The sequence below is a fragment of the Mesorhizobium sp. B4-1-3 genome (assembly GCF_006439355.1).
Lineage (GTDB): Bacteria > Pseudomonadota > Alphaproteobacteria > Rhizobiales > Rhizobiaceae > Mesorhizobium.
Genome location: NZ_VFTG01000003.1, coordinates 226,313 through 338,996, shown reverse-complemented (window position 1 = coordinate 338,996; position 112,684 = coordinate 226,313). Strand labels below are relative to the sequence as shown.

107 protein-coding genes, 2 tRNA genes, 1 pseudogene and 1 riboswitch (2 of these 111 cut by a window edge) are annotated in these 112,684 nt (G+C 64.2%); of the genes and pseudogenes, 56 read left to right on the top strand and 54 right to left on the bottom strand.

Translation table 11 applies throughout. The features are described 5' to 3' along the window. The 19 genes from FJW06_RS06485 to FJW06_RS06395 all read left to right on the top strand — a co-directional run. Positions 1–635, top strand: partial view of a UbiA family prenyltransferase gene (locus FJW06_RS06485; protein WP_140749620.1) — the 3' portion only. It extends 799 nt beyond the left edge of the window; the window shows 635 of its 1,434 coding nt (coding positions 800–1,434); the start codon falls outside the window, past its left edge; its stop codon occupies positions 633–635. Continuing rightward, the gene (locus FJW06_RS06480) at positions 635–1,987 is read left to right on the top strand and encodes an FAD-binding oxidoreductase (protein ID WP_140749617.1); all 1,353 of its coding nucleotides are present in this window, start codon (positions 635–637) and stop codon (positions 1,985–1,987) included. The genes FJW06_RS06485 and FJW06_RS06480 overlap by 1 nt, the downstream gene beginning before the upstream one ends. A 121-nt stretch (positions 1,988–2,108) precedes the next feature. Continuing rightward, the gene (locus FJW06_RS06475) at positions 2,109–2,558 is read left to right on the top strand and encodes an EamA family transporter (RefSeq protein ID WP_140749614.1); all 450 of its coding nucleotides are present in this window, start codon (positions 2,109–2,111) and stop codon (positions 2,556–2,558) included. Beyond that, the gene (locus FJW06_RS06470; RefSeq protein ID WP_140749611.1) at positions 2,555–3,562 is read left to right on the top strand and encodes an NAD(P)-dependent oxidoreductase; all 1,008 of its coding nucleotides are present in this window, start codon (positions 2,555–2,557) and stop codon (positions 3,560–3,562) included. The genes FJW06_RS06475 and FJW06_RS06470 overlap by 4 nt, the downstream gene beginning before the upstream one ends. A gap of 30 nt (positions 3,563–3,592) precedes the next feature. After that, complete coding sequence (locus FJW06_RS06465) at positions 3,593–5,059, top strand: aspartate aminotransferase family protein (RefSeq protein ID WP_181178169.1); 1,467 nt, start codon at positions 3,593–3,595, stop codon at positions 5,057–5,059. Positions 5,060–5,071: 12 nt separating this feature from the next. Further along, entirely contained in the window at positions 5,072–6,304 is a 1,233-nt protein-coding gene (locus FJW06_RS06460; RefSeq protein WP_140749605.1) for a hypothetical protein, read from the top strand. After that, positions 6,301–7,053 (top strand): FkbM family methyltransferase, encoded by a 753-nt coding sequence (locus FJW06_RS06455; RefSeq protein ID WP_140749602.1) that lies wholly within the window; start codon positions 6,301–6,303, stop codon positions 7,051–7,053. Before FJW06_RS06460 ends, FJW06_RS06455 begins: the two co-directional genes overlap by 4 nt. 98 nt (positions 7,054–7,151) lie before the next feature. Continuing rightward, positions 7,152–7,268, top strand: a riboswitch (TPP riboswitch). A gap of 103 nt (positions 7,269–7,371) precedes the next feature. Further along, complete coding sequence (thiC, locus tag FJW06_RS06450; protein ID WP_140749599.1) at positions 7,372–9,210, top strand: phosphomethylpyrimidine synthase ThiC; 1,839 nt, start codon at positions 7,372–7,374, stop codon at positions 9,208–9,210. Between the two features lie 3 nt (positions 9,211–9,213). Further along, positions 9,214–10,221 (top strand): glycine oxidase ThiO, encoded by a 1,008-nt coding sequence (thiO, locus tag FJW06_RS06445; protein WP_140749596.1) that lies wholly within the window; start codon positions 9,214–9,216, stop codon positions 10,219–10,221. Beyond that, the gene (thiS, locus tag FJW06_RS06440; protein ID WP_041003920.1) at positions 10,190–10,387 is read left to right on the top strand and encodes a sulfur carrier protein ThiS; all 198 of its coding nucleotides are present in this window, start codon (positions 10,190–10,192) and stop codon (positions 10,385–10,387) included. The genes thiO and thiS overlap by 32 nt, the downstream gene beginning before the upstream one ends. Before the next feature lie 3 nt (positions 10,388–10,390). Beyond that, positions 10,391–11,164, top strand: a complete 774-nt coding sequence (locus FJW06_RS06435) for a thiazole synthase (RefSeq protein ID WP_140749593.1) — start codon at positions 10,391–10,393, stop codon at positions 11,162–11,164. Beyond that, the gene (locus FJW06_RS06430) at positions 11,161–11,766 is read left to right on the top strand and encodes a thiamine phosphate synthase (RefSeq protein WP_140749590.1); all 606 of its coding nucleotides are present in this window, start codon (positions 11,161–11,163) and stop codon (positions 11,764–11,766) included. The genes FJW06_RS06435 and FJW06_RS06430 overlap by 4 nt, the downstream gene beginning before the upstream one ends. Then, complete coding sequence (locus tag FJW06_RS06425; RefSeq protein ID WP_140749587.1) at positions 11,757–12,536, top strand: hydroxymethylpyrimidine/phosphomethylpyrimidine kinase; 780 nt, start codon at positions 11,757–11,759, stop codon at positions 12,534–12,536. Before FJW06_RS06430 ends, FJW06_RS06425 begins: the two co-directional genes overlap by 10 nt. 139 nt (positions 12,537–12,675) lie before the next feature. Continuing rightward, positions 12,676–15,237 (top strand): FAD-dependent oxidoreductase, encoded by a 2,562-nt coding sequence (locus tag FJW06_RS06420; protein ID WP_140749584.1) that lies wholly within the window; start codon positions 12,676–12,678, stop codon positions 15,235–15,237. Between the two features lie 132 nt (positions 15,238–15,369). Next, positions 15,370–16,311 carry a phosphoribosylaminoimidazolesuccinocarboxamide synthase gene (locus FJW06_RS06415; RefSeq protein ID WP_140749581.1) on the top strand — a complete coding sequence of 314 codons (942 nt, stop codon included), beginning with the start codon at positions 15,370–15,372 and terminating at the stop codon, positions 16,309–16,311. A 77-nt stretch (positions 16,312–16,388) separates the two neighbouring features. Continuing rightward, on the top strand, positions 16,389–17,231 hold the full coding sequence (locus tag FJW06_RS06410) for a DUF1194 domain-containing protein (RefSeq protein WP_140749578.1): 843 nt from the start codon (positions 16,389–16,391) through the stop codon (positions 17,229–17,231). A gap of 122 nt (positions 17,232–17,353) precedes the next feature. Continuing rightward, positions 17,354–18,304, top strand: coding sequence for an ABC transporter substrate-binding protein (locus tag FJW06_RS06405; protein ID WP_140749575.1), 951 nt, complete (start codon positions 17,354–17,356; stop codon positions 18,302–18,304). 167 nt (positions 18,305–18,471) lie between these two features. Continuing rightward, complete coding sequence (locus FJW06_RS06400; RefSeq protein ID WP_140749887.1) at positions 18,472–19,245, top strand: ABC transporter permease; 774 nt, start codon at positions 18,472–18,474, stop codon at positions 19,243–19,245. Then, on the top strand, positions 19,242–20,039 hold the full coding sequence (locus tag FJW06_RS06395; protein WP_140749572.1) for an ABC transporter ATP-binding protein: 798 nt from the start codon (positions 19,242–19,244) through the stop codon (positions 20,037–20,039). Before FJW06_RS06400 ends, FJW06_RS06395 begins: the two co-directional genes overlap by 4 nt. Before the next feature lie 13 nt (positions 20,040–20,052). Here the strand turns inward: FJW06_RS06395 and FJW06_RS06390 are convergent, their stop codons facing one another. From FJW06_RS06390 to FJW06_RS06380, 3 genes are all read right to left on the bottom strand, one after another. After that, a complete protein-coding gene (locus FJW06_RS06390; RefSeq protein ID WP_348644023.1) occupies positions 20,053–20,991 on the bottom strand; it encodes a GlxA family transcriptional regulator in 939 nt (312 codons plus the stop codon). A gap of 304 nt (positions 20,992–21,295) precedes the next feature. Then, positions 21,296–21,430, bottom strand: coding sequence for a hypothetical protein (locus tag FJW06_RS30775; RefSeq protein ID WP_140749884.1), 135 nt, complete (start codon positions 21,428–21,430; stop codon positions 21,296–21,298). A 349-nt stretch (positions 21,431–21,779) separates the two neighbouring features. Then, a complete protein-coding gene (locus FJW06_RS06380; RefSeq protein ID WP_140749566.1) occupies positions 21,780–21,965 on the bottom strand; it encodes a hypothetical protein in 186 nt (61 codons plus the stop codon). A 219-nt stretch (positions 21,966–22,184) separates the two neighbouring features. Here FJW06_RS06380 and FJW06_RS06375 point away from each other — a divergent pair, with 219 nt between their 5' ends. Then, positions 22,185–23,084, top strand: a complete 900-nt coding sequence (locus FJW06_RS06375) for a LysR substrate-binding domain-containing protein (protein WP_042645025.1) — start codon at positions 22,185–22,187, stop codon at positions 23,082–23,084. A gap of 1 nt (position 23,085) precedes the next feature. On the opposite strand, the gene FJW06_RS06370 is transcribed toward FJW06_RS06375, so the two are convergent. After that, positions 23,086–24,048 (bottom strand): alpha/beta hydrolase, encoded by a 963-nt coding sequence (locus FJW06_RS06370; RefSeq protein ID WP_140749562.1) that lies wholly within the window; start codon positions 24,046–24,048, stop codon positions 23,086–23,088. A 288-nt stretch (positions 24,049–24,336) separates the two neighbouring features. Beyond that, positions 24,337–24,522 carry a hypothetical protein gene (locus tag FJW06_RS06365; protein WP_140749559.1) on the bottom strand — a complete coding sequence of 62 codons (186 nt, stop codon included), beginning with the start codon at positions 24,520–24,522 and terminating at the stop codon, positions 24,337–24,339. 294 nt (positions 24,523–24,816) lie between these two features. On the opposite strand from FJW06_RS06365, the gene FJW06_RS06360 reads away from it, so the two are divergent. Beyond that, positions 24,817–25,839, top strand: coding sequence for an acyltransferase (locus FJW06_RS06360; protein ID WP_246674543.1), 1,023 nt, complete (start codon positions 24,817–24,819; stop codon positions 25,837–25,839). A 10-nt stretch (positions 25,840–25,849) separates the two neighbouring features. Here FJW06_RS06360 and FJW06_RS06355 read toward each other — a convergent pair whose 3' ends face one another. Then, a complete protein-coding gene (locus FJW06_RS06355; protein WP_140749556.1) occupies positions 25,850–27,919 on the bottom strand; it encodes an ASKHA domain-containing protein in 2,070 nt (689 codons plus the stop codon). An 89-nt stretch (positions 27,920–28,008) separates the two neighbouring features. On the opposite strand from FJW06_RS06355, the gene FJW06_RS06350 reads away from it, so the two are divergent. Next, the gene (locus FJW06_RS06350) at positions 28,009–28,251 is read left to right on the top strand and encodes a hypothetical protein (protein ID WP_246674542.1); all 243 of its coding nucleotides are present in this window, start codon (positions 28,009–28,011) and stop codon (positions 28,249–28,251) included. Positions 28,252–28,330: 79 nt separating this feature from the next. Here FJW06_RS06350 and FJW06_RS06345 read toward each other — a convergent pair whose 3' ends face one another. The 6 genes from FJW06_RS06345 to FJW06_RS06320 all read right to left on the bottom strand — a co-directional run bounded on the left by FJW06_RS06345 (position 28,331) and on the right by FJW06_RS06320 (position 32,946). Next, positions 28,331–29,305, bottom strand: coding sequence for a methyltetrahydrofolate cobalamin methyltransferase (locus tag FJW06_RS06345; RefSeq protein ID WP_140749549.1), 975 nt, complete (start codon positions 29,303–29,305; stop codon positions 28,331–28,333). A gap of 79 nt (positions 29,306–29,384) precedes the next feature. Continuing rightward, complete coding sequence (locus FJW06_RS06340) at positions 29,385–30,476, bottom strand: methylenetetrahydrofolate reductase (RefSeq protein WP_040981883.1); 1,092 nt, start codon at positions 30,474–30,476, stop codon at positions 29,385–29,387. After that, positions 30,473–31,063, bottom strand: coding sequence for a methylenetetrahydrofolate reductase C-terminal domain-containing protein (locus tag FJW06_RS06335; protein ID WP_140749546.1), 591 nt, complete (start codon positions 31,061–31,063; stop codon positions 30,473–30,475). The genes FJW06_RS06340 and FJW06_RS06335 overlap by 4 nt, the downstream gene beginning before the upstream one ends. Then, positions 31,056–31,358, bottom strand: a complete 303-nt coding sequence (locus tag FJW06_RS06330) for a virulence factor (protein WP_140749543.1) — start codon at positions 31,356–31,358, stop codon at positions 31,056–31,058. The genes FJW06_RS06335 and FJW06_RS06330 overlap by 8 nt, the downstream gene beginning before the upstream one ends. 135 nt (positions 31,359–31,493) lie before the next feature. Further along, positions 31,494–32,306, bottom strand: a complete 813-nt coding sequence (locus tag FJW06_RS06325; RefSeq protein ID WP_246674541.1) for a formyl transferase — start codon at positions 32,304–32,306, stop codon at positions 31,494–31,496. 64 nt (positions 32,307–32,370) lie between these two features. Further along, positions 32,371–32,946 (bottom strand): DUF4893 domain-containing protein, encoded by a 576-nt coding sequence (locus FJW06_RS06320; protein WP_140749540.1) that lies wholly within the window; start codon positions 32,944–32,946, stop codon positions 32,371–32,373. A gap of 121 nt (positions 32,947–33,067) precedes the next feature. On the opposite strand from FJW06_RS06320, the gene FJW06_RS06315 reads away from it, so the two are divergent. Next, complete coding sequence (locus FJW06_RS06315; RefSeq protein WP_140749537.1) at positions 33,068–33,982, top strand: NAD(P)-dependent oxidoreductase; 915 nt, start codon at positions 33,068–33,070, stop codon at positions 33,980–33,982. Positions 33,983–33,988: 6 nt separating this feature from the next. On the opposite strand, the gene FJW06_RS06310 is transcribed toward FJW06_RS06315, so the two are convergent. Continuing rightward, a complete protein-coding gene (locus FJW06_RS06310) occupies positions 33,989–34,618 on the bottom strand; it encodes a DUF1638 domain-containing protein (RefSeq protein WP_140749534.1) in 630 nt (209 codons plus the stop codon). Positions 34,619–34,671: 53 nt separating this feature from the next. Between FJW06_RS06310 and FJW06_RS06305 the strand changes: the two genes are divergently transcribed. Next, the gene (locus FJW06_RS06305) at positions 34,672–34,806 is read left to right on the top strand and encodes an entericidin A/B family lipoprotein (RefSeq protein ID WP_140749531.1); all 135 of its coding nucleotides are present in this window, start codon (positions 34,672–34,674) and stop codon (positions 34,804–34,806) included. Positions 34,807–34,891: 85 nt separating this feature from the next. Here FJW06_RS06305 and FJW06_RS06300 read toward each other — a convergent pair whose 3' ends face one another. Then, complete coding sequence (locus FJW06_RS06300) at positions 34,892–35,590, bottom strand: B12-binding domain-containing protein (protein ID WP_128258089.1); 699 nt, start codon at positions 35,588–35,590, stop codon at positions 34,892–34,894. A gap of 271 nt (positions 35,591–35,861) precedes the next feature. Here FJW06_RS06300 and FJW06_RS06295 point away from each other — a divergent pair, with 271 nt between their 5' ends. The 6 genes from FJW06_RS06295 to FJW06_RS06270 all read left to right on the top strand — a co-directional run bounded on the left by FJW06_RS06295 (position 35,862) and on the right by FJW06_RS06270 (position 42,475). Further along, positions 35,862–37,436, top strand: a complete 1,575-nt coding sequence (locus tag FJW06_RS06295) for a trimethylamine methyltransferase family protein (protein WP_140749528.1) — start codon at positions 35,862–35,864, stop codon at positions 37,434–37,436. Positions 37,437–37,525: 89 nt separating this feature from the next. Then, the gene (locus FJW06_RS06290) at positions 37,526–38,215 is read left to right on the top strand and encodes a 4Fe-4S dicluster domain-containing protein (protein ID WP_140749525.1); all 690 of its coding nucleotides are present in this window, start codon (positions 37,526–37,528) and stop codon (positions 38,213–38,215) included. 107 nt (positions 38,216–38,322) lie between these two features. Continuing rightward, the gene (locus tag FJW06_RS06285; protein WP_140749522.1) at positions 38,323–39,054 is read left to right on the top strand and encodes a dienelactone hydrolase family protein; all 732 of its coding nucleotides are present in this window, start codon (positions 38,323–38,325) and stop codon (positions 39,052–39,054) included. Between the two features lie 223 nt (positions 39,055–39,277). Continuing rightward, positions 39,278–39,841, top strand: coding sequence for an RNA polymerase sigma factor (locus FJW06_RS06280; protein WP_140749519.1), 564 nt, complete (start codon positions 39,278–39,280; stop codon positions 39,839–39,841). 2 nt (positions 39,842–39,843) lie between these two features. Then, positions 39,844–42,018: a VWA domain-containing protein gene (locus FJW06_RS06275; protein ID WP_140749516.1), complete on the top strand. Its 2,175-nt coding sequence runs from the start codon at positions 39,844–39,846 to the stop codon at positions 42,016–42,018. A gap of 187 nt (positions 42,019–42,205) precedes the next feature. Beyond that, a complete protein-coding gene (locus FJW06_RS06270; RefSeq protein ID WP_246674540.1) occupies positions 42,206–42,475 on the top strand; it encodes a hypothetical protein in 270 nt (89 codons plus the stop codon). Between the two features lie 9 nt (positions 42,476–42,484). Here the strand turns inward: FJW06_RS06270 and bmt are convergent, their stop codons facing one another. The 3 genes from bmt to FJW06_RS06255 all read right to left on the bottom strand — a co-directional run bounded on the left by bmt (position 42,485) and on the right by FJW06_RS06255 (position 45,123). Next, the gene (gene bmt / locus FJW06_RS06265) at positions 42,485–43,507 is read right to left on the bottom strand and encodes a betaine--homocysteine S-methyltransferase (RefSeq protein WP_140749872.1); all 1,023 of its coding nucleotides are present in this window, start codon (positions 43,505–43,507) and stop codon (positions 42,485–42,487) included. 84 nt (positions 43,508–43,591) lie between these two features. Further along, positions 43,592–44,194 (bottom strand): urea carboxylase-associated family protein, encoded by a 603-nt coding sequence (locus FJW06_RS06260; RefSeq protein WP_140749513.1) that lies wholly within the window; start codon positions 44,192–44,194, stop codon positions 43,592–43,594. A 71-nt stretch (positions 44,195–44,265) separates the two neighbouring features. Continuing rightward, positions 44,266–45,123: a helix-turn-helix transcriptional regulator gene (locus tag FJW06_RS06255; protein WP_140749510.1), complete on the bottom strand. Its 858-nt coding sequence runs from the start codon at positions 45,121–45,123 to the stop codon at positions 44,266–44,268. A 237-nt stretch (positions 45,124–45,360) separates the two neighbouring features. Here FJW06_RS06255 and FJW06_RS06250 point away from each other — a divergent pair, with 237 nt between their 5' ends. Beyond that, positions 45,361–46,374, top strand: coding sequence for a fatty acid desaturase (locus FJW06_RS06250; RefSeq protein ID WP_140749869.1), 1,014 nt, complete (start codon positions 45,361–45,363; stop codon positions 46,372–46,374). A gap of 71 nt (positions 46,375–46,445) precedes the next feature. Further along, entirely contained in the window at positions 46,446–47,285 is an 840-nt protein-coding gene (locus tag FJW06_RS06245) for a PhnD/SsuA/transferrin family substrate-binding protein (RefSeq protein WP_140749507.1), read from the top strand. Here FJW06_RS06245 and FJW06_RS06240 read toward each other — a convergent pair. The 4 genes from FJW06_RS06240 to FJW06_RS06225 all read right to left on the bottom strand — a co-directional run bounded on the left by FJW06_RS06240 (position 47,253) and on the right by FJW06_RS06225 (position 54,546). Further along, entirely contained in the window at positions 47,253–48,593 is a 1,341-nt protein-coding gene (locus FJW06_RS06240; protein WP_140749504.1) for a Xaa-Pro peptidase family protein, read from the bottom strand. The genes FJW06_RS06245 and FJW06_RS06240 overlap by 33 nt on opposite strands. 19 nt (positions 48,594–48,612) lie before the next feature. After that, positions 48,613–50,124, bottom strand: coding sequence for a glycosyltransferase family 39 protein (locus FJW06_RS06235; protein WP_181178161.1), 1,512 nt, complete (start codon positions 50,122–50,124; stop codon positions 48,613–48,615). A 171-nt stretch (positions 50,125–50,295) separates the two neighbouring features. Next, the gene (locus FJW06_RS06230; RefSeq protein WP_140749498.1) at positions 50,296–52,866 is read right to left on the bottom strand and encodes an FAD-dependent oxidoreductase; all 2,571 of its coding nucleotides are present in this window, start codon (positions 52,864–52,866) and stop codon (positions 50,296–50,298) included. A 102-nt stretch (positions 52,867–52,968) separates the two neighbouring features. Continuing rightward, complete coding sequence (locus tag FJW06_RS06225; protein ID WP_140749495.1) at positions 52,969–54,546, bottom strand: trimethylamine methyltransferase family protein; 1,578 nt, start codon at positions 54,544–54,546, stop codon at positions 52,969–52,971. 242 nt (positions 54,547–54,788) lie between these two features. Between FJW06_RS06225 and FJW06_RS06220 the strand changes: the two genes are divergently transcribed. The 3 genes from FJW06_RS06220 to FJW06_RS06205 all read left to right on the top strand — a co-directional run bounded on the left by FJW06_RS06220 (position 54,789) and on the right by FJW06_RS06205 (position 59,674). Next, positions 54,789–55,949 carry an MFS transporter gene (locus FJW06_RS06220; protein WP_140749492.1) on the top strand — a complete coding sequence of 387 codons (1,161 nt, stop codon included), beginning with the start codon at positions 54,789–54,791 and terminating at the stop codon, positions 55,947–55,949. A gap of 73 nt (positions 55,950–56,022) precedes the next feature. Next, on the top strand, positions 56,023–58,089 hold the full coding sequence (locus tag FJW06_RS06215; RefSeq protein WP_140749489.1) for a prolyl oligopeptidase family protein: 2,067 nt from the start codon (positions 56,023–56,025) through the stop codon (positions 58,087–58,089). A 205-nt stretch (positions 58,090–58,294) separates the two neighbouring features. Next, positions 58,295–59,674, top strand: a complete 1,380-nt coding sequence (locus FJW06_RS06205) for an aspartate aminotransferase family protein (protein WP_140749483.1) — start codon at positions 58,295–58,297, stop codon at positions 59,672–59,674. 321 nt (positions 59,675–59,995) lie between these two features. Here the strand turns inward: FJW06_RS06205 and mmsB are convergent, their stop codons facing one another. Then, complete coding sequence (gene mmsB / locus FJW06_RS06195; RefSeq protein ID WP_140749477.1) at positions 59,996–60,880, bottom strand: 3-hydroxyisobutyrate dehydrogenase; 885 nt, start codon at positions 60,878–60,880, stop codon at positions 59,996–59,998. A 20-nt stretch (positions 60,881–60,900) separates the two neighbouring features. After that, a complete protein-coding gene (locus FJW06_RS06190; RefSeq protein WP_140749474.1) occupies positions 60,901–62,067 on the bottom strand; it encodes an isobutyryl-CoA dehydrogenase in 1,167 nt (388 codons plus the stop codon). Between the two features lie 139 nt (positions 62,068–62,206). Between FJW06_RS06190 and FJW06_RS06185 the strand changes: the two genes are divergently transcribed. Both FJW06_RS06185 and FJW06_RS06180 read left to right on the top strand, forming a co-directional pair. After that, complete coding sequence (locus tag FJW06_RS06185; protein WP_140749471.1) at positions 62,207–62,812, top strand: dimethylsulfonioproprionate lyase family protein; 606 nt, start codon at positions 62,207–62,209, stop codon at positions 62,810–62,812. Continuing rightward, positions 62,812–64,281, top strand: coding sequence for a cobyric acid synthase (locus tag FJW06_RS06180; protein WP_140749468.1), 1,470 nt, complete (start codon positions 62,812–62,814; stop codon positions 64,279–64,281). The genes FJW06_RS06185 and FJW06_RS06180 overlap by 1 nt, the downstream gene beginning before the upstream one ends. A gap of 173 nt (positions 64,282–64,454) precedes the next feature. On the opposite strand, the gene FJW06_RS06175 is transcribed toward FJW06_RS06180, so the two are convergent. From FJW06_RS06175 to FJW06_RS06160, 4 genes are all read right to left on the bottom strand, one after another. Then, the gene (locus FJW06_RS06175) at positions 64,455–64,874 is read right to left on the bottom strand and encodes a VOC family protein (RefSeq protein WP_140749465.1); all 420 of its coding nucleotides are present in this window, start codon (positions 64,872–64,874) and stop codon (positions 64,455–64,457) included. A gap of 85 nt (positions 64,875–64,959) precedes the next feature. Beyond that, the gene (locus FJW06_RS06170) at positions 64,960–65,793 is read right to left on the bottom strand and encodes an AraC family transcriptional regulator (protein ID WP_140749866.1); all 834 of its coding nucleotides are present in this window, start codon (positions 65,791–65,793) and stop codon (positions 64,960–64,962) included. Between the two features lie 111 nt (positions 65,794–65,904). Beyond that, the gene (locus tag FJW06_RS06165; RefSeq protein ID WP_181178173.1) at positions 65,905–66,051 is read right to left on the bottom strand and encodes a hypothetical protein; all 147 of its coding nucleotides are present in this window, start codon (positions 66,049–66,051) and stop codon (positions 65,905–65,907) included. 52 nt (positions 66,052–66,103) lie between these two features. After that, a complete protein-coding gene (locus FJW06_RS06160) occupies positions 66,104–66,889 on the bottom strand; it encodes a TSUP family transporter (RefSeq protein WP_140749864.1) in 786 nt (261 codons plus the stop codon). Between the two features lie 106 nt (positions 66,890–66,995). Between FJW06_RS06160 and FJW06_RS06155 the strand changes: the two genes are divergently transcribed. Then, positions 66,996–67,427, top strand: a complete 432-nt coding sequence (locus FJW06_RS06155; RefSeq protein ID WP_140749462.1) for a TerB family tellurite resistance protein — start codon at positions 66,996–66,998, stop codon at positions 67,425–67,427. Between the two features lies 1 nt (position 67,428). Here FJW06_RS06155 and FJW06_RS06150 read toward each other — a convergent pair whose 3' ends face one another. The 5 genes from FJW06_RS06150 to FJW06_RS06130 form a co-directional block, all read right to left on the bottom strand. After that, entirely contained in the window at positions 67,429–69,051 is a 1,623-nt protein-coding gene (locus tag FJW06_RS06150) for a dipeptide ABC transporter ATP-binding protein (protein ID WP_140749459.1), read from the bottom strand. Next, entirely contained in the window at positions 69,048–69,917 is an 870-nt protein-coding gene (locus tag FJW06_RS06145; RefSeq protein WP_140749456.1) for an ABC transporter permease, read from the bottom strand. Before FJW06_RS06145 ends, FJW06_RS06150 begins: the two co-directional genes overlap by 4 nt. After that, positions 69,914–70,861 carry an ABC transporter permease gene (locus FJW06_RS06140; RefSeq protein ID WP_140749453.1) on the bottom strand — a complete coding sequence of 316 codons (948 nt, stop codon included), beginning with the start codon at positions 70,859–70,861 and terminating at the stop codon, positions 69,914–69,916. The genes FJW06_RS06145 and FJW06_RS06140 overlap by 4 nt, the downstream gene beginning before the upstream one ends. A gap of 28 nt (positions 70,862–70,889) precedes the next feature. Further along, positions 70,890–72,371 (bottom strand): ABC transporter substrate-binding protein, encoded by a 1,482-nt coding sequence (locus tag FJW06_RS06135; RefSeq protein ID WP_140749450.1) that lies wholly within the window; start codon positions 72,369–72,371, stop codon positions 70,890–70,892. Positions 72,372–72,486: 115 nt separating this feature from the next. Then, positions 72,487–73,764, bottom strand: coding sequence for an acetylornithine deacetylase/succinyl-diaminopimelate desuccinylase family protein (locus FJW06_RS06130; RefSeq protein ID WP_140749447.1), 1,278 nt, complete (start codon positions 73,762–73,764; stop codon positions 72,487–72,489). 261 nt (positions 73,765–74,025) lie between these two features. On the opposite strand from FJW06_RS06130, the gene FJW06_RS06125 reads away from it, so the two are divergent. After that, entirely contained in the window at positions 74,026–74,457 is a 432-nt protein-coding gene (locus tag FJW06_RS06125) for a L,D-transpeptidase (protein WP_140749444.1), read from the top strand. A 7-nt stretch (positions 74,458–74,464) separates the two neighbouring features. Here the strand turns inward: FJW06_RS06125 and FJW06_RS06120 are convergent, their stop codons facing one another. The 9 genes and pseudogenes from FJW06_RS06120 to FJW06_RS06080 all read right to left on the bottom strand — a co-directional run bounded on the left by FJW06_RS06120 (position 74,465) and on the right by FJW06_RS06080 (position 82,147). Continuing rightward, complete coding sequence (locus tag FJW06_RS06120) at positions 74,465–75,457, bottom strand: lipid A biosynthesis lauroyl acyltransferase (RefSeq protein ID WP_140749442.1); 993 nt, start codon at positions 75,455–75,457, stop codon at positions 74,465–74,467. A gap of 21 nt (positions 75,458–75,478) precedes the next feature. After that, entirely contained in the window at positions 75,479–76,507 is a 1,029-nt protein-coding gene (locus tag FJW06_RS06115; RefSeq protein ID WP_140749439.1) for a zinc-binding dehydrogenase, read from the bottom strand. A 117-nt stretch (positions 76,508–76,624) separates the two neighbouring features. Then, positions 76,625–77,896, bottom strand: coding sequence for a beta-ketoacyl-ACP synthase (locus FJW06_RS06110; protein WP_140749436.1), 1,272 nt, complete (start codon positions 77,894–77,896; stop codon positions 76,625–76,627). A 78-nt stretch (positions 77,897–77,974) separates the two neighbouring features. Beyond that, a complete protein-coding gene (locus FJW06_RS06105) occupies positions 77,975–79,162 on the bottom strand; it encodes a beta-ketoacyl-ACP synthase (protein WP_140749861.1) in 1,188 nt (395 codons plus the stop codon). A gap of 109 nt (positions 79,163–79,271) precedes the next feature. Further along, the gene (locus FJW06_RS06100; protein ID WP_040981809.1) at positions 79,272–79,553 is read right to left on the bottom strand and encodes an acyl carrier protein; all 282 of its coding nucleotides are present in this window, start codon (positions 79,551–79,553) and stop codon (positions 79,272–79,274) included. A gap of 183 nt (positions 79,554–79,736) precedes the next feature. Further along, positions 79,737–80,878 (bottom strand): annotated as a pseudogene (locus FJW06_RS06095) (slipin family protein). A gap of 367 nt (positions 80,879–81,245) precedes the next feature. Then, a tRNA-OTHER gene (locus tag FJW06_RS06090) sits at positions 81,246–81,310 on the bottom strand. 1 nt (position 81,311) lies between these two features. Then, a tRNA-OTHER gene (locus FJW06_RS06085) sits at positions 81,312–81,386 on the bottom strand. Between the two features lie 212 nt (positions 81,387–81,598). Then, complete coding sequence (locus FJW06_RS06080; RefSeq protein WP_140749433.1) at positions 81,599–82,147, bottom strand: histidine phosphatase family protein; 549 nt, start codon at positions 82,145–82,147, stop codon at positions 81,599–81,601. A gap of 156 nt (positions 82,148–82,303) precedes the next feature. Here FJW06_RS06080 and FJW06_RS06075 point away from each other — a divergent pair, with 156 nt between their 5' ends. The 3 genes from FJW06_RS06075 to FJW06_RS06065 all read left to right on the top strand — a co-directional run bounded on the left by FJW06_RS06075 (position 82,304) and on the right by FJW06_RS06065 (position 86,055). Then, positions 82,304–83,254 carry an AEC family transporter gene (locus FJW06_RS06075; RefSeq protein ID WP_140749430.1) on the top strand — a complete coding sequence of 317 codons (951 nt, stop codon included), beginning with the start codon at positions 82,304–82,306 and terminating at the stop codon, positions 83,252–83,254. A gap of 217 nt (positions 83,255–83,471) precedes the next feature. Continuing rightward, complete coding sequence (locus FJW06_RS06070; RefSeq protein ID WP_140749427.1) at positions 83,472–84,929, top strand: NAD-dependent succinate-semialdehyde dehydrogenase; 1,458 nt, start codon at positions 83,472–83,474, stop codon at positions 84,927–84,929. 94 nt (positions 84,930–85,023) lie between these two features. Beyond that, a complete protein-coding gene (locus FJW06_RS06065; protein ID WP_140749424.1) occupies positions 85,024–86,055 on the top strand; it encodes an aldose epimerase family protein in 1,032 nt (343 codons plus the stop codon). 39 nt (positions 86,056–86,094) lie between these two features. On the opposite strand, the gene FJW06_RS06060 is transcribed toward FJW06_RS06065, so the two are convergent. Beyond that, positions 86,095–87,012, bottom strand: a complete 918-nt coding sequence (locus FJW06_RS06060; RefSeq protein ID WP_140749421.1) for a sugar kinase — start codon at positions 87,010–87,012, stop codon at positions 86,095–86,097. Between the two features lie 157 nt (positions 87,013–87,169). On the opposite strand from FJW06_RS06060, the gene FJW06_RS06055 reads away from it, so the two are divergent. Next, positions 87,170–87,613, top strand: coding sequence for a FixH family protein (locus tag FJW06_RS06055; RefSeq protein WP_140749418.1), 444 nt, complete (start codon positions 87,170–87,172; stop codon positions 87,611–87,613). Between the two features lie 7 nt (positions 87,614–87,620). Next, a complete protein-coding gene (locus FJW06_RS06050; protein WP_140749415.1) occupies positions 87,621–88,829 on the top strand; it encodes a cytochrome c peroxidase in 1,209 nt (402 codons plus the stop codon). Here the strand turns inward: FJW06_RS06050 and FJW06_RS06045 are convergent, their stop codons facing one another. After that, positions 88,830–89,282 (bottom strand): Lrp/AsnC ligand binding domain-containing protein, encoded by a 453-nt coding sequence (locus tag FJW06_RS06045; RefSeq protein WP_126060325.1) that lies wholly within the window; start codon positions 89,280–89,282, stop codon positions 88,830–88,832. It lies immediately after the preceding gene. Positions 89,283–89,446: 164 nt separating this feature from the next. Between FJW06_RS06045 and putA the strand changes: the two genes are divergently transcribed. Further along, positions 89,447–93,055 (top strand): bifunctional proline dehydrogenase/L-glutamate gamma-semialdehyde dehydrogenase PutA, encoded by a 3,609-nt coding sequence (putA, locus tag FJW06_RS06040; protein WP_140749412.1) that lies wholly within the window; start codon positions 89,447–89,449, stop codon positions 93,053–93,055. Positions 93,056–93,089: 34 nt separating this feature from the next. On the opposite strand, the gene FJW06_RS06035 is transcribed toward putA, so the two are convergent. From FJW06_RS06035 to FJW06_RS06020, 4 genes are all read right to left on the bottom strand, one after another. Continuing rightward, positions 93,090–93,404, bottom strand: a complete 315-nt coding sequence (locus FJW06_RS06035; RefSeq protein WP_042644923.1) for an antibiotic biosynthesis monooxygenase — start codon at positions 93,402–93,404, stop codon at positions 93,090–93,092. Positions 93,405–93,454: 50 nt separating this feature from the next. Continuing rightward, a complete protein-coding gene (locus FJW06_RS06030) occupies positions 93,455–94,396 on the bottom strand; it encodes a TonB family protein (protein ID WP_140749409.1) in 942 nt (313 codons plus the stop codon). Between the two features lie 139 nt (positions 94,397–94,535). Then, the gene (locus FJW06_RS06025; protein ID WP_140749406.1) at positions 94,536–94,976 is read right to left on the bottom strand and encodes a hypothetical protein; all 441 of its coding nucleotides are present in this window, start codon (positions 94,974–94,976) and stop codon (positions 94,536–94,538) included. A 6-nt stretch (positions 94,977–94,982) separates the two neighbouring features. Next, positions 94,983–97,181 carry a TonB-dependent hemoglobin/transferrin/lactoferrin family receptor gene (locus FJW06_RS06020; RefSeq protein ID WP_181178159.1) on the bottom strand — a complete coding sequence of 733 codons (2,199 nt, stop codon included), beginning with the start codon at positions 97,179–97,181 and terminating at the stop codon, positions 94,983–94,985. 198 nt (positions 97,182–97,379) lie between these two features. On the opposite strand from FJW06_RS06020, the gene hemP reads away from it, so the two are divergent. Genes hemP through FJW06_RS05995 form a run of 5 tightly spaced genes read left to right on the top strand, consistent with a single transcriptional unit; the run spans position 97,380 to position 101,508 of the window. After that, positions 97,380–97,586: a hemin uptake protein HemP gene (gene hemP / locus FJW06_RS06015; protein WP_140749400.1), complete on the top strand. Its 207-nt coding sequence runs from the start codon at positions 97,380–97,382 to the stop codon at positions 97,584–97,586. Positions 97,587–97,639: 53 nt separating this feature from the next. After that, positions 97,640–98,701, top strand: a complete 1,062-nt coding sequence (locus FJW06_RS06010; RefSeq protein WP_140749397.1) for a ChuX/HutX family heme-like substrate-binding protein — start codon at positions 97,640–97,642, stop codon at positions 98,699–98,701. 11 nt (positions 98,702–98,712) lie between these two features. Then, entirely contained in the window at positions 98,713–99,606 is an 894-nt protein-coding gene (locus FJW06_RS06005) for a hemin ABC transporter substrate-binding protein (protein ID WP_140749394.1), read from the top strand. A 6-nt stretch (positions 99,607–99,612) separates the two neighbouring features. Next, positions 99,613–100,713 carry an iron ABC transporter permease gene (locus FJW06_RS06000; RefSeq protein WP_140749391.1) on the top strand — a complete coding sequence of 367 codons (1,101 nt, stop codon included), beginning with the start codon at positions 99,613–99,615 and terminating at the stop codon, positions 100,711–100,713. A 6-nt stretch (positions 100,714–100,719) separates the two neighbouring features. Further along, positions 100,720–101,508 (top strand): heme ABC transporter ATP-binding protein, encoded by a 789-nt coding sequence (locus FJW06_RS05995; RefSeq protein ID WP_140749388.1) that lies wholly within the window; start codon positions 100,720–100,722, stop codon positions 101,506–101,508. Positions 101,509–101,669: 161 nt separating this feature from the next. Here the strand turns inward: FJW06_RS05995 and rirA are convergent, their stop codons facing one another. Next, positions 101,670–102,131: an iron-responsive transcriptional regulator RirA gene (gene rirA, locus FJW06_RS05990; RefSeq protein WP_041004061.1), complete on the bottom strand. Its 462-nt coding sequence runs from the start codon at positions 102,129–102,131 to the stop codon at positions 101,670–101,672. Between the two features lie 210 nt (positions 102,132–102,341). Here rirA and FJW06_RS05985 point away from each other — a divergent pair, with 210 nt between their 5' ends. The 3 genes from FJW06_RS05985 (at position 102,342) to FJW06_RS05975 (ending at position 104,795) form a co-directional block, all read left to right on the top strand. Next, entirely contained in the window at positions 102,342–103,637 is a 1,296-nt protein-coding gene (locus FJW06_RS05985; RefSeq protein WP_140749385.1) for a DUF445 domain-containing protein, read from the top strand. Between the two features lie 65 nt (positions 103,638–103,702). Further along, positions 103,703–104,125 carry a TIGR01841 family phasin gene (phaP, locus tag FJW06_RS05980; protein WP_140749859.1) on the top strand — a complete coding sequence of 141 codons (423 nt, stop codon included), beginning with the start codon at positions 103,703–103,705 and terminating at the stop codon, positions 104,123–104,125. A 175-nt stretch (positions 104,126–104,300) separates the two neighbouring features. Then, entirely contained in the window at positions 104,301–104,795 is a 495-nt protein-coding gene (locus tag FJW06_RS05975) for a MaoC family dehydratase (RefSeq protein ID WP_140749382.1), read from the top strand. 53 nt (positions 104,796–104,848) lie between these two features. Here the strand turns inward: FJW06_RS05975 and FJW06_RS05970 are convergent, their stop codons facing one another. Further along, positions 104,849–106,267 carry a PLP-dependent aminotransferase family protein gene (locus FJW06_RS05970; protein ID WP_140749379.1) on the bottom strand — a complete coding sequence of 473 codons (1,419 nt, stop codon included), beginning with the start codon at positions 106,265–106,267 and terminating at the stop codon, positions 104,849–104,851. A 102-nt stretch (positions 106,268–106,369) separates the two neighbouring features. Here FJW06_RS05970 and FJW06_RS05965 point away from each other — a divergent pair, with 102 nt between their 5' ends. Then, positions 106,370–107,233 carry a DMT family transporter gene (locus tag FJW06_RS05965; protein ID WP_140749376.1) on the top strand — a complete coding sequence of 288 codons (864 nt, stop codon included), beginning with the start codon at positions 106,370–106,372 and terminating at the stop codon, positions 107,231–107,233. Positions 107,234–107,298: 65 nt separating this feature from the next. On the opposite strand, the gene FJW06_RS05960 is transcribed toward FJW06_RS05965, so the two are convergent. Both FJW06_RS05960 and FJW06_RS05955 read right to left on the bottom strand, forming a co-directional pair. Then, positions 107,299–108,339, bottom strand: a complete 1,041-nt coding sequence (locus FJW06_RS05960) for a zinc-dependent alcohol dehydrogenase family protein (RefSeq protein ID WP_140749373.1) — start codon at positions 108,337–108,339, stop codon at positions 107,299–107,301. A gap of 96 nt (positions 108,340–108,435) precedes the next feature. Further along, the gene (locus tag FJW06_RS05955) at positions 108,436–108,894 is read right to left on the bottom strand and encodes a helix-turn-helix domain-containing protein (RefSeq protein WP_140749370.1); all 459 of its coding nucleotides are present in this window, start codon (positions 108,892–108,894) and stop codon (positions 108,436–108,438) included. 92 nt (positions 108,895–108,986) lie between these two features. Here FJW06_RS05955 and FJW06_RS05950 point away from each other — a divergent pair, with 92 nt between their 5' ends. Beyond that, entirely contained in the window at positions 108,987–110,216 is a 1,230-nt protein-coding gene (locus tag FJW06_RS05950; RefSeq protein ID WP_210238951.1) for an MFS transporter, read from the top strand. Positions 110,217–110,223: 7 nt separating this feature from the next. On the opposite strand, the gene maiA is transcribed toward FJW06_RS05950, so the two are convergent. Further along, positions 110,224–110,874 carry a maleylacetoacetate isomerase gene (maiA, locus tag FJW06_RS05945; protein WP_140749364.1) on the bottom strand — a complete coding sequence of 217 codons (651 nt, stop codon included), beginning with the start codon at positions 110,872–110,874 and terminating at the stop codon, positions 110,224–110,226. After that, a complete protein-coding gene (locus FJW06_RS05940; protein WP_140749361.1) occupies positions 110,871–111,569 on the bottom strand; it encodes a fumarylacetoacetate hydrolase family protein in 699 nt (232 codons plus the stop codon). The genes maiA and FJW06_RS05940 overlap by 4 nt, the downstream gene beginning before the upstream one ends. 206 nt (positions 111,570–111,775) lie before the next feature. On the opposite strand from FJW06_RS05940, the gene FJW06_RS05935 reads away from it, so the two are divergent. Then, entirely contained in the window at positions 111,776–112,459 is a 684-nt protein-coding gene (locus tag FJW06_RS05935; RefSeq protein WP_040981753.1) for a response regulator transcription factor, read from the top strand. Positions 112,460–112,469: 10 nt separating this feature from the next. Here FJW06_RS05935 and FJW06_RS05930 read toward each other — a convergent pair whose 3' ends face one another. After that, positions 112,470–112,684, bottom strand: partial view of a hybrid sensor histidine kinase/response regulator gene (locus tag FJW06_RS05930; protein ID WP_140749856.1) — the 3' end only. It continues 1,120 nt past the right edge of the window; 215 of the gene's 1,335 nt are visible here — the last part of the coding sequence; its start codon lies beyond the right edge, outside the window; it ends in the stop codon at positions 112,470–112,472.

Sequence of the window (112,684 nt, the reverse complement as noted above, 5' to 3'; positions counted from 1 at the left end):
TGTCGATCCCGTTCGGCCTCGGCGCGATTGCCGTGCTGCTCGCGATCGGTATTGCGGCCAGCCTCTTCCTGCCGATCGAATTCCTTGGCGTGCTTGCCGGCTACTTGGTCGTCACCACCGCCTATTCGCTGTCGTTCAAGCGCATGCTTCTGGTCGATGTGCTGACGCTTGCCGGTCTCTACACGATCCGCGTGCTGGCGGGGGCGGCCGCCACCGGCGTGGACGTGTCCTTCTGGCTGCTGGCCTTCTCGATCTTCTTCTTCCTGTCGCTGGCGCTGGTGAAGCGCTTCGTCGAATTGCGGACCACGGCCATCCCGCCGGGCGAGCGTATCGCCGGTCGCGGCTATCGGACCGAGGACCAGGAGATCGTCGCCCAGGCCGGCATGGCGTCGGCCTTCTCCTCGGCGCTGGTGCTCGCGCTCTATATGGACAGCCCTGCGGTGCGCGAGCTCTACCCGCATCCCTGGCTGATATGGCCGCTGGCGCCGATCGTCCTCTACCTGACGATGCGCGTCTGGATCTTGGCCCGGCGCGACGAGATGCATGACGATCCGGTCGTCTTCATCATCCGCGACTGGCGCAGCCAGATCGTCGTCGCCATCGGCGCGGTCTTCCTCCTCGCCGGAGGCTGGTGATGGGGCAGGAGCGCTTCGGCAGCTTCGGACTGGCGACCCCGCCGGCGCGCAAGGCGATCCCGGGGGACGAGGCGATCGCGATTCTGAAGAACGGCAAGGCCAGTCCGGGATCATTGCTCGGCTACGGCAATGGCCGCTCCTATGGCGACAGTTGCCAGAACGATGCCGGCATGGTGGTCGACATGCGGCCGCTCAACCGTATTCGTTCCTTCAACGCCGAGACCGGTGTGCTCGAAGCCGATGCCGGCACGCTGCTTTGCGACATCATCGCTTGTGCCGCGCCCTACGGCTTCTTTCCGGCCGTGGTTCCAGGTACGCAGTTCGTGACGCTGGGCGGCGCGATCGCCAACGACGTCCACGGCAAGAACCATCATCGGCGCGGCACCTTCGGCTGCCATGTCGAGGCTTTGACGCTGCTTCGGTCCGACGGCCGGACCTATCGCTGCTCGGTGACCGACAATGTCCGCTTGTTCGGGGCGACGATCGGCGGCATGGGGCTGACCGGGCTGATCCTTTCAGCGTCCATCAGGCTGTTGCGGGTGCCGTCGCTCGACATCATGGAAAGGGCGACGCGGTTTCGCGATCTCGGCGAATTCTTCGATCTTGCCGAGGTGGCGGACCAAGCCAACGAATATGCCGTCGCCTGGGTCGACCAGCTTGCCGGCAGCCATGGCCGCGGGCGAGGGCTTTTGTTCACCGGCAATCATGCCGAACACGGCTCGCACGCCGCCGCGAATGCAGGCGGCCGACTTTCCGTGCCGGTGCAGCCGCCGTTCAATGTGCTGAATCGGGCCTTCCTCACGGCCTTCAACGCGGCCTACCGCTGGAAAAAGGGCAAGTCTCCTGTTCCGCGTCGGGCAGGCTATCAAGGGTTCTTCTTTCCGCTCGACGGCGTGCGCGACTGGAACCGGCTCTACGGGCCGCGCGGGCTTTTCCAGCACCAGAGCGTGGTGCCGGAGGTCAATGCCCGCCGCGTCGTGCCAGCGCTGCTCGAGGCGGCGCGACGGGCAGGGCAGGGATCGTTCCTGACGGTGCTCAAGCGCTTCGGCGGTGGCCGCTCGCCGGCGCTGCTGTCCTTCCCACGGCCCGGCTACACGCTGACGCTCGATTTCCCCAACCAGAGCGAAAGGACGTTGCGGCTGCTCGCCGAGCTCGACCGCATCACGGTCGAGGCGGGCGGGGCGGTGAACCCCTACAAGGACGCCCGGATGGGGCCTGAGACATTCGCCGCGTCCTTCCCGCAATGGCAGCGGCTGGAGGCGCTTCGCGACCCGGCTTTCATGTCGAGCTTCTGGGCGCGCACCGCCAAGAGACTGGAGATCGGACAAGGAAGAGCTGAAGCTGCGGAATAGATAAAAATCGAGTAGATCATGGTAAATAAAGCGTTACGCCATGGTTTTCTCAAAACAACGTCCGGCTTCACGGAATATTTGCAGGTTGTAATAGGACCGCCGAAGGGGCGGGGTGGCAACAATGAAATACATAGTCTTCATTCTATTTACGGTCATGACCAATGCCGCGGCGCAGCTGATGCTGAAGCAAGGCATGATGTCGATGGGGCCGATCGCCTTCGAAGGGGTCAATCCGCTCGTCAAGCTCTTGCAGATCGTGTTCAGCCCTTGGGTGTTCCTGGGCCTCTGCACCTTCGTCATCTCGATGGCGTCGCATCTTTATGTGCTGTCCAAAGTCGAGCTCAGCTTCGCCTATCCGTTCCTCAGCCTCGCCTATGTCGCCGTGGCGATCTTTGCCTATTTCGTCTTCCGCGAGGACCTCAATGGCTGGCGCATCGCCGGCATCGCCTGCATCTGCGTCGGCACGATCCTGATCGCCCAGAGTGGCAGAGAAATGGATGGGCGGGGACACGAGGAGCGGACTGCATCCATCATCCCCGACAAGATCGGCACAAGCGAGATCGTTCGATGAGACATGTGATTTTCGGCGGCGACGGCTTCGTCGGCCGTCACCTTGCCCCCAAGCTCGTGGCCGATGGTGAGACTGTCGTGGTCGCCGACATCGTCAAGAGCGACCTGCCGCACTACCGCTCGATGCGTTTCATCACTTGCGACGTCACCGATCCGGCCTCGGTCGCGGCGGTCGGGCTCAGGGCCGACGACATGGTCTATAATCTGTCGGCCAAGATGCTGTCGCCCATCCAGGTGCGCGCCAAGCGGCACAATTTCTTCTTCCCGGTGAATTTCCACGGCACCGAGAACATCATCCAGGCGATGGACAAGGCCGGCGCCTCGAAGCTGGTCCACTATACGACCGACATGATCTACGGCCACACGGTGGTGCTGCCGATGACCGAGGACCATCCGGTCTCGCCGCTCGGCGAATACGGCCTGTCGAAGCTCAAGACCGAGGAGCTCGCCGCCGAATGGCGCAAGCGCGGCATGTCGATCTCGCTGTTCCGGCCGCGTTTGATCATCGGGCCCGGACGCCTCGGCATCCTGGAGAAGCTGTTTAAGCTGATCGACTGGAACCTTCCCGTGCCGATGATCGGCTCGGGCAGGAACCCCTATCAGTTCATCTCGGTCTTCGACTGCGCGGAGGCTGCGCGTGCAGCCTGGAAAGCCGGCGTGCCGAACGAGGCCTATAACCTCGGCTCGCTCAATCCGCCGCCGGTCAAGAAACTGCTCGGCGACCTGATCCGCCATGCCGGCTCGAAGTCGATCCTGCTGCCGACGCCCGGCTGGGCGGTCAAGCGCACGCTCGACCTGCTCGACCTGTTGAACATGCCGATCATGGATCCGGAACAGTATCTGATCGCCGACGAGGAATGCGTGCTCGACGTGTCCAAGGCAGAGCGCCAGCTCGGCTGGGTGCCGCAATACCGCGACGAGGACATGCTGATCGCCGCCTACAACGAATACCGCGCCAAGAAGGACGGCCACGCCGTCGCCGCGAAACATGTGCCTGCCGAATAGGCGCGAAGGGGAGATTTTTCAATGACCGTCATGGCCAAGCCGGAACAGACAGCCGCGCGCACGCTGGTCGATGCCCCGGCGCTTTCGCCCGCTTCCATCGCCAAGCCCGACCTGATCGGCGTCGAAGAGGCCAAGGCGTTGGACGTCGCCCGCATCACCGACCTGTTCAAGGCGCATCTCAATCCCGGACAGCTGCATTTCATGAAGCTGCTCGGCTTCCACAAGGTCAAGATCGAGCGCGCCGAGGGCATGTTCTATATCGACCAGAACGGCCGCAAGATCCTCGACTTCTTCGGCGGTTTCGGTTCGCTGGCCTTTGGCCACAATCATCCGCGCATCCTGGACGCCCGCAAAAGGTTCCAGGAGGAGAAGCGCCAGGAGATCGCCATCGCCTTCATGTCGCAATATGCGGCGGCGCTCGCGCACAACATCGCCAAATGCTCGCCCGGCGACCTCGACATGGTGTTTCTGGGCTCGTCCGGTTCGGAAGCCATGGAAGCGGCGGTGAAGCTTGCCGAGCGCGCCGCCGGTCCGAAGCGGCCGAAGATTGTCTATGCGGAGAATTCCTTCCACGGCAAGACCAAGGGCGTGCTGGCGATCACCGACGGCCAGCTCTACCGCGCCGACTTCAAGGTGGCGGATAATGTCGTGCGCGTTCCCTTCGCCGACATCGACGCCGTCGAGCGGCTGTTCAAGGGCGACCCGGAGATCGGCGTCATCGTGCTGGAGACCATTCAAGGCGGCGGCGGCATCATCCAGGCAGAGGCGCAGTACTGGCAGAAACTGCGCGCGCTTTGCGACGAGTATAGCGTGCTGTGGGTCGCCGACGAGGTGCAGTGCGGCTATGGCCGCTCGGGCCGCTTTTATGCTTTCGAGCATTACGGCGTGGTGCCGGACGTGACGGCGCTGGCGAAGTCGCTCGGCGCCGGCAAGGCCGCGGTCGGCGCCATGATCGCCAGGCGCGACGTCTATATGAAAGCCTATGGCACGCCCAAGACGGCGATGATCCACGCCATGGCGACGTTCGGCGGCATGGGCGAGGCCTGCGTCACCGCAATCGAGGGCATCAACGTGCTCTATGACGAGGGGCTGATCGACAACGCCGCCTCGACCGGCGCGTACCTGTTGCAGCGGCTGCAGGCGCTGAAGGAAAAATATCCGAAGATCATCAAGGATGTGCGCGGCAAGGGTTTCATGATCGGGCTCGAGTTCCACGATTTCTCGCAGACCCTGCCGATGGTGCTGCGCCCGGTCGTGAGCGTGCTCGACGACAAGCTGAAGGGCTCGCTCTCGGGCTTCGTCGGCTCGCTTTTGCTGCGCGACTATGACGTGCTCGTCGCCTTCACCGAGTACAACCGCAACGTCATCCGGCTCGAGCCGCCGCTGATCTGCCGGCCCGAGCATGTCGACCGCTTCGTCGATGCCTTCGACAGCCTTCTGTCGCGCGGCATCGTGGCGATCGTGAAGGATTTCGTGAAAAGCCAGATCGGTAAATAAGAGGCGCCGAGCATGCTGACCAGGCTATCCGCTCCGACCAAACCGCTGGAACGGTTGACCGGCGCCGGCCTGGCGTTGGGCGAGGGAATTTATGCGCGGTGGGCCGTATCGATCGGCGCGGTCGCCTTCTCGCTCTATATCCTGCTGACCGCCGCGACCGCCTGGCTCATGCCCGACGCCAACTGGGACATGCTGCCCTATCTGGCGATCGGCGAGGAAGGTGCCTATCCCGATCCGCAGGCCCTGCACGATTATGCCTACAGCACGGTTAAGGCCGGCGTGTCGGCCGCTGACTACAAGACCTTGACTGACGATGGCGGCGGCTTCCGCAGCCACATGGCGGAGAATGCCGCCGACTTCCATTCGCTGCTCGGCATGTACCGGATCAAGTTCCTCTATGCCGAGATCCTGTCCAGCCTCAGCCATGTCGTCTCGCCGGTCGAGGCGATGCGGCTGGTGCAGGTGGCTTCCGTGCTTCTGTTCGGCGCCATCACGCTCGCTTGGCTGCGCGCGGAGGGCGCGCTGGGGCTGGCACCGGTCGTCGGCGCGATCCTGATCATGGCCGATTTCGGCGACGCGGCGCGCGCCTCGACGCCGGACCTTCTGTGCTCGGCGCTATTCCTCGGCGGTGTCTTCGCCTATGTGCGCAAGCGCGAGGCGGCGACGGCGGTCCTGCTGTTCCTGGCTTTTATGGTCAGGCCCGACAACATCGTCTTCCTCGCCATTTTCGCGGTGCTGCTCGTCGCTTTCCGCGAGCGGGCATGGGGAGCCTTAGCCGGTTTTGCGGCATCCTTCATAGCCTATTTCGTCATTTCGCATTGGGCCCAACATCCCGGCTGGTGGCCGCATCTTTGGTTCTCCAGCATCGAGCAGCATCACAATATGGACGGGTTCGAGCCGCCATTTTCGGTGGCGGCGTATCTCAGGGCCTTCGCCGCTTCAGCGGTGCGCGCGATCAGCGTCAACAGCTGGGTCGGCGTATCGGTGCTGGCACTGGCCGGATGGTACGGCTTGAGCCGCGCCGGTTTCCGGCTCGACCGCCGCACCGGCATCCTGCTGGCGGCGCTGGTGCTCGGCGTGCTGGCGAAATTTGCCGTCTTCCCGATCCACGACACCCGCATCTACTTCCCCAATCTCCTGCCGCCCTTCCTGTTGCTGGCCGCGCCGCTGACGGCGCTGTGGGCGGCGGCAAGCCAGGGTGGGCGCCGCACGGCGCTGCAGGTCATTCCCGGAGACAAGCCATGAGCTCGCTATCCAGCTTCGCGCGCGTTCTTCTATCGCTCGGTCTGCCGACCCGCCTGCTCGACCGCGGGCCGGCATTGAACGGCACGAAGTTCCTGGCCAAGGCGGCGCTCAGGGCAAGTTTCGGCGGCCGGCCATTCCAGATGGTCAATGTCGGCGCCTGCGACGGCGCGCTGTTCGACGACGTGACGCCCTGGCTGCACCGCATTGCGGGCGCGCGCGCCATGCTGGTCGAGCCGATTCCATATAACCAGAAGCGCCTGCGCGCCAATTACCCGGATGCCAGCCGCTTCGTCATCGAGCCGGTGGCCGTGACCAAAACCAAGGGCACGATCACCGTCCACACCTTCGATGCCGCGGCGCTCGAAGCCGGCACGCTGCCGATCGAGTTCATCGGCTGCTCATCGGTCACCGAAACCAATCTGATGTCGGGGAAGAACGCCTGGGGCGAGGCCGATGCCAACTTCAACAAGTTCGCGCCGCATCTGAAGGACATCGAGGTGCCGTCGGAGACCCTGCAGGCGCTGCTCGACCGCAACGGCATAAGCTATATCGACGCGTTCCTGGTCGACTGCGAGGGCGCCGACTGGATGGTGTTCGAGCAGCTTGACCTCGGGCGCTACCGCCCGGGCATGATCAAGATCGAGGTCGGCGCGCTGCCGGCCGCCGAGATCGGCCAAGTCGTGGTGAAGCTGAAGACCGCCGGCTACCAGGTCGGCTTCCAGGCCGAGGACATCTGGGCTTTCGCCTAGCGTCCATCGCCAACCGGTCGCCACGGCGGCAACCGAACCCGATTTGCCATCCGGGGCCGAACGCGCTTGACAAGACGGCGCCTACCCGTCCAACCTAAGCCACTCACCAGGGGAGTCCCGGCAAGGGGCTGAGATACTGCTGGCTTTCGCGGCGCAGTGACCCGTTGAACCTGATCCAGTTCATACTGGCGTAGGGACGGTGCAAGCGCTTTGCGGGAGTTCATGCCCGAAGACCTGTTCAAGCAGGTAGATCGAAGCGTCTTTTCATCCTTCCGGCACAGAACTGGGTCTCCAATGCAACGAGCAAAGGAGCCTCAAATGAATGCTTTGACCCCGACCGTGTCGACCGGGCCGCTGCCCGCTTCGCGCAAGATCCACAAATCCGGCATCCTCCATCCGCAGATCAGGGTGCCCATGCGCGAGATCTCGGTGCATCCAACCGCCGGCGAGCCCCCTGTGACGGTCTACGATCCGTCGGGCCCCTATACCGACCCCGCGATCGAAACGGATATCGAGAAGGGTCTTGCCCGTCTTCGTCAGGACTGGATCGCCGCACGCGGCGATATCGAAGCCTATGACGGCCGCCACGTCAGGCCCGAGGACAATGGATTTGCGACAGGCGAACGGCTGACGCCTGAATTTCCTGTCCGCAATCGTCCGGTGCGGGCGAAAGCCGGAAAGGCGGTGACGCAGCTTGCCTATGCGCGCGCCGGGATCATCACGCCCGAGATGGAATTCGTGGCCATCCGCGAGAACCTTGGCCGCGAGATGCTGGGGAGCAGGTTGCAACAGGATGGGGAGGCGTTCGGCGCGTCGATACCGGACTTCGTCACGCCGGAATTCGTGCGCGACGAGGTGGCGCGCGGCCGCGCGATCATTCCCGCCAACATCAACCATCCCGAGAGCGAGCCGATGATCATCGGCCGCAATTTCCTGGTGAAGATCAACGCCAATATCGGTAATTCCGCCGTCACCTCCTCGATGGCCGAAGAGGTCGAAAAGATGGTCTGGGCGATTCGCTGGGGCGCGGACACGGTCATGGACCTGTCGACCGGCCGCAATATCCACAACATCCGCGAATGGATCGTGCGCAATGCGCCGATGCCGATCGGCACGGTGCCGCTCTACCAGGCGCTGGAGAAGGTGGGTGGCGTTGCCGAGGACCTGAGTTGGGAGGTCTATCGCGACACGCTGATCGAACAGGCCGAGCAGGGCGTCGACTATTTCACCATCCACGCCGGCGTGCGGCTGCATTACATCCCGCTCACCGTGGACCGGGTCACGGGCATCGTCTCACGCGGCGGCTCGATCATGGCCAAGTGGTGCCTGCATCACCACAAAGAGAGTTTCCTCTACGAGCATTTCGAGGAGATCTGCGACATCGCCCGGGCTTATGACGTCTCCTTCTCACTCGGCGACGGTCTTCGCCCCGGCTCGATCGCCGATGCCAACGACAAAGCACAGTTCGCCGAGCTGGAGACGCTTGGCGAACTGACCAAGATCGCCTGGGCAAAGGACTGCCAGGTGATGATCGAAGGCCCGGGCCACGTCCCCATGCACAAGATCAAGCAGAACATGGACAAGCAGCTTGCCGTTTGCGGCGAGGCGCCTTTCTACACGCTTGGGCCGCTGACCACGGACATCGCGCCCGGCTACGACCACATCACCTCCGGCATCGGCGCCGCCATGATCGGCTGGTTCGGAACGGCGATGCTTTGCTACGTCACGCCGAAGGAACATCTCGGCTTGCCGGACCGCAACGACGTCAAGACCGGCGTGATCACCTACAAGATCGCCGCTCATGCCGCAGACCTCGCCAAGGGTCATCCGGCCGCAAAGATCCGCGACGACGCGCTGTCGCGGGCGCGGTTCGAGTTCCGTTGGGAAGACCAGTTCAACCTGTCGCTCGATCCCGAGACGGCGCGCTCGTTCCACGACGAGACGTTGCCCAAGGAGGCGCATAAAGTCGCGCATTTCTGCTCGATGTGCGGGCCGAAATTCTGCTCCATGCGCATCTCCCACGACATTCGCGCGGAAGCGCAAAAGGAGGGGATGGCGGCGATGGCTGAGAAATACCGCGCGGGCGGCGATCTCTATATGCCGGTCGAAGCGCCGGAAGAACAGGCTTCGGCGCGGGATGATCGGGAGGCGCGCTGAGCCATGCGCCGTGTCCTTGTCAAAGGCGCCGGTGTGGCAGGGCTCACCGTCGCCCATGAATTGGCCGCGCGGGGTGCGTCGGTCACGGTTGCTGAAATCAGGGGCCACATAGGCGGCAAAGCCTCCTGGCTTGCCGGCGGTATGCTGGCTCCCTGGTGCGAGCGCGAAAGCGCCGAAGAGGCGGTCGTCACGCTCGGCAGAATCTCGGCTGAGTGGTGGGATAGCACACTGCCCGGGCTCGTGACCAAGGCCGGCACTCTCGTTGTTGCCCATGCGCGCGATGCCTCCGAGCTTGCCCGTTTTGCGGCTCGCACGCGCAATTGCGAGTCCGTCGACGAAGGGGCGCTTGCCGCCCTCGAGCCCGATCTTGCCGGTCGCTTCCGCCAGGGGTTGTTCTTTGCCGGGGAAGCTCATCTCGATCCACGCCGGGTTCTCGAAACGCTGGCCGTCAAATTGCGCGCGATGGGCGTCGTCTTCCTCCTCGATAGGGGCGAGATCGCTCCTTCCGGCTTTGATCAGGTGATCGATTGCACGGGCATGGCGCGGGCCGACCAGGATTTGCGGGGCGTGCGTGGCGAAATGCTGATCCTCCGCACGCGTGAGGTCTCGCTCGCCCGGCCGGTGCGTCTGCTCCATCCGCGTCATCCGATCTATGTCGTGCCGCGCACCGATCATCAGTTCATGGTCGGCGCGACCATGATCGAAAGCGACCATGACGGGCCGATTACCGTCCGCTCGCTGATGGAGCTCCTCAATGCGGCCTACGCACTTCATCCGGCGTTCGGTGAGGCCGAGATCGTCGAGACGGGAGTGGGCGTTCGCCCTGCCTATCCCGACAATCTGCCGCGAGTGAAGCATCGGAAAGACGGCGCGATCACGATCAACGGCCTTTACCGGCACGGTTTCCTGCTCTCACCGGCCATGGCCAGGCAGGCTGCCGGCCTTCTCTTCAATTCATCTGCCGACCTGGAGTCTGAAAATGAAGCTGATCGTCAACGGCGAAGCGCTTGAAGCCAAGGCGGCGACGCTCGACGCCCTTTTGAAGGAGCTGGACTATGAGGGCGGCTGGCTCGCCACCGCGCTGAACGGCGATGTCGTGCCCGCGGCCAAACGGCCGGAATTCCAGTTGAGCGAGGGCGATCGGATCGAAATCCTGTCGCCCATGCAGGGAGGCTAGCCGATGTTCGATCTTTTCGGGACAAAATTGGCCTCGCGTCTGCTGCTGGGCACCGCACAATATCCTTCCCCGGCGGTGCTCGCCGAAGCGGTCAAGGCGTCGGGCACCTCGGTGGTGACGGCCTCGCTGCGCCGTGAAATGGCTGGCGGCAGGGGCGGCGAGCAATTCTGGTCGCTGATCCGCTCGCTCGGTGTAAGGGTGCTGCCCAACACGGCCGGCTGCCATTCCGTCAAGGAAGCCGTGACGACCGCGAAGATGGCGCGCGAGGTCTTCGGCACGTCCTGGATCAAGTTAGAGGTCATCGGCAACCATGACACGCTTCAGCCGGACGTGTTCGGCCTGGTCGAAGCCGCCCGCATCCTGTGCGAGGACGGTTTCGACGTATTCCCCTATACCACCGACGACCTTGTCGTCGCCGAACGGCTGCTGGGGGCCGGTTGCAAGGTGCTGATGCCGTGGTGCGCGCCGATCGGTTCGGCGCTCGGACCGGTCAACATGATGGCGCTGCGTTCAATGCGCGGGCACTTCCCCGACGTTCCGTTGATCGTCGATGCGGGGCTCGGACGACCATCGCACGCGGCAACGGTCATGGAGCTCGGCTTTGACGCCGTGCTCCTCAACACGGCGATCGCCAAGGCTGCCGATCCGGTGGGCATGGCGCGCGCTTTCAGCAAGGCGGTCGATGCCGGCCGCGAAGCCTTCTGTTCGGGGCTGCTCGAGCCGCGCGACGTCGCCGTGCCATCGACGCCTACAATCGGCAGAGCGGTTTTCTCATGAAGCTCGATCCATTCTACCTGATCGTCGACAGCGCCGCCTGGATCGAGCGGCTGGTGCCGCTCGGCGTCAGGCTGGTGCAACTGCGCATCAAGGGAATGGATGAGGACGGGCTGCGCACGGAAATCCGCAAAGCGAAAGCCTTTTGCGCCCGACACGATTGCCATCTCGTCGTCAACGATCATTGGCGGCTGGCGATCGAGGAGGGCTGCGACTTCGTCCATCTCGGTCAGGAGGATCTGCAGGCCGCTAACCTTCCGGAGATACGCGCGGCCGGCATCAGGCTCGGGCTGAGCACCCACGACCATGCTGAACTGGAAACGGCCATGGCAGCCAGGCCCGACTACGTCGCGCTTGGTCCCGTCTATCCGACCATCCTGAAGAAGATGAAATGGGCGCCGCAGGGGCTCGAACGGGTTCGCGCCTGGAAGGACGCCGTCGCGTCCATTCCGCTGGTCGCCATCGGCGGCCTCAATCCCGAGCGGCTCGACGGCGTTTTCGGAGCGGGCGCCGACAGCGCCGCGGTGGTGACGGACATAACGCTGAACCCGGATCCCGAGACGCGCACCAGGGAATGGATCGAAAAGACTGACCCATGGCGCTGAACCGGGACCCGCATGTGCTCGTCGTCGGCGGATCGGATTCCAGTGGCGGCGCGGGAATTGCACGCGACATCGAGACGATCTCTGCCGTCGGCTTGCGCGCTTGCGTTGCCGTCACCGCTGTAACGGTGCAGACACACCAATCCGTCACGGCAATCCACCATATGCAGCCTGACCTGGTAGCCGATCAGATGCGCGCGGCGCTGCGGGCCAACAGGGTATCCGCGATAAAGGTCGGCATGCTTTCGACGGGACGAGTCATCGCGGCGGTTGCCGCCGTGCTCAGCGAGATTTCGCGGATACCGGCAGTCCTCGATCCGGTGCTGGCTTCCTCGTCGGGCAGGCAACTGCTGGAACCGGGGGCGATCGGGGTCCTGAAGCGCGATCTCATGCCGCTTTGCCGTCTCGTCACGCCGAACCTTGTCGAGCTGGCGATCCTGACCGGTTCGGATTTGGCCGTAGACGGCGATGATGCGCTGCGGCAGGGGAGGCGATTGCTTGCGGCCGGGCCGCAGGCACTGCTCATCAAGGGTGGCCATGCGACGGGACCCAGATCAACGGATATCCTGTTGGGCCCTGGACAAGAACCTATCCACGTCGACATGCCAAGGCTTGCCGGCTCGATGCGCGGGACCGGCTGCATGCTGGCCAGCGCGATCGCCGCGCATCTGGCCGTTGCGAAACCGCTCGAGGACAGCGTGCGTGAAGGCAAGCGGCTTGTCTTCGAGAAGCTCCTGCGGTCTATCGGGCGCGAACCGGCTCCGGGGGCATAAGATAAGCAATCCTCGCCCATGACAGCCTGGGCCGGCGTCAGGGTCGCTCGGCCTTTTCCTAATGTCGCAAACAGGCTTCAATCTCCCTACCGCTCCGCCCTATAGTCCCGCCCGCTTTATCCCTTTGGAGTCGCGGGCAATGGCAGAGTTTCCGAAAAAGGCGAAGGTCGTCATCGTCGGTCTGGGCGGTATCGTCGGCGCGTCCGTCGCCCATCACCTGATCGAGCGCGGCTGGGAGGATATCGTCGGCATCGACAAGTCGGGCATCCCGACCGATATCGGCTCGACGGCGCACGCCTCGGACTTCTGCTACACGACCAGCCACGATTTTCTCTCCTGCTGGACGACGCTCTACTCCATCGATTTCTACGAGAAGATGGGCCACTACGCCCGCGTCGGCGGCCTGGAGGTCGCTCGCGTCGGCGACGACGGCCGCATGGACGAGATCAAGCGCAAGATCGCCTCGGCAAAATCCTTCGGCACCCGCGCGCGGCTGATCGAGCCGGCCGAGATCAAGCAAAAATTCCCGCTGATCGAGGAGCATCTGGTGCAGGGCGGCCTGTGGGATCCCGATGCCGGCCTGGTCATTCCGCGCTCGCAGACGGTCGCCGGCAAGCTGGTCGACCAGGGTGTCGCCGCCGGCAAGCTTCAGGCTTTCGCGAACACCTCGGCCAAGGAGCTGATCGTCGAGAACGGCCGCATCAAGGGCGTGGTGACCGAGCGCGGCACGATCGAGGCCGATTATGTCGTGGTCTGCACCGGCATCTGGGGCCGGCTCACCGCGGCGCTGGTCAGCGAGGATCTGCCGGTCATGCCGATCGACCATCCGCTCACCTTCTTCGGCCCATACAACGAGTTTGCCGGCACCGGCAAGGAGATCGGCTGGCCGCTGTTGCGCGACCAGGGCAACTCGGCCTATATGCGCGACACCGGCGATCCGAAGACCGCCGAAGGCGGGCAGATCGAATGGGGCTATTACGAGGAAACCAATCCGCGTCTTTGCCACCCGCGGGATTTGCTAGAAAAGCATGAGGCGCGGCTGTCGCCGTCGCAGCGCGATCTCGACATGGAGCAGATCATGGCGCCGCTGGAGCGCGCCATGGAACTGACGCCGATCCTCGGCGAGCTCGGCTACAATGAGGGCCATTCCTTCAACGGGTTGCTGCAGGTGACCACCGATGGCGGCCCGTCCATGGGCGAGAGCCAGAAGGTGAGGGGCCTGTGGTACGCCGTAGCCATCTGGGTCAAGGACGGTCCGGGCATGGGCAAGCTCATTGCCGACTGGATGACCGACGGCCGCACGGCGATCGACCATCACCAGATTGACTATTCGCGCTTCTATCCGCACCAGATGCAGGAGCAGTTCATCTGGGATCGCTGCACCGAGACGGCGATGAAGGTCTACAATCCGGCCGTCCATCCGCGCGAGCCGTTCTCGAAGGGCCGCAACGTCCGCCGCTCGCCATTCTATGAGCGGGAGAAGGAGCTCGGCGGCTATTTCATGGAACTGGGTGGCTGGGAGCGCGCCCACGGCTATGCCGCCAACGAGCATCTCCTTGAAAAATACGGCAACCGCGTGCCCGTGCGCGAGAACGAATGGGACAACCGCCATTTCTGGCGTGTCTCCAACGCCGAGCACCTGGCGATGAGCGAGGATTGCGGCATCGTAAACCTGTCGCATTTCTCGATGTATGACGTCGAGGGACCGGACCACGTCGCCCTGCTCGAATGGCTGTGCGCGGCCAAGATCGGCGGCGACAACAACATCGGCAAGGGCATCTACACCCACTTTCTCGACGAGGAAGGCATGGTGCGCGCCGACTTCACCGTGATCCGCATGGCCGACCGCTGCCGGGTGATCGACGGCGCCGATGCCGGCCCGCGCGATTTCCGCTACATGCAGCGCACCGCGCAGGACAAAGGCTTCGACGCCACCGTCACCGACGTGACCGAAAAATACGTCACCATCGGCATCTGGGGGCCGAATGCGCGCACGACCTTGCAGAAGGTGGTCGAGGATCCGAACGGGCTGACTCCGGAGAATTTCCCCTTCGCCGCGATCAAGCCGATCAAGATCGGCGGCAAGGACGTCACCGCCTTCCGCATCTCCTATGTCGGCGAGCAGGGCTGGGAACTGCATATGCGCTACGAGGACGGGCTCGCCGTCTGGGACGCGCTGCGCTCGACCGGCGTCATGCCTTTCGGCGTCGAGACCTATGCAAACACGCGCCGCATGGAAAAGAGCCTGCGGCTGCAGAACGCCGATCTGCTCACCGAGTACAATCTGCTCGAGGCCGACCTTGCCCGTCCGAAGGTCAAGGAGAACGACTTCTGCGGCAAGGCCAAGCATCTGGAGTACCGCGCCCGTGAGCACCAGCCGGCGATGCTGTGCACGCTGGTGATGACCGAGAACACCGATTCCAAGGGCGTGGCGCGCTATCCGGTCGGCACCATGCCGGTGATGGACCCAGCGACAGGCGAGACGCTGGTCGACGAACTCGGCCGCCGCTCCTTTACCACCTCGGTCGCCTACGGCCCGACCATCGGCAAGAACATCGCGCTTGCCTATCTGCCCTGGGCCTATTGCCAGGAAGGCCGCAAGCTGCAGGTCGAGTATTTTGGCGAGACCTATCCGGTCGAGGTGGCCGGTGTCGGCTACAAGCCGCTCTACGATCCGGAGAACCTCAAGCCGAGGAGCTGACGACCGGCGCCATAGCGGCAACTGATCGGAAAAGCTTTGGCCTTCCTCGGAAGGCCTTCATGCTTGGCTTGATGTGCAGGGGGCCTGCGGCTTAAGTGGCCGCGTCAGAAGCCCGCGAAAGCCGTACGCCCTATGCGCATCCTGTCCGACGCCTTCATTCCCGAACTGCCCAACCGCTACAATGGCAAGGTGCGCGAGAATTACGATCTGCCGGACGGTCGCCGCATCATCATCGCCACGGATCGTCTCAGCGCGTTCGACACGATCCTGGCTTCGATCCCGTTCAAGGGGCAGGTCCTCACCCAGACGGCGCGCTACTGGTTCGAGGAAACCGCCGACATCTGTCCCAACCACGTGCTGGAATATCCCGACCCCAATGTCGTCGTCGGCACGCGGCTCGACATGCTGCCGGTCGAGATGGTCGTGCGCGGTTATCTGGCGGGCACCACCAGCACTTCGATCCTAACCAAGTATCGCAAGGGCGAAAGGAGCTTTTACGGCCACAGCTTTCCCGACGGGCTGCGCGACAATGAAAAGCTGCCGCAGGCGATCATCACGCCGACCAGCAAGGCCGCTCATGGCGGCCATGACGAACCCCTGTCGGAAGCCGAGATCCTCGACCAGGGACTGCTGACGCAGGCGCAGTGGGACACCGTATCGCGCGATGCGCTGCAGCTGTTCGCCCGTGGCCAGCAGCGCGCCGCCGAACGCGGCCTGATACTGGCCGACACCAAATATGAATTCGGCACCGCGCCGGACGGCGCCATCGTGCTGGCGGACGAAATCCATACGCCCGACAGCAGCCGCTACTGGATCGCGGCGAGCTACGACGAGGCGCTTGCAAGCGGCGGGCGGCCGCGGAGTTTCGATAAGGATTTTATCCGCTCATGGGTGTCGGCGCGGTGCGATCCCTACAAGGATCCGATCCCGCAAATTCCGGACGAAATCATCAACCAGGCCTCGGCGGTCTATATCCAGGCCTATGAAGCGATCATGGGCGCGAAATTCGTGCCCGACCTTTCCGGCGCCACCGTGCTGGAACGCATCCGTTCGAACCTCGCGCGGTATTTTTGAAGATCCCCGCCAGCGGAAATCCGATGCCGGGAAATTCCCGGCTTTTGCGCGGAACCGTTTTCGCCTAACTTTCGCCCATGTCCGCTTATGCCCGCGCAAGGCATATCGTCTCGGCCGGTGCCGCCCTGGCGCTGGCGCTCTGGCTTACGCCGGCAGCTTCTCCCGCCGAGCCCGTCGATGTCGAACTGGTGCTGGCGGTCGACGTTTCGCTCTCCATGTCGCCGGCCGAGCTGGAGATCCAGCGCCACGGTTACGCCGCGGCGCTCACGCATGACAATGTGCTCAAGGCCATCGCCGACGGCGCCTATGGCAAGATCGCCGTCACTTATGTCGAGTGGGCAGGCACGACCTGGCAGCGCGTCATCGTGCCGTGGACGGTGATCGCCAATCGCGCCGATGCCGAGAGAGTGGTGGCTCAGCTCAATGCCCGCCCGCCGGACAGCGCCCGGCGGACCTCGATCTCCGGCGCGCTGAGCTTCGGCAGCGACCTGTTCGCCGAGAGCGGGTTTGAGGGGACCAAGCGCGTCATCGACGTTTCCGGCGACGGGCCCAACAACCAGGGCGCGCCGGTCAATCTGACGCGGGACGAGGTGGTCAAGCAAGGCATCACCATCAACGGACTGCCGCTGATGACGCGCGGCGGTTTCAGCGGCGCCTTCGATGTCGAAAATCTCGACCACTATTACAGCGACTGCGTCATCGGCGGGCCTGGCGCCTTCATGATCCCGGTCAATGACTGGACGCAGTTTCCCGAAGCGATCCGCCGCAAGCTAATGCTGGAGCTCGCCGGTCCGGCTTCACCGCAATGGGCGGCGGAAGAGGCCTCGCATCCGCCGGTCGTGCTCGCCGACGACAGGCTGACAGCGGACTGCCTGGTGGGCGAGAAGATGTGGCGCAACCGCGGCTGGGGCATGCCGTGAGGGTTGGATAAGCCGCCTTGGGTCCGTCCGGCCAGGATGACGTTTCGTTGAATCATAGCTTCATTGACAAGCCTTTTGGCGTCTGTGAGACAATTAGCGCTCACCACAAAAGGGGAACCACAATGAACAGAACCTCCATTTTCGCCGCGGCGCTGACGGCGGCTGCAGCGCTTAGCACGCCCGCGATGGCGGCCACCTCGCTCACCATCGGCATCAGCGGCTGGACCGGCTTCGCGCCGCTGACCCTGGCCAAGCAGGCCGGGCTTTTCGAAAAGCACGGGCTCGACGTCACACTCAAGAAAGTGCCGCAGGCAAGCCGTCCACTGGCCATCGCCAGCGGCGACCTGCAATGCGCGGCGACCACGGTCGAAACCTGGATGGTGTGGAACGCCAGCGGCGTCACCACCAAGCAGATCTTCCAGCTCGACAAATCCTATGGCGCAGACGGCATCGTCGTGCGCAACGACATCAAGACCGTCGCCGATCTCAAGGGCAAGACCGTCGCTTCGTCCGCGCCCGGAACGTCGCCCTATTTCCTGCTTGCCTGGGTGCTCAACAAGAACGGCATGTCGACCAAGGACGTCACCGTCGTCAACCTGGAGCCGGATGCGGCGGCGCAGGCCTTCCTGGCCGGCCAGAATGACGCCGCCGTTACTTACGAGCCCTTCATCTCGGCCGTACGCGACAAGGCCGACCAAGGCCACATCCTGGCGACCACGCTCGACTATCCGATGGTGATGGATACGGTCGGCTGCACGCCGGATTTCCTCAAGGCCAATCCCGAGGCCGCCAAGGCGCTCGCAGACAGCTATTTCGACGCGCTCGACATGATCAAGAAGGACCCGCAGAAATCCTACGAGATCATGGGCGCCGACGTGAAGCAGTCGGCCAAGGAGTTCGAGGACTCGGCCAAGTACCTGAAATGGGCCGACAAGGCGGAGAACAAGCAGTTCTTCACCAAGGATTTCCAGGATTTTTCCAAGACCGCCGCCGAGCTCTTGCTGCAGATGGGGCTGATCAAGGAAGCGCCGGATGTGACGACGCTCGCCGACACCAGCGCGGTCGCCAACTGATCGCGCATCAGCCGATCGGCGGCATCCCGCCGCCGATCCCTTCTCGCTTAGCGCGCCGCGATCCTTCAGATGCGCTCCTCGCGCTTCAGCTCGGTGATTTTACGCATGCCTTTACCCGAAACCGGTTTCCACTTTCGGGAGACATGCTTTAAGGACAGGGCCTGATGCTGCGTCCCTTGTACCCCGTTCAGCCGGGCACGCGAACCGTGCTCGGCATCACCTTCTTCGTGCTGTTTGTGGCGTTCTGGGCGTGGATCACGCTCGGCGGCCATGTGAACCGGATTTTTCTCGCCGATCCGCTGTCGATGCTGAAGGACGGCTGGCGGCTGCTGGTCGAAGACCGGTTCTGGCTCGATATCCTGATCACCATCTGGCGTGTCTTCGGCGGCTTCGTGCTGGCGTCGATCGTCGCGGTGCCGATCGGCATCGCGATGGGCGCGTGGAAGCCGGTCGAAGCCTTCCTTGAGCCGTTCGTGTCCTTTGCGCGCTACCTGCCGGCGTCGGCCTTCATTCCGCTGCTCATCCTGTGGGCCGGCATCGGTGAGCTCGAAAAGCTCCTGGTGATCTTCGTCGGCTCGGTGTTCCAGATCATCCTGATCGTCGCGGTCAAGGTCGGCGCTACGCGCCGCGACCTGGTCGAGGCCGCCTATACGCTAGGCGCGACCGACAACGGCATCGTGAAGCGCGTCATCATGCCGGCCAACGCGCCGGAGATCGCCGAAACGCTGCGGCTGGTGCTGGGCTGGGCCTGGACCTATGTGATCGTCGCCGAACTGATCGGCTCGTCGTCGGGCATCGGCTACATGATCATCAACAGCCAGTCGCGGCTGGCGACGGGGCAGATCATCTTCGGCATCATCGTCATCGGGCTGATCGGGCTTCTGTCCGACTTCGCCTTCAAGGCGCTCAACCGCTGGCTCTATCCGTGGAGCCTGGCATGAGCAAGCTTCTGATCGAGGGCGTCTCGCGTACCTTTGCCGGGGTCGGAGGCGGGCAGCCGGTGCAGGCGCTGCAGCCGGTCGACCTCGCGGTCGCGGCCAATGACTTCATCACCATCCTGGGGCCGTCCGGCTGCGGGAAGTCGACCTTGCTCAGGATCGTCGCCGGCCTCGAGGCGCCGAGCACCGGCCGCGTGCTGCTCGACGGCAGGGCGGTCACAAGGCCGGGGCCGGACCGCGGCATGGTGTTCCAGTCCTATACGCTGTTTCCCTGGCTGACGGTCGCCGAGAACATCGGTTTCGGCCTGCGCGAGCAAGGCCGGCCCGAGCGCGAGCGCAACGAGATCGTCGCCTCCTATATCGATCTTGTCGGTCTGAGGGGTTTCGAGAACCATTGGCCGAAACAGCTGTCGGGCGGCATGCAGCAGCGCACGGCGATCGCCCGGGCGCTGGCCAACGATCCCGAAATCCTGCTGCTCGACGAACCGTTTGGCGCGCTGGACAATCAGACGCGCGGGCTGATGCAGGAACTGCTGCTCGGCATCTGGGAGCGGCGCAAGAAGACGGTGCTGTTTGTCACCCACGACATCGAGGAGGCGATCTTCATGGCGTCGCGGGTGATTGTGATGAGTGCCCGGCCTGGCCGCATCAAATCGGACGTGCCGGTCGACCTGCCGCATCCGCGCTACTACACGCTGAAGACCAGCCCGGAATTCTCCGCGCTGAAGGCGCAACTCACCGAAGACATCCGCATCGAGGCGATGCGGACCGCGCAGACGCAGTCAGCCCAGGCCTGATCGGAACTTGGAATCAGGCCGCCAGCAACTGCTTGCGGTCGACGCGTTCCTGCTGCGGCGAGCGCGCGTAGAGCTCGCGGTAGCATTTGGAGAAATGCGAGGCGGAGACGAAGCCGCAGGCCACCGCCACTTCGACCACCGGCATCGACGACTGGATCAGCAGGTGCCGGGCGCGGTCGAGCCGGATCTCCAGGTAGTAGCGGGCGGGCGAGCGGCCCATTTCGGTGCGGAACAGGCGCTCGATCTGCCGGCGGGAAAGATCGACATGGTCGGCGATCTCGATCAGCGACAACGGCTCGGCAAGGTTGGCCTCCATCAGCTCGATTATGGTGAGCACCTTCGAGTTCTGAACGCCGAGGCGGGCGCGCAGCGGCAGGCGCTGGCGGTCGGTCGGGCTGCGCACGCGGTCGGTCAGAACCTGCTCGCACACGCGGTTGACGAGGCTCTCGTCGAAATCGTCGCCGATCAGCTTCAGCATCATGTCGAGCGCGGCGGTGCCGCCGGCGCAGGTATAGATATTCTGGTCGACCTCGAAGAGGTCGGCAAACACATTGGCTTTCGGGAAGGCCTCCGAGAAGCCCGGCAGGTTCTCCCAATGGATGGCGCAGCGCTTGTTGGACAAGAGGCCGGCGGCGGCCAGGATGTGCGCGCCGGTGCACAGGCCGCCGACGGCGACGCCGCGGTTGTATTCCTCGCGCAGCCAGGCGAAAGCGGACTTGTTCTGGTAGCGTTCGACATTCATGCCGCTGCAGACGATCGCCATATTCGGCCGGTCCGGCCCGGCCATCTTCCTGCGCTCCTCTTCGAGCGAAGTGTTGACGGCGCATTCGACGCCGTTCGAGGCGCGGACCGGTTTGCCGTCGATGCTTGCCAGGCGCCAGCTATAGGCCTCGTAGCCGAGCATCCGGTTGGCCGAGCGCAATGGATCGAGCGCCGTCGCAAACGCGATCATGGTGAAATCGGGAACGAGGAAGAATACAAACGATCTCTTGATCGGATGCTTTACGGCATTCACGGGAAACCTCACGCAGCCATGACGCGAACAGGATGTCGCGAACAGCATAGCGACAACAGGAAAAACCATTCCTGTCAATCGGGTAGGCGGCTAAGTGAAGATTAAATTTGCGACACGGGTCGCAAATGGGCAATTCGTGCAACTGCAGGGCGTCTCTCCGCCGACGTCAGGTAGCAAACGCCCCAAATGAAAACGCCGCCTCGGCAAGCCGGGCGGCGTGAATTCAGCATGCCGAATTGTCTCAGGCGACGAAACCGAGACGGGCAGCATTCATGGCGCCGGTCTGACCGGGCATGGTCTTGGCGAGGCGCTGACGCTCGAGAGCGGTAGTCAGGTTCATTTCGCGGCGGGTGAACAGGCGGGCAAAGAGCTTCATCATCATCTCCATTTGGTTGCTCAGACGGGTCGCCTTCGCTTAATGGAGTGGGGCAGCTCGTTTTGGCTGACGTCGATATAGGCTCGCTTCAGCAAAAACTAAATCGCAAAAACGAAGCGCTTGATATGAAAAGCGACACGACTTGCGACATCGTTGGACAATGTGCGTACAATTTCTTATTATTTACAGTGGTTTAACTGGCCTGTTAACCCGCTATGCCGGTTGCTCATATGCGTCATGCCACGGTTGCATGGCTGGAAAAGTCGTTTGAATGCAGACAAAAGGCCATAAACAAGCAAAAGGCCTGCCGAACTGACGGGCAGGCCTTCAGAACTTCATACACACTTGATTACTTCGCTCCGGCCCAGCTTCCTACACCGAGGCGCGAGCCGATCTTGACGTCGGCCGCTTCAGGCCAGCCGATATCCTTCTGCAGTTCGATCGGCAGCGCATGGATGGCGCGTTCGGTCTGGTAGCGGGCGCGGGCCGCGCTGAATTCGGTCGCAAGCCGACCGATGGACGACAGGATAGACATTTCTCTCTCCTCTATGCGGGCAGGGAGGCGCCCGTCATTGTCTTAAGTCAGGTCTGTTTCAGCTTCATTTCACGTCGATTGCAGGACTGTGTCGGGGTCGTTCGATGGCTGCTTTTGGCAGCATCTAGCATCGATCAAGTTGACTATGCGCCCGGAGTGATGTTCAATCAAACGAAATGGAATGATGGATTGCATCAGAAAAATTGAAAGCAGACTCGCATGAATGCCCCGCTCAACCATCCGCTGCCGCTGCTTGATCTCGATGTGCTGCGCACTTTCGTGGCGATCGCCGAGACCGGCAGCTTCACCACGGCCGCCAATGCGGTGTTCCGCACGCCGTCCGCCGTCTCGATGCAGATCAAGAAGCTTGAGGACATCCTCGGCCGTTCGGTCTTCGCACGCGATGCGCGCTCGGTGACGCTGACCACGGATGGCGAGATGCTGCTCGGCTATGCGCGCCGGTTGTTGTCGATCAACCGCGAGGTGGTGTCGAAGTTCATCATCCCCGACATTGTCGGCGTGGTGCGGCTCGGCTCGCCCGACGATTACGGCGAGCGCGTGCTGCCGCATGTGCTGAAGCGCTTCGCGCAGTCGCATCCCTCGATTGCCGTCGACGTCACCATCGACCAGAGCATCAATCTGCGCCGGCGCATGGACGACCGTGCGCTCGACATCACGCTGCTCACCAATTCCTACAAGACCAGCGCGGTCGGCGCGGAGGTGCTTTTGACCGAGCCGATCGTGTGGGCCGGCGCCAAGGGCGGCTGCGCGCATCTGCGTGAGCCGTTGCCGGTGTCGCTGTGGGAGGAAGGCTGCGCGTGGCGGGCAGGGGCCCTGGAAGCGCTTGGACGTGAAGGCCGCAATTACCGCATCGCCTATATGAGCGCCCACACGGCCGGCCAGCGCGCCGCGATCATGGCCGACCTCGCGGTGGCGCCGCTGCCAAAATCCTTCCTGGGCGACGAGATGGTCTCGCTGGGAGCCAAGGACGGCATGCCCGAGATCGGCACCTACAATCTCGCCATGGTAGTGGCGCCCGACGCCAGCGCGCCGGTGAAGGCTGTTGCCGACCATATTCGGGCGACGTTCGAACTGTTCCGCGAGACCGGTAAGTTCTGAGCTACTCGGCCGCGGGCGCCGTGCGGGCTGCGAGGGCAGCCCTTGTCTTGCGCCGCGCCCGAGCACGGCGCGGTGCCGGCAGGCTAAGAAAGTCGACGATGCTGTCGCGCGCGCGGCGTGCCTCGGGCATCTCGATCAGCGGCCAGACGTGGAACATGCCCTCTTCATAAACCACATCGACCTCGACGCCGGCGGCGCGCGCGCGTTCGGCGAAGATCAGATTGTCTGGTGTCAGCATGTCGCGTGAACCGGTCAGCAGCAACGTCTTCGGCAGCACGGATAAGTCGCCGTAGAGTGGGCTGATGTGCCAGTCTTTGCGGTCGAAACCGGCGCTGTAGAGCCGCACCGCTTCCAGCCCACCCGGAATACCTAGCCACGGATCCTGCCGCTCGGCCTCGAAGACTTCAGGATTTGCAAGCGAAACGTCGAGGCCGGGCGAGATCAGCACGTGACGCGACGGCGAAGGCAAGCCTTTCTCGGCCGCCATCATGGTCAGCACGACCGCCATGTTGCCGCCGGCGGAATCGCCCATGAAGACGATGTCCTCGGCGTCGGTCTCTTCGAGCATGCGCCGGTAGACCTCGCCGACCATGCCGAACATGTCATGGAAATTATACTCGGGCGCGATTGGGTAGATCGGCACGGTGATGCCGAAACCAAGACGCTCGGCCATCTCGGCGATCAGCCCCCAGTGGTAGGAGGTGATCTGAAAAACATAGGCACCGCCATGCATGTAAAGAATGCGCCGGCGCTCGCCCGCCTTAGGCGCGACCTCGTAGACGGGAAAGCCGACGATTTCGGTCTCGGTGATGTCCAGCCGCGCCTTCAGCAGGGCCGGCGGATGATAGTCCTCGGTCCTACGGGCGTAGGCGATCCAACGGTGCAGGTTCTCGGGACTGGAAAAGGCCTTCTTGCGGCTGTGCCTGAGAACGAACGAAACGAGATGGCTTTTCAAACTTGGCATGCGGATACACGGACTTCGGCAGAGCCGACTAAGAGAATTCCCCCCGCTATTCGAAGATTGTACCGCATTTAAAAATGTCAAGGTTCCGCCGCTGGCCCATCGGCGTGATGCAATGGCGCCAGTTCGTTGTTTGCGCAATTGCGGACGGAAAACCGCTGCGCACTTTTCTGGAATTGCTCTAACGCCGCTTCGGCAGCAGCGCGGCGCGCAGCTTGTTGTCGCCGGCCGCCGGAGCCGCGTCGCGGCCCCGGCGCTTGCCGAGCAGCTTGCATTTCTCGACGAAGGTCATCAGCGCGGCGTGCCCAGAAGCAGCGCATGAAGGGCTGCCTGCGGATCGCTCGGCGGAGAGGCCGGCCACCCGATATCCTTCTGGACATGCGCCGGCAGATCGTTGAGCGCGCGGATTGCCTTGTTCCTGGCGTGAGCCTGCCGGATGTTGACACCGAATCGACTGAGATTTCCGAACATCGACATTTTTCATCTCCCTTGAAGAGCAATGGCGGCCGAGGATGATCGCTGCCGTCATGCGATGGCCGCTAAATGCGGCACGCATGTATCGGGTCGATTTCGCGAGAACAGCGTTTCGGTTTCCAGATCGTGCTGATCCGGAAACATTTGCATGCAAATGAATTAAGCAGGCGGGCGGACCGGTTCCGGTCCGAATAACTGCCCATCGGCGGTTGACAGAGGCGAGCGGCTGCATTGTTATTGTGCAATGCGGCGTGGGGATATGCGCACCGCAGCATGATGCGATAAGGTCAGGGCATCGTGACAAGCATACATAGTATCCAGTATCTGCGCGGTCTCGCCGCGTGCGCGGTCGTTTGCTTCCACGTCAGCGAGCAGTTCGGCGGTCCGTTCGACGTCGGGGCAGCCGGCGTCGACGTCTTCTTCGTCATCAGCGGCTTCATCATGTGGGTGACGACGGCCGGCAGGCCGGCCGATCCCTGGCGTTTCATGGGGCGCCGGATCACCCGCATCGTGCCTCTCTACTGGATCGTCACGCTGCTGACCGCGGCGGGCATCCTGCTCAAGCCGCAGTTCTTCTACGGCCATTTCTTCAGCGTGACGAATTTCGTCGGCTCGCTGTTCTTCCTGCCGACGCTGCAGGAGTGGAAGCTGCATCCCATCGTCATACAGGGTTGGACGCTCTGCTATGAGATGATGTTCTATGTCGTTTTCACGCTGGTCCTGTTCCTCGGCGAGCGCTGGCGGTTCGGCGTTCTCGTGGGCGCCCTTGTCGCCATCGTCGCGCTGCATTTCGTCCTTCCCGCAGGATATGCGCATGCCTTCACCGATCCAGTCGTGATCGAGTTCGCGGCAGGCGTCGTCGTGGGGCGCTTGTGGCTCCAGGGCGCAAGGCTGCCGATCGGGGTGGCGCTGGCGATGGTTGGCGCGGGATTCCTTCTACTTGCGGCCGGCCCGCTGTTCGATGCCGGTTTGCCTCGTGCCTTGCGGTGGGGGCTTCCGGCCGCATTGATCGTGGCGGGCGCGGTTTTTGCTGAGCGGGCGCGGCCGTTCAAGCCGGCAGCCTTGCCCAGCTTTCTTGGCGATGCGTCCTATTCGATCTACCTATGGCATGTCGTCGCCGGCGTGCTTGCGACGGGTGTCGTCCTGAGGACCGGCGTCCCGGCGGCGTTGCAGCCGGCGACGATCCTGGTCGCCACGCTTGCGCTATCGGCGATGCTCTATCTGATCGTCGAAAAGCCGTTGATCGGGCTGCTGCATCCGCAACGCCCGAAGCCCGCGGTCAAGGCCAGAAGCGCCGCGGCCGCAGGGGCCACGGAATGACATCACGAAATTAGTCGCGGCCGCGTCGCGCCGCACGCTCCTCGCGCGAGCGCCGGCGCGGGGTCGCATCGCCGGCGGCGCCGTCTTCGCTCAGCGCCTTGCGCGGCGGCAGCTTCACTGCGGCCGCCAGCTTGGGGAACGGATCGACCTTGTTGGGCAGTGCCATGGCGTAGACGAAGTGCTCCTGGAACTTCGGCTCGAGCGCCGTCTCGATCTTCTCGATCCTGCTCACGGTATCCTCGATCTCACGCCGGTAGCCGCGATTGAGCAGCGCCATGCGCGCGCCGGCGCCGGCGGCGTTGCCGACGGCCGAGACCTTGTCGAGGTCGCAGTCCGGGATCAGGCCAAGCACCATGGCGTATTTCGGATCGATGAAGGAACCGAAGGCGCCGGCGAAATGGATGCGGTCGACATGCTCGGTGTGCTGTTTTTCCATCAACAGCTTGGTGCCGGCATAGAGCGCCGCCTTGGCAAGCTGGATGGCGCGCACGTCGTTCTGGGTGATGGTGATCTTCGGCTCACCTTCCTTCAGCACATAGGAAAAGGTGCGGCCGTTGGACACGATGCGCGGCGAGCGCATGCTGAGCGAGCCGTCGATGACGCCGTCCTCGGAAATGATGCCCGACAGGTACATCTCGGCGATCACTTCGATGATGCCCGAACCGCAGATGCCGGTGACGCCGGTCGCCTGCACGCTCTCGGCGAAGCCCGGCTGATCGGACCAGAGCTCCGAGCCGATAACGCGATAGCGCGGCTCGAGCGTGTCCGGGTCTATGCGCACGCGCTCGATGGCGCCGGGCGCCGCGCGCTGGCCGCCGGAGATCTCCGCGCCCTCGAAGGCGGGGCCGGTGGGCGAGGAGGCCGCTACGACGCGCGTGGAGTTGCCGAGCACGATCTCGGCGTTGGTGCCGACATCGACGATCAGCATCATCTCGTCCTGGCGATGCGGGCCTTCCGACAAGGTGACGGCTGCCGCGTCGGCGCCGACATGGCCGGCGATGCAGGGCAGCATGTAGAGGCGCGCGCCCTGGTTGAGCTTCAGGCCGATGTCGGAGGCCTTGATGCGCACCGCGCCGGAGACGGCGAGCGCGAAGGGCGCGCCGCCGAGCTCGGTCGGATCGATGCCGAGGAACAAATGATGCATGATCGGATTGCCGACGAAGACGGAATCCAGGATATCGGCGCGCTGGACGTTGCCTTCGGCGCAGACCTTGTCGACAAGGCCGGAGACCGCCTCGCGCACGGCGACCGTCATGCCCTCGCGGCCGTCCGGATTCATCATCACATAGGAGACGCGGCTCATCAGATCCTCGCCGAAGCGGATCTGCGGATTGGACGTGCCGGAAGAGGCGGCGACGCGGCCCGAGAGCAGCGACACCAGATGCATGGCGATTGTGGTCGAGCCGATGTCGCAGGCGAGGCCGTAGGCCTCGTTCTTCAGGCCGGGCCACAGCGCGATGACGCGCGCGATGTCGCTGTCGGCATCCTTGTGGATGGCCGCGGTCGCGGTCCAGTTGCCCTTGCGCAGAATGCCCTGCACCTGCGGCAGCAGATAGAAATCGAACTCGAGATTCTTGAGGCCCCAGTCCTTCATCAGGGCGATCTTGAGCCGGTCGAGGTCGCCGAGCGGCTTGTGCATGTCGGGCTCTTCGATCTCGACATAGCACATACGGATCGCCGTATCGCGGGCGATCACCCTGGTGTCGGCATCCTTGCGGATGGTCTGGGCGTTGATGACCGTGTCCTGCGGCACGTCGATGACGAGATCGCCGAGGATCTGCGCCGAGCAGGAGAGGCGCCGCCGCTCGGGCAGGCCCCGCACGCGCTCGTAGCGCTCCTCCTTGGCGCCCTTCTGCGAAATGTGGTCGTTGGACGAGACGATCTTGTGCTTGGCGAAATTGCCTTCCTGCACCTCGATCTGGCAGCGCCCGCAGGTGGCGCGGCCGCCGCACACGCTTTCGACATAGACGCCGAGTTGGCGTGCCGCATCGAGGACCGGCGTGCCGACCGGGAACCGGCCGCGCTTGCCCGACGGCATGAACAGGACGAGCGGATCGGTGATGTTGGGGGGAGGGTTCATGCTGGCACGTTTCTCGATGGCAATTGCCGATGCCGTTTAACGGATCGTTCTACTATTGGGCGGAGAGTCCGTTGGTCCAGGGGCCAACCATGTCGGATCTGCTGCTCTCCGCCGTCTTCACCGCGTTCACCATGGTGCGCGTGATCAAGGGCTCGTGGCTGCGCAATCCGCAATACCTCGCCACCGGGATTCTCGGCGCTATCGTCGGAACCCTGGTGCTGCACGCATACTGGCCCGCCTATGACGATGATTTCATCGTCGGCGGCGTGACGGGCATCTTCGGATCGTGGGTGGGAATGGCGTTGTTCGACGCCATATTGGGCGCTGCCTGAACGCAAAGCAGAGCTGTCCGATCGCATCCGCGATGCGACCGGACGAACATTGTTTGCGGTGCGTTTCACGATTGCGCGCTTACCCCCTGGCCATGCGGGCTTCGCGGCCGCCGCGGCGACGGCCGCCATTGCCGCTGCCTTCGCCCGGCGCATTGACCGCTGTTGGAGCCGCAACCGCTTGACCGCCTTCGGCCGGCTTGTAGTCCTTGTAGGTGCGGATCCAGTTGGTGCAGTTCTCGTCGGTGCCGTTGAGCACATTGGCGCCGCGCACGGCTTCCATCTCCTGCGGCCGGACGGGATTCATGATCGCGCTCGTCATGCCGGCGCCGATCACCATCGGGATGAAGGCGGCATTGATGCCGTGGCGGTGCGGCAGGCCGAAGGAGATGTTGGAGAGGCCGCAGGTGGTGTTGACCTTGAGCTCTTCGCGGAGCCGCCGCAGCAGCGCGAACACCTGGCGGCCGGCATCGCCCAGCGCGCCGATCGGCATCACCAGCGGGTCGACCACGACGTCATGCGAAGGAATGCCATGGTCGGCGCAGCGCTCGACGATCTTCTTGGCGACCGCGAAGCGGACGTCCGGATCCATCGAGATGCCGGTCTCGTCGTTGGAAATGGCGACGACCGGAACGTTGTACTTCTTGATCAACGGCAGGATGGCCTCGAGCTTCTCTTCCTCGCCGGTGACGGAGTTGACCAGCGGGCGGCCCTTGGCGACCTTCAGCGCGGCCTCGATCGCGGCCGTCACCGAAGAGTCGATCGACAGCGGCAGATCGACCAGGCCCTGCACGATCTCGAGCGTCTGCACCAGAAGTGCCGGCTCGGTCGCGTTGGGGTCGACGGCGGTGACGCCGGCATTGACGTCGAGCATGGTGGCGCCGCAGGCGGCCTGCTCCAGCGCGTCCTTGACGACGGTCTCGAAGTTGCCGGCCACCATCTCAGCGGCTAGTTTCTTGCGGCCGGTCGGGTTGATGCGTTCGCCGATCACGCAGAAGGGCTGGTCGAAGCCGATGACGATTTCTCGGGTCGCCGAGGCGACGATGGTGCGGGTCATGCGATCTCTCCGTCGGGATATAAAGAGTTCTTTATATCGTTATCTGATTTGGTTCAAGCGAATGCGTGCCGACTACGTCTCAATGCGCGGTCTTCACCATGTCCACCTGGGTTTCGGTAATCTCGTCATGCAGTATGTGGTCGAGCCGCTGGGCGACGATCTGGTCGTCGCGGCGGATTTCCCGTTTCCAGGGCTGGCGGCCTTTCAGTACGCCGGATTCATCGACGATCTCGGCGACATATTCCTCCTGGCGGTAGGCCATCACATGGATGCCGGCGACGCCCGGGATTTCCTTCACCTCGTTGATGATGTCGATGCAGAGCTGCTTGCCTTCCTTCTTCTGATCCTGCGCGCCTTCCAACCGCTTGATCACCGCGTCGGGGATGTGGATGCCCGGCACGTTGGAGCGAATCCACTTCGCAGTCTTGGCTGAAGCGAGGGGTCCGACGCCGCAGAGCAGGAAGAGCTTTTCGGTGTGGCCCAGGTCACGCGCCTTCTGCATGAAGGCTTTGAACATCGGCACGTCGAAGCAGTACTGGGTCTGCGCGAACTGCGCGCCGGCGGCGATCTTCTTGCCGAGATGGATCGGGCGGAAGTCGTAAGGCGGCGCGAAGGGGTTGACCGCGCAACCGAGGAACACCTGCGGCGGCGTCGTCAGCTTGCGGCCGGACAGGAACTTGCCGTTATCGCGCATGATGCGGATGGTTTCGAGCAGCGACATGGAATCGAGGTCGAACACTGGCTTGGCGCCGGGCTGGTCGCCCGCCTGCACGCCGTCGCCAGTGAGGCACAGCATGTTGGCCACGCCCATCGCCGCGCCGCCCAGCACGTCGCCCTGGATGGCGATGCGGTTCTTGTCGCGGCAGGCGATCTGCATGATCGGCGCATAGCCCATGCGGGTGAGCAGCGCGCAGATGCCGACCGACGACATGTGGCAATTGGCGCCCGAGGCGTCGACCGCGTTGATAGCATCGACCCAGCCGTCGAAGATCTTGGCGCGGTTGTAGACGTCTTCCGGGTCGGCGCTGTCGGGCGGGTTGAGCTCGGTGGTCACCGCGAACTCGCCGCGGCGCAGCACGCGCTCCAGCCGGCCGCGCGAAGTGTGGCCGGGCAGGGGGTCGAGCGGCAGGTGGATGCCGGCCGGGTTCTCGTCACGCTGAAGGGCGGTCATGCCGAAGCCCCAGGATTCCGTGCCGTTTCACGCGCGGCAGCGGCCTGCGCGGTCACCCTCAGCCATGCCGAGGTTTCGCGCAGCGACTGATCGACCGGCTTCTGCACGGTCAGGATCTTGTCGCCATGTACCATGTTGCGCGAGCCTTCCCAAGCCTTGACCCAGACGCAAGGCATGTCCGGCTCGACCTCGCAATTGCCGTTGGCGCGCACGCCGCCGCACGGGCCGTTGCGCAGCTGCTTGGGGCAGTTCATCGGACACGACATGCCGGTGGAGGAAAGCACGCACTGGCCGCACATGCGGCAGTCGAACATGAAGCCCTTGACGCGCTTCTCGATGAACTTCACCGGCGCTTCGACGCGGCTGTAGCCGATACCCTTCCACAAAGGGTGCAGGAGCAGGAAGACGTCGGCGAACCGGCTGTAGAACCATTCGAGCAGCCGCGAATGCCGGATCGACCACAGCCGCACGGCGAAGGTGCGCTGGACGCGACGCTGCGGCGACACGTCGGCAGGCTTGTAGTCGGATTTCGGCGCTGCCTTTTTGACCAATGTGGCCTGGGTGACCGTCGGCTGTTGCTCAGACATTTTCTTTCCCGCCAGCCTTCACCAGAGCGACCAGGCGCTCGCGGTCATATTTCGCGTCGAGTTCCCGATAGGCCTTCTCGACCTCGGCCTCGATGTCGTCGCCGACCGGAACGGGGTCGGCCTTGCGCCATTCCGCCAGATAGTCGTCGGTGCCGCCGGCGCCGGTGCGCATGGCGCACATGTCGATCGCCTCGGTGAAGCGCAGCGGCAGTTCGCGTTTGGCGTTCTGCCGGCCCTTCTTGACGATGACCTGGGCGGGAATGTCGCGCCAATAGACGACGATCAGATCGGCCATGAATTCTCAACTCCTCGATATGTCGGAGCATTGCCGCATGCGCTGTTGGGCCGCTTGTTATGGGACGACGCGCGCCCCTTCAAAAGCGACGCTGGTGATGGCGCAAGACGAATGCTGAAATCCGCCGCCGGCTGATCACCAGACGCGCCTTGTCAGGCCGGTCCAAAGGTAGAACCAGATCGTCGGGTGAAACCATTGCTTCGACGGCAGACCGGGATCGATCGTTTCCAGCCTGCCTGCCAGCGCATCGCCAACCGCCTCGACGCAAATGTCTCGCGAAAACGCCGCCTGGCGCAACGCGTAGCTCGCGATGGTGTCGCCCTTTTTGGGTTTGCCGCGCGCCTGCTTGAGCACGCCGCCGGTGTCGACGCCGGCGTCGACCAGGTGAACGGTCGTGCCGAAGTTCTGCGCATCGCCGGAAGCGAGCGCCCAGTAGCCGCCATTCATGCCGCGATATTTCGGCGCGACGCCGGCGTGATAGTTGAGCACCGGGCAAGGCATCTTTGCCAGCATGTCCTTCGACAGCAGTCTGCAGCCGGCCAGCAGCACAACGCCCGGTTCGATGCTGGCGATCTCCTTCAGGCATTCCGGCCCGTTGGCCGAAGGCACATGGACGATCGCCTGGCCCTGTCGCGGCTCGGTCGCGAGCTTTTCCTCAGCGATCAGCCGTTCGGCATGACCGACCAGGAAGCGCTTGTCGAGCCTCGTCAGCACCATCGTGCCGAGCTGGCCGATGGCCGAAACCCAGCCCTGCCGCCGTGCGCGGCGCATGAGCAGGCGCCTTTTGGATTCTGGGTTCTCGAGGATGACGTTGACGGAACCGACCCGATCGGCAAGAGCGTTGACGATGGCCCAGATATGCGGGCCACCTTCTGTGACGACCACGATCGGTCGCGTACTCGATTCCGACACCGCCACGGCAAGCACCCGCTCTGAAACCGGGCGCATGCTATGCGGGGCGGGTTAATCCTTGGTGTGCCGGAAGCGTTTCAACTGGCGTCCAAGACCCGGTTCAGCGCTTGAATTCCATGATGTCGAGCTTGGATTCGTAATAGGGCGCGGGGAATTCGATCCGCCATTCGGTGGCGCTGTTGCGGAAGGCGTAGCCGACCTGGTCGCTTTCGGGGCCGCTGCCGTAGGGCTTGGCCTTGTCGTTGTTCACCGAGAAAGAGCCGAGATAGATCGAGCGCTTCTCGCCATCGTCGAAGAAGCGGCCGGTGGTGCGCTGCGAGCCGCTGATCTTGGCAAGCCGCCAGCCGGAACCGTCGTCGGTCACCTTGCACTTGAACCAGCCATAGATGATCAGCGGGCTGATGCCGCCCGCCTTGATGGTGCGGCACTTCCAGTCGCCGGTGAGGTCCTTATCGGAGAAGGCGACGAGCGGCTTGGCCAGCAGGCCATCCAATTGCTTCACCTCCGACGGATCGCCGGCCTTTGCCTCTTCGAGAGCCGCCTTGCGCGTTTCGCCGTATTTATCCAATCGCGCCTTGTCGGCGGCGGTGATCAGTTTCTGCACCTCGCCGTCGGCATGGGCGGCCAAGGTGAAGGCGATGAGGCCGAGAACGGTAAAAAGCAGGCGAGGGGTCATGAATGTGTTCCTCAAATCGGTGGCTGGAACAGTTCATTTCGTTACTGGCGCAACTTACCGGTTCGCCATTGCCTGTCATCCATGCTTAACAGCGTGTGCTGGAAAAATGGCGGTTTGATCGATGCGGATCTTGCTCACGGGATCGTCCGGCTGGTTGGGCAGCGCGCTGCAGCCAAGGCTCGAAGCGCTCGGCCATGAGGTGGTCGGTCTCGATCCGGTTGCCTCGGCGCACACGCAGGTCGTCGGCTCGATCGCGGATCGCGAGCTGGTCTTCAGGACCGTCCGCGACAATCGAATCGAGGCCATCATTCACAGCGGCGCGCTGCACAAGCCCAACATCGAGCATTTCGAGAATACCGATTTCGTCGCGACGAATGTGCAAGGCACGCTCAACCTGCTCGACGCGGCCGTGGCCTTCGGCGTCGAGCGCTTCGTCTTGACCTCGACGACGTCGCTGATGATCTCGCAGGCAATCCGCGCCGGCTTCCGGGGCGGCGCGCGCAAGGCCGCCTGGCTGACGGAGGAGATGTCGCCGGAGCCGCGCAACATCTACGGCGTGACGAAGCTTTCGGCCGAGCATCTGTGCCGTCTCTACCATCTTGAACACGGGTTGCCGGTGGTGGTGCTGCGTACTGCACGCTTCTTTCCCGAAGCGGACGACATGGCGCATGCGATCGAACAGTCGGACGCCAACACCAAGGCCAACGAGCTGCTGTTCCGGCGGCTGACGGTCGAGGATGCGGCCGAGGCCCATGTCGCGGCGCTGGAGAGGGCGCCGAGCCTGGGCTTCGATATCTTTATCGTCTCGGCGCCGACGCCATTCCGGCCGCAGGATTGCGCCGAGCTGATCGCCGACGCGCCTTCGGTCGTCGCTCGCTATTTCCCGGATTATCCGCGCCTTTACGCCAGGAAAGCCTGGACGATGTTTTCGTCGATCGACCGCGTCTACGATCCGTCGCGGGCGAGGGAGAAGCTGGGCTTCGTCTGCAAAACGAGTTTTGCCGACGTGTTAGCGGCGCTCGAAGCGGAGTCGTGAAGCCCCTCAGGCGCGAACCGCCGCCCGCGCCAACCCGCTGATCAGATCGCCATAGCCGGTCGCGCGGCGCTCATAGGTGAGGCCGAGCATGGCGGCGGCTTTCTCGGCGACCTTGTCGAGGTCGGGATCGTCGGTCTGGGCGAGATAGATCAGCTTCTCGTAATTGCCGAAATAGTCCTTGATCAGCTCGGGATGCCGGTCGAGGCCGAGCGGCTTGATGAAGAAGGCGTCGAACTGGCGGCAAAGGAAGTCGGTCATGTAGAACGACATCATGTCGTCGTCGGCGACCTTCGCATAGGCCTCCGCGCCCTGGTAGAAGGCAAAGCAATGCGGTCCGGCCATACGCTCGACGCCGTGTTTCTCGATGACGCGGTCGAGCAAGCCGCCGGTGCCGCAATCGGCATAGCCGACGAAGATGTGCCGGTAGCCTTCCGCCTTGGCCTTCTCGATCGCCTTGTCCATCGCCGGTGCGATGCGGTCCGGATAGAAATGGAACTCGGCCGGCAGGCAGGTCAGCTCGAGATGGTCGAGCTTTAGCTGTTGCTTGACGGCCAAAACTTCGCGCGCAATCATCCCGCAGGCGATGACGAGCAGCCTGTCTGTTTGATTCGGTTCCGTTTTTTGCGTCTTGACCAAGTCGGGCCGGCTTTCGCTGCGGGGCTTAATATCTGTCGAGGGAGACACCGTCCATGAAACTGCTACGCATCGCGCCGATCGCCATCTTGGCTTGCGCGCTTGCACTCACCGGCTGCGCCAACACCATCCGGGGCGTCGGCAAGGACGTCAAATCGACGGCAAGGGCGGTCAAAGACACTGTCAACTGATCGGCAGCCTTTCCCATCATCTGGGAACAAAAAAGCCGCGCTGCAAGGCGCGGCTTTTCTTGTCGATCCATCCTGATGCCTTGGGTCAGGCGGAAGCGCGAACGTTGTGCTTGCGCTTCATGAAATCCTTGGCGGTCTCGACCGCAACCGCGGCGTCGCGGCAATAGGCATCGGCGCCGACGGCCTTGCCGAATTCCTCGTTGAGCGGCGCGCCGCCGACCAGGACGACGTAGTCGTCGCGGATGCCCTTTTCCTTCATCGTGTCGATGACGACCTTCATGTAGGGCATGGTGGTGGTGAGCAGCGCCGACATGCCAATGATGTCGGGCTGGTGCTGCTCGATGGCGTCGAGATATTTCTCGACCGCATTGTTGATGCCGAGGTCGATGACGTCGAAACCGGCGCCTTCCATCATCATGCCGACGAGATTCTTGCCGATGTCGTGAATGTCGCCCTTGACGGTGCCGATCACCATCTTGCCCTGCTTCGGCGCGCCTGTGGCAGCGAGCAACGGACGCAGGATGGCCATGCCGGCCTTCATGGCGTTGGCCGAGAGCAGCACTTCCGGAACGAACAGGATGCCGTCGCGGAAGTCTTCGCCGACGATGCGCATGCCTTCGACCAGCGCCTCGGTAAGCACCTTGTAAGGCGCCCAATTGCGCTCCAGAAGGATGTTGGTGCCTTCCTCGATCTCTTCCTTCAGACCGTCATAAAGGTCATCGTGCATCTGCTGCACAAGCTCCTCGTCGGAAAGCTCGGAAAGGATGATCTCGTCGTCGGACATTTTTCTCGGGCTCCTTGCTGCTCGGAATGACTGCGGCAGCCTAAAAATCGATGCGCCAATACCTAACCCGCGAGGGCAAGCTAGCCATAGCTGATTTGCGACTTCCCGCAAAAGGAAAGCGACTGAAAAAATGACGCTTTTCTTGTCGATTTTGCGACAGGCGTTGGCGCTGGCTGGCCGTTTCCAATAGGGTGCATGGCTACGATCCGGCAAGAAGCGGCGACGACGGGCCGCCCCAGCCAATTCAGGCCAAGTTATAGGAAGAACGATCATGAGCGATAACGCGGCAGTCGAGCAGGAAGCGTCGGGTGGACGGCGCGGTCGCGGCGCCAGCGGCGGCGCGGCGGCACGCCGTGCTGCCCGTTCGGGCGGCGGTCCGGGCACCCAGCTCACCTACATCAAGCGCAAGATCAACGTCTACGAGGTCCTCAACGAGGAAGGCCTGGCGCTGATCGAGAAGAACACCGACACGGTGCTGGAAGAAACCGGCATCATCTTCCGCGACGACGCCGAGGCGCTGGCGCTGTGGAAGGAGGCCGGCGCCGACGTCAAGGGCGAGCGCGTGCACTTCCCCAAGGGCCTCTGCCGCTCGCTCTTGAAGACGGCGCCCTCCATCTACACCCAGCATGCGCGCAACCCGGAGCGCTCGGTGCAGATCGGCGGCAATGCGACCGTGTTCGCGCCGGTCTACGGCCCGCCCTTCGTGCGCGACCTCGACGGCAACCGCCGCTACGCGACGATCGAGGATTTCCAGAATTTCGTAAAGCTCGCCTATATGGCGCCGTCGATCCACCATTCGGGCGGTACGGTGTGCGAGCCGGTCGACGTGCCGGTCAACAAACGCCACCTCGACATGATCTACGCGCATATCCGCTACTCGGACAAACCGTTCATGGGTTCGGTGACGGCGCCGGAGCGGGCCGAGGACACGGTGGCGATGGCCAAGCTCGTGTTCGGCGACGACTTCGTCGAGAACAACACGGTGCTGACCAGCCTGATCAACGCCAACTCGCCGATGGTGTTCGACGAGACGATGCTCGGCGCGCTGAAAGTCTATTCGCGCCACAACCAGGCCTGCATCGTCACGCCCTTCATCCTGGCCGGTGCGATGAGCCCGGTGACGGTTGCCGGCACGTTGACGCAGGTGCTGGCCGAGGTGCTCGCCGGCGCCTCCTTCACGCAACTGATCAAGCCCGGCGCGCCGGTGCTGTTCGGCACCTTCGCCTCGTCGATCTCGATGCAGTCGGGCGCGCCGACCTTCGGCACGCCCGAGCCGTCGCTGGTCTCCTATGGCGCGGCGCAGCTCGCGCGGCGGCTCGGCCTGCCGTTCCGTACCGGCGGTTCGCTCTGCGCCTCGAAGATCCCGGACGCGCAGGCGGCCTATGAGAGCGCGAACACGCTCAACTCGACGATCCTTGCCGGCACCAATTTCGTGCTGCATTCGGCGGGCTGGCTCGAGGGCGGTCTCGCCTCCTGCTACGAAAAATTCATGATGGACATCGACCAGCTCGGCATGCAGCAGAAGTTCTGCGAGGGCGTCGACCTGTCGGAAAACGGCCAGGCGATGGACGCCATCCGCCAAGTCGGTCCGGGCAGCCATTATCTCGGCTGCGATCACACGCAGGCGAATTTCCAGACGGCTTTCTACCGCTCCAGCATCGCCGACAACAATTCCTACGAGCAGTGGCTGGCCGAAGGCGAGAAGACCGCGCCGCAACGCGCCAACGAGCTCGCCCGCCGCTGGCTGGAAAGCTACGAGGCGCCGCATCTCGATCCGGCCATCGACGAGGCGCTGAAGGACTTCATCGCCAAGAAGAAGGGTTCGATGGCCGACGCCTTCACGTGAAAGGAGCCCGAGTCAGGCCGGGCTAAAGTGGCCGACATCATCCATAAGGAAGTCTGGCGGAGCGCGTTCTCCGACCCGGACCGGAAGGGATGATTTTTTTCCGCGGCACGGTCGAGGAGATTGCGGCCGCGCTCGCGGCCAACGGCCTGATCCTGCGCGGCGGTTTCAGCTTCGGTGAGGATGAGGTGGCGCCAGCCGGGCCTTCCGGCGCGCCAGCCAAATCCGTGCTGCTGGTGGGGCAGGCGGGGGCGGCGCCGTGGCCATATTTCCAGCGCTGGCGGGAACGACAGGCGAGGGGCATCGCCAACCCACTCGACAGTTGGTCGCGGGAGGTGATCGGCGCGGTGGCGAAAGAATTCGGCGTCCGCGCCATATCGCCTTCAGACCGGCCTTATCTGCCGTTCCAGCAATGGGCGATGCGGGCGGAAGGGCTACAACCGTCGCCGCTCGGCATTCTCATGCATCCGACCTATGGGCTCTGGCATGCCTATCGCGGCGCCTTGCTGTTCGAGGACGAGATTTCCGCTCCCGAAGCTCATGAAGCGATTCATCGTTGCGACACATGTGTCGCAAAACCCTGCCTGACATCCTGTCCGGTCGACGCCTATTCGGTGGATGGCTTCGCGCACCAGGCATGCCTAGTGCATGTGCGTGGCACGGATGGTGCGGCTTGCCGCGTCGGCGGCTGTCTGGACCGCAATGCCTGTCCCTATGGTACCAGCTATCGCTATCCGCCGGAGGTGCAGGCTTTTCATATGACAGCTTTTGCCGGGCTGTAGCGGGACGAGGCGCCGTTCGCACGAAATCTTGAACGATGCGCTCCGGGAATGGCTTGCCGGAACGGCGCGTGCCGATATCTAACGCGCGACACGCAACGGAGAGCATCATGGCCGGAAAGCAAATCGAGATCGAGACATCGGACGGCAAGGCGAAGGCAGGTCTTTTTCGGCCGTCCTCCAAGGCCAGCGCCGGCGTCATCCTCTATATGGACGCCTTTGGGCCGCGTCCGGCGCTCGACGAGATGGCCGAGAGGCTCGCGGGTCACGGTTATGCCGTGTTGGTGCCCGATCTCTTCTACCGCAATGCGCCCTATGGGCCGTTCGAAGCCAAGACCGCCTTCACGGTGGAGGAAACCAAGACCAAGTTGATGGCGCTGGTGACCGGCACGACGCAGGAGATGACCATCCGCGACAGCGAGGCTTTCCTCGGCGCGTTCGCGGATGAGGGCATTGACGGGCCGATCGGCGTCGTCGGCTATTGCATGGGCGGCGCGCGGGCGCTGAACGCGGCGGCGAGCTATCCGGACCGGATCGTTGCCGCGGCAAGCTTCCATGGCGGTAATCTCGCCAGCGACGCGGCCGACAGCCCGCACCGCAAGGCCGCTTCGATCGAGGCGCGCGTCTATGTCGGTGTCGCCGGCATCGACCGCAGCTTTCCGCCGGAGCAGTCGGCCCGGCTGGCAGAGGCGCTCAGGGTGGCGGAGGTCGACCACGTGATCGAGAACTATGTCGGCGTCGGCCACGGCTGGTGCGTCAAGGACCACAGCGTCTATGACGAGGCGGGCGCCGAGAGGCATTGGAAGCGGCTGACGACGTTCTTCAAAGAGACGCTGCGATAAGGTGTGCCGATATTCGGGTGAGGCCGGGCTACAAATGGCGGCTTCCTGCGCTTCCGGTGCTCACGTACTTTAAGTACGCTCCGCTCCGGTTCTCGGAAACCACCATTCTCGGCTCGGCCTGACCCGAATCTCGGCACACCTCGTCCATCGCGCCTAATTGCTTTCTCAAAAAAATCTTTCCATCGCCCCAAGGATTGGTCATTAGCCTTCGTCCAACAGCCAAATGACGGCGATGATGCTGGACGACAGCGAAGCCTCCGATGCCGAATTGATCGGGCGGGCGAGGGGCGGAGACAGGGGTGCTTTCGGCAAACTGCTCGAAAGACACTATGGCTTCGTCTATCGCGCCGCCTATCGCTGGTGCGGCCGCAAGACCGACGCCGAGGACATCGCCCAGGACGTCTGCGTGCGGCTCGGCCGGGCGATCCGCGACTATCAGGGCAATGGCGCCTTCACGACATGGCTCTATGCCATGACGCTGAACGCTTCGCGCGACATGATGCGCAAGCGCGCTCGCGACACCGTCAAGACCGATGCCTATGGCGCCTATGCGTCGATTGCGGGCGAAGCGTTGGCCGAGGCCGATGATCCGTCCGAGGCGCTATGGGCGGCGGTGCGGATGCTGCCCGACAAGCAGCGCGACGCGGTGCTTTTGGTCTATGGCGAAGGTCTCAATCACGCGGTGGCGGCGCAGGTGATGGCGATCTCGGAGACGACGGTTTCCTGGCACATCCATGAAGCGAAGAAACGGCTGAAGGTGCTGATGCGCTCAGCCGGGGAAGTGTGACCATGGTCGACGACAACGAACTCGAAAGGCTGCGCGACATCGCTGTACCGACACCGGACGGCGAGGCCAAGGCGCGCGCGCTGGCCGCCGCGATGCAGGCGTTCGACTTGGACGAAAAAAATTCGCCGGTCGCCAAAGGAACGCCGGCAGGCCTTCGTCTCACCGAGCGAGCACAAAAGCTCTGGAGAGACATCATGCAACGGAAACTCATTGCCACGCCGGCCATCACCGCGCTGGTCGCGCTGCCTATCGCCGGCTATGCCGCTTTCGAGATGTTGAAGGAACAGCAGCCGGTCATGGGCGGCGATAACGGCAAGGTCACGGAGACGCTGGCCGACAAGCCGGCGCAAAAGCGGGCGCCGGAGCAACCGGCGATCAACGCGCCGCTGACGGCTGCGCCAGCGAAGGCGAAGAAGACCGACGCGGACGCCGAGACGCTCGCGAATTCCCAGATGGCGCCGGCAGCTCCCAAGCCGGCGACCGAGGTCGACAGCCTGCTCAAGCAGGAGGCAGCGCCCGAGGCGATGCCCGCGCCTGGCGAAAGCGGTCAGCTCGCCGCCGGCGGCAAGGCTGGTTCGCCGGGCAAGGTGCAGTTTTCACCGCCGTTAAAGGATGAAGCCGCGGGGGCCGATCAGGCGCCGGCAGGCAGCGCGGCAGCCATGCCGGCGTCCCCGCCACAGGTCGCCGATTCCAAGCTGATGGTGCAGCCACCGCCCATGCCGGCTGACCAGATGCAGCCGCGGGAGGAAAACCGCGACCGCATCGAGACGTTCAAGACCAATCCGGTGCATGAAACGGCGCAGGATCCGGTCTCGACCTTCTCGATCGACGTCGACACTGCTTCCTATTCGTTCGTGCGGCGCTCGCTGAAGGAGGGCAGCCTGCCAGACCCGGACACGGTTCGCGTCGAGGAGATGATCAACTACTTCCCTTATGACTGGAAAGGTCCGGACTCGGCCAAGACGCCGTTCAACTCGACCGTCACCGTGATGCCGACGCCGTGGAACGAGCACACCAAGCTCATGCATGTCGCGATCAAGGGTTTCGACGTCAAGCCGGCCGAGCAGCCGAAGGCCAGTCTGGTCTTCCTGATCGACGTCTCGGGCTCGATGGACGAGCCGGACAAGCTGCCGCTGCTCAAATCCGCCTTCAGGCTGCTGGTCAGCAAGCTCAAACCCGACGATACCGTCTCGATCGTCACCTATGCAGGCAATGCCGGCACCGTGCTGATGCCGACCAAGGCGTCGGAAAAGCAGAAGATCCTTGCGGCCATCGACAATCTCGAGCCCGGCGGCTCGACGGCCGGTGAGGAAGGCATCCGCGAGGCCTACAAGCTTGCCCAGCAATCCTTCGTCAAGGACGGCGTCAACCGTGTGATGTTGGCCACCGACGGCGACTTCAATGTCGGCCAGACCGATGACGACGACCTCAAGCGTCTGATCGAGAAGGAGCGCAAGACAGGCGTGTTCCTGTCGGTATTCGGCTTCGGCCGCGATAATCTGAATGACCAGATGATGCAGACCATCGCCCAGAACGGCAACGGCACGGCTGCCTATATAGACACGCTTGCCGAGGCGCAGAAGGTGCTGGTCGACGATGCGTCCTCGACGCTGTTTCCCATCGCCAAGGACGTCAAGATCCAGGTCGAGTTCAACCCGGCGACCGTGTCGGAATACCGTCTTGTCGGTTATGAGACCCGGGCCTTGAAGCGCGAGGATTTCAACAATGACCGCGTCGATGCCGGCGATATCGGTTCCGGCCATTCGGTGACGGCGCTCTACGAGATCACGCCGAAGGAGAGCGGCGGCGAGCAGGTCGATCCGCTGCGCTACGGCCAGGCCAAGGTTGACAATGGCGGCGTTGCCAATGCCGACGAATATGCCTTCGTCAAGATCCGCTACAAGCTTCCGGACGAGGATGTCTCGAAGCTGATCACCACTCCGGTGACCATCGCCAACGAGGTCAAGTCCTTTGACGCGGCCGGCGCCGACCAGCGCTTCTCGGTCGCCGTCGCCGCCTTCGGGCAGAAGCTGCGCGACGAGGATCAGACAGCGAATTTCGGCTACGACCGGATCGCCGAGATCGCAAACGCTGCGCGCGGCGCCGATCCGTTCGGCTACAGGGCGGAATTCCTGTCGCTTGTGCGGCTTGCCGCATCGCTGGACGGCAGCAAGTAGAGAGTTGGAGTTCAAAAAGGGGTCGGCGGAGGCTAAGCGCGTCGCGGTGCGACGCGCTTAGGTCTTTTTTGATGCATGTCGCTGCCCCAGAACCGCCTTTTGGATCGTTAAATTGCGTGGCTTTTCCGGAACCTCGCGGCAATTAACTTTTGTTAGTTCGCGCCGATAGGGCTTTGAGGAATTAGCAGTGCATATCACGACAATCGGGAACGCGAACTCGACGGCGGCCAGTGCGTCGGTGCGGGGATTGTCCGCCGAATCCACTCGCATCAGGAGCGATGTCGATGCGGCCCGCAACACGGCGCTTTCGGCGCTCAACAACGACCGGTTTCGCGTGATGCTGGAGCAGATCAGCGATCCAGGCACATCTGGCGCGCTGGCGACGATGAACTCCGACGATCAGAACGTCGTCGATTTCAACACGGCGCTGTCGCGCTACGCCGAAAACAGCAAATAAGCAGGCCTGTCAGGCGCGGCTGCGCCTGCGTTCGCGGCGGCCTTCGCTGGTTTCGGCGATGTTTGCCGTCGCCATCTTGTTGCGCATCGGGCCGATGCGTTCGACGATCGTCTCGACGGTCGGGCGCTCAGCCTTGGTGTGGGCGTCGAGCGCCTTGCGCATGGCGGCAAGGTGGGCAAACGACGTGCCGCAGCAGCCGCCGACGATCTTCGCGCCGGCATCGACCGCCAGCCGCACATAATCGGACATCAGTTCGGGCGTGCCGGAATAGTGGATCTCGCTGCCGCGGAATTCCGGAATGCCGCAATTGCCCTTGACGATCACGGTCGCTTCCGGCTTCGCCTCGGTCATGTCGAGCAGCGAGGCGAGGATATCGGAAGCGCCGACGCCGCAATTGGCGCCGACGCCGAGCGGGGCCTGCGACAGCCCGTCGGCGACGGCGTGGATGTCCTTCGGCAGCAGGCCCATCATCGTGCGGCCCGCCGTGTCAAAGGATCCGGTATAGGTATAGGGCAGGCCGACGCGGATGGCGGCCTCGGCCGCGGCGCGGATCTCGTCGGGCGCCGACATGGTCTCGATCCACGCGATTTCGGCGCCGCCGGCCTTGAGGCCCTCGATCTGCTCGGCGAAGGCGTCGACGGCATCGTCGTAAGTCAGCGCGCCGAGCGGCACCAGCAGCTCGCCGGTCGGGCCGACGGAGCCAGCGACGATCACCTTGCGGCCGGCCTTGTCGGCGACCGAACGTGCGATCTCGGCGGCGCGCTTGTTCAGCTCGTGCACGCGGTCCTGCGCATGATGCAGCTTGAGCCGGTGGCGGGTGCCGCCGAAGGAGTTGGTGAGAATGATATCGGCGCCGGCATCGACGAAATTCTGATGCAGGCTGGCAATGGTCTCGGGCGCCGTCTCGTTGAGCAGCTCGGGCGCCTCGCCGGCCGGCAGGCCCATCGCGAACAGATTGGTGCCGGTGGCGCCGTCGGCCAGAAGCACGCCCTTTTCGGAAAGCAATGCGTCAATCGGGTTGGTCGCGGTCATAGCCATGGCTTTCGTGTTTGGAATTCAAATAACGATATAAAGAAGTCTTTATGTCTAGTCAACGAGTTTGCGACCGAGAGGACCTTATGCGGTCGGTGTGATCTCGACCTCGATCTCGGTGCAGGCATCACCGTTGGTCGGGTGGTGGTCGACCGAGCAGGCGGTGACGACGAGCAGGAGGTCCTGTTCGGCGCGCAATGCGACGTAACCGCCAGGCGGATTGATCGATGCTTCGACGACAAGCGTGCCGTCCGGCTGCGGCAAGGAGTTCTGGAAGAGGTCGACCGGGTCGGGCGCGAAGGGCAGGTCGATGCCTTCTGCGGCGAGGGCCGTCATCAGATTGTCGCGGCAGTTCGGGTGGTTGGGCAGGCCGGCGCGTTCGTAGAGCGCGCCGTCGCAGGCCGGGTAGAGCATGTCGTGCGGTCCGGGCGAGGCGTCCTCGATCAGCGTCAGCATGATCCTGCCCGCGGCGCTATAGAAATGGTCGCCGGGCTTCGGGAACAGCCGCTCGGTGATGTCGCGGGTCTGCGACGTGCTCAGCCAGTCGAGCCTGCCTTCGGTCGAGAAGGCCCAGAGGTCCGAGACCTGCTGGCCCTTGGGATCGATGATGCGGATCAGATCGCCGCGCCTGACGCGTATTGAACGGCCCGACTGAGGAGGAACGACGACGTGACGCGATGATCGCATGGGTTTCCCTGAAAGAATGAACGGCGGCCGAATTGGGTGGCCGATGTCCAATATGATATCGACACCGGCAATCAGACAGAACCTGACGGGAAAGACATTGCAGCCAGCTTCTGCGTGAAGCTCGCGGCCTCATGCGCGTTGATGTCGGCGGCGCGGATCAGGTTGTCGAAGTGGCTGGCGAGGGTGCGGATCGGCTGGGTGGCGTTCAACACCAGATACATGTCGCCGACATAGATCGCGGCGCGGTAGGGGCCGAAGATGGTGTAGGGGATCGAATAGCGCATGCGGCCGTCATAAAGGAACAGCCGGAAAGTCGGGTAAAGGTCGTCGAGAAGGGCTGCCATGTGCAGCAATTGCTTGCGCCTCTCGGCTTCCGGGAAACGGTCCCAGATGCCCAAGCCGCGCGCGAAGATCTCCAGCGTGTGGCGCGGCATGCAGACCTCCATGTCGGTCTCCGGCCGCCTCGTATAGTCGATGCGGTATTGCGTTTCGCCGGCCTGCGCCTCGCGGCTCTTGTTGGCGATGCCGGCCTCGTATTCGACCAGCGCTTCGGTGCGCAAAAGGTCGGGGATGCCCGCCGGCACGTAGCGGATTTTGGTGCCTGCCGCCTCGGCATGCCACTTGGCGAGCAAGGTGCGGTCGAAGCCGTCCGGCGCCTCCTCGATCTCGAGGCTTTCTCTAATTTCGCCGGTGACGCCCTCGTCGTGGGAGAGGCCCAGCAGCCAATCGAGCGACACCTTGAACTCGGCCGCGATGTTGAGAAGCGTCTCGGCGCGTGGCAGGCGGGTAGAGGCGCCGGAAAGCAGTTGCGACAGCGCCGAGCGGTCGATGCCGACGGCCGTCGCGAAGGCCGACTGGTTGAGGTCGGAGCGTGTCAAGAGCAATTTCAGCCGCTCCCTGAACAGAGTCGAAAGATCGCGCTTGTCCATGACGCTGCTCCTGCTTTGGAGAGGAAAAATTTGCGCCGGAGCCGTGCTGAAAGTGGCTCAGACGGAAATGAATCCCCATGTTTGTTTACAATGTATAACATATGCGGCTGAAAGTGCGCATTCGCAACAGTTTGTGCGCTTTGTCGCATTGCGACAACGATAGGCTCCTGACACAATGTTGTCAGGAACCGAGTTGGTTCCGGCGACTGGAAGGCAGTGGTCGATAGCATGGCAAGCATGAATACCGGCATAATTAAGAGACGTGGCAGCGCACCGGCAATCGAATGGCCGACGGTATTCCTCGCACTCTTCTGCTACGGCGCATGGTTCGCGATCGGCTTGTTGCTCTGGCCATCCCATCCCTTGATCGCCTTGATCGCCTTGGCGCTGATTCTCGCGCTCCAATCCTCGCTGATGCATGAGGTGCTGCACGGTCATCCGACCCGCAGCGCCAGGATCAACGAAGCCTTCGCCTTCCTGCCGATCGGACTGGTCTGGCCGTTCCGGCGTTTCAAGACCATCCACCTGCGCCACCATGCCGATGAGCGGCTGACCGACCCGCTTGACGACCCCGAGAGCTATTACCAGGCGCTCTGGATGCATGAGGAACTGCCACCGGCGATGAAGTTCCTGCTCAAGATCAACAACACCATGGTCGGCCGCTTCATCCTCGGGCCATGGCTGTCCTCGGTCGGCTTCTTCATCGACGACGCCAAGCAGATCGCCGCCGGCGACAAGGCGATCCGCAAGGCCTGGCTGCTGCATGCCGTCGGCATTGCCGTCGTGGCTCCGATCGTGACCTTCGGCTTTGGCATTCCGCTCTGGCTCTATGCGCTGGTGCCGGTATGGCTTGGGCAGTCGCTGATTTCGGTGCGCACCTATGCCGAGCATCAGTGGTCCGAGCATCCGGAAGGGCGCACCATCATCGTCGAACGCTCGCCGCTGTCGTTCCTGTTCCTCAACAACAACCTGCATTTCGTGCATCACAAGAGCCCGACGGTTGCCTGGTACAGATTGCCGACGCTCTTTCGCGAACGCCGCGAAGAATGGCTGCGGATGAACAACGGCTATGTCTATCCGAACTATCTGGCGCTGATCAAATCCTATGCCTTCAAGGCCAAGGAGCCCGTCGTTCATCCGGTGCTGCGTCGTGCGCCGGAGCCGGGCCGCGCCTTCAAGCCGCGCGTCAGGGCGCGCAGTGTCAGCGGGCTTGGCACGGCGCCGGTTCCGGCCGAGCCGCCGAAAGAGTAATTTTTCCGCGCCCGGTTTTTTCGCGGCGGAACGCAGGCGCTGAGGTCGCCTGTCTTTGAAAGCTGTTCGACATGAGCAAGTTCGTTGCGGCCCTGCCGATGTATGACTGGCCCGAAGTGCGCGGCGAAGTCGACGCCCAATGGACGCGGCTCCGCGACGCCTTCCGGCAAAGGGGCATCGATGCGCCGGAAACGCTCGTGCGCCGCAATGGCGATCTGCCGCCAGTGCCCGGCGGGATCCTCGATGACGCCGCTAAGCTGATTGCGCCGGATCCGGCGACGCTGCCCCCGGACGAGCTCGATTTTCACGAACTTTGGCTGAGCCCGGCGCTGCTCTTCGGGCAAACCTGCTGGGGCCCGATGGAACTCGGGCTCGCCCGGCATGTGCAGGTGGTTGCGCAGCCGAATTACGATGCGTTCGAGGGCGGGCAGGGGGAACTCTATTCCAGCGCGCTGGTGATGCTGGCAGACGGCAAGGCATCGATGCCTGCCCCTGCGGACGGCAGGGCGGCCATTCCGCTCGATCTCCTGCGCGGCAGGCGCTTCACCTTCAATAGCATCGATTCCATGTCCGGCGTCATCGCGCTGACGCGCCACCTGGAGGCGCTGGGCGAAAGCCTGGACATCTTTTCCTCGCGCAGCGAGAGCGGCGGTCATCGGTCGTCGATCGTCGCGGTCGCGGAGGGCAGGGCCGATATCGCCGCCATCGACTGCCAGAGCTGGGCGCTGGCGCAGCGTTTCGAGCCGGCAGGGAAAGGCGTGAAGGTGGTCGGCTGGACGGCACGGCGCAAGGGCTTGCCCTATATCACCGCCAGGACGACAGCGGAAAAAACCATTGCCGCGATGCGCGAGGCCGTCGCGGCGGTCGAAAGCGGCGCGTCAGAGCAGCCGCTCGTCCAGCTTGTAGGCTGACAGCTTCTCGTTGCCGCTCTCGGTGATCAGGATCTGCTCCTCGATCTTGACGCCCTCGCGTCCGCCCAGCCTGCCGATATAGCTTTCGACGCAGAGCACCATACCTGGTTCGAGCACGCCATCCGGCGTGTCGGCGGTCCAATCGCCGGGGTGCGGCAGCGTCGGATATTCGTCGGCCAGGCCGACGCCATGATAGAGCACTCCGTAGCGCGTCGGATAGCAATCGTCCGGCGGCACCGCCGAGCGCTCGACGAGGTCTCGGAACGAGATGCCCGGCCGCATCAGGTCGGTGTTATGGGCGATCTGATCGGCGGCGATGCGGAAGAGATCGCGCTGCTCGTTCGACGGCTGCCTGTCGCCGCAAAGCCAGGTACGCGAAAGGTCGGCGCAGAAGCCGTAAGGACCGATCAGGTCCGTGTCGAAGGCGACGAGGTCGCCATTCTCGATGACGCGCGAGGAGCATTCCTGGAACCAGGGATTGGTGCGCGGGCCGGACGACAGGAGCCGCGTCTCGATCCATTCGCCGCCGCGCACGATGTTGCCGCGATGCAGTTCCGCCCAGAGCTCGTTTTCGGAGACGCCGGGCTTGAGCGCGGCTTCCATCTCGCCCATCGCTGCCTCGCAGGCGACGATCGAACGGCGCATGGCGAGGATCTCGTCCGGCGATTTGATGAGCCTCGCATTCTCCATCACCGCCTCGCCATTGCCGACGGAAATCCCACGACGGGCGAGTTCCTCGACGCCTTCGGGATTGATGTGGTCGACGGCAATGCGGCGATTGCCGCCGCCATGCTCGGCAACGAGTTCGGCGATGCCGGCGGCCCAGCGCCGGACCTTCTCATCAGTCAATTCGCCGCTGTAGAGATACATCCACGAAACCGCCGGGCGCACCTCGTCCACGACACCCGAATGGTCGGACAGGTGCTCGCAGGAGAAATAGTCGAAAAGCACCACGGGGCCCTCGGCGGCGACGAAGCAGTGGCGGGTCGGGTTGTGCGCGACCCAGAGCTGCATGTTGGTCGAATCCGTCGCGTAGCGGATGTTGACCGGGTCGTAGAGCAGGGCGCCGGCATAGTCGCGGCGCTTCAGCTCGGCGCGGATGCGTTCCAGTCGGTATCCGCGCATGGCGGCAAGGTCGGGCGCAGCGATGCCGGCCGCGGCCCATTCCGCTTCGGCTGTTGCGCCATAGCCCAGCACATGCTGGTTGAGCGAGGCCGCCTTATCGCGGGAGGCCTCGCGCAGCGCTTCGACGGAGCCGGGTTCGAAGGGCATGATCTTGCGATGGCGGCCGAAGCGTTGCGTGTCCATTCGTCCCCCCCTCTGAACCTTACGGCGCGGTCTTCTTGTGCAGTTTGGTGATCGTGACCTTGCGCGGCGGAAAGCCGAGCGCCTGGGGCACCTCGATCGTGCGATGGACGGTGTCCATCGCGTAGCCGGCCCTCGCCAGCTCTTCGAAGACATCCGAGGACGATTCCCTGTCGTCGGTCAGGACGAGCACCGCCGGCTCGCGGATCGAGCGGGCGAAGTCCGGCGTCTCGTCATCGAGCGCGATCAGATCGGCATCGACCAGGCGCAGATTGCCGACCCAGAACCAGCTCGAGACCACGGTCTTGACCGGTCCTTCGGCGTTGATCTGGTCGTAAAGCGACCGGTAGTCCATCCGCACGATGCTGCCGCGATTGTCGCCGCCCTCAAGGTGCATGTACCAGCTCAGCGGCAGCACGAGGACGGCAAGGAGCGCGGCGACGAAGACGATGGCGGTTTGCGTCTTTCGGCCCCTCTGGCCCATGGCCTCGAAGCGCATGGCCAAGGCCGCGGGAAGGAGAATGAAGATGGGCAGCATCCAGCGGTCGCGAAATTGGGTGATGCCGGCCGCCAACACGACCGTCACCACGACCACCAGACCAAGCACGATCGCTCGCCACAACAGCTTTTCCGGCCACCTTACCGGTTGAGGCGGCTCCGTCCGTTTTCTTATAGCCAGGCCGTAGGCGACGGCAAAAAGCGCGACCGGCAATCCAGCGAAATTGACGATGGCGTTGGCCAGTCTGCGGATGCCGAGAAGTGCCGTTCTTGCAACATTGCCGCCTTCGGCGACGCCTAGGCCCCCTTGGTGCGCGAGCAGATCTTCCAGATGGGTCAGGCTCCAGTAAAGCGTCGGCAAGCAGGCGAGGACCGCTACTATCACGCTGATTGCGAAACGGCGGTCGAAGATCGCCTCACGCGTCTCGCGAACCGAGAGAGATGCCAGGAACAGGGCGGCAAGGAAGATGACGATGTTGTATTTCGACAGCATCGCGGCCGCCGTCACCAGGCCGAAAAACGCATAGGCGATGGCCGATCGCCGCTTCTCGACCTCGACCAGCGCCAGAAGCAGCACCGAGGTGAAGCAGAATATGGCGACCGAGTGGGTGAGGGCGTGCTGCATCTCCCAGAAGATCTGGGGAAACAAAAGCAGCCCGAACATGCCGGCGGCAGCGGCGCGGTTCGAGTAGCCGAGGCGGCGTATGGCGGTGAAATACGCGGTCAGCCCCGCGGCCAGCAAGCCGTATTTGACGATCTTGAGGGCAAGGACGCTGGTCCCGACCAGCGAGGCCGCAAGCATCGCCAGCCAGGTGTATAGAGGCGGCTGCGAACTGCCATAGCCGGCGGCGAGGAACCGCATTTCCATCAGCTGCTCGGAATCGTCGACGCCGACGCCCGTGCCCGCAAAGTGGGACAAAAGCGCCATCGCCACAATCTGGGTCAGGCAATAGGCGAGGACCGACACGATCGCGGCGCTGAATGGACCGACCCGTCCATCGCAGAGCCAATCGGTCCATTTCTCTAGCTGCCGCAAGGGGGTGGTCTTCTCATCCTGATGCGCTGGTAGCGGGGCATAAACCATGCCACAGCAACCGGCGCGATCCAACAAGTCGCCAGAGCGGTTCACCGTTTCGTAAGAAACGGCAAACCGCTCTTTCTGTCTGCTTTACGCAATTCCGGGCGGAAAACCGCGTCACACTACGCGTCAGGTCCGCATTTTCTCGCCGCTCGGATCGAAGGGCGGCTCGACATTGATCCGGGCCGGGCGGCGGTGGCCGAGAATCTCGATCTCGAACAGACCGGTACTTTCGTCCTCGGCAAGGGCGGCCGGCACATAGCCCTGCGCCATCGATTTCTGGACGTAATGCGCATAGCCGCCCGAGGTCACCCAGCCGACGACGCGCCATTCGCCATCGACGATGCCGCGCACGGCGGAAGCGCCTTCGGCGGCCTTGGATCCACGTACTTCCTTGCCCGTCTCGTCGAAACGCGGCGCGCCGTAGCCATGCGGCTTCTCGACCGTGCCGTAATCCTTGCTGACCTTGGCCCAGATCGGCTCGTCGCCCATCACGTCGGCGTCGATGGCGTCGACGATGAAGGAAACGCGGCGCAGCTTCGGGCCTTCGGCCTGCTCCTTGGCGGATGCCTCGCGGCCGATGAAGTCGTTCTTCTCCAGCTTGATGAAGCGGTCCATCGAGCCCTCGAACGGGCCGTAGATCGGGCGCAGCTCGCGGAACCAGGTCGGGAAGTTCTTTTCCAGACGCATCGACAGTAGCGCCCGCATGCCGAAATCGACAATGCCGAACTCTTCGCCGGCGTCCTTGATCGCCTTGTAGACAAGGCGCTGATAGGCCGGCGCCATCCAGATCTCGTAACCGAGGTCGCCGGTATAGGTGATGCGGTTGACCATGCAGGGCGCGCCGCCGACCGCCATCTCGCGGAAGTCCATGAAACGGAAGGCCTTGGTCGAGACATCGACGTCGACAAGCTTCTGCAGCAGGTCGCGCGACTTCGGACCGGCGATCGAGAGACCCACCAGCGTCTGGTCGAAGCGATGGATGCGCACCGAACCGTCCTTCGGCAGATGCTTTTCGAACCAGCGCATGTGATATTTCTGCGCGGCCGACGAGCCCCAGATCATGAAGCGGTCCTCGCCGGTCTTGGCGATGGTGAAGTCGCCGATCAGCTTGCCGAACTCGTTGACCATCGGGGTGAGCACGATGCGGCCGGTCTTCGGCATGCGGTTGGTCATCAGCCGGTTGAGGAAATCTTCCGCGCCCGGGCCAGACACCTCGTATTTGGCGAAGTTGGCGATCTCGGTGACGCCCACCTTCTCGCGCGTGGCGCGCACTTCCTCGCCGATCGGGCCGAAATCATTGGAGCGGTGGAAGGAGACGATGTCCTTCGGCTCCGTGCCCTTCGGCGCGAACCAGAGCGGGGTTTCCAGGCCCCAGCTATCGCCCATGACCGCGTTGTTGGCGAGCATGGTGTCGTAAAGCGGCGTGGTCTGCGCGGGACGGGCGGCCGGCAATTCCTCGTTCGGGAAGCGGATCGAGAAGCGCCGCGAATAGTTCTCGCGCACCTTGGCATTGGTGTAGCGCAGCGTCGCCCATTCACCGAAGCGGGCGACGTCCATGCCCCAGACGTCGAAGCCCGGATCGCCATGCACCATCCAGTTCGACAGCGCCAGGCCGACGCCGCCGCCCTGGCTGAAGCCGGCCATGACCGCGCAGGCGCACCAGAAATTGGTCAGGCCCTGCACCGGGCCGACCAGCGGGTTGCCGTCGAGCGCGAAGGTGAAGGGGCCGTTGATGATCTGCTTGATGCCGGCCTTCTCGATGCCGGGGAAATGCTTGAAGCCGATCTCCAGCGACGGCGCGATGCGGTCGATATCGGGCTGCAAAAGCTCATGGCCGAAATCCCACGGCGTGTTGACCGGCGACCACGGCTTGCAGGCCTTCTCATAGGTGCCGAGCAGGATGCCGTTGCGCTCCTGGCGGGTGTAGATCTCGCCCTTGAAGTCGAGCACGCCGATCATCTCGCGGCCGGTCGACTTGTTGAATTCCTCGACCTCCGGCATCGGCTCGGTGAGCAGGTACATGTGCTCCATCGCCAGCACCGGCAGCTCGACGCCGACCATGCGGCCGATCTCGCGCGCCCACAGGCCGCCGCAGTTGACGACATGCTCGGCATGGACCGTGCCTTGCTCGGTGACGACGTTCCAGGTGCCGTCCGGCTGCTGCGTGAGGTCGACGACGCGGTTGCGCAGCACGATCTCGGCACCGAGCTTTTTCGCGGCCTTGGAATAGGCGATGGTGGTGCCGGACGGGTCGAGATGGCCTTCGACCGGATCCCACATGGCGCCGACGAAGTTCTTCTCGTCCATCAGCGGGAACATGGCCTTGGCTTCCGAGGGCGTGATCAGCTCGGTGTCCATGCCGAGATAACGGCCCTTGGCGTGGGCCAACCGCAGGAAGTCCATGCGCTCGGGCGTGTCGGCCATCATGACGCCGCCGGTGAGGTGCAGCGAGCAGGATTGGCCGGAGAGCTCCTCGATCTCCTTGTAGAGCTGGACCGTATAGGCCTGCAGCTTGGCGACGTTCGGGTCACCGTTGAGCGTATGGAAGCCGCCAGCAGCGTGCCAGGACGAGCCGGAAGTCAGCTCCGAACGCTCGATCAGCATGATGTCGGTCCAGCCGGCCTTGGCAAGGTGATAGAGCACCGAGCAGCCGACGACGCCGCCGCCGATGACAACCGCTTTTACGTGGGATTTCATGCAGATAGATCCGTTTTTACAGAGACTGAATCAAATGATTGGTGTGGAGGCTAAGCGAAGCTCGACGGAGTGGGGGTCGAGTGCTCACCAGCAACCAGAAAATCAGAAATCCGTCGGCGCGCCGCCTTCGGCGCGGCGCTTTTCGACGAAGTCGTTGAGTTCCTCGCGGATGGCCGGATCCATATACGGCTCTTCATAGGAGGCAAGGCGCTCCTTCCACACCTTGTTGGTGCGTTCGAGCGCCGTCGGCGAACCCGCCTCGGTCCAGGTCTCGAAATTGCGCCAGTCGGAGACGATCGGCGAGTAGAAGGCGGTCTTGTAGCGCTCCTGCGTGTGCTGGGTGCCGAAGAAATGGCCGCCAGGGCCGACCGACTGGATGGCGTCGAAGCCGAGCGCGTCCTCGGAGAGGTCGAGCGGGGTGAGGAACTCGGCCACCATCTGCAGAAGGTCGATGTCGAGGATGGTCTTTTCATAGGAGCAGCGCAGGCCACCTTCCAGCCAGCCGGCGCCGTGCATCATCAGATTGCCGCCGCCCTGGATGGCGCCCCAGAGCGAAAATACGCTTTCATAGGCGGCCTGCGCGTCGACCGTGTTGGCGGCGCAGGTGTTGGAGGTGCGGTAGGGGATGTTGTAGCGGCGGGCGAGCTGGCCGCCGACGAGCTGCGCCTTCATATATTCGGGCGTGCCGAAGGCCGGCGCGCCGGACTTCATATCCACGTTGGAGGTGAAGCCGCCATAGCCGACCGGCGCGCCTTTCTTGACCATCTGCGCGAAGGCGATGCCGGAGAGCGCCTCGGCGTTCTGCTGTACCAGCGCGCCGGCGACGGTGACGGGCGCCATGGCGCCGGACAGCGTGAACGGCGTCACGATGACGGCCTGGCCCATGCTGGCCATCTGGATGATGCCTTCCATCATCGGCACGTCGAGCTTGAGCGGCGAATTGGTGTTGATGATGGTGAAGACCGAGGGCTCCTGCATCAGCTGCTCGCGGCTGACGCCGCGGGCGATGCGGGTGATCTCGATGCCATCGACATTGCGTTCCTTGCCGAGCGAATAGATGTGGAAGACCTTGTCGGTGAGCATGGCGAGGTCGCGAATGCATTCCAGGTGGCGGACCGACGGATGGATGTCGATGGGTTCGACCGGATAGCCGCCGGTGCACTGCAGGATGTTATGCATCTGCGCCAGGCGCAGGAAATTGCGGTAGTCCGCCTGGTTGCCGGGCCTGCGGCCGCGATCGAGGTCGGAACAGTTCGGCGCCGAAGCCATCATCGACAGGATTATGTTGTTGCCGCCGAAGCGCAGATTGTGCGCCGGGTTGCGGGCATGCAGCGTGAATTCCGACGGGCAGTGCGACACAAGCTCGAGGACCATGTCGCTGTCGAAGTGCACGCGTTCCGAGCCTTCGCGCACATCCGCGCCATGCGCCTTCATGATGCGGCGGGCTTCGTCGTGGAGGACGTCGACGCCGATCTCCTTCAGCACGCGCAGCGAGGCGAGGTGGATCGATTCCAGCTCGTCGTCGGACACCAGCTTGGTCGGCGTCAGCGGGTTCTTCAGCTGTCGGAAGGCGGGCTGCTCGAAGGCGGCCGAGCCGCCGGCGCGCTTGCCGGCACGGCCGCCACGGCGGGCGCGATCGGTTGCCAGTGCCGGTTCGGCGGGATGAAGGGCGGCGGTCATGAGAAGCCTCGTCAGGATGCGAAATTGGCCGGCATAATGGACCGGCGGCAATGCTGCCGGTGAGGTGGCGGCGACCACTAGGGCGAGGGAAGCGACATGCCGGAAGGGGAGCTTGAGCAAGCCCTCCCTGCAGCGCCGGGGCTCCTGACAGGGTTTGGCTGGAGCATCCGCTTTCGCGGGCCGTGGGCCTTACGGCAACCGGCTGCAACGGCTAAGCCTTCGACCGATTGGATCAGGAACTGATGGCTCTGGCGGATTCAAACAGCAGCGAGAGCGTGCGGTGGGCCGCGATCACCGGCGTGATCGCGACCGTATCGGTGTTCGCCATCGCGCAAGGGCTTTCCTATCCGCTGCTGAGCTTCATCCTGCAGCGGCAAGGCGTTTCGCCGGCGATGATCGGGCTGTCGGCGGCGATGACGCCGGTCGGCTTCATCTTGTCCTCGCCGTTGATCCCGGGATTGGCGCGCCGCTTCGGGGCAGGGCGCACCGCGCTCACCTGCGCCGCTCTCTCGGCGCTTGTGCTGGCGCTGATCGGCTGGATGCAGAATGTCTATCTGTGGTTTCCGCTGCGCTTCCTGATCGGCGTGGTGACCAACCCGCTCTATGTGCTGAGCGAGATCTGGGTGATCGCGCTGGCGCCGCCGTCGCGGCGCGGCCGCGTCATGGGCGTTTATTCCACCATCATCTCGGCCGGCTTCGCGGCCGGACCGCTCTGCCTGCTTGCCGTCGGCACCGAAGGCTGGCCGCCTTTCCTAGTCGGCATTTCTGCTTTCGTCTTCTGCGGCGTCTGCCTCGCCGCGGTGGTGCGGCGCTTGCCCAAGGTCGAGGAGGCCGAGAACAAAGTATCGGTGCTGGATTTCATACCAATGGCCTGGCTGCTTCTGTCCGCGGTCGTTGTAGCGGCCGGTTTCGAGCAGACGATCCTGGCGCTGCTGCCGGTCTATGGCACGCATCACGGCATTCCCGAAGCCCGCATGTCGGCGCTGCTTTCGGCGATGATCGCCGGCAACATCGCCATGCAGGTGCCGCTCGGCTTGCTTGCCGAAAGGTTGACGGCGCGCCTGGTGCGCTTCGGCTGCGTGGTGGTGACCATCCTCGGATGCGTGCTCTTGCCGGCGCTGATCGAGACGCCGCTGATCTGGGTCTGCGTCTTCGTCTGGGGCGCGGTGTCCTACGGCATCTACACGATGTCGATCATCGAGCTCGGCGAACGCTTCACCGGCTCGGCGCTGGTTGCCGGCAACGCCGCCTTCTCGCTGATGTGGGGCCTTGGCGGCATCGTCGTGCCGCCGCTCACCGGCGGCGTGATGGATGTCATCGGCGCCGCCGGCTTGCCGGTGATGCTGGGCGCCATCTGCGCGGCGCTGGCGGCGGCAACGGTCGTGCGCCGGCGGGTTTTGTGATCGACCCCACAACGGCTCTTGAATATCAACACAGCGAACGCGATGTAGGCGGGGCCGCCAGATGGAGACCCGCATGACCAGCACGATGACCAAAACCCGGCCCGATTCGGTGGACGATCCCTTCCGGTGGCTGGAGGATCGCAACGGCAAGGAAGCGCTGGACTGGGTTCATCGCCAGAATGCGCTGACGATCGCCGAATTGCAGGGCGACCCTTCCTATCAGGCGACCTTTGAAACCGCGCTCGACCTGATGACCGCCGAGGACAATATCCCGGTCGGGGCCGCACTTGCCGGCCACGTCTATAATTTCTGGCAAGACAAGACCAATGCGCTGGGCCTGTGGCGGCGCACGCCTGTCGCTTCCTACAAGACCAAGGAGCCGGAGTGGGAAACGATCATCGACTTCGACCAGCTCTCGGCGAAAGAGGGCATCAAATGGGTGTTCGGCGGGGCGAGCCGGCTCTATCCCGATTTCAACCGCTGCCTGCTCTACATGTCGCCTGACGGCGGCGACGCCAGCGAGATGCGCGAATTCGACATCGTGACGAGGTCCTTTGTCGATGGCGGGTTTTCCGCGCGCGCCTCCAAGTCGGGCTTTTCCTGGCTGGACAAGGACACGGTGATCGTGTCGGCGGCTTTCGAAGAGGACGACAAAACCCAGTCCGGCTACCCGCGCGTGATCAAGCTCTGGCGGCGCGGCACGAAGCTGGAGGACGCGACGCCGATCTTCGAAGGCGAAAAGCAGCATCTCGCGGTCGGCGGCGGTGTCGAATATGACGGCGACAAGCGGCATGTGCTGCTCGGCAAGACGCTCGACTTCTTCACCTCGCACAGTTTCCTGCGGCTGGCTTCCGGCGAGAACCGGCGCATCCCGCTGCCCGACGACGCCACCGACACGGCGATCTTCAAGGGACAGCTGATCTTCGGCGTGCGCAGCCCATGGACGGCGCCTGACGGCACGCAATGCCTGCCCGACGGGCTTTATTCCGCCGATTTCGACCGCTGGATCGAGAGCGGCGCGTTCGGGCCGTTCGAGACCGTGCTTGCGCCGGCGCATCGCGTTTCGGTCGCCGGGCTCGCCAGGACGCAGGACAGGCTGTTCATCAACCTGATGGACAATGTGCGCGGCAAGGTCGTTGCCTGCGACCGCACCGCCGAGGGCTGGTCGCTCAAGCCGGTAGCGCTGCCCGACAACGGCAATGTCGGCATCAGCCATGTCGAGCATTTCGGCTCGAGCGTCTCCTTCTCCTTCACCGATTTCCTGACGCCGAGCTCGATCATCTGGTCGGACGACAATGGCGAGACGCTTGAAACCGTGAAATCGCAGCCGGCCCGCTTCGATGCCTCACCTTATGTCTCGGAGCAGTTCGAGGCGCGCTCGAAGGACGGCACGATGATTCCGTATTTCGTGGTGCGGCGCCGCGACCAGAACGGGCCGGTGCCGGCGCTGCTCTATGGCTATGGCGGTTTCGAAGTGCCGCTGCTGCCCGGTTATGCCGGCATCCGCGGCAAGCTCTGGCTGGACAAGGGCAACGCCTATGTCCAGGCCAACGTCCGCGGCGGCGGCGAGTTCGGCCCGGCCTGGCACCAGGCGGCGCTCAAGGGCAAGCGCCAGAACGCATTCGACGATTTCGCGGCGGTGGCCGAGGATGTGGTCAAGCGCGGCATCACCACGGCTGCGCAGCTCGGCATCCAGGGCGGCTCGAATGGCGGCCTGCTCACCGGCACGTCGCTGACGCAGCGCCCGGAGCTGTTCGGCGCCGTTATCATCGACGTGCCGTTGCTCGACATGCTGCGCTATACCGAACTGCCGCCCGGCGCCTCGTGGATCGCCGAATATGGCGATCCGTCGAAGCCGGAAGAAGCCGTCTGGCTCGGCGCCTATTCGCCCTACCAGCATGTCGCGGCCGATGTCTCCTATCCGCCGGTGCTCTTGATGACATCCACCGCCGATGACCGCGTCCATCCCGGACATGCGCGCAAGATGGCGGCGCGATTGCAGGAAGCGGGTCACGACAGGACACTGTTCTTCGAGGAGACCGAAGGCGGTCATGGCGGACGAGGCGACCGCCGGCCGCAAGCGGCGCAGACGGCGATGCGCTATATATTCCTGCAGCGGGCGCTAACCGGAACAGCTTGAATTTTAGGCCCCAGGCGGCATAAGCTGCCGCCATGATCCATTTCAGCACCTCAGGCGCCTTCGGGGTCGCGGTGACGCCGTCACCGCGGACCCTTCGCGCCGAGCTGTTGCGGCTGTGCGCCCGTATCGGCTATTCGCCGCCTGCCTTTCTCTAAGAATCCGCCCCGGCCGTTGCCGGATTGATTCAAGAGGAAAGATCAAATCCATGACTTATCAGAATTATTCGCTGAAGCAGCTTCAGCAGATCGACGCCGCGCATCACCTTCACCCCTTCACCGACCACAAGGAGCTGCGCGAGGCGGGCTCGCGCATCATCACCCATGCCAATGGCCCGTTCATCTACGATGCCGACGGTACCGAAATCCTAGACGGCATGGCAGGCCTGTGGTGCGTCAATGTCGGCTACGGCCGCGACGAGCTGGCCGAGGCGGCTTACGCGCAGATGAAGGAGCTGCCTTACTACAACTCCTTCTTCAAATGCTCGACGCCGACGCCGGTGCTGTTGTCGAAGAAGCTGGCGGAGCTGGCACCGACGCATGTCAGCCAGGTTTTTTATGGCTCGTCCGGCTCGGAAGCCAACGACACGGCGCTCAGGCTCGCGCGCCATTATTGGGCGCTTGAAGGCAAGCCCGAGAAGAACCGCGTCATCTCGCGCAAGTCGGCCTATCACGGCTCGACGATCGCCGGCACGTCGCTGGGCGGCATGGAGCCGATGCACAAGCAGCTCGGCGGCGCGGTGCCCAACATCGTCCACGTGATGATGCCCTATGCCTATGAGCTCGCGCTGCCTGGCGAAAGCGACCATGATTTCGGCATCCGCGCAGCCAAGGCGGTCGAGGACGCGATTCTCGAGGCCGGCGCCGACAAGGTCGCCGCCTTCATCGGCGAACCAGTGATGGGCGCCGGCGGGGTGAAGATCCCGCCGATGAGCTATTGGCCGGAAGTGGAGCGCATCTGCCGCAAATACGACGTGCTGTTGATGCTGGACGAGGTCATCACCGGCTATGGCCGCACCGGCGAATGGTTCGCGGCGCAGACTTTCCGCATCGAGCCTGACACCATCACCACCGCCAAGGCGCTGACCTCGGGCTATCAGCCGCTCTCGGCGCTGCTGGTCGGCGACCGCATCGCCAAGACGCTGGTCGAGAAAGGCGGCGAGTTCTATCACGGCTACACCTATTCCGGTCATCCGGTGGCTTGCGCGGTGGCCCTGAAGAACCTCGAAATCATCGAGAAGGAAGGCCTGGTCGAGCGTGTCAAGAACGACACCGGTCCCTATTTCGCGCAGGCGCTGCAGGAGCGGATCGCCGGGCACAGACTGGTCGGTGAGGTGCGCTCGATCGGCCTGATGGGCGCGATCGAGATCGTCAAGGACAAGGCAACCAAGGAACGCTATCTGCCGTCGGGAAGCGCTGCCGTCGTCGTGCGCGACTATGCGGTCGCGAACGGCATGATGATGCGGGCCACCGGGGACACCATGATCCTGTCGCCGCCGCTGATCTGGACGCGCGACACGATCGACATGGCCTGCGAGCGGATCGCCAAGGCGCTCGATCTCGCGGATGCCGATTTGCGCAAGCGCTGAGGGATATTCTCCGGGCGCTCCTCAGTGGGCGCCCGGTCCATTCCCGGACATTTCGCGTGATGTCCCCACAACGCAAAAACCGCGCCCCAACGGGAACGCGGCTTTGCCAGATACGCTTGGCGTTTCGCTACGAAACACTTGCGAAACTTACGGGCTCCGGTACGCGAGACCTGATCCGGAGCGCCGGGCAGACGCGATGTCCGCCTCGCAATCCGTTTTAAAGGCACATCGTTACCGGTGCGTTAGCAAGACCTTAAGCAAATCTAAATTTGCCGGCTTTCTGTCGAAAAAATTCGCTAATAATCGTTGGAAAGCAGCTCCTTAGCTTTTATCGCCGCGCAAGAAATTTATGATGCCGGAAAAATCGGCGCCGGCGTGGCCCTGTGCGTTGAACAAGGCATAAAGCTGCGTGGCTTCGGCGCCGAGCGGGGTCACGGCGCCCGCGCTTTGCGCGGCTTCCTGCGAAAGCTTGAGGTCTTTGAGCATGAGCGCGGCGGCAAAGCCCGGCTTGTAGTCGCGGTTGGCCGGCGAAGTCGGAACGGGGCCGGGCACCGGGCAGTAAGTGGTGAGCGACCAGCATTGGCCCGACGAGGTCGAGGCCACGTCGAACAGCGCCTGATGCGAGAGGCCGAGCTTTTCGGCCAGCACGAAGGCCTCGGCAACGCCGATCATCGAAATGCCGAGAATCATGTTGTTGCAGATCTTGGCGGCCTGACCAGCACCGTCGCCGCCGCAATGGACGACGCGCCCGGCCATCGGCTGCAGGATCGGCTCGGCGGCAGCAAACGCCTCGTCCGAACCGCCGGCCATGAAGGTCAGGGTGCCGGCCGTCGCGCCACCCGTGCCGCCGGAGACCGGCGCGTCGATCGACTGCAGGCCATGCCTGGCGGCAATCGCATGCGCTTTGCGCGCCGATTCGACATCGATGGTCGAGGAATCGATGAATAGCGCACCTTCCTTTGCCTTGGGCGCGATGTCCTCATAGACCGACAACACATGCTTGCCGGCAGGCAGCATGGTGATGACGACGTCGGCATCCTTCACTGCGGCGACGGCGTTTGCCATGACGGTGACGCCATGTCCTTTCGCCACAGTGAGGTTGTCGGGAACCAGATCGAAGCCGTTTACCGCATGCCCTGCCTTGACAAGGTTAGCGGCCATCGGATTGCCCATATTGCCGAGGCCGATGAAGGCGATGGTTGCCATCGTTTTCTCCCGATTTTGCGTCAGCGCCCAATCAGCGAGCGCGCAATGATGACGCGCATGATCTCGTTGGTGCCTTCGAGGATCTGGTGGACGCGGAGATCCCGCACCAGCTTCTCGATGCCATAATCATGCAGATAGCCGTAGCCGCCATGCAGCTGCAGCGCCTGGTTGGCGACATCGAAGCCGACATCGGTGACGAAGCGCTTGGCCATCGCCGACCATTTGCCGGCGTCGGGCGCCTTGCGGTCGAGCTTGGAAGCGGCGGCGTAAAGGAAGATGCGCGCCGCCTGCAGCTCCGTCTCCATGTCGGCCAGCCTGAACTGCAGCGCCTGGAATTGGTTGATCTTGGAGCCGAAGGCCTTGCGCTCGGCTGTATAGGCGAGCGCCTTGTCGAGCGCCGACTGCGCGCCGCCCAGCGAACAGGCGGCGATGTTCAGCCTTCCGCCGTCGAGCCCCGCCATGGCGATGCCGAAACCGGCGCCTTCCGCGGCGAGCAGGTTTTCGGCTGGCACCTTGCAATCCTCGAAGATGACCTGGCGGGTCGACTGCATGTGCCAGCCCATCTTGTGCTCGTTGGCGCCGAAGGACAGGCCCGGCGCATCCTTGGGCACGACAAAGGTCGAAATGCCCTTCGGGCCGTCGCCGCTGGTGCGCGCCATCACGACATAGAGATCGCTGTCGCCGGCCCCGGAAATGAACTGCTTGGCGCCGTCGAGCACGTAATCGCCGCCGCTCCTCACCGCCCGCGTCTTCAGCGCCGCCGCATCGGAGCCGGAGCCGGGCTCGGTCAGGCAATAGCTCGCCAGCCACTCCATCGAGGTCAGTTTCGGCAGGAAGCGCTGGCGCTGCTCGTCTGAGCCGAAGCTGTCGATCATCGAGGCCGCCATATTGTGGATGGAAATGAAGGAAGAGAAGGCCGGATCGGCGTGGGCAAGCGCCTCGAAGATCAGCACCGCGTCCAGCCGCCCAAGCGCTGAGCCGCCGACATCGTCGCGCACATAGATGCCGCCCAGGCCGAGCGGCCCGGTCTCTCGGATCACATCGGCGGGGAAGTGCTTTGCCTTGTCCCAGTCGAGCGCATTGGGCGCGACGCGGTCCGACGCGAAGGCTCGGGCCATCTCCTGGATGGCGCGCTGTTCCTCGTTGAGTTCGAATTGGCCAGTGCCCGCATCGACTGCCGCGTCCATGGCGTGCTCCCTGTCGTTTCAGGCCTTCTGGCCTGTCGTTTTTGGCTTTGCGCGCCGTTCAATCTAGACCAATGATGCCGCCGCGCAACCCGGGCCGTTGAGAACCGGCTGTGCAGGGAGTGACGAACGGAGCTCGTGCGTGCCGACAATTTTCGATGAGTTGCTGGAGCGGTTCCAAGCCTATCTCGGCGGCGTCGACAGCGATCTCGTCGCCGACGAAGCCGCGCGCATCGGCTGGGACATGTCGGCTCGTGCGCTCGAAGCGCGCGTGCTTGGCTGCCTCGGCTATCTCGATCGCGTCGCCGCGCTTGCACCGGCCGATGCCAAGCCTCTGGCGCGGTTCGTTGCCGACCATCGGGACGAACTGCGCTGGGGGCAGACCTACAGCGCCGCCGATTTCGGGCAGGGTTTCATCGACAATTACGGCTGGCTGGAAGTGTTCGGCACGCGCGGGCATTTCGTCAACGACGCGGTCGCGGGCGGTCTGCTGATCCTCGGGCCGAACATCGTCTATCCCGACCATCACCATATCGCCGAGGAGATCTACATCCCACTGACCGGAGGCACCGAGTGGCGGATGGGCGAGGGGGGCTTTCACATTCGCGGCGCCGGCGAGGTCATCCACCACGCCTCGAATGTCAGCCATGCCATGCGCACCGGTAACGAGCCGCTGATGGCGCTCTATCTCTGGCGCGGCGGACCGCTGGCGCAGAAATCGATCATCGGCTCGGGAGGCAGGGACTGATGGCAAAAACAATCATGCTGCAAGGCACCGGCTCGGATGTCGGCAAGACCGTACTGGTGGCCGGGCTTTGCCGTGCCGCGAAGAATCGCGGCCTGAAGGTCAGGCCGTTCAAGCCACAGAACATGTCGAACAACGCCGCCGTTGCCGACATTCCCGGCGAGACCGGCGAAGGCGAGATCGGCCGCGGGCAATGGCTGCAGGCGCTGGCCTGCGGGGTGAGGCCGACCGTCCATATGAACCCGGTGCTGCTCAAGCCGCAGAGCGATATCGGCTCCCAAGTGGTGGTGCAGGGCAGGGTCTATGGCGAGGCGCGGGCGCGCGACTATCAGGCAATGAAAGCCGGGCTGATGGACGCGGTGCTGTATTCCTGGGCCAAAGTCGGCGAGGGAGCCGACCTCGTCGTCGTCGAGGGCGCAGGCTCACCGGCCGAGATCAATCTCAGGAGCCGCGACATCGCCAATATGGGCTTCGCGACGCGCGCCAATGTGCCGGTGATCCTGGTCGGCGACATCGATCGCGGCGGCGTCATTGCCTCGGTCGCCGGCACGCATCTCATCCTGCCGGAAGAGGACCGGCACATGATCGCCGGTTATCTCATCAACAAGTTCCGCGGCGATGTCTCGTTATTCGACGACGGCATCAAGGCGATCGAAAAATTCACCGGCTGGCGCTGCTTCGGCGTCGTGCCGTGGCTTAAGGCAGCCGGGCGGCTGCCATCCGAGGATTCCGTGGTGCTCGAACGCCTCGCTTCCGGCGAAAAACGGGCGCTGAAGGTGGCGGTGCCGATGCTGGCCCGCATCGCCAATTTCGACGATCTCGATCCGCTGAAGGCCGAGCCGCAGGTCGAGGTGGTGTTCGTGCCGCCGGGCAAGAGGCTGCCGGAAGATGCCGGGCTCGTCGTCATCCCCGGCTCCAAATCGACGATCGGCGATCTCATAAAATTCCGCGAGAACGGCTGGGGTCGCGACCTTCTCGCCCACCGCAAGCGCGGCGGTCACGTCGTCGGCATCTGCGGCGGCTACCAGATGCTCGGAAGAAAGGTAACCGACCCGGATGGCATCGAAGGCAGCGTGAGAGAGGCCGAGGGCCTCGGCCTGCTGGACATCGAAACGGTGATGGAGCCGGAAAAGACCGTGCGCAATTCTAGCGCGCGGTCGGTGCAGTTCGGCCTACCGCTCGAAGGCTACGAGATCCATCTCGGCCGCACCACCGGTCCGGACACGGCGCGGCCTTCGACGATCCTCAACGGCGCCGAGGACGGCGCGGTTTCCGCCGACGGCAAGGTGATCGGCACCTATCTGCACGGGCTGTTTTCCGCCGACGCTTTTCGCGCCGCCTATCTGGAGACCCTTGGCGTCAAAGGCGGCGGCATCGACTATCGCGCCGAGGTCGAGAAGGCGCTGGACGAGGTCGCGGCCGAGCTGGAGCGACATCTCGACTGCGATGCGATCTTTGGGCTAGCCCGTTAGCTGCTCGATGCAGACGTTTTTAACGCGCTGACTTTAGCTGCGTTGATGCAGCCAGCCTCGGCGATTGGGCCGAGACGCCCGTCCGGTCGTCATCCTCGGGTCTGCGCGTCCGCTTCGCCCGTGCATGACGACGTTAGGATGGTGTCGCCAATCACCAACGTCGGTTTGACTTCCTACGGCTTCTCTCCTGCCTTCGGCCAATAGGTGCCGAAGGACCAGACATTGCCCTCCGGGTCGAGGCAGATGAACTCGCGGCTGCCATAGTCGCGGTCGACGAGTTCCTGGATGATTTTCGCGCCGGCCTTCCTGGCGCGCGCATAGGCGGCATCGGCGTCATCCACGGCGACGTAGATCGACTTGCCGCCACCACCGCCTGGATCACCGACCATCTTGCCGTAGTCGTCCTCGCGCGCCGTGCCCAGCATGATCATCGAGGAGCCGAAGGTCAGCTCCGCGTGATGAACGATGTCGCCTTCGCCATAGCGGGCGCGGACCTCGAAGCCGAAGGCTTCGCAGAGCCAATCGATCATTTTGGCGGCGTTTCTGTAGCGCAGGGCTGGGTAGATGCGGGGTGCTTCGGTTGACGTGGGCATGGCGATCTCCTCGTTCGCGTCGATGTACTCAGTCTCGACTACGGGCGGCCCCTGCGTCTTGAAGAAATGTTACCTCGGCTGAGGCCTACATCAGCGCCGCGAGCCCGGTCGGCGTCTCGCCGGCAAGCTGGCGGAATTCGCGCACCAGATGCGCCTGGTCGGCATAGCCGCAATCGGCGGCGATGCCGGCCCAGTCGTCGTCCTTCTGCTTTGAAAGCGAAAGCGCGCGGTTGAAGCGCACGATGCGCGACAAGGTCTTCGGGCCGATGCCGATCGCGTCGGTGAATTTGGCCGCAAGGTGCTTGCGGCTCCAGCCGATTTCGCCGGCAAGCGCCGAAATCCGAGTGCGGCCGCCCGACGCGACCACCGTCCGGTAGGCCCACGCGACTTCGGGCGAAAGCGCACGCGCTTGCGCGAGGCGGCGGGTAATATAGCCCTCTGCTATGTCGAAGCGTTTGTGCCAGTCCGACGCCTCGCCGAGCTGTTCGCGCAGCACGATCCCGTCAAAGCCCAGTGCATCGTCCAGTCCGACCATGCGATCCCGCAGCTCACTCATCGGCAGGCCGAAGAATTGCCTGGCTCCGAGCGGAGTAAAGTTAACTTGGACGCAGCAGGCGCCGCCGAAGGATTTGATGATGACCGGGCCGGCATAGAGGCCGGCAGCGAAGCTGGCGTAGAGGTCATTGTCCCCAGGTTCGTGGCCGAGACCGATGGCGAAGGCTTCGGCGAAGCTGATCACCAGCGGCACGGTGAGCGAGGCATATTCGACGATGCTGAAATGGCCGGGCAATATTTCGCGATAACCGCAGATGTCGGTGACGATGCCGGCGAGCGAGGCGGCTGGCCTGCGCCGGACCATCTCGAAATGGAGGGCGGGAGAGCGATTATCCTGCCGGTGGCGCTCTGACTCGTCGCACATGGGCTCGTCGGGCATGGCGCAAGCCTAGCAGACCACGTCCTCAAATCAAAAGCGCCCGGCTGGGCCGGGCGCTCCGAGTTGCCTGAGATTGCTGTGCTCAGGCGCCGCGCATCAGGCAGCCGGCGGCGAGCACATATAGGCGATGAGCATGATCCAAACGGACGCAAGCGCAAGCAGGCCAAGAGCGGCGAGAAGGCCGATGACGGCGGTGACCAACGAAATAATGAACACAAGCTGGGTGGGTGCACTGAGATTCATGTCTGGCCCCTCCAACATGATTCGCAACACCGGAATTGTACCAGCAGCCGCCTCACACACCAATGAGCTGGCGCAGCGGATTGGCGGGGTCGGCTAACAGCTTGATTGCCAGCGCCAGGCAGACCACCACCAGCAGCGGCTTGATCAGCTTGGCGCCGATGCGGATGGCCAGGCTCGCGCCGACCCGGGCGCCGATGAACTGCGCCGCGCCCATCATCAGGCCGATCTTCCAGTCGACGACGCCGACGGCGGCGAAGACGACGAAGCCGCCAATGTTGGAGGCGAAATTGAGAAGCTTGGTGTGCGCCGTCGCCTTGAGCACGCCGTAGCCGGCGAGCGTGACGAAGGCGAGCATGTAGAAGGAGCCGGCGCCGGGACCGAAGACGCCGTCATAGAAGCCGACCAGCGGCGGGATGATCAGCCCGAACAGGAAGGGCGACAGCCGTTCGGCGCGATCGACATCGTCCATATTCGGTTTCAGCGCGAAATAGAGCGCGATGGCGATCAGGAGCAGCGGCAGGATGGCGCGCAGGAAATCGCCGGGGACGACGGTCGCGAGCAAGGCGCCAACCGCGCCGCCGACAAGCGCCAGCAGCGCCGACGGCAACTGGCGGCGCAGGTCGACCTGGCCGTTGGCGGCATAGTGGATGGTGGCCGAGCCGGAGCCGAACATACCCTGCAATTTGTTGGTGCCGAGAGCTGCGACCGGCGAAAAGCCGGCGAGCAGCAGCGCCGGGATCGTGATCAGCCCGCCGCCGCCGGCGATCGAGTCGACGAAGCCGGCGCCGAAGGCGGCAGCAATGAGGATGAGGACGGTCTGCAGGGTAAGATCGATCATCGAGGAGAGATGCCTGGAAGGAAGCGCAGCTTCCATCACGCTAGCCCCGTTTGCGCAAGAGAGATTCCAAGCTAACAATCAGACCAGACTCGCAAAGGGGAGCTTGATGGCGATGGCGCTGCTCGACCAGATACGTTCGATCTTCGACGGTGACCCGGGCGTGCGCAAGGTGGCGGACGATCCGGTGCTGTCGGCGGAACTCTTGATGCTGTTCCGCATGATCCTGGCCGACGGCTCGGTCTCGGAGAGCGAGATGGTCGTCTTCCGGCGCATCTGCAAGGAAGCCTTCGGGATTCCGGAAAGCAGCATCGACAGCGTCATCGAATATCTCAACGACTATGGCTACGAGACCAACGGCTCGCAGGCGATCGCGCTGTTCCGCGACCTCGATGTCGAGCGCCGGAAGCTGCTCGCGCGCCACATGGCCGAGATCGCCAAGGCCGATTCCAAACTCGCCGAAAGCGAGGTGAAGCTTCTGCGCCGCACGCTCGACCTGCTCGATATCAGCCCGGTCGATCTGGTTAAGCCGGAGAGGTGATCTAGCCCTGTTCCTGCATCTTGCGCGCGATCGCGCGGTGCAGGTCGGGCGCCGCCGCGACCAGTGCCCGCGCCGCTTCGGAGCGCGGATGATCGAGCACGTCTGTGGCGCGGCCGCGCTCGACGATCCTGCCTTCATGCATGACCAGCACCTCGTCCGCCATGGCGCGGGCGACGGTCAGGTCGTGGGTGATGAAGAGATAGGCGATGCCGAGCTTCTGGTTGAGTTCGGCGAAGAGGTCGAGGATCTGGGCGCGGATCGAGACGTCCAGCGCCGAGACCGGCTCATCGGCGACCACCAGCTTCGGGCGGGTGATGATAGCGCGGGCGATCGACAGGCGCTGGCGCTGGCCGCCCGAGAATTCATGCGGGTATTTGTCCATGTCGCGCGGGCCGAGCCCGACCTCGTGCAATGCAAGCGCGACCATCTCGCGGCGCTCGGCCTTTGCCGGCTGCCTCTCCAGGAGATGCAGCGGCTCGGCCACCAGCTTCTCCACCTTCTGGCGCGGGTCGAAGGAGCCGTAGGGATCCTGGAACACCACCTGCATGTCGCGCCGCGTCGGCTTCAGCGCCTGTTCCGGCTTGCCTGTGATAGGCTCGCCGCGAAAGCGGATCGTGCCCGCCGTCGGCTTGTCCAAGGCAAGGATCATGCGGGCAAGGGTGGACTTGCCGCAGCCCGAGCGGCCGACCAGCGCCACCGATTGTGCCGGCTCGATGGTGAGCGAGACGTCGTGGACGGCGCGGATCGGCTCTGCCGGCCGGAACAGGGATGTGCGTCGTCCCGGGTAGTCCCGGCCGACGTTCTCGACTTCGAGCAAGGGTTTTGCCGACCCGGCAAGGTGCGGTTTCGGCCGCGCCGGCACGTGCATGGAAGCCAGCGCCAGCTCGCGCGTGTAGGGATGCTGTTGCTCCGACAGCGTGCGCGCGGTGTCGCCGGCCTCCGTCACCTCGCCACTGCGCAGGATGGTCAGGCGATCGGCCATCTCGGTCACCACCGCGAGGTCGTGCGAGATGAGCAGCAGGCCCATGCGGTTCTCACTGACCAGATCGCGCAACAGGTCGAGGATCTGGGCCTGCAGCACCACGTCGAGGGCCGTCGTCGGCTCGTCGGCGATGAGGAGCTTCGGCTTCAGCGCGCAGGCGATGGCGATGACCACGCGCTGGCGCTGACCGCCCGACAGTTCGTGCGGGTAGCGCGACAGCGGGAACTTGGCCTCCGGCAGCCCGACGCGGTCCAGGATTTTTCGTGTGCGCTCTTCCGCCTCGGCGCGGCCTGCCTTGGTGTGCCAGCGTATGCCTTCGGCGACCTGCTCGCCGATGGTCTTGACCGGATTGAGCGCCGTCATCGGCTCCTGGAAAACCATGCCGATGTCGTCGCCGCGCAAGGCGCACATCTGGTCCTCGGTGGCAGCGAGGATATCGATGCCGTCGAAGGCGACGCGGCCCTCGGCACGCGCCAGATGCGGCAAAAGCCGCATGATCGTCAGCGCCGTCATCGACTTGCCGGAACCGGATTCGCCGACCAGCCCGACGACCTCGCCGGGCGCTATTGTCAGCTCGACGCCTGTCAGGATCGGCGTGGCGCCGATCGTAAGCGACAGGTTCTCGATCTCGATCAGGCTCATCGGCGCCGTCGCGATTTCGGATCGAGGATGTCGGCGAGGCCGTCGCCGAGCAGGTTCAGCCCAAGCACGGTGATGACGATCGCCATGCCGGGGAAGATAGCCATCCAGGGCGCGGTCACCATGCGCGTTTGCGCGTCGAACAGCATGCGGCCCCAACTCGGCATCGGCGGCTGGGCGCCCAGCCCGACATAGGAAAGCCCGGCTTCGGCGAGTATGCCCAGCGCGAACTGGATGGTGCCCTGGACGAGCAGCAGCGTCGCGATGTTGGGCAGGATGTGCTCGACGGTGATCCGCGTCATGCCCTTGCCGGCGGCGCGCGCGGCGAGGATGAATTCGCGCGGCCAGATGGCCAGCGCGCCGGCGCGGGTGACGCGCGCAAAGACAGGTATGTTGAAGATGCCGATGGCGATGATGGCGTTGACGGCGCCCGGGCCGAAGATCGCGGTGATCATGATTGCCGAAAGCAGCGCCGGAAAGGCGAAGATCAGGTCGTTGACGCGCATCAGCGCCTCGTCGGCCAGTCCCCCGCGCGCCGCGGCGAAAGCGCCGAGCGGCACGCCGATGCCCATGCCGATGCCGACCGCGACCAGTGCCACCGCAATCGAATTACGGGCGCCGACCATGATCATCGACAGTATGTCCCGGCCGAAATGATCGGTGCCGAACAAGTGTGTCCAGGAAGGCGCCTGCGTCTTGTCGGCGATCACCAGCTTTGTGACGTCGTAGGGCGTCCAGACGAAGGAGACGAGCGCGACGGCCACGATCAGCAGCGTGACGACGAGCCCGATCAAGAAGGAGCGGTTGCCCAAGGCCTTGGCCAGCACGCCCTCAAGGGTTTCCTCGGGGAGGTCGACGCGCATGGTCATTGCCGGCCCCTGAGGCGCGGGTCGACGATGGCGTAGGAGAAATCGACGAGCAGGTTGATGAGGATCACGGCGGCGACCAGAAGCATGACGATGCTCTCGACAACGATCAGATCGCGCTGGGTGATGGCCTGGAAGATCAGCCGGCCCAGCCCGGGCAGGTAGAAGACATTCTCGATGATGATGGTGCCGGCAAGCAGGAAGGCGAATTGCAGGCCGAGGATGGTGAGTACCGGGATCATGGCGTTGCGCAGCGCATGGCGCCAGAGCACGGCGCGATGGGGCAGGCCCTTGGCGCGCGCGGTGCGGATATAGTCCTCATTGAGCACCTCGATCAGCGCCGAGCGGGCAACGCGCGCCAGGATCGCCGCCTGCGGCAACGCCAGGGCCACGGCCGGCAGGATCAGGGATTTCAGCGCCGGCCAGATGCCGGCGCCCCACCCCGGAAAGCCGCCGGCCGGGACCAGCCGCAGCCAGACGGCAAACAGGTAGATCAGCATCAGCGCGAACCAGAAATTCGGCACCGCGACGCCGAGTTGGGCGGCGCCCATGACGAGCGTATCGCCGGCGCGGCCCTGGCGGCTGGCCGAGAAGACGCCGACCGGAATGGCGATCACGGTCGAGAGCGCCAGCGCGATCAACGCCAGCGGCAGGGAGACGGCGATGCGTTCCCGCACCAGGTCGATAACAGGCACCGAATAGGTGTAGGAGCGGCCGAAATCGAGGCTGAGCAAGCCGCCCGCCCAATGCAGGTAGCGCAACACCAGCGGCGCGTTCAGCCCCATCTGATCGCGCAGCATCTCGACCTGGTCGGCGCTGGCATTGAGGCCCAGCATCAGCCGTGCCGGATCGCCGGGCAGGATCTCCATGACCGCGAACACCACCATCGAGGCCAGCACCAGTGTGAGGACCGCGATGATGAGGCGTTTCAGGAGATAGGCGGTCATGGGAGGCGATCGGGCGATCGCGCTGGCTTCAATCCGTCCACTTCACCTTGGTGAGATCGTCAGCCTCGATCGGCCAGTTCGTCCACATGCCCTGCAGCTTGGCGTCCCAGACACCGATTTTGGGCAGCTCGAACAGGTAGACGGCGGGCACGTCGTGCGCGAGAATCTTCTGCGCCTCGCCCAGCAGTTCCAGCCTCTTGTCCTTGTCGACCGTGGTGCCGAGTTCCTTGATGACATCGTTGAACTTCGGATTGTCATACTGGAAATAGTAGCCGGGCCGCGAATAGATATCGATGTCGTTCGGCTCGACATGGGAAACGATCGTCAGGTCATAGTCCTTGTTGGTGAAGACCTGGCTCAGCCACTCCGCCCATTCGACTGGGATGATCTGCAGATTGACCCCGATCTCCTTCAGCTGGGACTGAATCACCTGGCCGCCGTCGCGTGCGTAGGGCACGGGCGGCAGCTTGATCGTGGCCGAGAAGCCGTTCTCCAGCCCCGCTTCCTTTAGATACGCCTTGGCCTTGGCGATGTCGTGCGGATAGACGCCGGTGAGATCGACATAGCCCGCATCGCCTGGCGAGAAATGAGAGCCGATCGGCTTTCCAAGGCCGTTCGAGGCGGCGGCGATGACGGCACTGCGATCGATCGCGGAGGCAAGCGCCTGCCGCACCGCGAGCTTGTCGAAGGGCGGCTTCTTGTTGTTGATCGACAGGATCGTCTCGCCCTCGGTCGAGCCGATCACGACGCTGAAGCGCGGATCGGACTGGACCTGCGCGAGCGCGTCTTGTGCGGGCATGTTGGCGAAAGCCTGGATATCGCCCGAGAGCAATGCGGGGACAGCCGCTGCCGCGTCGGGCACTATGCGGAATGTCGCCTTGTCGAGAGCGGCGGGCGTACCCCAGTAGTCCGGGTTCTTGATGAGCGTGATTTCGGAACCCTTGGCCCAGTGATCGAGCTTGAACGGACCGGTGCCGATCGGCTTGTCCTTGTTCCCGTCGGCCGATGCCTTCCCCACGATCACCGCCGCAACCTGGCCCATGTCATAGAGGAAATCGCCCTGCGGACCGTCGAGAGTGACCTTGACGGTCGCCGGATCGACCGCTGTGACATCGGTGATGTGCGCAAAGAGCGGCTTTTGTGGATTGAGCGAATCCTTGGCGCGCGCACGGTCCAGCGAGAACTTCACGTCGTCGGCGCTGAAGGCCGAGCCGTCGTGGAACTTCACGCCGGAATGCAGCTTGAATGTGTAGACCTTGCCGTCGTCGGAGACGGCCCAGGTCTCGGCGAGAGCGGGCTGAACCTGGCCGTTGTCGTCGATGCGCGTCAGGCCTTCAAAGACATTGGCATAGGTGACTTCGCCGATGGCCGCGCCCGCGCCGGCGGTCGGATCGAGATGCGGCGGCTCGAGCACGATGCCCAGCGTGAGGTCGGTGCGCGCGGCAAAGGCCGACGTGGCGGCGGCAAGCGACAGGGTAGCCGCAGCCAGGATGGTCTTCCACAGTTTCATCGCTGAACTCCCATTGCTCAAACGTGCTCAAGCCGGCGGATAGAAGCGTGATTTCGCGGGCGAGTAAATTGTGTTTCGTGCTGCCGGGCGGCGCCAGGCGGAATGTTTTTACCTGTCATCCGGTCGTGCCGCGCAAGAGCACGTTGAGGCCGATCGCCATCACCTTGGCCGATTCCACCATATCGGCGATGCCGACCCATTCGTCCGGCCGGTGGGCGAGGTCGAGAATGCCCGGGCCATAGGCGATGCAGTCATAGAGGTGGCCGAGGCGCGCGACATGCTTCTGGTCGTAGGTGCCGGGCGAGATCACATAGTCCGGCTCGCGGTCGAACACCTCCATGATGCCCTTGGCGACGGCCTTCACCACCGGCGCGTCGCGCTCGGTCATCAGCGGCAGCACCTCCATCAGGTCGCGGATCTCGTAGTCGAATTTCCTGCGCTCGCGCTTCAGCCGTTCGAGGATGCGGGTGACTTCGCCCTTCACGGAGGCGATGTCCTCTTCCAGCAGGAAGCGCCGGTCGATGGTGAGCCGGCAGGAATCCGGCACGTTGGGCGAGGGGAGGCCGGGCCGGAAATCCTCGGTCTGGCCGCCATGGATGGAATTGATGTTCATGGTCGAGCGCCTGGCGCCTTCCGGCACCACCGGCATGCGCGTCATCTTGCGGTCGAGCGCCGGGAACAACTCGTCCTCGAAGGCCTGCAGGACGGCGCCCATATGGCGCACCGCATTGTCGCCGAGGAACGGCATCGAGCCATGCGCGATCTCACCTTTGGTCTCGATCTCGGCCCACCAGACGCCGCGATGGCCAAGGCAGATGCGATCCTTGTTCAGCGGCTCGGGGATGATGACGTGGTCGACCTTCGGCTTGGAGAAATAGCCGAGCCTGGCCAAATGGGCGACGCCGCCGAAACCGCCCGATTCCTCGTCCGCCGTGCCCGATATCTCGATGGCGCCGGGAAAGTCGGGATAGGTCGCCATGAAAGCCTCGACGGCGATCACCGAGGCCGCCAGACCGCCCTTCATGTCACAGGCGCCGCGGCCATAGACCCTGCCGTTCTTCACCACGCCGGCAAAGGGATCGACGGTCCAGCCGTCGCCGGCCTCGACCACGTCGATATGCGAATTGAAATGCACGCAGGGGCCGGACGAGCGGCCGTCGAAGCGGGCGACGACGTTGACGCGCGGATAACGGTCGCTGTCGCCTGGCGCGCCCTCGGCACGGATGAGTTCCGTTTCGAAGCCGCGTTTCTTCAGGCGCGCGCCAAGGAACTCGGCGCATGGCCGGTAGGCTTCGCCCGGCGGATTGACGGTCGGGAAGCGGATCAGGTCCGCGGTCAGCGCAACGAGATCGTCGGTCCGGTCGTCGACCGCCTTGAGGAGTAGTTCATTCATCGGGTGGATTGAAGAAGGATCCCGGCACTTTTGCAAGCAACCAGTCGCTCATTGCCAGACGACGATCCAGACATGGCCCAACGCCCCCTGCCTAAACTCCAGAGGGTGCGTGTCGCGGCGGCAACCATACCGGGAAAATCATTCAAATTCGCCGCATTGGATTGGCGGATTCGTCAACGAGTGTGTGGTACTTAACGCACCTGCCGGCAAAAAGATGGAAAACCGCGTGGATGGCAGGGGGCAATCAAGGGGTTTGACCGCATGAAAAAGTTCGTTCTCATGGCAACCGTGCTGGCAACCGCGTTGTTCGGCATGTCCATCGCAAGCCGGGCGGCCACGCTGGTGGCTAATATCGACGTCTCGTCGCAGACCATGACCGTCAGCAAATACGGCCAGGTGGTTTACCGCTGGAGCGTGTCGACCGCGCGCAAGGGCTATTTCACGCCGCGCGGCAGCTACCGGCCGCAACGGACCGCCCGGATGTGGTACTCGCGCAAATACGATAACTCGCCGATGCCCTATTCGGTGTTCTTCCATGGCGGCTATGCCATTCACGGCACCGGGGCGGTGAGAAATCTCGGGCGCCCGGCCTCGCATGGCTGCGTGCGCCTGCATCCGGCCAACGCCGCGACCTTCTATACGATGGTCAAGGAAATCGGCTTCGGCAACACGCGCATCGTCGTCACCAACTGAAAGCCGATTACTGGCCGGCTGCCGCCTTCGCCTTTATGCGCTTGCGGCGGCGGCCGCTGATTTCCCAGCGCTTGTGGAACCACATCCACTGGCCGGGATCCTCGCGCACCCAGCGCTCGACCACGTCGGTGAGAAGCTGGGTGGCCGCATCGACGTCGACGCTGCCGTCGCTGGTGCGCGGCAAGGTCAGCTTGTCCTCGATCTCCAGGCGGAAGCGGTTGCCCGGCAGCCTGACGCAGCGGGCGGGGTAGACATCGCAGTCATAGTGGCGGGCGAGCATGCCAAGCATCGGATTGGTCTGGCATGGACGGCCGAAGAAAGTCGTGTCCACGCCGCCCGAGAATTTCTGGTCGACCAGCACGCCGATATTGCCGCCCTTTTCCAGGATGGCGGCGAGGGCGAAGGACGCACCGGCGGCGGAGGGCAGCAAGGCGCCCATCGAGGAGCGGCGCGTCGAATGGATGTAGTCAGCAAGATAAGGATTGTTCGGCGGGCGGAACAGCGCCGTGATGTTCATGCCGAACGTGGCGGCGGCCACCGGCAGCAGCTCGAAATTGCCGAGATGGCCGGTGAACAGGATGTGCGGCTTCCTCTCGCCGGCGATCTCGACGAAATGCTCGATGCCGCGCACCTCGACCCGGCCCGGCTTCGAAGCGTCCGGGTCGAAGTCGAACAACGCGTCGAGGAAGATGTATTCGGCCGCGAGGCGCGCCATGTTGCCCCACATGTCGCGCGCGATGGCTTCGATCTCGGCGTCGCTCTTTTGCGGATAGGCAAGGCGCAGATTGTTGACCGCAACGCGATGGCGCCCCACCAGCGGACCGACGCGGCGGGCAGTGCGGTCGGCGAAGTTGAGCGCGCTGTCGGGTGGCAACAGGCGCAGCAGCGAGAGCAAGACGACGGCAAGCTTGGCGACCAGCCAGTGCTCCAACTGGCGCAGTCGCCGGCCGTAGCGGAACATGAAGTCCCGGCGGGCTTTCCTGAACACCGTGCCGACCATCCGCCTTTCCTGGAACTGCGTTTAGGAAACGCGAAGGATGATCTTGCCGAAGACGTCCCGGCCTTCCATGCGCTTCAGCGCGGCATCGATGTCGTCGAAGCCCACCTCGGTATCGATAACGGGGGCGACGAGGCCGGCGGCCATCTTCTGCATGGCGTTGGCCATGTTCTCCATGCGGCAGCCGAAGGAGCCGAGCAGCTTCAGCTGCTGCTGGAAGAGCTGCATGAGATTGACCTGCGTCGACACGCCCGAGGTCGAGCCGCAGGTGACGAGGCGGCCGCCACGCTTCAGAGACAGCATCGAGCCGGCGAATGTGTCGGCGCCGACATGCTCGAAAACGACGTCGACGCCCTTCTTCTTCGTCAGCTTGCGCACGACGCCTTCGAAACGGTCCTCACGGTAGTTGATGACGTGGTCGGCGCCAAGCGCCTTGGCCTTGTCGATCTTGTCGTTCGAGCCGACCGTGGTGATGACCGTGCAGCCCATCTTCTTGGCCAGCTGGATGGCGGCGGTGCCGATGCCGGAACCACCGGCATGGACGAGAATGGTTTCGCCGGGTTCCAGCTTGGCATTGTCGAACAGCATATGCTCGACGGTGCCGAAGGTGACGGGCGCGACCGCGGCGCCGATCTCGGTGACGCCAGGCGGAGCGGGTACCAGGAGGCGGGCCGGCAGGTTGATCTTTTCCTGCGCGAAGCCGTCGAGATGGAAGCCGTGCACGCCAGAGACATGCTCGCAGAGATTGTCGCGACCTTCGCGACAGGCGCGGCACAACCCGCAGGTGCGCGCGCCGTAGATCGATACCAACTGTCCCGGCAGCAGGTTGGAGACGCCGGGGCCCACCGCCTCGACCTCGCCAGCGGCCTCGGCGCCGACGACCAGCGGCAGCTTGCGCTTGGCGAAGGCCATGCCGCGCCAGCCCCAGACGTCGATATGGTTGAGCGCCACCGCCTTGATGCGCAGCGTCACTTCGCCCAAGGAAGGCGGCGGGGGAGGCGGCAGGTCCACCGTTTCGAGACGGCGATCCTCGATAAGTTGCAGTGCGCGCATAGGGCCTGTCAGGTTCTGCTCTAAAGCGCGTTGCGCCTTAGTTTCTTTGTTTATGCATGTCGTTGTCGCAAAACCGATTTCACCTTTGCGCGACATGCATTGGCGGAAAAAGTCCGCTTAGACCGGTTCCCGCGCCATGACAAGGCAGGTGTTCTGGCCGCCGAAGCCGAAGGAGTTAGACAAGACGGTGCCGACCTCGGCGTTGCGCTTCTTGTTCGGCACCACGTCGAGGACAATCGCCGGATCGGGATTGTCGTAATTGATGGTCGGCGGGATGACGCTTTCGCGCATGGTCATCAATGAGAAGGCGGCCTCCACCGCGCCGGCGGCGGACAGGGTGTGGCCGATCATCGACTTGTTCGAGGAGATCGGCATCGAGCCGATGCGCTCGCCGAAGACGGTGGACAGCGACAAATGCTCCATTTTGTCGTTTTCGGGCGTCGAGGTGCCATGCGCGTTGACGTAGTCGATCTCGTCTTCGCCGAGGCCCGCATCGGCAAGGGCGGCGCGCACGGCCGCGATCGCCGGCGAGCCGTCAGGCTTGGAGCGGGTGCGGTGGAAATCGTCGGCCTTTTCGCCGCAGCCGCGCATGATGCCGAGGATGGTCGCGCCGCGGGCAAGGGCGGCCTCCAGCGATTCCAGCACCAGCGCGCCGGAACCTTCGGCCAGGACAAAACCGTCGCGGTCCTTGGAGAAGGGTTTTGACGCCTTCTCCGGGATGTCGTTATGGGTGGAGAGCGCCGACAGCAGCGAGAAGCGGATCAGTGCCTCCGCGGTGGCCGAACCGTCGGCGCCGATCGACAGCGCCTTATCGCACTCGCCGCGCCGGATGGCCTCCACGCCGAGCTGGATGGCGGTGGCGCCGGAGGCGCAGGCGGTGGACAGCGTGATCGGCAGGCCGCGCGTGCCGAAGCGGTCGGCCAGCCGGTCGGCGATCGAGCCGAACTGCGTGGTCTCGAAGATGTCGAGCTCCTTCAGCCCGCGCGCGACTCTCAGCAGCCTTTCGGCGCCTGCCTCATCCTTGTCGGAATTATAGAGCGAGAAGCGGTCGGCCCAGTCAAGCTCGACCGGCGGCGAGGCCAAAAACAGCGGGCCGCCAAAATCGCCGGAATCGAGGCCTGCTTCCGAGACGGCCTCCTGGGCCGCCGTCTCGGCCAGTTCGTAAGTGAGGTGGCTGGCGCCCTTCGAACTCGACGGCAGGAAGTCGACCATGCCGGAGATGCGGGTGTTGAGGTGATCGACGGAAAAGCGGGTGATCGGATGGATGCCGGATTTGCCCGAGGTCAGCGCCGCCCAGTTGTCCTTTTTGCCGACACCCAGCGACGTCACCACGCCGATGCCGGTCACCGCGACGATCGGCCTGCCCATGTGATCGCGAAGATTGGCCATGCTTTGTCTGCCTCGTAATCGAGCAATTCCAGGAAAAGTGTGTAGCGGTTTTCCGCCCGGAATTGCGGAAAACCCGATCTAAGCGGCCTTGATCAGCCCCAGGCCCTCGAATTGGTGATAGCCGATCGCGGTTGCAAGGACGGAATTGGGGGCGCCTTCGAATGGGCGCTCCGCCGTGGCATCGAAGACTGGATAACCGGCCTTGCGGTCGACGGCGAGCGCCGCGAGCGCGACCGCGAAGGGGAACTGCGCTTCCTTCATATGGCCGGTCAGCGTCGAGAAGGCTCGCACGGCCAAAGCCGGGTTGGCGTCGAGCACCGCTTTTTCGGCCGCGGTGGCGGCGTGGGCGCCGGAGGCGGCGGAAATCGTCAGCAGTTCGCCATCGGGAAGGTGGGCCTGCTTCAACAGCGCGGCAATCTCTGAATTCAACTCGCCTTGCCGGCGCCTGGCGCGGCCAGAGATAACGGGGCCGAGTTCGGCGTAGATCTTGCGACCGCGATTCCTTGCGTGCTCGCGCTGTTCGAGCACCAGGAAGGCGCCGCCGGAGCCCGTCACCACGCCGCCGCCTTCGGAGCCCTGGCGCTGCCAGACCGGCTTCCACCGTCCGCGATGCAGGTAGCCGGCAAGCTCGTAGCCGAGCAGCATGTCGGAATGCTCGGTCTGGAAGGCGCCGCCGACCAGAACATGGGTCGACTGTCCCGAGCGGATGCGCGCGGTCGCCGTCTCGACGGCCGAGACGCCGGCACCTTCCTCGCCCATGAAGGTGCGGGAGGAACCGGTGACCTTGTGGACAATCGAGATGTTGCCGGCAAGCAGGTTGGAGAGCTGGGCCAGGAACAAAGTCGGCCGCAGTTCCGTCGTCAGCTTCTCGTTGAGCAGCACGTCGCGGTCGTTGCGACTCTCGGAGGCGGCAAGGATGGTGGCATCGACGGCTTCGTCGCGCTCGCCGCCGCCGGCCGCCACGACCATGTCCATGGTGGCGCAAAGCTCGTCATCGCCCTTGATGCCGGCGTCATCCAGCGCCAGGCCGGCGGCATAGGTGCCGAGACGCTGCCAGGTTTCCATCTGGCGCTGGTCGCCGCGCTTGGCGATCTGCAGGTTCCAGTCGATCTCGGGCAGGGGATGGATGGTATAGGGCGCGAAGCGCGCCGCATCGAGCACCGGCTGGAAACCGGGCTGCGTCAGCTTCTGCCAGTGCGCGTCGGGGCCTTCTCCCAATGAGGAGACAAGGCCGATGCCGGTGATGACGACGTCGTGGGAACTCATGGGTGGCTGTTGCGGGTCAGGCGGCTTTTTGATCTTGCGCATGACCCCTTCCGAAAATCGATGCCGGGGTCACGCGCCGAGCGCGTCAAGTTCGCGCGCTCTGCGGACATCAGGCGTTCTTGGCCGCGACCAGAGCGTCGATCTTGGCGCACAGGTTCTTCATGACGAAATAATCGTCGGTCGAAGCCTTGCCGTCATTGACTTCCTGCGTCCACTTCTCGAGCGGCACCTTGATGCCGAATTCCTTGTCGATGGCGAAGACGATATCGAGGAAATCGAGGCTGTCGATGCCGAGATCGTCGATGGTGTGGCTCTCGGGCGTGATGGTGTCGATATCGATCTCGCTGGTGTCGGCAATGATCTTGGCGACTTTCTCGAACGTGGTGGACAAGGGCTCTTCCTTCGGGTTGCGGGCGGAATCTGTCCGCATCTTCGTTTGGGCGCTGTCTAATCGGTTTTTCCCGGCAGGAAAAGGCCTGATGCGCCGGCGGCAGATGGGTAGGGGTTGGCAAAACGCAAGAAGGGCCGCCGGTCGAACCAGCGGCCCTTTCCATTTCACGCTGTGTCAGTCCCGCTATTCACGGAGCTTGACCAGATCGTTGAGCAGCCCGCCCGTCCCGTGTGGACGGTGAGCCGCTCGACCTTGCCGGCGATGGTTTCGAGAGCCTCGAGCTCCTTCAGCCGCAGCACCACCGGGTTCTCAGCCATCACCTTGGCCGTGTTGAGCAGCGAACGCGTGGCGTTCGTCTCCTCGCGGCGGCGGATGACGTTGGCCTCGGCCTGCTTCTCGGCCGAAACCACCTGGTTGAGGATCTCGCGCATGTCGCCCGGCAGGATCACATCCTTGAGAGCGATGTCGCTGACCTCGACGCCGATCGCGGCCATGTCGTCGCGCACCTTGGCCGCCGCGTCCTCGTCGACCGTCACCTTCTTGTCGAGGATCTGGTCGAGCGTTAGCGCGCCAAGCGTCTTGCGGAAGGCATACTGCAGGGCGCGGTAGAGGGCTTCCGAGAAGTCCTTCACCGTGCTCACCGCCGTCACCGGATCGACGACCCGGTATTCGGCGGCGATGTTGACGCGGATCGTCACGCGATCCTTGGTCAGTACTTCCTGCCCGGCGACATCGAGCGACTGGCGCTTGATGTCGACGACCTTCACCTGGACCATGCGCCCGACATTCCAGAAGGCATGCACGCCCGCGGCAAGTGTGCGGGTGTAGACGCCATCCACGAACAGCAAGCCGACCTGGCCGTCCACGACCAGATGCAGGAACACGTGTTCCGTCTTCCGGGCCTGGCCGATCCGGCACATCAAGGCCGGATCGACGGCGAGATCGGCCGCCGTGTCGACGGACGTCACCTTCCACGGGCCGGCATCCGTCCACAGCACGAGCTTGCGATCCGGGGTAAGCACGGCATGCAAGGCGCCGTCGCGCTCAATGACGGCGACGTCCGTGCGCCCGGTGCGGACGACGGTGAAGTGACGCGCGGCCACATCCGGGAGCTTGTCGAACAACGCCTTCTCGTAAGCCGAAACGAATTCCGGGTTCTTCAGGTCGTGCCTGGATATCTCCAGGTTTCCGCGCCGGTTGGCGAGCCAATGCTCGCCCGGCATCAGGATCGCCTGGATCTCGCCCTTGTAGAGGGCGACGGCACGCTCATTTTCCTTCACGAGGACGCGCTCGCGTCCAAGAGCCTTTTCGAGAATGGTCTTCATTGTCTTCACTCCTGTCGGGCATGGCCCCGTGCGAGGCGTCACGTCATGCGTCGATCATCCTTTTCGTTTCTCGTTTCACGTCGTCGTACTTCATGTCCTGGGCACGAATGATCCGGGGACCGGTGGCATCGATCCGCAGCGGGCCTTCGGGAGCGGATCGCGGGGCGGGGAAGCGGGCGCCGGAAGCCGAAGCTTCCCTTGCCGGCCGCGCCGCGCCTTGATCGTCACCGCGGGCCTGGCCGCGAGCCGATGGCGCAGGACGTCGCCGCCCGGCGAGGCCGAAGCCCTGCCGTCCGTGAAGTCCTCGCATTCCGGTCCCCGGACCGTTTTGGATAACACCACCTGAAGGTGTCGGCTTATCAGGCCGTTGGAGAAGGAATCGAACCTTCGACAGTCAGATTACAATCTGATGCTCTACCCGCTGAGCTATCCGTGGTGCTGATGAAGGGACTCGAACCCTCGACCTCCGGACCCAAATCCGGCGCTCTAACCTCTGAGCTACATCGGCGATCCCAACACCCGAAACGGCGCCGTACACAGCGCGGCAGAGCCGCTTGCGCGGGCGGAGGCAGAAGCTCCAACCGTTGTGCTCGCTTCGGTTTTCGTGACCGGGAGCGCGCCTATAGACCCTGCGACGGGTTGTCGCAAGCGGCATTGTCGCGGCGGACTTACGGCTTCTTCCGGGAGTTGCATTTCGGCAACATTGGCCGGCGCGACGCCTTAGAAGGTGACCCGCCCGAGCACCTTGAGACCGTCGCCTTCCGGCGCCACGACCACGGCTTCGCCCTCGCGCGGCGCGACGCCGGTGAGCGCCTCGATGTTTTCGAGATGCGTGACCAGCACGAGGTTGTCGGAGCCGGAATAGCCGCGGATCTCCTGCATGATCGCGGTCATCTGCGCTGCCTTTTCGGACGGGTCGGTCCTGAGCAGGTCGAGCGGCGCGAAGGGCCGCGGCTCGGATTCGAATGCAATGCGGGCGGTGTCGAGGCAGCGGCAGTAGCGGCTGGAGAGCACGTGATCGATGGGTGCTGCGCGGGCCGCGAACAGCGCGCCGATGCGGCTTGCCTGCTGCTTGCCGCGCTCGGACAGATTGAGCTGCGTGGCGCAATTGCCGATGTCGAAATTGGCCGGGTCGGTCGCCCCGGTGACGAAGGCGTGGCGAAGCAGCACGACATGGCCGCCGTCGCGCAGCAGCGCCCAGCCGGCATCGGTGGCGTGGGCTAGGCTCGGAACAGCCAGGAGAAAAAGCGCCAGAACAAGTCGCAGCATTCGAAGTCCCATGGCGGCCCGGGCGGGCCGTGATTGGCATATAGGGACCGCAAAGCCGTCCGGAAAACAAGCTGAGGCGCCGGAGATCGGCGCGAGGCGCCAATTGCACCGCGGTCGGGGCTCGCCTATCACGGGAAAAATGTCTGCGCCCGCCAAATGACTCCGCTCACCGAAACCGTCCTCTTCGTCTTCAGCCTCGTCGCGCTCGGCTATCTGGCCGGGCTCACGGGCTATCTGAAGCCTGCGAGCGGGGAGGGCATTTCCGAATTCGCGGTCAACGTGGCGATGCCGCTGCTGCTTTTCCAGACCATGGTCAAATCGGACTTCCACGGCGTCACGCCATGGCCGCTGTGGGGCGCCTATTTCGCGGCCGTCGCCATCACCTGGGCGGCGGGCCATCTGGTGATGACGCGGCTGTTCGGACGGGATGCCCGCGCCGGCATCGTCGGCGGGGTGTCCTCGGCCTATTCCAACGTCGTGCTGCTCGGCGCGCCCTTCATCCTGGGCATATTCGGCGCCAGCGGCTTCGAGGTGCTCTCGCTGCTGGTTTCGGTTCACCTGCCGATCATGATGATGGCCTCGATCGTGCTTTTCGAGATGTTCGGGCGCGGCAGCGGCGAGACGGTGCATCCGCTGCGCGTCGTCAAGAGCTTCCTCCGGCGCCTTTTCATCAATCCGCTGATCATCGGTATCCTGGCGGGGCTCGCCTGGCGCCTTACCGGCTTGCCGTTGCCGGACCTCGTCGAGCGGCTGGTCGACACGCTGGCGGATACGGCCGGTCCGGTGGCGCTGTTCGCCATGGGGCTCAGCCTGCGCCGCTTCGGCATCTCCGGCAATATCAGGCCGGCGCTGGCGCTGTCGGGGCTGAAGCTGTTCCTGATGCCGGCACTGGTGCTGGCTTTCGTGTGGCTGCTCGGCCTGCCGCCGCTGACGGCCAAGGTCGCGGTGGTGGTTGCGGCACTTCCTTCAGGCATCAACTCCTACCTGATCGCCGTCCAGTTCAACACCGGCCAGGCGCTGGCCTCGAACCAGATGACCCTTGCCACCGCCAGCGCGGTGGCGACCACGTCGTTCTGGCTGACGGTGGTGATCCACGTCTTCGGATAAGGGATGTCGTTATTCAGGTGAGGCCGAGCCGAATCTCAACATTCTTGCCAGCGATTGAGGCGGCTCGCCTTTGCTGGCCCAACCCCTATATGCCATCTTGTGATTGCTTGCCCGCCTTTCCCTAGGTAAGAGCAATGCGCTGGCGTGCGGCTATCAAGCACGCTTCAACGGATATCCAGAAAAACGGCCGATCAGCGCGCCGAACGGAGGCCAGACCATGCTTCAGAAAACCAGCCATTTCATGCGCCAGGCCAATCTCATCAATGGTGAATGGGTGCAGGCCGACAGCGGTCAGACCATCGACGTCAACAACCCGGCGACGGGCCTCAAGATCGGCACCGTGCCGAAGGCCGGCAAGGCCGAAACCCGCCGCGCCATCGAAGCGGCCGAGGCAGCCTTCAAGAGCTGGCGCAAGACCACCGCGCTCGAGCGCTCGAAGCTGCTGCGTAAGCTGCATGACGCAATGATGGACAATCAGGACGTGCTGGCCGAGTTGCTCACCATCGAGCAGGGCAAGTCGCTCACCGAATCCAAGGGCGAGATCGGCTCGGCCGCGGCCTATATCCTGTGGTTCGCCGAGGAAGGCCGCCGCGTCTATGGCGACATCGTGCCCTCGCCATGGGGCGACCGCCGCATCCTGGTGACCAAAGAACCGGTCGGCGTCATCGCCGCCATCACGCCGTGGAACTTCCCGTCCTCCATGCTTGCCCGCAAGATCGGCCCAGCCTTGGCCGCCGGCTGCACCGCGGTGGTCAAGCCCGCCTCGCAGACGCCTTATTCGGGCCTCGCCTGGGGCGCACTTGTCGAGGAAGTCGGTTTCCCGAAGGGCGTCGTCAATGTCGTCACCGGTTCGGCCGGCGAGATCGGCGACGAGCTCTGCACCAGTCCGCTGGTCAAGAAGATCACCTTCACCGGCTCGACCGAGGTCGGCAAGATACTGATCCAGAAATCGGCCTCGACGGTCAAGAAAGTGTCGATGGAGCTTGGCGGCAACGCGCCGTTCCTGGTCTTCGACGACGCCGATGTCGATCGCGCGGTGGCCGGCGCCATCACCGCCAAATACCGCAATTCCGGCCAGACCTGCGTGTGCACCAACCGCTTCCTCGTGCAGGCCGGCATCTATGACAAGTTCGTCGAGAAGCTGGCCGAGGCCAGCAGCAATCTGAAAGTAGGGTCGGGACTGGAGGAAGGCGTGCAGCAGGGACCGCTGATCGACGAGAGGGCGGTCGAGAAGGTCGAGGAATTCATCGCCGACGCCACGTCCAAGGGCGGCAAGGTCGTCGCCGGCGGCAAGCGCCATGCGCTGGGCGGCTCGTTCTTCCAGCCGACGGTCATCTCCGGCGCCACGCCGAACATGCGCTTCATGAAGGAAGAGATTTTTGGGCCGATCGCGCCCGTCTTCAAGTTCGAGACCGAGGAAGAGGCGGTTGCCTTGGCCAACGACACCGAGTTCGGCCTCGCCGCCTATTTCTACACCGGCGATCTCGGCCGCGCCTTCCGGGTGATGGAAGGTCTGAAATACGGCATGGTCGGCGTCAATGAAGGCCTGATCACCACGCCCGAGGCGCCGTTCGGTGGCGTCAAGGAATCGGGTCTCGGCCGCGAAGGCGGGCATCAGGGCATCGAGGACTATCTCGACACCAAATATGCCTGCTTTGGCGGCCTGGGGCTCTGACGCCAGCTCATGGGAGAGGGCAGGTTTTGGGCCTGCCCTTGCCGGATGATACGCGGCCGGCCTAAATCCACGGATCGGAAATGAGATTTCGGGCATGGCGATGAAGGACGGCGAGGTCTTCGGCACGACGCAGGCGGGCGAGGCCGTGCGCCGGTTCACGATCCGGGGAGGCGGCCTCACCGCCAACATCATCGGTCTCGGCGCGATCGTCCAGGATCTTCGACTGACCGGCCACGACGCGCCGCTGGTGCTGGGCTACGACCGTTTCGAGCCTTACGAAACCGACCGCGCCTTCTTCGGCGCCGTCGTCGGCCGCTTCGCCAACCGCATCGGCGGCGGCCGTTTCACCATTGCCGGCAAGCGCTACCAGACCGAGCGCAATTTTCTCGGCAAGCATACGCTGCATGGCGGCTCGGAAGGCTTTTTCCACCGGCCGTGGATCGTCTCGCTGCACGGCCGCGATTTCGTGACGCTGACGCTGCACGATCCGGACGGCGCCATGGGCTTTCCCGGCGCGCTCGACGTCACCTGCACCTACCGGCTGAAGATCCCCGGCACGCTCAGCATGGAGCTGACCGCGACCTGCGAAGAGCCGACGCTCTGCAACCTCGCGCAGCATTCCTACTTCAATCTGGACGATGGCGGGGCCGGCGACATCCTCGACCACCGGCTGATGCTCAACGCCGGCGCCTACACGCCCGTCGATGACGAGATGATCCCGACCGGCGCCGTAAAGCCCGTCGACGGCACGCCTTTCGATTTCCGGCAGGCGCGGGCGCTGCGCATGGAAATGGAAGGCGAGCAGCTTCGCTACGACCTGAATTACTGCCTGGCGTCCAGCCGCGGTCCGCTGCACCAGGCTGCTTGGGTGCAAGGCGCCACTTCCGGCGTCGAAATGGAGGTGTGGACGACCGAACCGGGACTGCAGCTCTATAGCGGCCAGTTCGTCGCGCCGACGTCGCCGGGGCTCGACGGCCGCCGCTACAAGGCGTTTTCAGGCCTCTGCCTCGAAGCGCAGACCTGGCCGGATGCGCCGAACCGGCCCTATTTCCCGCAGGCGACGCTGTGGCCGGGGCAGATCTATCATCAGGTGACGGAATACCGGTTCCGTCTGCCTCAAAGTTAGGCGTTATTGAAGCGAAGGCCGCCTAAGCTTCGATGCCGCTTAACTGTCGAACGCGGCCTTCAACGTTTCAAACGGCGCCAGCGCGCCGCGAACCTGCACCACCGCGGCGGCGACTTTGTGCGCGCGGTGCGCCGCGTCGCCGGGCGCATGGCCGGCAAGCCTCGCGGCCAGATAGCCGCCGTTGAAGGAATCGCCGGCGCCGGTGGTGTCGACAGGGGCGGCCACATGCACCGCGTCGACAGTTTGCGAGGTGCCGTTCAGCGCAATCAGGGCTGGCTGCTCGCCGTCCTTGACCACAACCTCGCCGGTCAGCTTGCCAAGGCGCTCAGCCGTTGCCTGCGGCGTCGCGTCGCCGAACAGCATCTGCTCGTCCGGAAAAGTGGGCAGCGCGATGTCGGCCACGGCAAGCGCTTCCAGGATCGCGGCCTGCGCCGTCTCGCGGCTCGGCCACAGGCGCGGCCGGTAATTCGGGTCGAAGGCGACGAGCGAGCCGGCCTTGCGGGCCGCAACTATGGCCGTCAGCAAAGTTTTCCGCGCGGCCTCGTCCAGAATTGCCAAGGTGATTCCGGAAAAATAGACAAGCACCTGGTTTTCAAGGCTTTTCGCCAAGGCTGCCGGATCGGAGGCGAGCTGGCGCGCTGCCGCGTCGCTGCGCCAGTAGGTGAAGGCGCGCTCGGCTCCGGTGAGCGTGATGGCGTAAAGGCCGGGGCGCGCGCCGGCGATGACCGGACTGTTGCCTATGCCGATGCCGTTCCGACCGAAGAAGTCGATCTGGTCGCGCGAGAAGGGGTCGTCGCCAAAGGCCGTCACATAGGTCGCGGGCCGATCAGGGCTCAAGGCATGCAATGCCCAGAGCGTGTTGAAGGTGTCGCCGGCAAAGCCCATGCGCCAGTCTGAACCGCTCCGGCCCGACAGTTCCAGCATGCATTCGCCGATCGACGCGATACCCTTGGCCATACGGACGGGTCCTTCCTAAGATGTTGTTGCTGTAGCTTTTTGCGGCCGGGAGCGCCATGCTTGGCGAAGGCTGAATTTTGCGCCAGAAGCGATTTCCCACAGGCAGGGCGGGACGCGACAAGCGGCCCGCGACGTTAGCAGCCGAAGAGGAACGGGTTTGGCATCGATATGGCGTTACATTCTTGCGGGTCTCGGTCTGGCCGCCTTGCTGGCCGGCATCGTGGCCGGGGTCTATCTGATGCTGCCGCAATCGGCGCCCGGTCCGGACCTGTCGCGCTCCAAGAAGACGGCGAACGGGCTGTTCGTCGCGAGCTTCGAGCCGGAGCGCGGCGCCGTCCGGCAGGGCGAGCTGCAATCCTGGCTGCTGACGCTGAAGACCGCCGCCGGCGCGCCTGTGGAGGGTGCGGCGATAACCATTTCGGGCGGGATGCCGCAGCACGACCACGGCTTGCCGACCAGTCCGCAGGCGACGGATTATCTGGGCAACGGGCGCTACCGCATCGATGGCGTGAAGTTCACGATGAGCGGCTGGTGGCAGCTGCACTTCGGTATCTCGGCGGCGGCGGGTTCCGATTCCGTCGTCTTCAACATCGTGTTGTGAGCGGGCGATGAAGCGACTGGCGAGCGTCGCAAGCTTCCTGGCTTTGGCCGCACTCGCCCTGCTGGGCGGCTGCGGTGAGCCCGAGTTCAGCGACGCCGAGAAGAAGACCATTGCATCGCTGGCGCTGAACACGCTGCCGTCCCTGAAACCCGACACCACGAACCAGTACGGCGACGTGCCGGCCGCCGCCGCGCTTGGCTCGACGCTGTTCTTCGATGGCGGCATGAGCCGCGACGGCACCGTGTCCTGCTCGACCTGCCACAAGATCGATCGCCAGTTCCAGGACGACCTGCCGCAGGCGGTCGGCGTCGGCCATACCAACCGCCGTACCATGCCGCTGGCCGGCGTGGCGCGCGATCCGTGGTTCTTCTGGGACGGAAGGCGCGACAGCCTGTGGGCGCAAGCGCTGACGCCGCTTGAAAACCCGCTGGAGCAGGCCGGCAACCGGGCCGCCTTCGCGCATTACATCAAGAAGCGGTTCGGCGAGCGCTACGAGCGCATCTTCGGGCCGCTGCCTGACCTTTCCACCGTGCCGGCCAATGCCAGCCCGCTCGGCACGGATGCCGAGAAGGCGGCGTGGAACGCCATGCCCGTTGGACAGCAAGACGACGTCAACCGCGTCTATGCCAATATCGGCAAGGCGATCGCCGCCTTCGAGCGCTCGATCGAGCCCGGGCAGACGCGCTTCGACCGTTTCGCCATCGATCTCGCGACCGGCGCCAAGCCGGAAGAGGATGCGGCGTTCTCGCCGGAAGAGATTCTCGGGCTGAAACTATTCATCGGCAAGGCGAATTGCGTGACCTGCCACAATGGGCCGCGCTTTACCGACAACGCCTTCCACAACACCGGCGTGCCGCCGGTCGACCGCCTGCCGGCGGACCGCGGGCGCGTCGATGCCGTGGCGCAGGTCGAGGCCGATCCGTTCAACTGCTTCGGCAAATTCCGCGACGGCGACGAGAGCGCCTGCCGCGAGCTGCGCTTCATGGTGAAGAACGGGCCGCAAATCACGCGCGCTTACAAGACGCCCTCACTCAGGGGCGCGGCTGATCGCCCGCCTTATATGCATGCCGGCCAGTTCTCGACCCTCGACGAGGTGATCGCGCATTATTCGAAGGCGCCGCTCGCGGTCGAGGGCGTGTCGGAAGTCCACCCGCTTGATCTATCCGAGCGCGAGCGCTCCGCGCTGGTGGCGTTTTTGAAGACGCTGTCCGACTAGTTATCTGTCCTTCACCGTCTCCATCGCCACGAAGGTCGACGTCTGGGCGACATGGGGCAGGGCCGAGATGCGCTCGCCGAGCACCCGGCGATAGGCGGCGATGTCGGTGGTGCGGACCTTCAGCAGGTAATCGAAGCTTGAGGCCATCATGTGGCATTGTTCGATCTCCGGCACGCCCTGCACCGCGCGGTTGAAGGCGTCGAGCGCCGCCGAGCGCGTGTCCGACAGCTTCACCTGGACGAAGGCGACATGGCCTTCGCCCATGCGTTCGCGATCGATGACGGCGCGGTAGCCTCTGATATAGCCGTCCTTCTCAAGCCGCTTCACACGGGCCTGCACCGGCGTCTTCGACAGGCCGACCTTCAAAGCCAGTTCAGACATCGAAAGCCGACCGTCGCGTCCGAGCGCGGACAGGATGTTGCGGTCGATGCGGTCCAATTGGTCTTCGATCATCGGAACGGCAGTCCAAAAAATGGAAATAATGCCTATATGATAGACCGAGCGGGCTATCTTGTCGATTTCTTCGGACCGACTGAAATTCGCAGCTGTGCTAGCTTGCGCCATTCGGTCCGGCGACCGCCAGGCCGTTCGCTCACGCTCGCTTTCATGGACCCGACATGCCGCTCGACGCCATCCGCCAGCAGATCCGCGCCAATTATTTACCTGACGAAGACGAGGCGGTGAAGCGCCTGTCGGCGGCGGCGGGCTTGTCAGCCGAAGAGCGCAAGGCAATCTCGGCGCGCGCCGCCGACCTGGTGCGCGCGGTGCGCGGCTCGACCGATCCTAGGCTGATGGAGGTCTTCCTCTCGGCGTACGGCCTGTCGACCAAGGAGGGCGTGGCGCTGATGTGCCTGGCCGAAGCATTGCTGCGCGTGCCCGACACCGAGACGATGGACGATCTCATCGCCGACAAGATCGCGCCGCATGACTGGTCGGCGCATTCGGGCGGCTCCAGCTCGATCTTCGTCAACGCGTCGACCTGGGCGCTGATGCTGACCGGCCGCGTGCTCGACGAAGGCGAGGGCGGCATCGAAGGCACGTTGCGGGCCATGGTGCGGAGGCTCGGCGAGCCGGTGATCCGCAAGGCGGTGGCAGCTGCGATGCGCGAGATGGGCGAGCAGTTCGTGCTCGGCCGCACCATCGCCGAGGCCGTCAAGCGTGGCCGGCCGATGACGCAGAAGGGCTATCTCTATTCTTTCGACATGCTCGGCGAGGCCGCCCGCACCGAGACCGACGCGCTGCGCTACCACCGCGCCTATGCGGATGCGATCTCGTCGCTCGACGCCGGGTCGAACGGCCCCGACATCCGCTCCAACCACGGCATTTCGGTCAAGCTCTCGGCGCTGCATCCGCGCTACGAGATGGCGCAGCGCGAGACGATGCTGCCGGTGATGGCCGAGCGGCTTCTGTCGTTGGCGCTTGCCGCCCGGCATTCGCGTATGGGCCTCAACATTGATGCCGAGGAGGCCGACCGGCTCGACCTCTCGCTCGACGTCATCGAACGCGTGCTGGCAGAGCCGGAACTTGCCGACTGGGACGGTTTCGGCGTCGTCGTCCAGGCCTATGGCCCGCGCGCGGCTTTCGCCATCGACTGGCTCTATGCACTGGCGAAGAAATACGATCGCCGGATCATGGTGCGGCTGGTGAAGGGCGCCTACTGGGACACCGAGATCAAGCGGGCGCAGACGCTTGGGCTCTCCGGCTATCCGGTCTTCACCCGCAAGGCCAATACCGACGTTTCGTATCTGGCCTGCGCGAAGAAGCTTTTGTCGATGACCGACCGCATCTATCCGCAGTTTGCCACCCACAACGCGCACACCGTGGCAGCGATCCTGTCGATGGCGAAGGACCGAGACAGCTTCGAGTTCCAGCGCCTGCATGGCATGGGCGAGGCGCTGCACGAGACGGTTCGCCAGGCCGAGGGGACGCGCTGCCGCATCTATGCGCCGGTCGGCGCGCATTCGGACCTGCTCGCCTATCTGGTGCGGCGTTTGCTGGAAAACGGCGCCAACTCCTCCTTCGTCCATCAGTTGACCGACGAGGAGGTCGAGCCCGAGGAGATCGCGCGCGATCCGCTCACGATTGTCGAAACGCAGGGTCCTGCCGCCAATCCGGCGATCGCGCGGCCCGCCGCGATCTTCGGCGCCGGGCGTCGTAATTCCAGAGGCTTCGACATCACCGATCCGGTGACGCTCGCGGCAATCGACAAGGCGCGGGCGGAATTCACCGGAGCGGACCGCTGGCACGCCAGGCCGGTCACGCGGGCCGCCGGCTACGGCAAGCAACGCCAGATCCTCAATCCAGCCAAGCCCGACGAGATCGTCGGCACGGTCCATGAGGCAGCGGCCAAGCAGGTGGCGACCGCAGTGCGCATTGCCGTCGACGCCCAGCCCGCCTGGGCAAAGCGTCCGGTTGCCGAGCGTGCCGCGATCCTCAACCGCGCCGCCGACCTCTACGAGGCCAACGCCGCCGAGTTCTTCGCTCTCGCCACCCGCGAGGCCGGCAAGTCGCTGGCCGACGGCGTCGCCGAGGTGCGTGAGGCGGTGGACTTTCTGCGCTATTACGCGGCCGAGGCGGCGAATGCCGAAGCGGGCACGCAAGCGCGCGGTGCGATCGTATGCATTTCGCCGTGGAATTTCCCGCTGGCGATCTTCACCGGCCAGATCGCGGCGGCTTTGGTCACCGGCAATTCGGTGATCGCCAAGCCGGCCGAGCAGACTCCGTTGATCGCGTTCCGCGCCGTCGAGGTGCTGCGCGAGGCCGGCGTGCCGGAAGACGTCATCCAGCTTCTGCCGGGCGACGGCCCATCGGTCGGCGCGCCGCTCACCGCCGATCCGCGCATTGCAGGGGTCTGCTTCACCGGCTCGACCGAGGTCGCCAAGCTGATCGAGAAGCAATTGGCCGAGACCGCGGCGCCCGATGCGATGCTGATCGCCGAGACCGGCGGCTTGAACGCGATGATCGTCGATTCCACCGCGCTGCCGGAACAGGCGGTGCGCGACATCCTCGCTTCCGCCTTCCAGAGCGCCGGCCAGCGCTGCTCGGCGCTGCGCGTGCTCTATGTCCAGAAGGATGTCGAGAAGAAGATGCTGGAGATGCTCAAGGGCGCCATGGAAGCGCTCAACGTCGGCAATCCCTGGCTGATTTCAACCGATGTCGGTCCGGTCATCGACGACGAGGCGCAAGCTTCGATCAGCGACTATTGCAAGACGAAGGGGCTGGAAGGCCGGCTGATCGCGAAATTGGAAGCGCCAGCAACCGGCCGCTTCGTCGCCCCGCATGTGTTCCGCGTCAAGGGCATCGAGGAGATGGAGCGCGAGGTGTTCGGCCCGGTGCTGCATGTCGCGACCTTCGATGCCGACGAGATCGACCAGGTGATCGCCGCCATCAACCGCAAGGGTTATGGCCTGACCTTTGGCCTGCACACCCGCATCGAGGGGCGTGTCCAGCATTTCGTCGATGGCATCCATGCCGGCAACATCTATGTCAACCGCAACCAGATCGGCGCCGTCGTCGGTTCGCAGCCCTTCGGCGGCGAGGGGCTTTCGGGCACAGGCCCGAAGGCGGGCGGGCCGCATTACCTGCGCCGCTTCCGCAAGGGACCTGAGGCCGGCACCGAGGTTGGCGAGGGCCATAAGGTGACCGCGACCGAGCTTGCCGACAATCTGCCGGATCCGACGCTCGGCGGCTGGTCGACGCGGCCGGACCGCGTGGCGATCCTGAGGAAGCATCTGCGCGGCAAGGGCGCGGCGGCAATCGCTGCCGCGGCGAGTCTCGATTTCGGCCAGGTCGACCTGCCCGGGCCGACCGGCGAGGCCAATACCCTGTCGCTCGCACCGCGCGGCCGGGTGCTGTGCCTCGGCCCGGACGCCGAGACGCTGCTTGCGCAGACGATTCAGGCGCTCGCCGCCGGCAATGCAGTGCTGGCGGTGGCACCTGGCGCGCCGGCTGCGCTGTCTGCGCTGACCGGCAAGGGCCTGCCGCTGGCGGCCATCGATGGCCGGCCCGATCCGGTCGAGGCGCGTTCGCTGCGCGTCGATGTCGTCGCCTTCTCCGGCACGCCGGAGGCGGCGCGCATCGTGCGCAAGGTGATCGCCGAGCGCGCCGGGCCGATCGTGCCGTTGGTCAACGAGGTGCTGAACCCGGCGGCTTACGCGCACGAGCGCGCGGTCTGCGTCGACACGACGGCGGCGGGAGGCAACGCCAGCTTGCTCGCCGCAGCTTAGGCGCAGGGCAAAAACGATCTATCGAAGGCGCGTGTTAAGCGCCTTCGACGACCGAGAACCCCTCGAACTGCGGATGGCCGAGGTAATGAACCTTCGAGCCGCCGGCGTTGCGATGGGCGGCGCGGAAGTTTTCCGATTTCGTCCAGGCGACGAAATCCTCCTGGCTTGCCCAGACGGTGTGCGAGGCAAACAGCGTGTAGCCCTCGGTCTCGTTGACCGGCCCGCGCAGCAGGTGGAATTCCCTGAAACCCTTCATTTCGGAGAGGCTGGAGTCACGGTTTTTCCAGACGTCCTCGAAGGCTTCTTCCGAGCCGTTCTGGACCTTGAAGCGGTTCATGGCGATGTACATTGGTTTCCTTTCATGATGAGCCGGGATTGATGGTCTGAGGGCGGAGGCTCTCAAAACGGGCCGATCGCGCCGGTGAATTCCAGGCGGCTTCCAAGCTTCGCCGGAATGGGAGGGAAGGGCGCCGCCTTGCGCACGAAGCCAAGGACGATCTGATCGAAAGTGTCCGAACCTGAGCTTTCGACGACACGCAGTTCGTCGATGGTGCCCTGCCTGCCGATGACGAAGGTGACGACGGTGTTGCTGCGCGCCGCTGCCTGCAGCGAAGGCGGCACGGCCCGATAGACGCGGCCGAGCTTGCGGATCACATTGCTGCGGTAATTGTTTTCCGCCCTGGTGCCCGCCTCGTTCTGCCTTTCGCCCTTGCTGACCGCTGGCTCGGACCGGGTCTGACCATCGGCAGCACCGCTCTTTTCAGCCGTTAGCGGGTTGGCGGCCGCTGGCCTTGCGGCGGGGACCGGCGGCTGCGCCGGCGTCGGCGGATGACTGACGCTTTGCTGCTGTTGAACAGGGGTGGGTTCGGAAGACCTCGTCTCCGGCGCTACGCTCTCGGAGTCGTTCCGAGGCGCGTCGGCAACGAGGATGTCCGGAGCGACCGGAGGCTTGCTGGGCTCGGCTCGTGTTTTCGCGGCTTCGACCGGCGGCGTCTTTTCAGCGGGTGGCGCCGTTTCGGCTGGCGGCAGAGGTTTCGCCGGTGGCCGGGGAGGTGGCACCAAGGCGACGTTGATCGACTGCCGCTCGGGGTTGAGGGCGCTGCCGGCAACGCTGGCGCCGGATCGATCGCTGCCTTCCGCCTGCGTCGGATCCTGCAGATCCGGCTTTGCCGATGGCGGCACGAGCCAGGCCGCCGCAACCGCGCCGTGGACCAGGCATGAGGCGGCAATCGCTATCGTCCATTTGCCATGCTCGCCGCGCGGGCGTGGTCCAGCCAACGCCTCGCCGGGAGCGGCCGTCAAAACGCTGTCGGTGTCGGGAGTGTCGCTGGTGTCCTGCATGGCGCGGGCCGGAAGCTGCCGCGACAAGCGGGAAATTGTCAAATCAAGATCGGTTGCCGCAAACGGCGCAACGCGGATCCCAGGCAGGAGCCAGGGAACGGCGTTGCGCGAGAGTGCCGGCTCCATCCCCATGACCGGTTCAGACGCCGAAAGCGATGGCTGTCCTGGTCGAGGTCTTCAATGCGCGCATGCAGGCCGTCGGCTCGACGCCGGTTCCGGCGCATTCGGTCGCGCTGTTGATCAGCACGCGGCTGAGCTTGCCGCAGTTGGCGCCGGCAAGGTCGAAGCGCGCGACCTTGGTCTTGCCGGCCGGCAGGTCCTTGAAATCGAGCACGGTGAGGCGGTCGACGACGCCGGCCTCGTTGAACAACGCGATCTCGAACGCGGCCTTGGACAGGTCGGCGCCGAGCGTGTTGCTGACGACGAAGGTCAGCCGGCAGCCTTTTTCAGACGGCTGCGCGGCGTTGAGTTCGAGACTGAGTGCCGGAGCCGGCGCGGACTGGGCCCATTCCGGCACCATCGCAAGCGACATCGCGAACGCCGAAGTCAGCAGACGAAGGGATGCCGACAAGCGTTTCATGTCTGTTCAGCCCCCGAAGCGCATGGTTGCCGCCAGCTTCAGCGTGACGCCGGGTTCGTAAAGGACGGCTGTCGTGCTTCCGTTGAGCGGGTTGGTGTATTTGACGTCGAACAGATTGTCGGCGCGGAAGTCGAGCTTGAGATTGTCCGTCGCCTCATAGCTGGCGAAGGCGTTGACCAGCGTGAAGTCCTTGGCCACCGGATTGCCTTTCGGCTTGCCGTTGTACTGCACCTCGCCACCGACAGTCAGCTTGTCCTCGAGGAAGCGCAGGCCGAGCTGCGCCGTCACCTGCGAGGAGGGGATGGTGGCGAGGTCCGCGCGCTCGCCTTCGTACGAGATGGTGTGGCCGTTGACGATCGAGGCCGACAGCCCGGCATAGCCCCAGCCGGCGTCGTAGACGCTTTCCAGCTCGAAGCCGTTGATCTTGGCCTTTGCGAAGTTCTGGTACTGGAAGCAGATCGGAATACCGGGGCCGAACGGGCAGCCGCTGGTCGGGTCGAAGGGCGAGAGCGTCACGCCGTCGATATAGTCGTCGACATTGTTGTGGAAGTAGGCAGCCTTGAGCCGCAGCACGTCGCCGCCTTCGATGATGTCGTTCTGCTTGTAGTTGACGCCGAACTCGGCGGTCTTGCCGGTCTCGGGCTTCAGGTTCGGGTTGGGCAGGAACGGGAAGCTGACGCCGGCCGGATGGTTGCCGCTGATCAGCGTCTCGGTCAGCGAGGGCGAGCGATAGCCCTCCGCATAGGTGCCGTAGAGCTGCAGGCCGGCCAGGCCGGCGCTCTCAAAGGGTGAGACGCCGACCGTGATGCGCGGCGAAACCCTGTCGCCGGAGGTTTCGTTCGTGTCGTCCTTCAGGCTGTAATTGTCGTAGCGCAGGCCGCCAATGACTTCGAGCCACTCCCAGGTCAGCTTGTCCTGGATGTAGGCGCCGGAGACGTTGCGCTTGCCCGACGGCGTATAAAAACTGTCGCCGCCGGCGCTGCCGCCGGTATCGACGTCGTCGCCGACCCAGTCGCCGCCATAGGTCAGCTCATGCGCGACGTCCGCCGTCTCGAAGCGCGACGTGTTCCAGATGTCGATGCCGGTCGTCCCGACATCGAAGGTCGATAGCGAACCGGCCGGCAGCACCACGGGCAGGCCGGTGGTCGGATCGAAGCGGTTCTGCGCGGCAAGCGTCGTCAGGTCGAGATTCGTCTTGTTGTAGGAAGCGTTGATGTGGAGGTCGAGCCAGCTCTTGGCATCGTCGGTGATGTTGTAGCGGGCCGTGAAAGTGTTCGATTTCAAATCGACGTCGTTGGCCGGCACACCGCCGCTGGTCTCGGTCCAGCCGTCCTTGGAGCCGACCCAGCCTAGCTTCAGTTCGCTGTTCTCGGTCGGGCGTATGGTGGTCTTGAGCAGACCGCTCAGCACGTCAAACCCTGTGCCGGCAACGGTGTCGCCGCCGCCGTTTTTGTAGTCGCCGTAGTCACGGTAGACGATGTTGCCGAGGACGTCCCAGTTGTCGTTGATCTTGTAGGCGCCGGTGGCGCTGGTGGTCCAGCCCTTGCCGTTGCTCTCATAGCGTTCGGTCAGCGAGCCGGCCCATGTCTCCTCCGGCTTGAGGAAATCGGCGGCGTCCTTGGTGCCGAAGAAGACGACGCCGCCGATGGCGCCTGAGCCGTAAGTGTTGGCGGTCGGGCCGCGGATGACGTCGACCGACTTGATGAGCTCGGGATCGACATAGAAGGTCGATTGCGTGCCATGGTCGGAGCGCTGGAAATCTTGCCTTGCGCCGTCAACGATCACGGCGACGCGGCCGAAATCCTGCAGGCCGCGAATGTTGATGCTCGAAGAGACGCGCCGCGCGTCGGCCTGGACGGTGACGCCTGGCACGCCGAGCAGCATCTCGTTCGGCGTCGTCGCCATGCGGCGGTCGAGCTGCTCCTGGTCGACATGGCTGGCCGAGGCCAGCGACCGGATTGCCGTTTCGCCGGTGCGGCTGATGACCAGGATCTTGTCGAGCAGGGTTCCTTCCGCCGCGGTCTTGTCGTCAGCCTTCTTTTTCTGGCCGGCCTGCTGCTGATTGGCCGCCGGCTGGGCGGCCTGCTGCGCTTGTGCGGCGGGCGCGCTGAGCACGATCGCCGCCGCTCCGCCCATCAATATAGCGAAGCCCGGCCCCGCGCCATTGCCCGCCAGGCCCGTCCGTCCCCAAGTCGCCAACCCCATGCCCCAACTCCAGATTTCAGGCTCGTAGCTGGCTGGCCAGTGGCTCGCTCGCATTTTTGATCACGTCCGGCGCCTTAAATGTTGACTCATTTAGTCCGGTAATGCACTGACTAGTAAACATGATTATTATAGTCAAGAATTGAATCGGCATTTATGAGGCTGCGGCCAAGGTGGCCGTCAGAGGAAAGGACCGACCCGATGAACACGCAAAATCCCAATGATTTCCGCTATCGCGTTCGCCGTCCGGAAGACACGCAGATGCGCTATGAACGCGTGCCGCTGGCGGTGAGGACGCTCTCCAGCAACACACTTTTCCAGGGCGAGCACGAGATCGGCATCGAGCATCATGGCGCGCTCTATCGCCTGAAGATCACCCGCCAGGGCAAGCTGATCCTCAACAAGTGATCGGCGCCGGCGGGCGCCAGACGAGCAGACATCAGGCAGCACAGGTGGAAGACATGGACCAGCGCGTGAAGCCGTCGCCGGCAGAGATTCGGCGGGCGAGGCAGGACAATCTCAAGACGCGGGAGCGCGATCTCTCGGCACAATTGGGTATTTCGGAGGCGGAACTGGTCGCCGCGCATTGCGGTTTTGGCGCAGTCCGCGTCGAGCATCGCGTCAACGATCTTTTGACCGGCCTCGAGGCGGTCGGCGAGGTGATGGCGCTGACCCGCAACGAAAGCGCCGTGCACGAAAAGATCGGCGTCTACGACAAGGTCGTCACCGGCAACCACAACGCCATGGTGCTCGGCGAGAACATCGACCTCCGCATTTTCCCGAAAATCTGGTCGCATGGCTTCGCCGTCGAGAAGCGCGACGGCGACGAAATCCGCCGCAGCCTGCAGTTCTTCGACGCGGCGGGCGAGGCGGTGCACAAGGTGCATCTGAAGCCCGCATCCAACCTCTATGCCTACCAGAAACTGGTGGCGAGCCTCGAATCGGCGAACCAGGAACCGACCGTCGCGATCCTGCCAAACGCCGCGGAAGGAGAGGGTGAGGGACTGGGGCTGGTTGCCTCGATCGACGACCTGCGTGACCGCTGGAGCCGGCTGACCGACGTGCATCAGTTCTTCGGCATGCTGAAGACGCTGAAGCTCAGCCGCCGCGAGGCGGTGCGCATGGTGGGCCAGGACTATGCCTGGCTGCTCGACAATAACGCGGTGAGCGCCCTATTCCACCACGCCGCTGCAGGCGATATCCCCATCATGTGCTTCGTGGGCAATCGCGGCTGCATCCAGATCCATTCCGGCCCGATCAAGTCGGTCAAGGTGATGGGCCCGTGGATCAACGTGCTCGACGAAACCTTCCATCTGCATCTGAGGACCGACCACATCCACGAGGTCTGGGCGGTGCGCAAGCCGACCAAGGACGGTCATGTCACGTCGCTGGAGGCCTATGACGCCAACGGCGGCATGATCATCCAGTTCTTCGGCAAGCGTTACGAAGGCGAAAGCGAGCGCGAGGACTGGCGCTTCCTTGCCGAGAACCTGCCCCGCATTCCCAGCCCGACCGCGGCATGAGGTAGTACCCAATGCGCTTTGTTCTCAGTTTCCGAGCGGCGCTTGCGTCGATGCTCGGCGTCCTGCTTGCCGTTATCGCGCTGCCTGCTGGAGCCGGCGAAGAGAAAGCCGTCTTTTCGGATGCTTCGCGAATTGTCTCGATTGGAGGCTCGATCACCGAGATCGTCTATGCACTTGGCGAGGACGGGCGTCTCGTCGCCCGCGATTCGACCAGCTCCTATCCGGAAGAAGCGCAGAAGCTGCCGGATGTCGGTTACATGCGCGCCCTCTCGCCCGAGGGCGTCCTGTCGGTCAATCCGAGCGGAATCCTGGCGCTGCATGGCAGCGGCCCGAAGGAAGCGGTCGACGTGCTGAAGAAGTCGAGCGTGCCTTTCATCGAGGTGCCCGACCGCTACGATCACGAGGGCATCCTCGAAAAGATCCGCGTCGTCGGCAAGGCGCTGGGGGTCGAGGCGAAGGCGGAGAAGCTGGTCGCGGAAACGGACGCGAAGCTTATGGCGACGGAAAAGCAGACGGCCGCGATCAAGGAGCGCAAGCGGGTGCTGTTCGTGCTGTCGACGCAAGGCGGCAAGATCCTTGCCGCGGGCAGCGACACCGCGGCCGACGGCATCATCAAGCTTGCCGGCGCGGTCAATACGGTCGAGGGCTTTTCCGGCTACAAGGGGATGACGGAGGAGGCGATCGTCAGTGCCAAGCCGGATGTCATCTTGACCATGAAGGGTGGTGGTCCGCCGATCTCGGAAGAGGAACTGTTTGCCAACCCGGCCGTCGCTTCGACCCCGGCGGGCACGAACCGCAAGATGGTCAGCATGCAGGGCGGCTATCTGCTCGGCTTCGGCCCGAGGACGGCGGAGGCCATCCACGATCTGGTGGTCGAGCTCTATGGCAACCAGGTCGCGGACTGAGCGGCGATGGCCGAACAGTCGATAGCAGGCGCGCCGAGCCGCGCGATGGCAGCCGATGGCGACCGTTCGGCGTGGGCAAGGTTCGTCATAGCGCTTTTGTGCCTGGCGCTGGCCCTTTCGGTATTCATGTCGCTGACGTCGGGTGCTTCCGATGCGTCCGCCGTTCGTGTCATCCACGACTGGTTTACCGGCGCCGTGCCGTCGGATGGCGCGCTTGCGGCGCGCGACCGGCTGATCGTCTATGACATCCGCATGCCGCGCGTGCTGCTCGGCGTGCTGATCGGCGCCGCGCTCGCCGTTTGCGGCGCGGTGATGCAGGGCCTGTTCCGCAATCCGTTGGCAGATCCCGGCCTGATCGGCGTTTCCGCCGGCTCCAGCCTCGGCGCGGTGGCGATCATCGTGCTCGGCACCACATGGCTCGCGCCCGTCACGCTTGCACTCGGCACGCTCGCTTTGCCGCTCGCGGCCTTCTTCGGCGGGCTCGCGGTGACGTTGCTGCTCTACGCCATCGCAACGCGCCAGGGACGGACGTCGGTCGCCACGATGCTGCTTGCCGGCATCGCCATCAGCGCCCTTGCCATGGCGCTGACGGGTGTCCTGATCTTCATGGCCGACGACCGGCAACTGCGCGACCTGACCTTCTGGCAACTCGGCTCGCTTGCTGGCGCGACATGGCCGAAGATCGGCACCGTCGGGCCGGTGATCGTACTGGCGCTGGCCGCGATGCCGTTCCTGTCCCGCGGCCTCAACGCGCTCGCGCTGGGCGAAGCGACCGCCGGCCATCTCGGCATTCCGGTGCAACGGCTGAAATACACGGCAATCGTCGGCGTGTCGGCGGCGGTCGGCGCATCGGTCGCGGTCAGCGGCGGCATCGGCTTCATCGGCATCGTCGTGCCGCATGTGCTGCGGCTGGCGATCGGTCCCGACAACCGTTATTTGCTGCCGGCCTCTGCGCTGCTCGGCGCATCGCTGCTTCTCATCGCCGACGCGGTCGCCCGCACCGTCGTCGCCCCCGCCGAACTGCCGATCGGCATCGTCACCGCAGTCGCCGGCGCGCCGTTCTTCCTGTGGATACTGCTGCGCAAGCGCGGCGTCGTCGATTTGTGAGTTGCCATGATCGAAGCACGCAACATCTCGGTGGCGATCGGCGGCAAGCGCATCGTCTCGCATGTCGATTTTACGGCGCGGCCCGGCGAGGTCTCGGCCATCGTCGGACCGAACGGGTCCGGCAAGACGACTTTGCTCAAGGCGCTGACCGGTGAGCTTGCCTATACCGGCACCGTCACGCTCAACGGCCGCGACCTGTCGGCCATGAAGCCGGTCGAGGCGGCGACGCTGCGCGCGGTGCTGCCGCAATCGACAGCGCTGTCCTTTCCCTTCACCGTGCGCGAGATCGTGCGCCTCGGCCTGATCGGCGGGCGCTCGGGCGTGCTGCCCGGCGAGGATGCACGGCTGCCGGAACGGGCGCTGGCGCGTGTCGACCTCGACGGCTTCGCCGGCCGCTTCTACCAGGAGCTTTCCGGCGGCGAGCAGCAGCGCGTGCAGCTTGCCCGCGTGCTCTGCCAGGTCTGGGCGCCGGTGCTCGAAGGGCGGCCGCGTTATCTTTTCCTCGATGAGCCGGTCTCCAGCCTCGACGTCAAGCACCAGCTCATCATCATGAACATCGCGCGCGATTTCGCCCGGCGCGACGGCGGCGTGGTGGCGATCCTGCACGATCTCAATCTGACGGCCATGTATGCCGACCGGATTTTCGTGCTGCATGGCGGCCAATTGGCCGCCGCCGGGACGCCAAAGGATGTGCTGAACGACGAACTTATCGAGAAGGTGTTCGACTGCAGGCTCAAGGTCGGCGCGCTGCCGGCAGGGAATACCCCGTTCGTGCTGCCGCAGTCTGCTGCCTAGGCCTTTGCTGAGAGCCAACGGCTCCAGTTCTGCATCGCCACAATGCTCGAACGTCACGGGATTCTATGGTCTGCGCTGCGTCGCTGCGCTCCTTGCTCCGCCCTGGAATGACGAAGTCATGGGCGGCGGCGCTCCTCGGGAACCAAGCCGCCAAGGCGCGATTACGCCGCTGGCGCGCGCTGCTCCAGAAGGTCGATGCCGAGCAGGCTGCGGACATTCGGGCGCGCGGCGATCAAATCGGCGATCGTGTAGCGGGAAAGCACGGCGAAGAAGGCGTTGAGCGCCTCGCGCAGCGCCGAATTCAGGGCGCAGCTGTCGACCAGCGGGCATTCGGCCGCGTCATTCTCGAAGCACTCGGCCATGGCGAAGCTCTCTTCGGTGACGCGCACGACATCGAACAGGCTGATCTGCTCGGCCGGGCGACCCAGGCGCACGCCGCCATTGCGGCCTCGCACGGTTTCGACCAGGCCAGCCTCGACCAGCGGCTGCAGGATCTTGAACAGGAACAGCTCGGACACCGAATAGGCGGCGGCGATCTCGGGGATGCGGCTCAGCCTGTCGGTATTTGCGGCGCAATACATCAGGATGCGCATCGCATAATTGGTCTGGCGCGTGAGCCGCATGGTATCCTCATGGAAATATTAGCTTGAGCCGAATATGGCCCATAGTTTGGAACAATTCCAGACTGGACCGGTACATAGCTGAACAATGTTGTCAACTTTTTGTGCATGCCGGTGCGGATAGACGGCCGGATGCCTCCCCAAGCTTCGAGCAAGCGTTTTAGGGGCGCAGCCACTAGATAGAGGCGGATGCAAACAGGAAACGGCCTTTCCATGTCACAATCAGCTCCGGCCCTCGCGCCGGTTCGATTCGATGCCGACGCGCAGGCGAAGCTCGCGGCATTGCGCAGGACCAAATTCGTTGCCGCCGCAACGCTCGCGCTCTGCATCCTCGTCTTCGCTTTGGCGAAATCCTTCCAGGGAACCTATCCGTGGCTCGGCTTCGTTGCTGCCTTCGCCGAGGCGGCGACGATCGGCGGCATCGCCGACTGGTATGCCGTGGTGGCGCTGTTCAGGCGGCCGCTGGGACTCCCGATCCCGCACACCGCAATCATTCCGGAAAACCAGCACCGCATCGCCGACAATCTCGGCCGCTTCATCGAGGCCAATTTCCTGGCGCCGGAACCGGTGCGCGAAAAGCTCGCCGAGGTGGACTTCGCCGCCTTGGTCGCAGATTGGCTAGGGGATGCCGAGCGCGCCGCCGGCCTGTCGCGATTCGTCGCCCGGCTGGTGCCGCAGACGCTGACGGCGGTGGAGCAATCCGGCCTGCGCGACTTCGTCACCAGCCGTATGCTGGAGCAGATCGAGAAGGTGCCGCTGGCGCCGCTTGCGGCGGATCTTTTGTCGGCGCTGACCGACGATCGTCGCCACCAGAAGCTCTTCGATGAATTCACCCGGGTCGTCGGCCGCTTCCTCAACGACGAGCAGGCGCTGGCGACGATGCGCGAAAAGATCCGCGAGGAATTGCCGTCGCTGTTCAACCTGTTTCGCGCCGATGCCTATCTTTTGAAGAAGATCGTTGCTTCGGCAGGCTCGCTGCTCGACGAGGTGAGGGCCGATCCCAACCATCCGATGCGCGCCGAATTCGACGGTTTCGTACTTGGCTTCATCGAACGGCTCAGGACCTCCAAGCAATATGCAAGGCGCGCCGAGAAGCTGAAGCGCGATTTTTTGGGCCGTCCGGAGGTGAGGGCGCTGGCCGGCGATGCATGGACAAGCCTGCGCCTGTTCATCGAACAGGACGCCAATGCGCCGAATTCGACGATCCGCGAGCACCTCGCCAACATGTTCGTCGAGGTCGGCAGGCATCTGGCCGACGACGCGCAGATCAGGGCCGACATGAACCAGGGCTTTGTCGTGGCGCTAGCCTCGTTCGTGGAAACCCAGAAGAGCGGCGTATCGACGTTCATCGCCGACCAGGTCAAGCGCTGGGACCTGGCGCAGCTGACGCGGTTGATCGAGACGAATATCGGCAAGGACCTGCAATATATCCGTTTCAACGGCATGATCATCGGCGGGCTAGCCGGGCTGGCGCTCTACACGGCGGAACGGCTTTTCCTGGTCAATTGACGCTGGCCCAAGGAGCACTATTCTCCTTCAAGGGCGCCGCATGGCGACCGGCAGGGAGGCACAGCATGGCAAAACAACCGGAGTCGGACTCCTTTCTCGACATGTTCAGCAAGTTCGGCCGCGACCTCAAGCTGCCGAATGTCGATGCGATTCTGGATCATCATCGCAAGAACCTCGAAGCCTTGGAAAAGTCGGCGCGAGCAGGTGCGGCCGGCGCCTCCTCGGTGCTCGCGAGGCAGCATGAGATGGTGCAGAACGCCTTGAATGAAATCACGCGGATGGCGCAGAACTACCAGACGCCGGGCAATCCGCAGGAGCTGATGAGCAAGCAGGCCGAATTTGCCCGCAGGTCGTTCGAGACGACGCTGAAGAATGCCAGCGAAGTGGCTGACCTTGTGCGTAAATCCAGCACCGAATCGGTCGAGATCCTGCGCGACCGGATCAGGAATGCGATGGCGGAAATCCGCGCCGGCTACGAAAAGAAATAGGCTGTCCGGCGTTCGGCCCATCATAGACCGACATGCGATGCAACCGGCGCAAGCGCTTGAGCGTTCTCGGCCTGCCCTAAAAGCATCAACTCTACCGGCGAAAATTGCGAGGCGGCGAATTGACAGAGGCCGCCGCTCATGGTCGGGAGACAGCAAGAGTGATGGGAAAGCCGGAATGACGGAAACACGGCCGAGGACGCCGCCGACCTTCGAACAGTTGCGCACGATGTCCGGGCAGGAGCTCGGCGTGTCCGACTGGACGACGGTCGACCAGCAGCGCATCGACCAGTTCGCCGAATGCACGGGCGACCATCAGTGGATCCATGTCGATCCAGAGCGGGCGAAACGGCAGAGTCCGTTCCGCACCACGATCGCGCATGGTTATCTGACCTTGTCGATCATCGGCGCGCTGGCGCTGGAGATGGGCATCGTGCCGGAGAACACCCAGGCCGCCTTCAACTACGGCTTCGACAAGGTACGCTTCCTGGCGCCGGTCAAGGCCGGAGCGCGCATCCGGTTGCGCACCACGCTGCTTTCCATGGAGGATCTCGGCCCCGGCCAGTATCTGATGAAGGCAGCCAACACCGTCGAGATCGAAGGGGAACAGAAGCCGGCGCTGACCGCCGAGACGCTGGTAATGATGTACGAGCGCCGAAAGAAACGGGCCTAGACATTAGCCGACATTCAGGAAGGCCGGCCTGATCAGAAGCCTGCTAGCAGAGCCTAAACAAGTTTGCGGCGGGACGCCGTAACCGCTCTTTCCAAGACGGTGAAAATACGTTCGTCGGCGCATTGCGCGACGTTGAAGCGCATGAAGCGGCCGGCGCTATGCGACAGGCTGAAGGCATTGCCGGGCGCCAGCACGACATTGTCCGAAAGCGCATGACGCGCGACTTCCGCCGCGTCGATGCCGTCGGGCAGGCGGCACCAGAGGAACATGCCGGCGGGCTGGTCGATCCAGGGCGTGATGCCCATCGCCTTCAGCCTGCCGGCGGTTTCGGCCATGGCGCGCGACAGGCGTGTGCGCAACTGCTCGACATGTTTTCGGTAACTGCCGTCCTTCAACAGAGTCAGCACCAGTTCGGCTGACAGCCGGGTGCCGCCGAAGGTCGTGGCGATCTTGAGATCGGTCAGGCCTTCCATCCAGTCGGCCGGCGCCGCGATGAAGCCGCAGCGTATCGAAGCCGACAGCGTCTTGGAGAAGGAGCCGATCTGGACGACGCGCTGCAGTCCGTCGAAGGCCGCGAACCGCGGAGCAGGGTTGTGCTCGAAGTCGGCGAAGATATCGTCCTCGACTATGGTGAGGTCCGCCTGGTCGGCGAGCTTCAGCAGCCGATGCGCGGTGACCGGCGACAGGATCGCGCCGGTGGGGTTATGGATGCCGGAATTGGTGATGTAGAGGCGCGGCCGGTGCTCGGCGAGCGCCTCCGCGAAGAGCTCGATGTCCGGCCCCGAAGAGGTGTAAGGCACACCGACCACCTTGGCCTGATGGGCGCGCAGCAGGGCGTGAAAGTTGAAATAACAGGGATCGTCGACCAGGACCGCGTCGCCGGGCTCGATCAGGAAGCGGCACAAAAGGTCGATCGCTTGGGTGCCGCAGTCGGTCAGCATGATCTGGTCCGGCGAGACCTCGACGCCATGCTCGGCCATGCGCCTTGCCAGCAATTGGCGAAGCGGCGGCAGGCCAAGCGGCGTGCCGTAGTCGGCAAGCGCCACGTCGTCCGCGCGGGCAGCGGCGCGCAGCGCCCGGCGCAAGGCGGCCTGCGGCATCCAGGACGCCGGGAGCCAGCCGCAGCCGGGCTTCAGCATCTCCTCGCCCGCTTCGAGCGACTGCCGCGATACCCAGAGGGGGTCTACGGCGCGGTCAAGCCGAGGGCCGATCTCGGCCAGCGACAATGGCGCAAGCTGGCCGGCGGCGTAGAAACCGGAGCCGGGCCGCGAACGGATCGTGCCTTCCGCCGCAAGGCGCTCATAGGCCTCGACCACGGTCGACTTCGACACCTGCATGAATTTGGCCATGGCCCGTATCGACGGCAGGCGGGCGCCGGGCGTCAGCGTGCGGGCCGCGATGCGCTGGCGGATTGCCGCCATGACGGTTTCGACGAGGGTGGCGCCACTGGCATTTGGGCCTGATGCGTCCATCTGTACTTCTCTGCCGACCATTACAGTTTTGTGGAACTGTACTCCATTGTATCTGGCAACACCATGGCCCGCGCCGGTACGGAAGCGCAAACGGAGCGGATCATGGAAAAGAGTTTCGACGGCTGGCTCAGCGGCTTCATCGGGGTGCTGATCTTCAGCGGGTCGCTGCCGGCGACGCGGGTGGCGGTGATGGACTTCGACCCGACCTTCCTGACGGCGGCCAGGGCGGCGATCGCCGGTCTGCTCGGTATCGCGATGCTGCTGCTATTCCGCGAGAAGCGTCCGGAGCGCGGCGACCTGATCTCGCTGGCCGTCGTCGCGCTGGGTGTCGTGGTCGGCTTCCCGTTGCTGACGGCGCTGGCGTTGAAGCATGTCACTTCGGCGCATTCGATCATCTTTGTCGGCCTGCTGCCGCTGGCGACCGCCATCTTCGGCGTGCTGCGCGGCGGCGACCGTCCGCGCCCGGCATTCTGGTTGTTCTCGTGCCTGGGCAGCGCTCTGGTCGCCGGCTTTGCGCTGGCGCAAGGCGTGACCGCGTCGCCGGTCGGCGACGGCCTGATGCTTGGCGCCATCATCGTCTGCGGGCTGGGCTACGCCGAGGGGGCCAAGCTGTCGCGCAAGCTCGGCGGCTGGCAGGTGATCTGCTGGGCGCTGGCGCTATCGCTGCCGGTCATGCTGGCGTTGAGTTTCGCGACGCTGCCGCCATCCTTTGCGGCCATCGGCTCCGGGGCCTGGATCGGCCTTGGCTATGTCTCGCTGTTCAGCATGCTGATCGGCTTCGTGTTCTGGTACCGCGGCCTCGCGCAAGGCGGCATCGCCGCAGTCGGGCAGCTGCAATTGCTGCAGCCCTTCTTCGGCCTGGCACTGGCGGCGAGCCTGCTGCACGAAAAGGTCAGCCCGATGATGGTGGTCGTCACGCTCGGCGTCGTAGCCTGCGTTTTCGGGGCGAAGAAGTTCGCGCGGTAAGCACCTCTAATTTGCTTTGACGCAATTCCGGACGGAAAACCGTTTCACACTTTTTCTGGAATTGCTCAGAACGTCGTCACCACGCCGATGCCTATCCCCTCGAAGCCGCCCATCCCCATCAGCGCGGCAGGCGCCTCATCTAGGCTGATCTTCTTGCCCACCAGCAATTCGGGTTTGAGCTTGCCGGTGCGGATCATCTCCATCATCGCGGAATAGCGGTAGGCTTGCATGCCGTGGCTGCCGAGGATTTCGAGCTCGAAGGCGATCACCTTGTCCATCGGCACTTGCGGGCGGGCATGCTCGCCCAGCATCAGCCCGACCTGAACGTGGCGGCCGCGACGGCGCAGGTTCGAGATCGAGTTGAACGATGTGGTGGGATGTCCCAGCGCGTCCATCGACATATGCGCGCCGCCATTGGTGATCTGCTTGACGGCCTTGACCACGTTCGGCGTCGTCGAGGCGTTGATCGTCGCCACCGCGCCGATCTTCCTGGCGAATTCCAGCTTCTCCTCGGTGAGGTCGATGGCGATCACATTGGCGCCCATGGCGCTGGCGATCATGATCGCCGACAGACCGACGCCGCCGCAGCCATGCACCGCCACCCATTCGCCGGGCGTCACCCGGCCCTGGTCGACGATGGCGCGGAACGAAGTGACGAAGCGGCAGCCCAGGCTGGCTGCGGTGGCGAATTCCATCTCCTCCGGCAGGCGCACGAGGTTAGTGTCGGCATGCTCGATGCCGACATATTCGGCGAACGAGCCCCAGGCGTTGAAACCCGGCTGGGACTGGTGCTCGCAGACCTGATGGTTACCTGAGGTGCATTCGTAGCAGCGGCCGCAGCCGACGGCGAAGGGCACTGTGACGCGATCGCCGGCCTTCCAGCGGCTGACCTGCTTGCCGGCGGCGACGACGACGCCGGCAAGTTCATGGCCGGGGACATGCGGCAGCGTGATGCCGTCGTCATGGCCCATCCAGCCGTGCCAATCGCTGCGGCAAAGACCGGTCGCCTCGACCTTGATGACCACGCCGTCGGCGGCCGGCTTCGGATCGGGCACGGTCTGGATCGTCGGCGCCTCGCCGAATTTCTCGAACACGACGGCTTTCATCGGCAAACTCCCACGTTTTGAGCTGACGATAGCCGATTCCGCGGGCGGTCGACCGGAAATCGATTCTGCCAGCGCCGCGGCTGGCGGACCGATCGGTTATTCCGGCTGCTGGCGGAAATCGGCCAGCCGCGTTTCGCCCGGCGCCAGCAGGCGACCGTCCTCGGCATGAACTTCCAGGCGGCGGATCGGCCTGCCGGTCCGGGTGTCGACCATGAAGGTGTAGGGCTCGCCCGGGCCGGAGAAATAGGTCTCTCCCCACTGGCGCAGAGCTACGAGCACATAGAACAGGCCACGGCCTTTTTCGGTCAGCACATATTCATGGTGCGCGCTGCCGTCCGGTGCCGGAACGATTTCGAGGATGCCATGCGCGACCAGATTGCGCAGGCGCGCCGACAGGATGTTCTTGGCCACGCCGAGGCTTTTCTGGAATTCGCCGAAACGCCGCAAGCCGTCGAAGGCGTCACGCACGATGAGCAGCGACCACCAGTCGCCGATGGCATCGAGCGGCCGAGCGATGAGGCAATCCGCGCTTTGATGGCTCGTCCGTTTAACCATTTCGTTGGTCCAGCCTCCTGATTTCGGTTGCAATATAAAACCGCTTTGCATATTTCGCAACGGTTTCAAGTTGCAACCGAATGGAGAGCGCGATGGATCTGCAGCTGCAACGAGCCGATCTGCGACAGTTCGAAGACGGCGAGGGAGGAAAGGCCAAGGCCGGATTGCCGCGCCTCACTGCGCTGATCTTCGCGGTTGCTTGCGGCTTGAGCGTCGCCAATGTCTATTTCGCGCATCCGCTGCTCGATGCCATCGCGCGCGACTTCGCGATCGACCCCGCCTCGGTCGGCATCGTGGTGACGATGACGCAGATCGGCTACGCGCTCGGCCTGTTCTTCATCGTGCCGCTCGGCGACCTGTTCGACCGTCGCAAGCTGGTTGTGACCCAGGCCGTGCTTTCGGCCTTGGCGCTGATCGTTATCGGTCTTTCGCCGAGTGCCGCGATGCTGCTTGCAAGCCACGCTGCGGTCGGCCTGCTCGCCGTCGTCGTGCAGGTGCTGGTCGCCTATGCCGCCGATCTGGCGGCGCCTGAGGAGCGGGGGCGGGCGGTCGGCACCGTCACCAGCGGCGTCATTCTCGGCATCTTGCTCGCGCGTTTCGTTGCCGGACTGATCGCCGATTTTGCCGGCTGGCGCTCCGTCTATCTTGTCTCGGCAGTGCTCACGCTGGTGATGGCGGCGATCTTGTTCCGGGTGCTGCCCCGCCACGAGGCGGCGCGGCCGCCAACATCCTACGCCAGGCTGCTCGGCTCGGTGCTGCTTCTGTTCGTCGAGGAACCCTTGCTGCGCGTGCGCGCGGTGCTGGCGCTGCTGATCTTCGCCGGTTTCAACGTGCTGTGGGCGCCATTGGTGCTGCCGCTCGCAGCGCCGCCTTTTTCGCTGTCGCATACAGCGATCGGATTGTTCGGCCTGGCCGGAGTCGCCGGCGCGCTCGGCGCTCGCTGGACCGGTATCCTCGTCGATCGTGGGCGGGGCCAGTTGGTGACCGGCCTTGGCCTCGCGCTGATGGCCGCCGCCTGGCTGCCGATCGCGCTCATGAGCAAGACGCTCTGGTTGCTGGTGCTGGGCATATTCATGCTCGACCTCGCCATCCAGGCCGTGCACGTCACCAATCAAAGCCTGATCTTCGCCCGCCGGCCGGACGCCCGCAGCCGGCTGGTCGGCGGCTATACGATCTTCTATTCGCTGGGCAGCGCGCTCGGCTCCATCGCCTCGACCATGACCTACGGCGCCTGGGGCTGGACAGGTGTTTGCGCACTTGGCGGCGCCATCGGGCTGGCGGCGCTGGTGTTCTGGGCGGTGACGTTGAGGCTAGGAGGCTAAGCCCGGGCTATTCGGCATCGATCTGGTTCTGCGGCGCAGCCTTCTGGAATGCCGGCAGCGCCATGCAGGCGGTGTTGATGCGCGCGATCACCGGATAGGGCGCCATGTCGACGCCAAAGCGGGCATTGTTGGTGACCTGGGCGGCGAGGCAGATATCGGCGAGGCCGGGTGCATCGCCATGGCAGAACGCGCCGGTCTCGGGCGAGGAGGCCAGAATCTTTTCAAGCGGCTGGAAGCCTTCGTTCACCCAGTGCCGGAACCAGTTGACGACATCTTCGTCGCCGGCGCCGAACAAACTGCGCAGCGAGGTCAGCACGCGCAGATTGTTCACCGGGTGGATGTCGCAGGCGATCATCTGCGCCAACATCCTGACGCGAGCTCGACCCAGCGCATCCTTCGGCAGCAGCGGCGGCTCAGGCTGGATCTCGTCGAGATATTCGATGATCGCCAGCGACTGAGTCAAAAGCCTGCCGTCGTCCAGTACCAGCGCCGGCACCAGACCTTGCGGATTGACAGCGAGATAGGCGGGCTCGAGATGCTCGCCGTGGCGCAGATGATGCGGCACATGGGTGTAGTCCAGCCCTTTCATCGCCAGCGCGATGCGCACCCGGTATGAGGTGGAGGAGCGGTAGTAGTTGTGGAGGACGAGGTCGCTCATCGCCTCGGCTGCCCAATGGTCACCTCGATCTCGCCGATGCCGTCCACCCCGCCGGTGATCCTGTCGCCGGCCTGGACCGCGCCGACGCCGGCCGGCGTGCCGGTGAAGATCAGATCGCCTGGTTGCAACTCGACTGCCTCGCTGCAGGTCGCGACGATGTCGGCGGTCGGCCAGATCAATTCGGCAAGGTCGCCGTCCTGCTTCACCGCGCCGTTGACGGCGAGCCAGATTCGGCCTTTCTCCGGATGTCCCGATTTCGCGGCCGGGACCAGCGGTCCGCAAGGCGCGGACCGGTCGAACGCCTTCGACCAATCCCAGGGACGCGCTGCCTTCTTCGCCTGATCCTGCAGGTCGCGGCGGGTCAGGTCGACGCCGACGCCATAGCCCCAGACATGGGCGAGCGCATCGGCGCGCGGAATGCGGAAGCCGGCCTTGCCGATGGCGACGACCAGCTCGATCTCGTGATGCAGGTTCGAGGTCAGCGGCGGGTAGGGGATCTCGGCGCCGCTGTCGACAACCGCATCGGCCGGCTTGGTGAAGAAAAAGGGCGGGTCGCGCTCGTCATTGCCGAGCTCGCGCGCATGCGCCGCGTAATTGCGGCCGACGCAGAAGATGCGGCGCACGGCAAAGCGCTCCGCCGAGCCTGCGACGGCAACCGACGCGATCGCCGGCGGCGGAAGGACGAATTCTGGCATGGTTTTTTCTCTGTGTTGGCATTAATCGTGCCTACCTTCCGCCGATTTTGCCGGGCGGGCAAGACTCGGGCGTCCCGGCACATCGGCCTGTCGTTTCAGTGACAATGCGCTTTATCATTGGGCGTATACTATTTGCCAATAATCTGGCCATGGTCACAGGACTATCCTGTGCCGGCTGAAACCGAACCGATGCCTGAACCCGTGCAATGACCTCCGTCAGCGATCGCGCCCGCTTCCTGATCATCGACGACCACCCGCTGTTTCGCGAGGCGCTGCATAGCGCGGTGCAGATGGCCTATCCGGACGTCGACACGGTCGAGGCGCGCTCGATCGCGGAAGCGATCGAGCTTCTTGCCGATGCCAAGCCGTTCGACCTCGCGCTGCTCGATCTGAGCATGCCCGACGTGCATGGCTTCGAAGGCCTCCTGCAGTTGAGGACCCGCTACCCGCGGCTGCCTGTTGTGATCGTGTCGGGCTATGAGGAGCCGAAGATCATCTCCGAGGCGCTGTCCTACGGCGCCGCCGGCTTCATCCCGAAATCAGCGCGCAAGAGCGATCTTGCAGCGGCGATCCGTTCCGTGATGGACGGCGCCGTCTATGTGCCGGAGAACTACGAGGGCCAGCCGCCCGACCCCGACAGCACCGACCGCGCCGACATGGTGCAGCGCTTGGCGAGGCTGACGCCGCAGCAGCTCAGGGTCCTACAGATGCTGCGCCAGGGCATGCTGAACAAGCAGATCGCCTATGAGCTGCAGGTGGGCGAGACCACCGTGAAAGCGCATGTCTCGGAGATATTGCGCAAGCTCAATGTGTATAGCCGCACTCAAGCGGTGATCGAGGTCTCGAAGCTGGACAACGCGGAGCTGTTTCGCGACCAGGCTGGGTTTTGAGGCGATGTTTCTACGCCAACAAATGCGCCAGCAGCGCGCGTAGTTGCGCCGGCTTCAGCGGCTTGCGCATCAATTCGATCCCCGCGGCTCGAGCGGCCTTGGCGACGAACTCGGAGCCGTCGGCGGTAACGATCAGCGCCGGCACGGGGCGGCCGAGATAGTCGCGCACGTCGGCGATCGTCGCGGTGCCGAGGTCGCCGCCGTCGAGATGCTGGTCGGCGATGA

Coding starts and splice junctions, on each gene's coding strand:
- FJW06_RS06420 (WP_140749584.1), top strand. CDS start 12,676: ATGGCAGAGTTTCCGAAAAAGGCGAAGGTCGTCATCGTCGGTCTGGGC.
- FJW06_RS06430 (WP_140749590.1), top strand. CDS start 11,161: ATGAAGCTCGATCCATTCTACCTGATCGTCGACAGCGCCGCCTGGATC.
- FJW06_RS05940 (WP_140749361.1), bottom strand. CDS start 111,569: ATGCCAGAATTCGTCCTTCCGCCGCCGGCGATCGCGTCGGTTGCCGTC.
- FJW06_RS06460 (WP_140749605.1), top strand. CDS start 5,072: ATGCTGACCAGGCTATCCGCTCCGACCAAACCGCTGGAACGGTTGACC.
- FJW06_RS06205 (WP_140749483.1), top strand. CDS start 58,295: ATGACTTATCAGAATTATTCGCTGAAGCAGCTTCAGCAGATCGACGCC.
- FJW06_RS06045 (WP_126060325.1), bottom strand. CDS start 89,282: ATGATCGAAGACCAATTGGACCGCATCGACCGCAACATCCTGTCCGCG.
- FJW06_RS06390 (WP_348644023.1), bottom strand. CDS start 20,991: ATGATCGCGTTTGCGACGGCGCTCGATCCATTGCGCTCGGCCAACCGG.
- FJW06_RS06020 (WP_181178159.1), bottom strand. CDS start 97,181: ATGGGGTTGGCGACTTGGGGACGGACGGGCCTGGCGGGCAATGGCGCG.
- FJW06_RS06005 (WP_140749394.1), top strand. CDS start 98,713: ATGCGCTTTGTTCTCAGTTTCCGAGCGGCGCTTGCGTCGATGCTCGGC.
- FJW06_RS06285 (WP_140749522.1), top strand. CDS start 38,323: ATGGCCGGAAAGCAAATCGAGATCGAGACATCGGACGGCAAGGCGAAG.
- FJW06_RS06120 (WP_140749442.1), bottom strand. CDS start 75,457: ATGGTCGGCACGGTGTTCAGGAAAGCCCGCCGGGACTTCATGTTCCGC.
- FJW06_RS06130 (WP_140749447.1), bottom strand. CDS start 73,764: ATGAATGAACTACTCCTCAAGGCGGTCGACGACCGGACCGACGATCTC.
- FJW06_RS06150 (WP_140749459.1), bottom strand. CDS start 69,051: ATGAGCCTGATCGAGATCGAGAACCTGTCGCTTACGATCGGCGCCACG.
- FJW06_RS06480 (WP_140749617.1), top strand. CDS start 635: ATGGGGCAGGAGCGCTTCGGCAGCTTCGGACTGGCGACCCCGCCGGCG.
- FJW06_RS06125 (WP_140749444.1), top strand. CDS start 74,026: ATGAAAAAGTTCGTTCTCATGGCAACCGTGCTGGCAACCGCGTTGTTC.
- FJW06_RS06415 (WP_140749581.1), top strand. CDS start 15,370: ATGCGCATCCTGTCCGACGCCTTCATTCCCGAACTGCCCAACCGCTAC.
- FJW06_RS05955 (WP_140749370.1), bottom strand. CDS start 108,894: ATGGTTAAACGGACGAGCCATCAAAGCGCGGATTGCCTCATCGCTCGG.
- FJW06_RS06190 (WP_140749474.1), bottom strand. CDS start 62,067: ATGGACGCGGCAGTCGATGCGGGCACTGGCCAATTCGAACTCAACGAG.
- FJW06_RS06255 (WP_140749510.1), bottom strand. CDS start 45,123: ATGGACAAGCGCGATCTTTCGACTCTGTTCAGGGAGCGGCTGAAATTG.
- FJW06_RS06370 (WP_140749562.1), bottom strand. CDS start 24,048: ATGCCAAGTTTGAAAAGCCATCTCGTTTCGTTCGTTCTCAGGCACAGC.
- FJW06_RS05960 (WP_140749373.1), bottom strand. CDS start 108,339: ATGAAAGCCGTCGTGTTCGAGAAATTCGGCGAGGCGCCGACGATCCAG.
- FJW06_RS06405 (WP_140749575.1), top strand. CDS start 17,354: ATGAACAGAACCTCCATTTTCGCCGCGGCGCTGACGGCGGCTGCAGCG.
- FJW06_RS06215 (WP_140749489.1), top strand. CDS start 56,023: ATGACCAGCACGATGACCAAAACCCGGCCCGATTCGGTGGACGATCCC.
- FJW06_RS06115 (WP_140749439.1), bottom strand. CDS start 76,507: ATGCGCGCACTGCAACTTATCGAGGATCGCCGTCTCGAAACGGTGGAC.
- FJW06_RS06345 (WP_140749549.1), bottom strand. CDS start 29,305: ATGACCCGCACCATCGTCGCCTCGGCGACCCGAGAAATCGTCATCGGC.
- FJW06_RS05995 (WP_140749388.1), top strand. CDS start 100,720: ATGATCGAAGCACGCAACATCTCGGTGGCGATCGGCGGCAAGCGCATC.
- thiS (WP_041003920.1), top strand. CDS start 10,190: ATGAAGCTGATCGTCAACGGCGAAGCGCTTGAAGCCAAGGCGGCGACG.
- FJW06_RS06325 (WP_246674541.1), bottom strand. CDS start 32,306: ATGCGCCCGGTTTCAGAGCGGGTGCTTGCCGTGGCGGTGTCGGAATCG.
- FJW06_RS06290 (WP_140749525.1), top strand. CDS start 37,526: ATGATTTTTTTCCGCGGCACGGTCGAGGAGATTGCGGCCGCGCTCGCG.
- rirA (WP_041004061.1), bottom strand. CDS start 102,131: ATGCGGCTCACGCGCCAGACCAATTATGCGATGCGCATCCTGATGTAT.
- FJW06_RS06160 (WP_140749864.1), bottom strand. CDS start 66,889: ATGATCGATCTTACCCTGCAGACCGTCCTCATCCTCATTGCTGCCGCC.
- FJW06_RS06395 (WP_140749572.1), top strand. CDS start 19,242: ATGAGCAAGCTTCTGATCGAGGGCGTCTCGCGTACCTTTGCCGGGGTC.
- FJW06_RS06350 (WP_246674542.1), top strand. CDS start 28,009: ATGTCGGATCTGCTGCTCTCCGCCGTCTTCACCGCGTTCACCATGGTG.
- FJW06_RS05950 (WP_210238951.1), top strand. CDS start 108,987: ATGGATCTGCAGCTGCAACGAGCCGATCTGCGACAGTTCGAAGACGGC.
- FJW06_RS06105 (WP_140749861.1), bottom strand. CDS start 79,162: ATGAGTTCCCACGACGTCGTCATCACCGGCATCGGCCTTGTCTCCTCA.
- FJW06_RS06180 (WP_140749468.1), top strand. CDS start 62,812: ATGGCAAAAACAATCATGCTGCAAGGCACCGGCTCGGATGTCGGCAAG.
- FJW06_RS06230 (WP_140749498.1), bottom strand. CDS start 52,866: ATGAAATCCCACGTAAAAGCGGTTGTCATCGGCGGCGGCGTCGTCGGC.
- FJW06_RS06035 (WP_042644923.1), bottom strand. CDS start 93,404: ATGTACATCGCCATGAACCGCTTCAAGGTCCAGAACGGCTCGGAAGAA.
- FJW06_RS06260 (WP_140749513.1), bottom strand. CDS start 44,194: ATGCGATCATCGCGTCACGTCGTCGTTCCTCCTCAGTCGGGCCGTTCA.
- FJW06_RS06340 (WP_040981883.1), bottom strand. CDS start 30,476: ATGACCGCCCTTCAGCGTGACGAGAACCCGGCCGGCATCCACCTGCCG.
- FJW06_RS06380 (WP_140749566.1), bottom strand. CDS start 21,965: ATGTCTATCCTGTCGTCCATCGGTCGGCTTGCGACCGAATTCAGCGCG.
- FJW06_RS06250 (WP_140749869.1), top strand. CDS start 45,361: ATGAATACCGGCATAATTAAGAGACGTGGCAGCGCACCGGCAATCGAA.
- FJW06_RS06145 (WP_140749456.1), bottom strand. CDS start 69,917: ATGACCATGCGCGTCGACCTCCCCGAGGAAACCCTTGAGGGCGTGCTG.
- FJW06_RS06470 (WP_140749611.1), top strand. CDS start 2,555: ATGAGACATGTGATTTTCGGCGGCGACGGCTTCGTCGGCCGTCACCTT.
- FJW06_RS06465 (WP_181178169.1), top strand. CDS start 3,593: ATGGCCAAGCCGGAACAGACAGCCGCGCGCACGCTGGTCGATGCCCCG.
- FJW06_RS06355 (WP_140749556.1), bottom strand. CDS start 27,919: ATGAACCCTCCCCCCAACATCACCGATCCGCTCGTCCTGTTCATGCCG.
- FJW06_RS06275 (WP_140749516.1), top strand. CDS start 39,844: ATGGTCGACGACAACGAACTCGAAAGGCTGCGCGACATCGCTGTACCG.
- maiA (WP_140749364.1), bottom strand. CDS start 110,874: ATGAGCGACCTCGTCCTCCACAACTACTACCGCTCCTCCACCTCATAC.
- FJW06_RS06165 (WP_181178173.1), bottom strand. CDS start 66,051: ATGAATCTCAGTGCACCCACCCAGCTTGTGTTCATTATTTCGTTGGTC.
- FJW06_RS06410 (WP_140749578.1), top strand. CDS start 16,389: ATGTCCGCTTATGCCCGCGCAAGGCATATCGTCTCGGCCGGTGCCGCC.
- FJW06_RS06305 (WP_140749531.1), top strand. CDS start 34,672: ATGAAACTGCTACGCATCGCGCCGATCGCCATCTTGGCTTGCGCGCTT.
- FJW06_RS06300 (WP_128258089.1), bottom strand. CDS start 35,590: ATGTCCGACGACGAGATCATCCTTTCCGAGCTTTCCGACGAGGAGCTT.
- FJW06_RS06295 (WP_140749528.1), top strand. CDS start 35,862: ATGAGCGATAACGCGGCAGTCGAGCAGGAAGCGTCGGGTGGACGGCGC.
- FJW06_RS05970 (WP_140749379.1), bottom strand. CDS start 106,267: ATGGACGCATCAGGCCCAAATGCCAGTGGCGCCACCCTCGTCGAAACC.
- thiC (WP_140749599.1), top strand. CDS start 7,372: ATGAATGCTTTGACCCCGACCGTGTCGACCGGGCCGCTGCCCGCTTCG.
- FJW06_RS30775 (WP_140749884.1), bottom strand. CDS start 21,430: ATGAAGCTCTTTGCCCGCCTGTTCACCCGCCGCGAAATGAACCTGACT.
- putA (WP_140749412.1), top strand. CDS start 89,447: ATGCCGCTCGACGCCATCCGCCAGCAGATCCGCGCCAATTATTTACCT.
- FJW06_RS06365 (WP_140749559.1), bottom strand. CDS start 24,522: ATGTCGATGTTCGGAAATCTCAGTCGATTCGGTGTCAACATCCGGCAG.
- FJW06_RS06080 (WP_140749433.1), bottom strand. CDS start 82,147: ATGCTGCGACTTGTTCTGGCGCTTTTTCTCCTGGCTGTTCCGAGCCTA.
- FJW06_RS06330 (WP_140749543.1), bottom strand. CDS start 31,358: ATGGCCGATCTGATCGTCGTCTATTGGCGCGACATTCCCGCCCAGGTC.
- FJW06_RS06315 (WP_140749537.1), top strand. CDS start 33,068: ATGCGGATCTTGCTCACGGGATCGTCCGGCTGGTTGGGCAGCGCGCTG.
- FJW06_RS06280 (WP_140749519.1), top strand. CDS start 39,278: ATGACGGCGATGATGCTGGACGACAGCGAAGCCTCCGATGCCGAATTG.
- FJW06_RS06135 (WP_140749450.1), bottom strand. CDS start 72,371: ATGAAACTGTGGAAGACCATCCTGGCTGCGGCTACCCTGTCGCTTGCC.
- FJW06_RS06010 (WP_140749397.1), top strand. CDS start 97,640: ATGGACCAGCGCGTGAAGCCGTCGCCGGCAGAGATTCGGCGGGCGAGG.
- FJW06_RS05935 (WP_040981753.1), top strand. CDS start 111,776: ATGACCTCCGTCAGCGATCGCGCCCGCTTCCTGATCATCGACGACCAC.
- bmt (WP_140749872.1), bottom strand. CDS start 43,507: ATGACCGCGACCAACCCGATTGACGCATTGCTTTCCGAAAAGGGCGTG.
- FJW06_RS06335 (WP_140749546.1), bottom strand. CDS start 31,063: ATGTCTGAGCAACAGCCGACGGTCACCCAGGCCACATTGGTCAAAAAG.
- thiO (WP_140749596.1), top strand. CDS start 9,214: ATGCGCCGTGTCCTTGTCAAAGGCGCCGGTGTGGCAGGGCTCACCGTC.
- FJW06_RS06140 (WP_140749453.1), bottom strand. CDS start 70,861: ATGACCGCCTATCTCCTGAAACGCCTCATCATCGCGGTCCTCACACTG.
- FJW06_RS05965 (WP_140749376.1), top strand. CDS start 106,370: ATGGAAAAGAGTTTCGACGGCTGGCTCAGCGGCTTCATCGGGGTGCTG.
- FJW06_RS05975 (WP_140749382.1), top strand. CDS start 104,301: ATGACGGAAACACGGCCGAGGACGCCGCCGACCTTCGAACAGTTGCGC.
- FJW06_RS06000 (WP_140749391.1), top strand. CDS start 99,613: ATGGCCGAACAGTCGATAGCAGGCGCGCCGAGCCGCGCGATGGCAGCC.
- phaP (WP_140749859.1), top strand. CDS start 103,703: ATGGCAAAACAACCGGAGTCGGACTCCTTTCTCGACATGTTCAGCAAG.
- FJW06_RS06320 (WP_140749540.1), bottom strand. CDS start 32,946: ATGACCCCTCGCCTGCTTTTTACCGTTCTCGGCCTCATCGCCTTCACC.
- FJW06_RS06220 (WP_140749492.1), top strand. CDS start 54,789: ATGGCTCTGGCGGATTCAAACAGCAGCGAGAGCGTGCGGTGGGCCGCG.
- FJW06_RS06050 (WP_140749415.1), top strand. CDS start 87,621: ATGAAGCGACTGGCGAGCGTCGCAAGCTTCCTGGCTTTGGCCGCACTC.
- FJW06_RS06030 (WP_140749409.1), bottom strand. CDS start 94,396: ATGCAGGACACCAGCGACACTCCCGACACCGACAGCGTTTTGACGGCC.
- FJW06_RS06175 (WP_140749465.1), bottom strand. CDS start 64,874: ATGCCCACGTCAACCGAAGCACCCCGCATCTACCCAGCCCTGCGCTAC.
- FJW06_RS06245 (WP_140749507.1), top strand. CDS start 46,446: ATGAGCAAGTTCGTTGCGGCCCTGCCGATGTATGACTGGCCCGAAGTG.
- FJW06_RS06155 (WP_140749462.1), top strand. CDS start 66,996: ATGGCGATGGCGCTGCTCGACCAGATACGTTCGATCTTCGACGGTGAC.
- FJW06_RS06425 (WP_140749587.1), top strand. CDS start 11,757: ATGGCGCTGAACCGGGACCCGCATGTGCTCGTCGTCGGCGGATCGGAT.
- hemP (WP_140749400.1), top strand. CDS start 97,380: ATGAACACGCAAAATCCCAATGATTTCCGCTATCGCGTTCGCCGTCCG.
- FJW06_RS06110 (WP_140749436.1), bottom strand. CDS start 77,896: ATGGCCAATCTTCGCGATCACATGGGCAGGCCGATCGTCGCGGTGACC.
- FJW06_RS06475 (WP_140749614.1), top strand. CDS start 2,109: ATGAAATACATAGTCTTCATTCTATTTACGGTCATGACCAATGCCGCG.
- FJW06_RS06025 (WP_140749406.1), bottom strand. CDS start 94,976: ATGAAACGCTTGTCGGCATCCCTTCGTCTGCTGACTTCGGCGTTCGCG.
- FJW06_RS06435 (WP_140749593.1), top strand. CDS start 10,391: ATGTTCGATCTTTTCGGGACAAAATTGGCCTCGCGTCTGCTGCTGGGC.
- FJW06_RS06170 (WP_140749866.1), bottom strand. CDS start 65,793: ATGTGCGACGAGTCAGAGCGCCACCGGCAGGATAATCGCTCTCCCGCC.
- FJW06_RS06225 (WP_140749495.1), bottom strand. CDS start 54,546: ATGACCGCCGCCCTTCATCCCGCCGAACCGGCACTGGCAACCGATCGC.
- FJW06_RS06240 (WP_140749504.1), bottom strand. CDS start 48,593: ATGGACACGCAACGCTTCGGCCGCCATCGCAAGATCATGCCCTTCGAA.
- FJW06_RS06375 (WP_042645025.1), top strand. CDS start 22,185: ATGAATGCCCCGCTCAACCATCCGCTGCCGCTGCTTGATCTCGATGTG.
- FJW06_RS06455 (WP_140749602.1), top strand. CDS start 6,301: ATGAGCTCGCTATCCAGCTTCGCGCGCGTTCTTCTATCGCTCGGTCTG.
- FJW06_RS06070 (WP_140749427.1), top strand. CDS start 83,472: ATGCTTCAGAAAACCAGCCATTTCATGCGCCAGGCCAATCTCATCAAT.
- FJW06_RS06065 (WP_140749424.1), top strand. CDS start 85,024: ATGGCGATGAAGGACGGCGAGGTCTTCGGCACGACGCAGGCGGGCGAG.
- FJW06_RS06060 (WP_140749421.1), bottom strand. CDS start 87,012: ATGGCCAAGGGTATCGCGTCGATCGGCGAATGCATGCTGGAACTGTCG.
- FJW06_RS05985 (WP_140749385.1), top strand. CDS start 102,342: ATGTCACAATCAGCTCCGGCCCTCGCGCCGGTTCGATTCGATGCCGAC.
- mmsB (WP_140749477.1), bottom strand. CDS start 60,880: ATGGCAACCATCGCCTTCATCGGCCTCGGCAATATGGGCAATCCGATG.
- FJW06_RS06075 (WP_140749430.1), top strand. CDS start 82,304: ATGACTCCGCTCACCGAAACCGTCCTCTTCGTCTTCAGCCTCGTCGCG.